This is a genomic window from Micromonospora sp. DH13 (genome assembly GCF_020873825.1).
Taxonomy (GTDB): domain Bacteria; phylum Actinomycetota; class Actinomycetes; order Mycobacteriales; family Micromonosporaceae; genus Micromonospora; species Micromonospora haikouensis.
The window spans coordinates 114,535-229,877 of sequence record NZ_JAHWGR010000002.1; the positions used below are offsets into that span (position 1 = coordinate 114,535).

Annotated in this window: 88 protein-coding genes, 1 tRNA gene and 5 pseudogenes (2 of these 94 only partly in view); 41 read left to right on the forward strand and 53 right to left on the reverse strand. The window is 69.8% G+C overall.

Features of this window, described 5'->3' with window-relative positions; translation table 11 throughout:
* Positions 1 to 415, forward strand: partial view of an LLM class F420-dependent oxidoreductase gene (locus tag LPA42_RS02500; protein ID WP_077939283.1) — the 3' portion only. The gene continues 569 nt to the left of window position 1, outside the view; 415 of the gene's 984 nt are visible here — the last part of the coding sequence; its start codon lies off the left edge, out of view; it ends in the stop codon at positions 413 to 415.
* Positions 412 to 1,203, forward strand: coding sequence for an SDR family oxidoreductase (locus LPA42_RS02505; protein ID WP_077939284.1), 792 nt, complete (start codon positions 412 to 414; stop codon positions 1,201 to 1,203). The genes LPA42_RS02500 and LPA42_RS02505 overlap by 4 nt, the downstream gene beginning before the upstream one ends.
* A gap of 240 nt (positions 1,204 to 1,443) precedes the next feature.
* Here LPA42_RS02505 and LPA42_RS02510 read toward each other — a convergent pair whose 3' ends face one another.
* From LPA42_RS02510 to LPA42_RS02530, 5 genes are all read right to left on the reverse strand, one after another.
* Positions 1,444 to 3,777: a transglutaminase domain-containing protein gene (locus tag LPA42_RS02510; RefSeq protein WP_077939285.1), complete on the reverse strand. Its 2,334-nt coding sequence runs from the start codon at positions 3,775 to 3,777 to the stop codon at positions 1,444 to 1,446.
* A gap of 50 nt (positions 3,778 to 3,827) precedes the next feature.
* Positions 3,828 to 5,003, reverse strand: a complete 1,176-nt coding sequence (locus tag LPA42_RS02515; RefSeq protein ID WP_228986285.1) for a DUF58 domain-containing protein — start codon at positions 5,001 to 5,003, stop codon at positions 3,828 to 3,830.
* A 14-nt stretch (positions 5,004 to 5,017) separates the two neighbouring features.
* Complete coding sequence (locus LPA42_RS02520; protein WP_074474218.1) at positions 5,018 to 6,025, reverse strand: MoxR family ATPase; 1,008 nt, start codon at positions 6,023 to 6,025, stop codon at positions 5,018 to 5,020.
* A gap of 27 nt (positions 6,026 to 6,052) precedes the next feature.
* A complete protein-coding gene (locus LPA42_RS02525) occupies positions 6,053 to 8,686 on the reverse strand; it encodes a fibronectin type III domain-containing protein (protein ID WP_077939287.1) in 2,634 nt (877 codons plus the stop codon).
* A gap of 154 nt (positions 8,687 to 8,840) precedes the next feature.
* Positions 8,841 to 10,973 carry a tetratricopeptide repeat protein gene (locus LPA42_RS02530; protein ID WP_228986286.1) on the reverse strand — a complete coding sequence of 711 codons (2,133 nt, stop codon included), beginning with the start codon at positions 10,971 to 10,973 and terminating at the stop codon, positions 8,841 to 8,843.
* A gap of 235 nt (positions 10,974 to 11,208) precedes the next feature.
* Between LPA42_RS02530 and LPA42_RS02535 the strand changes: the two genes are divergently transcribed.
* Positions 11,209 to 11,292 (forward strand) — tRNA-Leu (locus tag LPA42_RS02535).
* Here the strand turns inward: LPA42_RS02535 and LPA42_RS02540 are convergent.
* Positions 11,274 to 13,013 (reverse strand): recombinase family protein, encoded by a 1,740-nt coding sequence (locus tag LPA42_RS02540; protein WP_077939289.1) that lies wholly within the window; start codon positions 13,011 to 13,013, stop codon positions 11,274 to 11,276. The genes LPA42_RS02535 and LPA42_RS02540 overlap by 19 nt on opposite strands.
* Before the next feature lie 562 nt (positions 13,014 to 13,575).
* Positions 13,576 to 14,153 (reverse strand): annotated as a pseudogene (locus LPA42_RS02545) (transposase); the annotation flags it as partial.
* Between the two features lie 348 nt (positions 14,154 to 14,501).
* Between LPA42_RS02545 and LPA42_RS02550 the strand changes: the two are divergent.
* The gene (locus tag LPA42_RS02550) at positions 14,502 to 14,879 is read left to right on the forward strand and encodes a hypothetical protein (RefSeq protein ID WP_144082735.1); all 378 of its coding nucleotides are present in this window, start codon (positions 14,502 to 14,504) and stop codon (positions 14,877 to 14,879) included.
* A gap of 129 nt (positions 14,880 to 15,008) precedes the next feature.
* Here LPA42_RS02550 and LPA42_RS33725 read toward each other — a convergent pair whose 3' ends face one another.
* A complete protein-coding gene (locus LPA42_RS33725) occupies positions 15,009 to 16,949 on the reverse strand; it encodes an Hsp70 family protein (RefSeq protein ID WP_077939291.1) in 1,941 nt (646 codons plus the stop codon).
* 168 nt (positions 16,950 to 17,117) lie between these two features.
* Here LPA42_RS33725 and LPA42_RS02565 point away from each other — a divergent pair, with 168 nt between their 5' ends.
* Positions 17,118 to 19,871 (forward strand): LysM peptidoglycan-binding domain-containing protein, encoded by a 2,754-nt coding sequence (locus LPA42_RS02565; RefSeq protein WP_228986287.1) that lies wholly within the window; start codon positions 17,118 to 17,120, stop codon positions 19,869 to 19,871.
* 319 nt (positions 19,872 to 20,190) lie between these two features.
* On the opposite strand, the gene LPA42_RS02570 is transcribed toward LPA42_RS02565, so the two are convergent.
* The 16 genes from LPA42_RS02570 to LPA42_RS02645 all read right to left on the reverse strand — a co-directional run bounded on the left by LPA42_RS02570 (position 20,191) and on the right by LPA42_RS02645 (position 37,902).
* Positions 20,191 to 21,513 (reverse strand): hypothetical protein, encoded by a 1,323-nt coding sequence (locus tag LPA42_RS02570; RefSeq protein WP_077939293.1) that lies wholly within the window; start codon positions 21,511 to 21,513, stop codon positions 20,191 to 20,193.
* Positions 21,510 to 22,709: an ATP-binding protein gene (locus tag LPA42_RS02575; protein ID WP_144082737.1), complete on the reverse strand. Its 1,200-nt coding sequence runs from the start codon at positions 22,707 to 22,709 to the stop codon at positions 21,510 to 21,512. The genes LPA42_RS02570 and LPA42_RS02575 overlap by 4 nt, the downstream gene beginning before the upstream one ends.
* A 490-nt stretch (positions 22,710 to 23,199) precedes the next feature.
* A complete protein-coding gene (locus tag LPA42_RS02580) occupies positions 23,200 to 24,270 on the reverse strand; it encodes a C40 family peptidase (RefSeq protein WP_077939295.1) in 1,071 nt (356 codons plus the stop codon).
* A gap of 229 nt (positions 24,271 to 24,499) precedes the next feature.
* Positions 24,500 to 24,823 (reverse strand): hypothetical protein, encoded by a 324-nt coding sequence (locus LPA42_RS02585; RefSeq protein WP_077939296.1) that lies wholly within the window; start codon positions 24,821 to 24,823, stop codon positions 24,500 to 24,502.
* A 187-nt stretch (positions 24,824 to 25,010) separates the two neighbouring features.
* Complete coding sequence (locus LPA42_RS02590) at positions 25,011 to 25,412, reverse strand: hypothetical protein (protein WP_077939297.1); 402 nt, start codon at positions 25,410 to 25,412, stop codon at positions 25,011 to 25,013.
* A 122-nt stretch (positions 25,413 to 25,534) separates the two neighbouring features.
* Entirely contained in the window at positions 25,535 to 26,524 is a 990-nt protein-coding gene (locus LPA42_RS02595; RefSeq protein WP_077939467.1) for a DUF932 domain-containing protein, read from the reverse strand.
* Between the two features lie 81 nt (positions 26,525 to 26,605).
* A complete protein-coding gene (locus LPA42_RS02600; RefSeq protein ID WP_077939468.1) occupies positions 26,606 to 27,916 on the reverse strand; it encodes a helix-turn-helix domain-containing protein in 1,311 nt (436 codons plus the stop codon).
* Between the two features lie 168 nt (positions 27,917 to 28,084).
* On the reverse strand, positions 28,085 to 28,675 hold the full coding sequence (locus LPA42_RS02605) for a hypothetical protein (RefSeq protein WP_077939469.1): 591 nt from the start codon (positions 28,673 to 28,675) through the stop codon (positions 28,085 to 28,087).
* Between the two features lie 14 nt (positions 28,676 to 28,689).
* Complete coding sequence (locus tag LPA42_RS02610) at positions 28,690 to 29,424, reverse strand: hypothetical protein (protein ID WP_077939470.1); 735 nt, start codon at positions 29,422 to 29,424, stop codon at positions 28,690 to 28,692.
* A 97-nt stretch (positions 29,425 to 29,521) separates the two neighbouring features.
* Positions 29,522 to 30,211 (reverse strand): hypothetical protein, encoded by a 690-nt coding sequence (locus LPA42_RS02615; protein ID WP_077939471.1) that lies wholly within the window; start codon positions 30,209 to 30,211, stop codon positions 29,522 to 29,524.
* 320 nt (positions 30,212 to 30,531) lie between these two features.
* On the reverse strand, positions 30,532 to 31,377 hold the full coding sequence (locus LPA42_RS02620) for a replication-relaxation family protein (RefSeq protein ID WP_077939472.1): 846 nt from the start codon (positions 31,375 to 31,377) through the stop codon (positions 30,532 to 30,534).
* A gap of 205 nt (positions 31,378 to 31,582) precedes the next feature.
* Positions 31,583 to 34,048 carry a type IV secretory system conjugative DNA transfer family protein gene (locus tag LPA42_RS02625; RefSeq protein WP_077939473.1) on the reverse strand — a complete coding sequence of 822 codons (2,466 nt, stop codon included), beginning with the start codon at positions 34,046 to 34,048 and terminating at the stop codon, positions 31,583 to 31,585.
* The gene (locus LPA42_RS02630; protein ID WP_077939474.1) at positions 34,045 to 35,748 is read right to left on the reverse strand and encodes a VirB4 family type IV secretion system protein; all 1,704 of its coding nucleotides are present in this window, start codon (positions 35,746 to 35,748) and stop codon (positions 34,045 to 34,047) included. Before LPA42_RS02630 ends, LPA42_RS02625 begins: the two co-directional genes overlap by 4 nt.
* Before the next feature lie 47 nt (positions 35,749 to 35,795).
* A complete protein-coding gene (locus tag LPA42_RS02635) occupies positions 35,796 to 36,689 on the reverse strand; it encodes a PrgI family protein (RefSeq protein WP_077939475.1) in 894 nt (297 codons plus the stop codon).
* Entirely contained in the window at positions 36,686 to 37,597 is a 912-nt protein-coding gene (locus LPA42_RS02640) for a conjugal transfer protein TrbL family protein (protein WP_077939492.1), read from the reverse strand. Before LPA42_RS02640 ends, LPA42_RS02635 begins: the two co-directional genes overlap by 4 nt.
* Positions 37,598 to 37,611: 14 nt before the next feature.
* Positions 37,612 to 37,902 (reverse strand): pilin, encoded by a 291-nt coding sequence (locus LPA42_RS02645; protein ID WP_077939476.1) that lies wholly within the window; start codon positions 37,900 to 37,902, stop codon positions 37,612 to 37,614.
* A 184-nt stretch (positions 37,903 to 38,086) separates the two neighbouring features.
* Between LPA42_RS02645 and LPA42_RS34690 the strand changes: the two genes are divergently transcribed.
* Positions 38,087 to 38,371 (forward strand): transposase, encoded by a 285-nt coding sequence (locus LPA42_RS34690; protein ID WP_144082761.1) that lies wholly within the window; start codon positions 38,087 to 38,089, stop codon positions 38,369 to 38,371.
* A 153-nt stretch (positions 38,372 to 38,524) separates the two neighbouring features.
* Here LPA42_RS34690 and LPA42_RS02650 read toward each other — a convergent pair whose 3' ends face one another.
* The 6 genes from LPA42_RS02650 to LPA42_RS02675 form a co-directional block, all read right to left on the reverse strand.
* Positions 38,525 to 42,118: a hypothetical protein gene (locus LPA42_RS02650; protein ID WP_144082758.1), complete on the reverse strand. Its 3,594-nt coding sequence runs from the start codon at positions 42,116 to 42,118 to the stop codon at positions 38,525 to 38,527.
* Between the two features lie 63 nt (positions 42,119 to 42,181).
* The gene (locus LPA42_RS02655; protein ID WP_198956707.1) at positions 42,182 to 42,559 is read right to left on the reverse strand and encodes a hypothetical protein; all 378 of its coding nucleotides are present in this window, start codon (positions 42,557 to 42,559) and stop codon (positions 42,182 to 42,184) included.
* A gap of 298 nt (positions 42,560 to 42,857) precedes the next feature.
* Positions 42,858 to 43,313, reverse strand: coding sequence for a SitI3 family protein (locus LPA42_RS02660; RefSeq protein WP_077939479.1), 456 nt, complete (start codon positions 43,311 to 43,313; stop codon positions 42,858 to 42,860).
* Positions 43,314 to 43,331: 18 nt separating this feature from the next.
* Positions 43,332 to 43,688 (reverse strand): hypothetical protein, encoded by a 357-nt coding sequence (locus LPA42_RS02665; RefSeq protein ID WP_077939494.1) that lies wholly within the window; start codon positions 43,686 to 43,688, stop codon positions 43,332 to 43,334.
* 230 nt (positions 43,689 to 43,918) lie between these two features.
* Positions 43,919 to 44,446 (reverse strand): DUF6244 family protein, encoded by a 528-nt coding sequence (locus LPA42_RS02670; protein WP_077939480.1) that lies wholly within the window; start codon positions 44,444 to 44,446, stop codon positions 43,919 to 43,921.
* 115 nt (positions 44,447 to 44,561) lie between these two features.
* Entirely contained in the window at positions 44,562 to 45,338 is a 777-nt protein-coding gene (locus tag LPA42_RS02675) for a hypothetical protein (RefSeq protein ID WP_077939481.1), read from the reverse strand.
* Between the two features lie 324 nt (positions 45,339 to 45,662).
* Here LPA42_RS02675 and LPA42_RS02680 point away from each other — a divergent pair, with 324 nt between their 5' ends.
* Positions 45,663 to 46,202: a hypothetical protein gene (locus LPA42_RS02680; protein WP_228986288.1), complete on the forward strand. Its 540-nt coding sequence runs from the start codon at positions 45,663 to 45,665 to the stop codon at positions 46,200 to 46,202.
* Positions 46,195 to 47,154, forward strand: a complete 960-nt coding sequence (locus tag LPA42_RS02685; RefSeq protein ID WP_077939482.1) for a TRM11 family methyltransferase — start codon at positions 46,195 to 46,197, stop codon at positions 47,152 to 47,154. Before LPA42_RS02680 ends, LPA42_RS02685 begins: the two co-directional genes overlap by 8 nt.
* Here LPA42_RS02685 and LPA42_RS02690 read toward each other — a convergent pair.
* The 3 genes from LPA42_RS02690 to LPA42_RS02700 form a co-directional block, all read right to left on the reverse strand.
* Complete coding sequence (locus LPA42_RS02690) at positions 47,070 to 48,290, reverse strand: NADAR family protein (RefSeq protein ID WP_077939483.1); 1,221 nt, start codon at positions 48,288 to 48,290, stop codon at positions 47,070 to 47,072. The genes LPA42_RS02685 and LPA42_RS02690 overlap by 85 nt on opposite strands.
* Before the next feature lie 50 nt (positions 48,291 to 48,340).
* Positions 48,341 to 48,691: a hypothetical protein gene (locus LPA42_RS02695; RefSeq protein ID WP_077939484.1), complete on the reverse strand. Its 351-nt coding sequence runs from the start codon at positions 48,689 to 48,691 to the stop codon at positions 48,341 to 48,343.
* Positions 48,692 to 48,862: 171 nt separating this feature from the next.
* Positions 48,863 to 49,201 (reverse strand): hypothetical protein, encoded by a 339-nt coding sequence (locus LPA42_RS02700; RefSeq protein ID WP_077939485.1) that lies wholly within the window; start codon positions 49,199 to 49,201, stop codon positions 48,863 to 48,865.
* Positions 49,202 to 49,562: 361 nt separating this feature from the next.
* Between LPA42_RS02700 and LPA42_RS02705 the strand changes: the two genes are divergently transcribed.
* From LPA42_RS02705 to LPA42_RS02735, 7 genes are all read left to right on the forward strand, one after another.
* Entirely contained in the window at positions 49,563 to 50,027 is a 465-nt protein-coding gene (locus tag LPA42_RS02705; protein WP_144082759.1) for a hypothetical protein, read from the forward strand.
* A gap of 160 nt (positions 50,028 to 50,187) precedes the next feature.
* A complete protein-coding gene (locus LPA42_RS02710; RefSeq protein WP_144082760.1) occupies positions 50,188 to 50,385 on the forward strand; it encodes a hypothetical protein in 198 nt (65 codons plus the stop codon).
* Complete coding sequence (locus LPA42_RS02715; protein ID WP_077939487.1) at positions 50,382 to 50,996, forward strand: hypothetical protein; 615 nt, start codon at positions 50,382 to 50,384, stop codon at positions 50,994 to 50,996. The genes LPA42_RS02710 and LPA42_RS02715 overlap by 4 nt, the downstream gene beginning before the upstream one ends.
* On the forward strand, positions 50,993 to 51,412 hold the full coding sequence (locus LPA42_RS02720; protein WP_077939488.1) for a hypothetical protein: 420 nt from the start codon (positions 50,993 to 50,995) through the stop codon (positions 51,410 to 51,412). Before LPA42_RS02715 ends, LPA42_RS02720 begins: the two co-directional genes overlap by 4 nt.
* A gap of 311 nt (positions 51,413 to 51,723) precedes the next feature.
* A complete protein-coding gene (locus LPA42_RS02725) occupies positions 51,724 to 52,068 on the forward strand; it encodes a hypothetical protein (RefSeq protein ID WP_074472907.1) in 345 nt (114 codons plus the stop codon).
* A gap of 263 nt (positions 52,069 to 52,331) precedes the next feature.
* Positions 52,332 to 53,036, forward strand: coding sequence for a GGDEF domain-containing protein (locus LPA42_RS02730; protein WP_158229465.1), 705 nt, complete (start codon positions 52,332 to 52,334; stop codon positions 53,034 to 53,036).
* Positions 53,033 to 54,325 (forward strand): hypothetical protein, encoded by a 1,293-nt coding sequence (locus LPA42_RS02735; RefSeq protein WP_096761701.1) that lies wholly within the window; start codon positions 53,033 to 53,035, stop codon positions 54,323 to 54,325. Before LPA42_RS02730 ends, LPA42_RS02735 begins: the two co-directional genes overlap by 4 nt.
* Before the next feature lie 229 nt (positions 54,326 to 54,554).
* Here LPA42_RS02735 and LPA42_RS02740 read toward each other — a convergent pair whose 3' ends face one another.
* The 6 genes from LPA42_RS02740 to LPA42_RS02765 all read right to left on the reverse strand — a co-directional run bounded on the left by LPA42_RS02740 (position 54,555) and on the right by LPA42_RS02765 (position 62,861).
* Positions 54,555 to 55,658: a hypothetical protein gene (locus tag LPA42_RS02740; RefSeq protein ID WP_228986289.1), complete on the reverse strand. Its 1,104-nt coding sequence runs from the start codon at positions 55,656 to 55,658 to the stop codon at positions 54,555 to 54,557.
* On the reverse strand, positions 55,655 to 58,057 hold the full coding sequence (locus LPA42_RS02745; protein ID WP_077939504.1) for a DEAD/DEAH box helicase: 2,403 nt from the start codon (positions 58,055 to 58,057) through the stop codon (positions 55,655 to 55,657). Before LPA42_RS02745 ends, LPA42_RS02740 begins: the two co-directional genes overlap by 4 nt.
* A gap of 300 nt (positions 58,058 to 58,357) precedes the next feature.
* The gene (locus tag LPA42_RS02750) at positions 58,358 to 59,569 is read right to left on the reverse strand and encodes an FAD-binding oxidoreductase (RefSeq protein ID WP_308291141.1); all 1,212 of its coding nucleotides are present in this window, start codon (positions 59,567 to 59,569) and stop codon (positions 58,358 to 58,360) included.
* A 185-nt stretch (positions 59,570 to 59,754) separates the two neighbouring features.
* Positions 59,755 to 60,393: a GPP34 family phosphoprotein gene (locus LPA42_RS02755; RefSeq protein ID WP_077939519.1), complete on the reverse strand. Its 639-nt coding sequence runs from the start codon at positions 60,391 to 60,393 to the stop codon at positions 59,755 to 59,757.
* Positions 60,394 to 60,444: 51 nt separating this feature from the next.
* Positions 60,445 to 61,458: an acetamidase/formamidase family protein gene (locus LPA42_RS02760; protein WP_077939506.1), complete on the reverse strand. Its 1,014-nt coding sequence runs from the start codon at positions 61,456 to 61,458 to the stop codon at positions 60,445 to 60,447.
* Positions 61,455 to 62,861, reverse strand: a complete 1,407-nt coding sequence (locus LPA42_RS02765; RefSeq protein ID WP_077939507.1) for an APC family permease — start codon at positions 62,859 to 62,861, stop codon at positions 61,455 to 61,457. The genes LPA42_RS02760 and LPA42_RS02765 overlap by 4 nt, the downstream gene beginning before the upstream one ends.
* Before the next feature lie 333 nt (positions 62,862 to 63,194).
* Here LPA42_RS02765 and LPA42_RS02770 point away from each other — a divergent pair, with 333 nt between their 5' ends.
* From LPA42_RS02770 to LPA42_RS02790, 5 genes are all read left to right on the forward strand, one after another.
* Complete coding sequence (locus tag LPA42_RS02770; RefSeq protein ID WP_077939508.1) at positions 63,195 to 64,532, forward strand: hypothetical protein; 1,338 nt, start codon at positions 63,195 to 63,197, stop codon at positions 64,530 to 64,532.
* A gap of 34 nt (positions 64,533 to 64,566) precedes the next feature.
* Positions 64,567 to 65,514 carry a DMT family transporter gene (locus LPA42_RS02775; RefSeq protein WP_158229469.1) on the forward strand — a complete coding sequence of 316 codons (948 nt, stop codon included), beginning with the start codon at positions 64,567 to 64,569 and terminating at the stop codon, positions 65,512 to 65,514.
* Between the two features lie 732 nt (positions 65,515 to 66,246).
* Complete coding sequence (locus LPA42_RS02780) at positions 66,247 to 66,384, forward strand: hypothetical protein (RefSeq protein WP_158229470.1); 138 nt, start codon at positions 66,247 to 66,249, stop codon at positions 66,382 to 66,384.
* Between the two features lie 204 nt (positions 66,385 to 66,588).
* Entirely contained in the window at positions 66,589 to 67,113 is a 525-nt protein-coding gene (locus LPA42_RS02785; RefSeq protein ID WP_077939510.1) for a hypothetical protein, read from the forward strand.
* A gap of 511 nt (positions 67,114 to 67,624) precedes the next feature.
* Positions 67,625 to 69,526, forward strand: a complete 1,902-nt coding sequence (locus tag LPA42_RS02790; RefSeq protein ID WP_228986290.1) for a prolyl oligopeptidase family serine peptidase — start codon at positions 67,625 to 67,627, stop codon at positions 69,524 to 69,526.
* On the opposite strand, the gene LPA42_RS02795 is transcribed toward LPA42_RS02790, so the two are convergent.
* The gene (locus tag LPA42_RS02795; RefSeq protein ID WP_077939511.1) at positions 69,502 to 70,893 is read right to left on the reverse strand and encodes a helix-turn-helix transcriptional regulator; all 1,392 of its coding nucleotides are present in this window, start codon (positions 70,891 to 70,893) and stop codon (positions 69,502 to 69,504) included. The two genes, LPA42_RS02790 and LPA42_RS02795, sit on opposite strands and share 25 nt — an antisense overlap.
* Before the next feature lie 370 nt (positions 70,894 to 71,263).
* Here LPA42_RS02795 and fxlM point away from each other — a divergent pair, with 370 nt between their 5' ends.
* The 6 genes from fxlM (at position 71,264) to LPA42_RS02825 (ending at position 79,179) form a co-directional block, all read left to right on the forward strand.
* Positions 71,264 to 72,484, forward strand: a complete 1,221-nt coding sequence (gene fxlM, locus LPA42_RS02800; RefSeq protein ID WP_228986291.1) for a methyltransferase, FxLD system — start codon at positions 71,264 to 71,266, stop codon at positions 72,482 to 72,484.
* A gap of 46 nt (positions 72,485 to 72,530) precedes the next feature.
* Entirely contained in the window at positions 72,531 to 72,725 is a 195-nt protein-coding gene (locus tag LPA42_RS02805) for an FxLD family lanthipeptide (protein WP_228986292.1), read from the forward strand.
* 82 nt (positions 72,726 to 72,807) lie between these two features.
* Positions 72,808 to 75,924, forward strand: a complete 3,117-nt coding sequence (locus LPA42_RS02810; RefSeq protein ID WP_077939514.1) for a lantibiotic dehydratase — start codon at positions 72,808 to 72,810, stop codon at positions 75,922 to 75,924.
* The gene (locus tag LPA42_RS02815) at positions 75,921 to 77,090 is read left to right on the forward strand and encodes a lanthionine synthetase C family protein (RefSeq protein ID WP_077939515.1); all 1,170 of its coding nucleotides are present in this window, start codon (positions 75,921 to 75,923) and stop codon (positions 77,088 to 77,090) included. The genes LPA42_RS02810 and LPA42_RS02815 overlap by 4 nt, the downstream gene beginning before the upstream one ends.
* Positions 77,072 to 78,034 (forward strand): thiopeptide-type bacteriocin biosynthesis protein, encoded by a 963-nt coding sequence (locus tag LPA42_RS02820; RefSeq protein ID WP_077939516.1) that lies wholly within the window; start codon positions 77,072 to 77,074, stop codon positions 78,032 to 78,034. Before LPA42_RS02815 ends, LPA42_RS02820 begins: the two co-directional genes overlap by 19 nt.
* 89 nt (positions 78,035 to 78,123) lie before the next feature.
* Positions 78,124 to 79,179: a hypothetical protein gene (locus tag LPA42_RS02825; RefSeq protein WP_228986293.1), complete on the forward strand. Its 1,056-nt coding sequence runs from the start codon at positions 78,124 to 78,126 to the stop codon at positions 79,177 to 79,179.
* Positions 79,180 to 79,409: 230 nt separating this feature from the next.
* Here the strand turns inward: LPA42_RS02825 and LPA42_RS02830 are convergent, their stop codons facing one another.
* A complete protein-coding gene (locus LPA42_RS02830; protein WP_228986294.1) occupies positions 79,410 to 84,287 on the reverse strand; it encodes a type ISP restriction/modification enzyme in 4,878 nt (1,625 codons plus the stop codon).
* 444 nt (positions 84,288 to 84,731) lie between these two features.
* On the opposite strand from LPA42_RS02830, the pseudogene LPA42_RS02835 reads away from it, so the two are divergent.
* Positions 84,732 to 85,584 (forward strand): annotated as a pseudogene (locus LPA42_RS02835) (IS5 family transposase).
* Positions 85,585 to 85,828: 244 nt separating this feature from the next.
* Here LPA42_RS02835 and LPA42_RS02840 read toward each other — a convergent pair.
* From LPA42_RS02840 to LPA42_RS02850, 3 genes are read right to left on the reverse strand one after another with little or no spacing between them, the layout of a single operon-like run.
* Positions 85,829 to 86,674 (reverse strand): hypothetical protein, encoded by an 846-nt coding sequence (locus LPA42_RS02840; protein WP_077939521.1) that lies wholly within the window; start codon positions 86,672 to 86,674, stop codon positions 85,829 to 85,831.
* Positions 86,675 to 86,715: 41 nt separating this feature from the next.
* Positions 86,716 to 87,084 (reverse strand): hypothetical protein, encoded by a 369-nt coding sequence (locus LPA42_RS02845; protein ID WP_077939522.1) that lies wholly within the window; start codon positions 87,082 to 87,084, stop codon positions 86,716 to 86,718.
* Between the two features lie 59 nt (positions 87,085 to 87,143).
* A complete protein-coding gene (locus LPA42_RS02850) occupies positions 87,144 to 87,419 on the reverse strand; it encodes a hypothetical protein (RefSeq protein WP_228986295.1) in 276 nt (91 codons plus the stop codon).
* Positions 87,420 to 87,719: 300 nt separating this feature from the next.
* Between LPA42_RS02850 and LPA42_RS02855 the strand changes: the two genes are divergently transcribed.
* Positions 87,720 to 89,291, forward strand: coding sequence for a restriction endonuclease (locus LPA42_RS02855; protein WP_077939524.1), 1,572 nt, complete (start codon positions 87,720 to 87,722; stop codon positions 89,289 to 89,291).
* 412 nt (positions 89,292 to 89,703) lie between these two features.
* Here the strand turns inward: LPA42_RS02855 and LPA42_RS34330 are convergent.
* A pseudogene (locus LPA42_RS34330) lies at positions 89,704 to 89,806 on the reverse strand (MerR family transcriptional regulator); the annotation flags it as partial.
* Positions 89,807 to 89,936: 130 nt separating this feature from the next.
* Positions 89,937 to 90,482 carry a hypothetical protein gene (locus LPA42_RS02865; RefSeq protein WP_077939525.1) on the reverse strand — a complete coding sequence of 182 codons (546 nt, stop codon included), beginning with the start codon at positions 90,480 to 90,482 and terminating at the stop codon, positions 89,937 to 89,939.
* A gap of 441 nt (positions 90,483 to 90,923) precedes the next feature.
* Between LPA42_RS02865 and LPA42_RS02870 the strand changes: the two genes are divergently transcribed.
* From LPA42_RS02870 to LPA42_RS02880, 3 genes are all read left to right on the forward strand, one after another.
* The gene (locus LPA42_RS02870; RefSeq protein ID WP_077939527.1) at positions 90,924 to 93,704 is read left to right on the forward strand and encodes a hypothetical protein; all 2,781 of its coding nucleotides are present in this window, start codon (positions 90,924 to 90,926) and stop codon (positions 93,702 to 93,704) included.
* A 249-nt stretch (positions 93,705 to 93,953) separates the two neighbouring features.
* A complete protein-coding gene (locus LPA42_RS02875) occupies positions 93,954 to 94,904 on the forward strand; it encodes a DUF4145 domain-containing protein (protein WP_158229471.1) in 951 nt (316 codons plus the stop codon).
* A 17-nt stretch (positions 94,905 to 94,921) separates the two neighbouring features.
* The gene (locus LPA42_RS02880; RefSeq protein ID WP_144082766.1) at positions 94,922 to 96,898 is read left to right on the forward strand and encodes a hypothetical protein; all 1,977 of its coding nucleotides are present in this window, start codon (positions 94,922 to 94,924) and stop codon (positions 96,896 to 96,898) included.
* Positions 96,899 to 97,791: 893 nt separating this feature from the next.
* Here the strand turns inward: LPA42_RS02880 and LPA42_RS02885 are convergent.
* Complete coding sequence (locus LPA42_RS02885; protein ID WP_198956709.1) at positions 97,792 to 98,454, reverse strand: recombinase family protein; 663 nt, start codon at positions 98,452 to 98,454, stop codon at positions 97,792 to 97,794.
* A gap of 289 nt (positions 98,455 to 98,743) precedes the next feature.
* Here LPA42_RS02885 and LPA42_RS02890 point away from each other — a divergent pair, with 289 nt between their 5' ends.
* Positions 98,744 to 99,943: an IS110 family transposase gene (locus tag LPA42_RS02890; protein WP_144082769.1), complete on the forward strand. Its 1,200-nt coding sequence runs from the start codon at positions 98,744 to 98,746 to the stop codon at positions 99,941 to 99,943.
* A 69-nt stretch (positions 99,944 to 100,012) separates the two neighbouring features.
* Here LPA42_RS02890 and LPA42_RS02895 read toward each other — a convergent pair whose 3' ends face one another.
* Positions 100,013 to 101,056, reverse strand: coding sequence for a DUF6880 family protein (locus tag LPA42_RS02895; RefSeq protein ID WP_228986296.1), 1,044 nt, complete (start codon positions 101,054 to 101,056; stop codon positions 100,013 to 100,015).
* Between LPA42_RS02895 and LPA42_RS33730 the strand changes: the two genes are divergently transcribed.
* Complete coding sequence (locus tag LPA42_RS33730; RefSeq protein ID WP_255703751.1) at positions 101,055 to 101,180, forward strand: hypothetical protein; 126 nt, start codon at positions 101,055 to 101,057, stop codon at positions 101,178 to 101,180. The two genes, LPA42_RS02895 and LPA42_RS33730, sit on opposite strands and share 2 nt — an antisense overlap.
* 342 nt (positions 101,181 to 101,522) lie before the next feature.
* Complete coding sequence (locus LPA42_RS02900) at positions 101,523 to 101,714, forward strand: hypothetical protein (protein WP_144082767.1); 192 nt, start codon at positions 101,523 to 101,525, stop codon at positions 101,712 to 101,714.
* A 44-nt stretch (positions 101,715 to 101,758) separates the two neighbouring features.
* Here the strand turns inward: LPA42_RS02900 and LPA42_RS02905 are convergent.
* Positions 101,759 to 102,470: pseudogene (locus LPA42_RS02905) on the reverse strand (IS5 family transposase).
* A gap of 205 nt (positions 102,471 to 102,675) precedes the next feature.
* Here LPA42_RS02905 and LPA42_RS02910 point away from each other — a divergent pair.
* Positions 102,676 to 103,197, forward strand: coding sequence for a hypothetical protein (locus LPA42_RS02910; protein ID WP_077939530.1), 522 nt, complete (start codon positions 102,676 to 102,678; stop codon positions 103,195 to 103,197).
* A 178-nt stretch (positions 103,198 to 103,375) separates the two neighbouring features.
* Here LPA42_RS02910 and LPA42_RS02915 read toward each other — a convergent pair whose 3' ends face one another.
* Positions 103,376 to 104,044, reverse strand: coding sequence for a TetR/AcrR family transcriptional regulator (locus LPA42_RS02915; protein ID WP_077939531.1), 669 nt, complete (start codon positions 104,042 to 104,044; stop codon positions 103,376 to 103,378).
* A gap of 140 nt (positions 104,045 to 104,184) precedes the next feature.
* Between LPA42_RS02915 and LPA42_RS02920 the strand changes: the two genes are divergently transcribed.
* The 6 genes and pseudogenes from LPA42_RS02920 (at position 104,185) to LPA42_RS02945 (ending at position 112,901) form a co-directional block, all read left to right on the forward strand.
* Positions 104,185 to 105,318, forward strand: coding sequence for a VOC family protein (locus LPA42_RS02920; RefSeq protein WP_077939532.1), 1,134 nt, complete (start codon positions 104,185 to 104,187; stop codon positions 105,316 to 105,318).
* Positions 105,315 to 106,253: a fumarylacetoacetate hydrolase family protein gene (locus LPA42_RS02925; RefSeq protein ID WP_077939533.1), complete on the forward strand. Its 939-nt coding sequence runs from the start codon at positions 105,315 to 105,317 to the stop codon at positions 106,251 to 106,253. The genes LPA42_RS02920 and LPA42_RS02925 overlap by 4 nt, the downstream gene beginning before the upstream one ends.
* The gene (locus tag LPA42_RS02930) at positions 106,250 to 108,133 is read left to right on the forward strand and encodes an acyl-CoA synthetase (protein WP_077939542.1); all 1,884 of its coding nucleotides are present in this window, start codon (positions 106,250 to 106,252) and stop codon (positions 108,131 to 108,133) included. The genes LPA42_RS02925 and LPA42_RS02930 overlap by 4 nt, the downstream gene beginning before the upstream one ends.
* On the forward strand, positions 108,099 to 109,700 hold the full coding sequence (locus LPA42_RS02935; RefSeq protein ID WP_077939534.1) for a bifunctional 3-(3-hydroxy-phenyl)propionate/3-hydroxycinnamic acid hydroxylase: 1,602 nt from the start codon (positions 108,099 to 108,101) through the stop codon (positions 109,698 to 109,700). Before LPA42_RS02930 ends, LPA42_RS02935 begins: the two co-directional genes overlap by 35 nt.
* Positions 109,622 to 110,092, forward strand: a pseudogene (locus LPA42_RS02940) (efflux RND transporter permease subunit); the annotation flags it as partial. The gene LPA42_RS02935 and the pseudogene LPA42_RS02940, both read left to right, overlap by 79 nt.
* Before the next feature lie 820 nt (positions 110,093 to 110,912).
* Entirely contained in the window at positions 110,913 to 112,901 is a 1,989-nt protein-coding gene (locus LPA42_RS02945; RefSeq protein ID WP_077939535.1) for an alpha-L-fucosidase, read from the forward strand.
* Positions 112,902 to 112,962: 61 nt separating this feature from the next.
* Here the strand turns inward: LPA42_RS02945 and LPA42_RS02950 are convergent, their stop codons facing one another.
* The 3 genes from LPA42_RS02950 to LPA42_RS02960 all read right to left on the reverse strand — a co-directional run.
* The gene (locus LPA42_RS02950) at positions 112,963 to 113,196 is read right to left on the reverse strand and encodes a GNAT family N-acetyltransferase (protein ID WP_198956712.1); all 234 of its coding nucleotides are present in this window, start codon (positions 113,194 to 113,196) and stop codon (positions 112,963 to 112,965) included.
* Positions 113,197 to 113,412: 216 nt separating this feature from the next.
* On the reverse strand, positions 113,413 to 114,489 hold the full coding sequence (locus tag LPA42_RS02955) for a LacI family DNA-binding transcriptional regulator (RefSeq protein WP_198956713.1): 1,077 nt from the start codon (positions 114,487 to 114,489) through the stop codon (positions 113,413 to 113,415).
* Between the two features lie 78 nt (positions 114,490 to 114,567).
* Positions 114,568 to 115,343, reverse strand: the 3' portion of a protein-coding gene (locus tag LPA42_RS02960; protein ID WP_077939538.1) for a hydroxyacid dehydrogenase. Its footprint extends 217 nt past the window's final position; only the last 776 of its 993 coding nucleotides appear in the window; the start codon falls outside the window, past its right edge — the gene reads right to left on this strand; its stop codon occupies positions 114,568 to 114,570.

Here is a 115,343-nt window from a genome sequence, read left to right on the forward strand (position 1 = left end):
GCGGCCCGACGGGTTCGAGGTGGTCGCCCGGATCTTCGTCTGCCCCACCTCCGACGCCGGCCACGCCCGCGCCCTCGGCCGCCGGCTGATCACCACCTACCTGACGGTGCCCGCGTACGCGGCGTTCCACCGCTGGCTGGGCCGGGCGGAGATCCTCGACCCGGTGTGGCGGGCCTGGGCGGCCGGGGACCGGCGGGGCGCCGCAGCCGCCGTGCCCGACGAGGTCGTCGACGCGCTCGTGCTGCACGGGTCCCCCGAACAGTGCCGCGACCAGGTGCGCCGCTACGCCGACGCCGGAGTGGACGTACCCGTGCTGGCCCTGCTGCCCACGCCCGAGCTGGCCGCCGGCGGCCCGGCGGCCCTGGCCGACCTGATCGCCCGGCTCGGGCCGGTCGGGGGCGGGGAGCCGACGTGAACCTCACCGGCCGGGTGGCCGTGATCACCGGCGGCGCCGGCGGCATCGGCGCGGCCCTCGCCCGCCGGTTCGCCGCCGAGGGCGCGGCGGCCGTCGTGGTGGCCGACCTCGACGCGGACGCCGCCCGCGCCGTCGCCGCCGCCGTCGGCCCGGTGGCCCACGCCGCCGGCCTCGACGTCACCGTGGAGGAGCAGGTCCGCGCGCTGGTGGCCGACACCGAGCGGCGGTACGGCCACATCGACCTGTTCTGCGCCAACGCCGGCGTCGCCACGGCGGCGGGGCTGGACGCCGCCGACGCCGACTGGGACCGGGCCTGGCGGGTCAACGTGCTCGCCCACGTCCACTCCACGCGGGCCGTGCTGCCCGGGATGCTGGCCCGGGGGCAGGGCTACCTGCTGCACACCTGCTCGGCCGCCGGGCTGCTCACCGCCGTCGGCGACGCCCCGTACACCGCGACCAAGCACGCGGCGGTGGGCCTGGCCGAGTGGCTCGCCGTCACCTACCGGGACCAGGGCATCCGGGTCAGCGCGCTCTGCCCGCAGGGGGTGGACACGCCGATGCTCGCCGAAGGGCTGGCCACCGGGCACCTCGGAGCGCGGGTGATCGCCGCCTCCGGCGCGGTGCTGCACCCCGACCGGGTGGCCGACGCGGTGATCGCCGGCCTGGCCGAGGAGCGTTTCCTCATCCTGCCTCACCCCGAGGTCGCGCAGCACGCCCTCCGTCGCGCCGAGGACCCGGACGGCTGGCAGGCCGGCCTCCGCAAACTGGTCCGCCGCCTCCGCGCCTGACCCCGCTCACCCGCGCCCCGCCCGCCTCCGCGCGGGTTAGGTGCATGGGCCCTGCCCGCGCTGCCCGTCGGTGTCCCTTCATCTCCGCGATCTTGCACTTGTGGCCCCGGCATTACGGGGCGAAATGGACTTTCCAGGGGCCGCAAGTGCAAGATCGCCGGTGCCGCCGGTGCCGCCGGTGCCGCCGGTGCCGCCGGTGCCGCCGGTGCGCGGGCGGTCGGGTGGTGGGTGGCGGGCGGGTCAGGGGCGCCAGCGTAGTGGGCCAGGATGGATCGACCAGAGCAGCCGGCGCCACCAGGGGCGGGCGGCGCGTAGGGCGGCGACGTACTCGCCGGCCAGGGCGGCGGCCCGGTCCGCCTGCTCGTTGGCGGCAGCGCCCGGCGCGAAGGCGAGCCGGTTGAGCAGCCCGGCCAGCTCCGCCAGGTCGGGCGGCACGGCACCGGCGGCGGGGTCGACGGCACCGGCGGCGGCGCGAGCCGTGCGCGTGACGGCCAAGGCTTCGCGGTCGGCCCCGGCGGCGCGATCGGCCAAGGCGTCACGCTCCTTCCCGGCTTCACGGTCGCTGCGGTCGGTCCGGGTGGCGCGGGCTTCGGCCAGGGCGGCGCGGGCCCGCGCCGCCACCTCCGAGGCGGCGAGGTCCCCGCCCACCGGCCGACCCGCCAGCCGCAGCGCGTCGGTCACCTCCCGCCAGGCGCCGGCTATCCGCTGGCCGGGGTCGCCCGTGGACAGCCGGGCCCGCGACCGCGCCCGACGCATCCCGACCAGCGCCGCCAGCACCGCCCCCACCACCAGCAGCAGGCCGCCCGCGCCGCCACCGACCAGCACGGGCGTCGACAACCCGCCCGAGTCGACCGGGCGCGCCGGCCCCGCCTGCGGCGGCGGCGCCTCCGTCGGCTCCAGGGTCGGCTCGGGCACCTCCGACGGCGGCGGGTCCTCCGGCACCGGACGGAAGTCCTCCTCCACCGGGCGCGGCTCGTCGTCCGGGCGGGGCAGCGGATCGAACGCCACCCACCCGAGCCCGGAGAAGAGCACCTCCGGCCAGGCGAACGCGTCGGCCGCCCGCACCGGCCCGTTGCCGTCGGAGGAGAAGCCCACCACCACCCGGGTCGGCAACCCCGACAGCCGGCCCAGCACCGCGAACGCCGCCGCGAACTGCTCCGACGTGCCGCGCTGCCCGCCGCCGTTGCGCGGGCCGAAGAGGAAGAAGTTCAGATTCGGGTACGCGTGCCCGCTCGGCGCGTCCGCCACCACCCGGTAGTGCTCGGCGAGGAACTGCTCGATCGCCGCCGCCCGCGCGTACGGGGCCCCGTTGTCCTCGGCGAGCTGGGCGGCGAGCCGGCGCACCGGGTCGGGCACCCCGTCGGCCACCCGCAGCACCCGGGCCACCTCCTCCCCGGCCGGCACGTCCGCCGTGGCGAGCAGGTTGTTGTCGGGCCGCTCCGCCGCCGAGGTGACCGTGTACCGCAGCCCCGGCGTCAGCCCCTCCGGCCGGATCAGCGTCCCCGTCAGCGGGTCGTACGCCACCCGGGCCCCGCCGACCTCACGCGGGGTGGCCACGGCCGGCAGCAGCCGCCCGCTCAGGTCCGCCACGGTGATCTCCTGCCGGACCGTCTCCACCGTCGCCCCCGGCGCGGGCTGCGCCGCCGGCAGGATCCGGCCGGCGTTGCGGTACGTCGCACCGACCCGCCAGGTCACCCCGTCGTAGTCGCTGAGCACCGCGAGCCGGATCCGCACCGACCGGCCCCTGGCCTCACCCTCGGCCGGGGCGTCGGGGCGCTCGGTGGCCACGTCCAGCAGCTTCTGCTGCGGTTTCAACGCCCAGCCGGAGATGCGGATCAGCGGGTTCTCGTCCAGCGACTCCACCTGCGGCGGCTCCACGTACCGGCGCGGGTCCACCGGGCGTTCGTCGACCCGGCCCGCCACCACCGGCCCGACCACGGCCGCCAGCCCCACCACCACGACGAGGCCGGCGGCGGCGGTGGCGGCGAGGCGTACCCGAACGGCCGCCCGCACCCCCGGCGCCAGCCCGGCCGTCGGATCCGGGGCCGACGGGCCCGGCCGGCCGGACGGCACCGCCAGCCCCAGCGCGGCGACCGCCGCGAACGCCACCGTGGGCCACACCGCCGGGTCCGCGTTCGGCCCCACCACGTACACCGCCCCGGCGTAGAGCAGCGCCGGCGGCAGGTAGCCCAGCAGCACCCGGCCGGCCCGCAGCGCCACCTCCGCCCCCGCCAGCCCGGCCAGCCACGCCGCGACCAGCGGCACCAGCACCGTGTCCGGCGTCGGCTCCACCGGGATCATCGCGGTCAGCAGCCGGGGGATGCCGTTGCGGGCCGCGTCCGCCGCCACCTCGACCAGCGAGCCCGGCAGCCCCGCCGCGTCGGCCGACACCCGCAGCGACCACGCCGTGAAACCGGCCAGGCCCGCCACCGACAGCGGGGCGACCAGCCAGGACGGCAGCCGTCGGGCGGCCACGCTCACCAGCACCGAACCGACCGCCGCGCCGACCACCAGCTGGGTCAGCAGCCCACCCGCGTACACCCGGCCGAGCACCACCCCGGTCAGCGCCACCATCGCGACCAGCGCGACCGGCAGCGGCGCCGCCCGCAGCGCCCGCCACACCCTCACCACCGGCGGACCCCGTCCCACTCGGCCGCGAACGCCACCCCGTCGGCGGCGTCGACGACCACGATCCCCGTTGTGCCGGCCGGCGCCGGCTCCGTCGCCCCGAACACCCCCACCACCACCGACGGGTACGCCCCGCGCAGCGCGCCGAGATGCCCCAGCTCGCCCCGCCCACCCGGCCCGGTGAGGAAGACCAACGTGTCGCCGAGCCGGTCCCGGCGCAGCCGGGTCGCCGCCGCGCGCAACGCCGCCGTGGCGTCCCCGGTGTCCAGCCGGGCGGCGGCGAGCCGGTCCAGCGGCCCGACCCCCACGCCGGCGGCCTCCCCGGCCGGCCCCTCCGGCGTGGCCAGCCCTTCCGGCGCGACCAGCAGCAACGACACCGGCAGGTCGGCGCGTAGCGCCGCCGCGACCACCGACGCCGCCGCCTCGCACGCCGACTCGAACGACTCCGGATCCCGGCCCGGGTGGGCGGTCGCCCGGTTGTCCAGCAGCACCACGATCCGGGGCAGGCTGGTGTCGACGTTCTCCCGCACCATCAGCTCGCCCACCCGGGCGCTGGTGCGCCAGTGCACCCGGCGCAGCTCGTCGCCCACCACGTACTCCCGCAGCGAGTCGAAGGTGATCGAACCCTGCGGCACCCCGTCCACCCGGCCGTCGAGGCTGCGCCCCGCCCCCGTCGGCACCGCCGTCAGCGGGTGGATCCGCGGGTGCACCCACACCGGCACCACCGACGAATACGACCGCGCCAGCGCCACCAGCCCCAACGGGTCGCGCCGGGTCACCCGCAGCGGCCCGACCGGCACCACCCCCCGGCGGTCCGTCGGCACGTCGTAGTCGACCGTCGTGTCCCGCCCCGGCCGCAATCGCAGTACCGGCACCGGCACCGTCCGGTCACCGCACCGGTCCTCCGCGAGCAGGTTCGCCGCCCGCAGCCGCCCCGCGTTGCGCACCGTCAGCACCATCCGCGCCGGCTCGCCCCGCGACACCCGGTCCGGGTCCGCGCGCCGCGTCACCTCCAGCCGGGGCCGCCACAGCGCCACCAGCAGCGCGTAGCCCACCGCCCCGGCCGCCGCCACGCCCAGCAGCGTCAACTCCGGGTACGCGAACCGGAAACCGGCAGCGAGCAGCACCACCGCAGCCACGAGCAGCCCGGCCCCCCGGGCGGTGATCCCCACGCCCCGCAGCCGCCTCAGCCCTGCACCACGGACGGGGCCGGGGCGACCTGGCCCGACGGCAGCGGCACCGGCACCGAGGCGACCGCCTGGCGCAGCACCTCGGCGGCGCTCACCCCGCGCACCTGCGCATCGGAGGTGAGCAGCAGCCGGTGCGCGAACACCGGCTCGGCGAGGGCCTTCAGGTCCTCCGGCATGATCCAGCCCCGCCCGTCGATCAACGCGTACGCGCACGCCGCCCGGGTCAGCGCGATCACCCCCCGGGGACTCACCCCCACCCGCACCTGCGGGTGACCCCGCGTCGCGGCGGCCAGCCGGACCGCGTACGCGTACAACGGCTCGGCGATGTGCACCCGCTGGGCCATCCGCACCATCTCACCGACCGTGTCGGTGTCGGTGATCGCCGGCAGTGCCTCGGGGGAGCGGACCGTCGCCCCGCGCAACACCTCCACCTCGACCGCCTCGTCGGGATACCCGACGGACAGCTTCACCAGGAACCGGTCGAGCTGCGCCTCCGGCAGCCGGTACGTGCCGTCCATCTCCACCGGGTTCTGCGTGGCCACCACCAGGAACGGCTGCGGCACCGGGTGCCGGACCCCGTCCACCGTGACCGTGCGCTCCTCCATCACCTCCAGCAGCGCCGACTGGGTCTTCGGCGACGCCCGGTTGATCTCGTCGGCGATGACGATGTTGGCGAACACCGGCCCCGGGTGGAACTCGAAACCCCGGGTGGCCTGGTTGAAGATGGTCACCCCCGACACGTCCGAGGGCAGCAGGTCCGGGGTGAACTGGATGCGCCGCCACCGCCCCTTCACCGTCGCGGCGATCGCCCGCGCCAGGGTGGTCTTGCCGACCCCCGGCACGTCCTCCAGCAGCACGTGCCCCTGCGCGAACAACGCCGTCAACGCCAGCCGGACCACCTGCGGCTTGCCCAGCACCACCGAGTTGACGTTCTCCGCCAGCCGGGCGGCCAGGGCCGCGAAGCCCTGCACCTCCGGCTGGGTGAGCGGTTCGTGCGTGTTCACGGCGGTGCTCCTTGCCTGGTGGCGCGGTCAGCAGGTCGGCAGGACGTTGATGTTGTCGCCGCCTTCGAGGTTGAGCCAGGCCCACGGGATGTAGTTCTTCCCCTCGAACTCGACCCGCACCCACCAGCTGCTCTGCTTCTGGCCGTTGTAGATCCAGGAGTCGACGTTCTCGCCCTGCCGCTTGCAGTACGCCTTCAACCGGGTGCCCGGTCTGGCCCAGCCGACCTGCTTGTCGTTGTCCTGCTGGGGAACGGAGAAGATCTCGTTGCCGTTGCGGCCGGCCACATCCTTGTCGCAGTACGTCCGCTGGTCGCCGTCGGGACCGTTGTTGCACGTCGCGACCCCGTACAGCGGGTCGGTGCTCTGCGCCCGCTTCGCCGTGCCCTCCCCGGCGGCGTTGCTGGCCGTCACCGTCGCCGTGTACGCCGTGCCCGGCGTCAGGCCCGGCACGGTCGCGCTGGCACAGTTGCGTGCGGTGACCGGCTTCTCGCCCGGGACGCTGACCGTGCAGGTGGCCTGCCCGCCGCCGGCGTCCACCGTGAAGTTCACCGTGACCGCCGTGGCCGTCGCCGACGAACCGGTGACCGTGACCCGAGGCGGTGCCACCGTGCGGGCGACGTCCGTCGCCGCCGCGCCCGGCCCCGCCTCGTTGACCGCCTTCACCGTCACCGTGACGCTCTGCCCGTCGCCCAAACCGTCCACGGTGGCCCGGGTGTCGGTCACCTCGCTGCTGCGGCCCCCCGCCTCCACCAGGTACTTCGTCACCGGCCGGCCGTTGGCCGCAGCCGGGGACCACTGCACCGCCACGGTGCCCGGCCGGTTCGCCACCGTCGTCGCCCGCAGGTCGACCGGCTCGCCGGGCGCGGCGAACGGCACCACGCTGTTGCTCACCGGCGACGCCGCCGACCCGGCGCCCTTGTCGTTGACCGAGACGACCGTGAACGCGTACTGCGTGCCGTAGTCCAGCTCGCCGGCCGGCACGACCAGCTCCGTCTTCGCCGACTCGCCGGCCGGGGCGTTGGCGCCCGCCGAGGTCGCCGTCACCGCGTACTTCGCGATGGTGTTGCCCTGGCCGTTCGCCGCCGGCCACTTCACCAGGACCGTGCCGTCGGGCCGGGCCTCGGCCGTCACGCCCGACGGCGGGTCCGGCACCGCCGCGGTCGGGGTCACCGGGTTGCTGGACCGCGCCGGGCCGTCGCCCTTGGCGTTGACCGCGTGCACCGAGAACCGGTACGTCTCGCCGTTGGTCAGGCCCGTGACCTCCACCGACCGCTGGTTGGCCCCCACTTCGCGGCGCTCGCCGGCACCCTCCACCACGTACCGGATGATCTCCGCACCGTTCGCGGCCGCCGGCCGCCAGCTCACCCGGGCCCGCGCGTTGCCGGCCGACGCGGTGACGCTGCGCGGCGCGCTCGGCTTGCCCACCTTCGGCTTCTTCGGCGGTGGCGGTGGCGGGGGCACCGGCGGCGGGTCGCCGCCGAGCACGTCGTTGGCGTACTTGTTGACCTCGCGCACCTGGTGCTTGTCGTCGACGACCCGGGCGGTCGACGAGTCCGGCGCGTTGATGAACAGCCGGTTCTCCCGCACCTCCAGCTCCAGCGGGCCGGTGGCACCCTTGCCGCCGATCGTGTCGACGAGCTGGCCGGAAGCGTCGAAGGAGTAGACGGTGCCCGTCGACTCGTCGGCGCAGTAGAAGCGGTCCGCCCACGCCACGGCCGGGCTGAGCTTGTCGCCCCGCCCCGGCACGGTGAACTGTCGCTCCTCGCCGCCGGCACCGATCACGTGGACCTTCCGCTCGCCGGGGACGGTCACCGGCACCTTCGGCCCGCTCGTCCGCGCCGGCAGCGACCCCGGACCGGTGATCGTCAGCGGGGTGCGGAACACCTCGCCGCGCTGCACCCGCACCAACGCGCCGGCCGTGCGGTCGAGCACCGCCACCCCGTCGTCCAGCGTGGAGACCACCAGCTCGTGGCTGGGCTCCGCGACGTCGTACGTCTCGATCCTCTTCGGCGAGATGCCGCTTCCCGGCGGCGCGGCGGAGCCCGGCTCGGACGGCAGCTCCGCCGCCGTGACCGCCGAGACGGTGCCCTCGGCCGGCACGGCGATCCACAGCCGGCCCTCGCCGTCGAACGCCCCGCCGGTGATGCCCGGCGGGTAGCGCACGGGCTCGCCCACCGGGGCCAGGGAACGCGGGTCGAGCTGCCGGACGATGCCCTGCACGGCGTCCACCACGAACGCGGCATCGGAGTGCAGCGCCACGTTGACGCCCAGCCCGGGGGTGGTCCGGGTGGTGGCGGTGATCTGGAGGGTGGCCAGGTCCAGCGAGCTGACCTGCCCGGTGTTCAGGTCGCGCAGGACCAGCAGCCGGTCGGTCTGGACGACCTGCACCGGGTGCCGTCGGGAGTCGGGCACCTCCACCCGCGTGTCCACCCGCGCCGTCACGCCGTTGACCCGTGCCAGCTCGCTGCGCGCCGCGCTCCACAGCCAACTGCTGGCGTCGTAGTTGGCCACCGCGTTGTCGGCGGCGCCCAACCCGAGGACGGTGAGCCCCATCGCGGCCAGCAGCGCGGACACCGTGCCGACGGTGACGAGGCCACCGCGCCAGCGCCGCCGGCGGGACGCACCCGGTTCCGTGCTCACGGCGTCGTCGATGGTGGCCACAAGCGGCTGCCTCCCCGTGTCGTCGTGGCAGGTGACCGCCGTCCACCGGCGACCCTCCCGTGAGCCGGGTGCCATCATATGGCCACCCTGAGACAGGGGAAACCCGCACCGTCGGCCCCTGCGCACCCAGCGTGCATGCCAAGTGGACGGTCGATCAGCGCGGCGTGGCGGTCCGCTCCCGCTGCGTGCACACCTGCCCGGACGTGGCGAACGCGTCGGTCGAGTACACGGCGAGCACCGTGAAGCAGTAGTCCACCCGGGCGTTCAGCCCGTTCACCGTGTAGCTGGTCTGCCCCGGGTCCACCGTGGCCATCACCCCCAGCTTCTGCCCGGCCCGGCCGCCGGCCACCATGAACGGCACCGCGCCGGCCGACGGGTCCGTCCAGGTCAGGGTGATCGTGCTGCTGTCGTCGCGCAGCTTCAGGTCACCCGGCGGCGGTCCGTCCACCGTCGGCCCGGCCGCCGCCGACGGCGGCGTCGCCTGCGTTGGCGGCGGCGCCCCGTCGCGGCCGAGCACCAGCACCGCGACGCCGACCATGACCACGAGCACGACCAGGGCCACCACCACGGCCACGACGACCAGCAGCCGGCCGCGCCCGGCCTGTTCCTCCTGGGGGTACGTCGTCTGCCACGCCTCGCGCGGGGAAGGGTAACCGTCGTCGGCTTCCCCGCCGCCCCGCTCGGGCCACGCCGGCCCGCCCTGCCCCGACTGCCCGTCCCACCCCTGTGCGACCGGCCCGTGCTCGACCGGCCTGTGCTCGACCGGACCGTGGTCGACCGGTGCGTGCCCGTGGCCGACCGGTCTAGGCTCGACCGCTCCCTGACCGGGCCACGGCGGCTGGTGGGGTCGGGCCGCCGGGCGGCGGTCCGGTGCCGGTGGCGGCACGGGCACGTCCGGCTGCGCTGCCCCGTGGACCTGGCCGCGCGGCCCCGGCTGGTCCGTGCTCTCGGCGGGCGGGTGGCCCGCCCAACCCGGTGCGGTGGGCTCAGCTCCGATCGGTGCGGTGGGCTCAGCGTCGTCCCGGGCGGTGGGCTCCGCGCCGACCGGTTCGGCCGGCGACTGCGGCGGGGAGACCCCGCTCCAGGGCGGTGCGGTCATGCCCCACGGCGGCACGGGGGACCCGCTGACCGGGCTCCCACTGATCGGGACGCCGCTGATCGGGCTTCCACTGACCGGAGTGTCGCCGGCCGGTCGGCCATCGTCCTGTGTGGCGCGCAACGGTGGTGCGCTGGCAGGTACGCCGCTCACGGGCCCGCCGCCCGGCGGAGCGCCCCCGGAAGGGCCCGCCCCGATCGCCGGGGCCGGCGAACTGTCGCCGCCCGGTCCGGTCGCCGCCCGGATGGCCTCCTGCCGGGCGGCCTCCTCCCGCAGCAGGGGGTCGATCTGCCGTACCTGGATGGTCGGCTCGTCCCAACCGCGCGTCGGAGCGGGCGGCGGCTGCGGCACCGGCCCGCCCTGCCCCCCGGGCCCCGGCCGTGGGGGAGCCGGGATCCGTGGTGCCGGCGGTGCCGCCTGCGGAGCCCATGGCGAGACCGGCTGTTGCGGCGGCGCGTCGGTGCCGGAAGTGGGCTTCGTCGCAGCGGCCGGGGGCGCGGCCACCGGCGGCGCTGGCGGCACCCCCGGCAGTGTCGCCGGGTGCGGCGGCTCCGACCCGTGCCGGGTGGTGGCGGGCGCGGCGGACTCCGGCGACCGGGACGGCGCCGGGATCCGGGGCGGAGGCGGTGGCGGCTGCCGTGGCGGGGCGGAAACCGGCAGCGGTGGCGGTGGCGGCTGACGCGGGAACGCCGGCGGCACCGGCGGTGTGGTAGGAGAGTGTGGCGGGGGAGGAACGGGAGGAAGGGGCGGCGTCGTGCCCGCCCCCGCGCCCCCGAGGTAGTGCCGGGCCGCCTGCACCGCCGGGTGGTCCGCACCGAGCACGGCGGGACCGGCCTCGGCCACCCGCGAGTAGTGGCGGCGGGCCTCGTGCCGGTTGCCCAGCTCCTCGGCGACCGAGGCGAGGTCGAAGGAGAACGCGAGCATCAGCGGGTCCGCCGGATGCCACCGGCGTTCGCCGGCCGCGAGGGCCTCCTCCAGTACGCGTCGCGCGGCGGCCGGGTCGTCGGCCTCGCGATGCAGGCGGGCCAGCAGGTGGGCGGTGCCCAGGACCTCCGGATGGTCCTCGCCGAAGCTGGCCCTCAGCGGGTCGATCGCGTCGGCCAACAGCCGGCAGGCACCCGCGACGTCGCCGGCGGCGCGTAGCGCGAGCGCCCGGTGCTGGAGTGCGGCCAGGGGAGAGGGCTGTGACACGTCAGCCATGCTGCCCGGAGAGGGCGTCCCGACGCCACCCGCCGGGTCGGCCATGATCGTTCCCAGGCGCCCTCAAGGCCGGCCGTCGCCGCCTCTGAGCTGGGCGGACGTCGCGGCCAAAGGGTGATGTGCATGATCCACGTGCGCCGTGTAAAGTAAGCCCCCGTGCGGCCCACCGGGGCGGCCGGAGGGTGGCGAAGTCACCTCTGGTCGACACGGTAGGCTGGGCGAGTAGGTCCGGGTGGCGGAATGGCAGACGCGCTAGCTTGAGGTGCTAGTGCCCGTATAGGGCGTGGGGGTTCAAGTCCCCCCTCGGACACGAACCGAATCCCAACGGTGCGCGGCAAGGTCAACACTTGCCCGCACCGTTTGTGTTTCCGGGTCGTACGCCAGGTGCAGCCCGAGGCTGCGGTAGACCTCCAGTTTGCGTTCCGGTTCGGTGTCCCGCAGGGCGCGCACGAGGTCTCCGAGTTCGTCGACGACGGCGATGATCTGCTCCTCGGTGAAACGCTGCGGGCTGTCGGTCTCCTGTTCGGCCGGGGTGTGCTGGAGCCGTTCGGCGCGTCGGCGTTCGGCCTGGGTCTCGGCGATCCAGGCCGTGACCACGGTCGGGTCGGCGCCGGCTTCGAGTGCGGCCCGGTAGCGGGCCAGTTTCGCGTCGCACTCGGCGAGGGTGGGTCCCTGCGGTGAGGTCGGGGTCGGGGTCGGTATGCCGGTGTGGGCCTGGTCGAGGAGCGCGGCGATGGTGTGACGCCGTTGGAGGGGGCCGAAGCCCTGGACGAGCCAGGTGTCCAGCGGGGTGATCAGGATGTCTTCCCGCATGATCACGTTGCGGGGGTGGTCGACCCTGTTGGCCAGGGCGTATTCCTGGGGGAACCGGCAGCGGTAGTAGGCGACGCCGTGGGAGTGCTGGCCTTGCATCTTCCGGTGGCAGATGCCGCAGTGGACGAGGCTCTTGAAGACGTAGGGGTGGCGGGAGCGGTGGGCCCGTTTCGGTGCGGTGGCGGTGCGGGCCCGCAGGCTGAGCATCTCCTGGACGCGGTCGAAGTCGTGCTGCTCGATCAGGGGTTCGTGGACCAGTTCGTTGGAGGTCACCCACCGGTCGCGCCGGTTCCAGCGCATGATCGGGGTGTGGCCGAGGGCGACGTCGTTGACGTCGAGCAGGACCTCGTCGGTGCGTTGTTTGTTCCAGACCTGACGGCCGGTGTAGCGGGGGTTGATCAGGATCGTCCGTACCGCGGTCTTGGACCAGGCCAGGCCGTCGCGGTGGCGGTTGCGGGCGCGGTCGTAGGCGGAGGGGCAGAGGACGTCGTCGCGGGTGAGGGCCTCGGCGATGGCGAAGATCCCGTAGCCGGCGAGGTACATGGCGAAGATGCGTTGGACGACGGGTCCGGTCTGCGGGTCGGGGGTCAGGCCGCGTAGGCGTTTGCCGTCGGCGGCTTTCGCCGGGTTCGGGTGCGGTCCGAGGTCCTTGAGCGTGTATCCGTAGGGTGGGCGTCCGCCGAGGTAGCGGCCCTCCAGTTGGGTCTGGGACGCCATGGCGGTGCGGACCCGGACCTTGACGCGGTTCCGCTCGCCCTTGCTCATTCCGCCGAAGACGGACATGACCAGGTCGTGTGCCTCGTTGTCGGGGTCGATCGGCCCGCCGACCTCCGGTACCCACAGTTGGACGCCGTAGTGGGTGAACAGGGGCATGGTGAGGCCGAACTGGTTGCCGTAGAAGGCGCGGTGCGGCTCGCCGATGACGACTGCGGTGAAGCCGCGGCGTGGGTTGCGCAGCGCGGCGAGCAGCCGGGTGGCGTCCGGACGGCGCTGCCACGGCAACGCTCGGCTGTGGCCCACGTCGAAGAACTCCTCGACGATTGTTCCACCTCGGGGTGTGATTAGGGTCCGGGCGAGCGAGAGTTGCCAGTGGCGCGACGACTCCGGGTCCTGGTTGTCCTCGGTGGAGACGCGGCCGTAGAACGCGAAGGGGAGCGGCGGGGCTTCGAAGCTTCTCTGCGCGAGGTCGTGTCTCAGGCGTTCATGATCAACGGTCATGTTTCCTCCATAGGGTCTTCAGCAGCATCCGAGCGTTCGCGGTGCACCTCGACGAGGAGGCGTAGGAGGGCGCGCGCCGCGGCTGGTCCGAATGCCGGAGGGGCTGGCGGCACGATTACCTGAATTTCGCCCGGTGTTGCCGCGTCCGTGGTTCCCGTACTGCCATGCGAATGGTAGTCCTGATCGATTTGATTGGGCAATTCTGGTTGCGAATCCGACATGTTGTGTTCCCCATTGGGTCGACGGGTTTTGCCCGTGTCGTTCAGGGTTCGCGGCCATTGCTCGGAACTCCTTCCCTGTTGGCGGTGCTTGGCGTGACTCGTTCCGCCGCGCATGATCTTGCGACTTGCGCCGATCTGTGCGAGATGGGATCCACGAATCCGTCGAGGTGCGGTTCTCCCGAGTGCTCGGCAGGGAACGCGGATCTTCTCCTCGGACCTTCGTAGAAATCGGAGAAGGCAATTTCCGCTGAGTGCGCGACTCGGCGGGGAACTGCCATCTCTTGGGAGTGTTCGGCCTTGCGGTCGTAGCGGCGGACGGGGCGGCGGATATTGGGCGGCTAGGATAGGCAGCTTCAACGATCCAGCGATGGCGGCCGAGGCGTTGGGATGAGTTGATGCCTTTGCGGGCGATGCGCACGGCGATGCCGTGGACGTCCGCGCCGGCAGTGGGTCGGGGCGATCGAGTCCAGCAGCGGGTGCAGCAATTGGCTGTCGTGGGTGTTCGCCGCGGAGGTCAGAAAGCTGAGCGGGGTGCCGCGCTCGTCGCGCAGGACATTGATCTTCGCACCCGACGTGCCGCGATCGACCGGGCTTGGCCCGGTGAGACCCTCTTCTCCGTCCGTGCGGCGATCGAGTCCACCACGGCACGGGACCAGTCGATCTCGCTGATTCGAGTTCAGTCGGTCCAGGGAACTTTGGTGCAGCTGTTCCGACAATCCGGATCGGGTCCACTCGGTGAACCACCGATGCATGGTGGCGCGGCTGGTCCCGAACAACGCTGCCGGGAGCTTGCGCTAGGAGCAGCAGCTTGCGCCAGGTACACGATCGCCGCCGGGACTGCCCGGTCGTCGGCGCGCCGCCGTCCACCGCCCTGCGGCCGCTTCACCGGAACCGGCATCAACGGCCGCGCCACCGCCATAGGTCATCCGGTGTCCAGCAGCGCATTTGTCCTCAACCACATCCGTCACAGAGCGAAGATCATGGCGTAGACCCACGACGATCAAAATGAGACGCGCCTCTAGCCCAGCGCAGCCCGTCGATCGCTGGCCGATCTGCCAGTAGTGACCCTGTTCACTCATGTGCGATTATCCTTCGCATGACGAGGCATTTGACGCCACGGCACCGCTCCCGAGGCCACGTCTGGGCAAGTCTGCTCGCCTTCCTGAGCGCGGCCATGGGCATCGCTGTTGCGGTAGTCGCCGCTACTGTGATCGGATCAATCAACGCGCAGTTCGATCGCAGCACCGGGAGTCCTCCCACGGGGCCGATGACGTTCGCTGTGGTCATCACCGTGATCGTGGGTCTGCTCATGATCGCCTTTGGCGTGTGGTGCTACCTCGCAGGCTCGCGCGGCGGGTCAACGGTCGTGACCGCCGGCTGGGCGCTGTTCTCGATCGTGCTGTGCACCGCCACCTGCATGACGCCGGGGTGGTTCACCGGCGCCTTCCTCTACGCGGATCCTGGCGGCTCCGGCCGCTACAGATACATGGCCTTCGTCGAGCTAATTCCGAGCTGGCTTTCCACCACCTCACTCGCGTTGGCCATCGGCAAGGTGGTGACGTTCTTCGCCGCGGCGATACTGCTGTCGGCGACGCACTCACGAGCCGCCCCGGCCGACCCGGCTGCACCGCCTGCTCGGCGGTAAGGTTGCGGACCTTTCACAGCGGCCCATTAAGAGGACGCTGTCCGTCGTTTGGTGCCGACTTGCCAGGAAAGCATCGTGGAGACAGGTGAGGGTCGAGGCGTCATCACCAATGTGCGGCGGCGCGACGTTTCAGCCGGCTGGGCGATCGGTGAGGCGGTGTAGCGCTGACCGGACGTTGGGGAAGGCCAGTTGCAGGGTGTTGGTGGTGAGGCGGATGCCCCACCAGGTGAGGGCGATGAGGTAGCCGGCGATGAGGGCGCTGTTGGTGTTGTAGGTGAAGACGAGGGCGTAGCCGATGGCCAGGCCGGGTGCGGTGATGGTGCGGGCCAGGCGGGTGCGGGTGGCGGTGAGGGCGGTGGCGGTGCCGAGAAGGGCTGCTCCGAGGCTGCCCACGAGGCCGGGCATGCCGGTGAGGTCGACGGGGGTGGTGATGGTGAGGGCGGCGCGCATGAGGAAGATGCCGGCGGTTGCGGTGACGGCGTGGGTGATGGCGGGTCGGGTCATGGCGAGCCAGGTGGGTAGTGCGTCGGCGGGGATGCGGGGTGCGGTGGCGGCGACGAGGGTGGCGCAAAGCGCGAGGGGGAGAGCGGTGCCGAGGGTCCATTTCAGGTAGGGGGTGTAGTCGAGTCCGACGGCGGTGCCGGTGGCGAGGCCGTAGAGGGCGGCGGTGATGGTGCCGCCGACGGCGGCGATGAGGTATCCGCGTCGGATGAGGCTGCCTGTGGTGGGTTCGGGTGTGGGTGTGGTGGGTGTTCCGGCGAGCCAGGTGGTGGGTGCCAGGTGTGCCACGGCGAGGGCGGTGAGTATGGCGAGCGCGCCGGCGGTGCCGAGTTGCGGTAGTGAGATGCGGGCTTCGACCACCCTGGTGAAGAGGGTGGTGATGTCGGCGGTGAGGACGGCTTGCAGCAGCAGGGCCAGGGAGCATGCGCCGATGAGGAGAGCGCCGGTGAGGTCGCTGATGCGCAGCCGGACGCGGGGGAGTTGGGCGGCAGCGGCCCTGGGTCCGGGTTGGTGGGTGGTGGTGAGGTTCAGGGCTCCGTCGGCGAGAGCGTGGGAGTGGTCGACGACGGTGGGGGTGCCCCGGGCTGCTGCGGCGAGGCGGTCGGTCAGTGCGGGCACGCCGGGCGCTGACCTCACGATGACAGCGGTGAGGTGTTCGATGTCGACGTCGGCCGCGTCGAGGAGGTGGGCGACTGCGTCGGGCACCTGGTCAAGGAGGGGCTGGGCGGCGGTGGTGATGTCGTCGCGGGTGATGACCACAGGGTGGTGGGGTGTGGGAAGCATGACCGGCGCCCGCTCCTGCTGGACGAGTTGGTGCCGGGCGGTGCGGATGGACTCCCGGAGAGCGCCGTGCTCCTGCGCCGTGATCGTGTCGGTGTGGTCGACGACTGATCGGAGCGGGTCGTGGCCGGTGGTCGCGGTGGCGACGACGTGCCGGGCGATGAGATCGTCGAGGTCGTGCGGGCCGTGGAGTTGCTGTGTTGCCAGCTCCCGGTAGCCGTCGCTGACCGTCTGCAGGACGGTGAGAGTAGGTGGATGGTGGTCGGCCTGGCAGACGAGTAAGCAGGAGTTCTCGGGTGTGGTGAGGCCGAGTGTCGTGGTGTAGGTGGCCAGGGCAGCGGGTGCGGTGACCAGGGCCGGCGGTGGTAGTCCCGCTCGGGCCGCTGCTTTGCTGAGGTGTGTGCGGCGGCGTGGTCCCCAGGCCGGTGGGATGGTTACGGTGAGGTCGGTGATCGGCTGGCCGACCTGGTGGGTGGCGTGGTTGCTGACGTGCCGCAGGACTGCAGCGAGGACATCCACGGGATTGGGCTGTGCCGGATCGGGAGCCTGGGCAGGGCTGGCGAGGTGGTCGGCCGGGTGGTTGACGAACCGATGGTCTGCGGGCAGCGACCGTGCGGCGGCGGCGTCGACGCCGACGTAGAGGTCACCGGCGGGGGCGATGGCGACGCCCGGCGGCATGACGAGTCGACCGTCGATGAGGATGGGAACCCGGGTGCCCTGCCGGCTGACCGTGGCGGCGATGGCCGAGGAGCTGAGGTCGATCGACAACCTGGCGTCCCCGTTGACCATGAGAGGCAGTCTCACCCGTGGTGGCGAGGCATTGTCAACCGTGATCCTCTCCCGTGATCCCCGGTGCGCGAATGATGAGAATCCTTCCGGCTGGGATGGTCGGAAACGCTGATCCTCGTGTATGGGAAGAGATTGACGATCAGCCGCAGGGAGGGGCAGGTGCCGCAGATGTCCCCGGACCGAGGCGACAGGCTGGCCGAATACGTTGCGCGGGCCACCGTCCATCCTCCCCACGACCCGCCCCGACGCCGTAGGTCGCTGTCCCGTTCCCTGACCAGCGCCGCCCGCGCCGCTATCGGTGCCGGATTCTTCCTGGTGGGAGTGCCGGCGCTGTTGTGGGTCGTCGGCGGCAACCCGGTGCGACGGCTACCGGCGTGGTCGCAGATCCCGGACTGGTTCGAACGGGTCAACGGACGGTTCACCCCGGACGTCCTCATCGGCGCGGCCCTCTGGGCGATGTGGCTGCTGTGGGGCGTCTTCGCACTGCTCCTACTCGCCGAGATCCTCGCCGGGCTGACCCGGTGGCGCGTTCCCGCGCTCAGGCTGCCGGCCCCGCTGCACCGGCTCGTCTTCGGCCTGGCCGGCACCGCCGCGCTCGCCGTCACCTCCGCCGGCCCGCTCGGCCGCGTGGCGAACCCGGACCCGCCGTCCACGCCCATCGCCGCCGCAGAGCACGCCGATGTCCCCCGGCAGGCCGCCGCCCGTGGACCCGCCATCATCCAGGTCGCCGAGCAGCACTACCTGTACACGGTCGAGCGGCACGACACCCTCTCCAAGGTCGCCAAAGACTGGCTCGGCGACGCCAACCGCTGGCCGCAGATCTGCAGCCTGAACAAGCACCGCCACTTTCCCGGCGTCGGCGGCACCCTGCGCGACTGCGACCTCATCTACCCCGGCTGGGAACTGCGCCTGCCCGCCGACGCCCGCCCACCACACACCGCCACACCCGCCAGACCACCCAAGCCGCCACCTGCGACGCCGTCCCGACCTACGACACCGTCGGCATCGCCGAGCGCCGACCCGGACAGGCCGGACCCCACCGCACCACCACCGACCACCGAGGGACCAGCAGCCGGCCCCAGCGCCACACCCTCGGCCGCAGCGAGTACGTCCGCCTCAATGCCGACCACATCCTCGACGGCTGCCGACCTCACCTCGTCGCCGGTCGCGCCGACCAAACCCGACACCCACAACCCGGCGGTCACAACCGACCAGGACGGAGTGCAGCTGTCAGGGGGCGACTGGCTGCCCTGGTCGCTCGCCGTTGCGATCAGCGCCGCCGCCACTCTGGTCTGGCTCCAACGCCGACGCCGCTACACCGGAGAACCCGACACCGATCCACCCACCGAACTCCCGCCGCCCGTGGTGCAGGTACGCCGCACCGTGACTGCCCGCCACCCCGGACCACCGAACCCGGACACCGACGACAACGAGCGGCCGACGCCCGTACCCGAACTCGCATCGCTACCGACCGGCGGAATCGGCATCATCGGCGACGGCGCGCACGCCGCAGCCCGCGCCGCACTCGTCGCGGCCCTGGCCACCGGCACCCCAGACCACCCCCATGCCCGTGGCGAAGTCATCATCGACACCGCCACCCTGGCCACCCTCCTGGGCCCCGACGCCACCGCCCTCGCACCATGGCCACGGCTACACACCACCGCAAACCTCGACGACGCGCTCACCGCAGTCGAGGCCCGACTCCTGCACCGCAGCCGCATCCTCGACGAACACACGCTGACCGACCTGGACACCCCACGCCAACAGACCCCCGACGAGGAACCCCTGCCACCGGTCGTGCTCATCACCACGGCCCCGTCCGCCGCCACCTCCACCCGCGCCACGACCGCGCTCACCCTCGGCGGCAACCTGAACCTGTCCGCCGTACTGCTCGGCGAATGGACACCCGGCACCACCATCGACGTCACCACAGACGGCCACACCACACCCGCCTCCGGACCGACGACCGAGCCGCTCCCGCCGCGCCTTCCTGTACTCGATACCCAGACCGCCCTCGGGATTCTCACGACCCTGCGCGAGGCCCATACCGGCGAACCCATCACACTCCCGTTGTCCGCTGGCCCCGGCCCGACGGTTCCACTGCACGCCAGCCGAACCGAGACCACGTCTCCCGACCGTCCCGCACCGATAGCCCCAGCTGCCGAGAGCGACGCCACCGGCAGGGCGCGGCTGCGGGTCCTCGGACCGCCGCGGATCGACGACATCACCCACCCCGGCCGACCGCTGCGCGCCAAGGCCCTCGAACTCGCCGTGTTCCTGGCCTGCCACCCCGACGGAGTCACCACCCGCGAGATCGGCGAGTACCTCGAACCCGACGCCCGCATCAGCCAATCCGACCAACGCGTCCACACCAACGTCAGCAACCTCCGACACGTCCTCGCCCGCGCCGCCACCCCCAACGCGAAGAACGCCTACGTCGTCAAGAGCGCCGGACGCTACCGGCTCGACCCCACCACCGTCGACGTCGACGTCTGGACCCTGCGCGACCTCATGCGCACCGCCACCCTCGCCACCGGCCCACGCCGCCGCGAACTGCTCACCACCGCCTGCGACCTCTACACCGCACCCCTGGCGGACAGCCAAGACTACGAATGGCTCCCACCCCACCGGGAAACCGTGCGCCGCTGGGCAACCGAGGCCCACCTCCTACTCGCCGACGACCTCATCCACACAGACCCACAGGCCGCATCCGACCTGCTCGACAAGGCCATCGCACTGGACCGCTACAACGAGGCCCTCTACACCCGCGCCATGCACGCCCGCCACGCACTCGGCGACACCGACGGCATCCGCATCCTCCTCCGCGCCCTGACCAGAGCACTGGCCGACCTCGACGCCGAACCCCAGGAAGCCACTACCACCCTCGCCAACCAACTCCGGAGCGATCCCGCTGACATGTGAACATCACCGACACCGCGACCGACCCACGCCGAGGGCGCTGCGTCGGACAGACTGATTGGCCAACAGCACGTGCCGGTCCGGCGATCTCACCCCGCCCCGTGGAAGATCGATGGACCTGGCTGCGTTGGAGGGCGATCCCACCGGGGGGGCGCGTGATGCAGGAAGGTCCAGAGGCCTCCGCGTATCCGCTTCTGTCGATGAGAGTGCGCGTAGAGCACACCCTCGTTGCCGGGCAAAGTCCGGAAAAGGCAAGGTTACTGTCACGAGTCCGAGCCGGTGCCTGTAGCAAGAAGCGGCCCTCGTGCCATGCACCAAGCAGTCACCAGTAGATCGCGACGAATTCGACCTCGAGCTTCCGAGTCGCTCCGGCTGGCGGTTCCCCGAGAGTCGTAGGTATCCCACTCGTGTTCACCACATTTGCCGCAATCTTATCCAAAGCTGCTTTCCGCGCAACTCGAACTAATTCTCGATCAGCCTGCGGATCGATGACCTGGACCACTATATCGAACGCGGCCCTACGCGATTCGAGGTTCGAGGCCATCGCCAACGCCGGAACGGCTTGGGTTGCCGCCGCCGACAACGCTGCTTCATCTATAGGCTTGCCTGTATCGCTAGCCAACGTCTTGCCGAAATCGGAGAAGGCTTCCAACATGTCGGCGACTGAGGCGCGACCATCGTCGTTCGAGGTGCCCACCGGCATGCCTTCGCCGGGTAGCAGAGAAATTAGCTCATCAACGTTGATGAACATTTTCTCCAACACGTTGGCGAGCTTGACAGGTTGCCAACTATCGCGTAACGCCGCAGCCTCGACCCTAACGTAAGCCGTGTACGACTCGTCGTTGAAGAGCACCCTCCGCAGGTCTCGCGAGTACGAGGAGAAGTTGGTTACCCCAACAACTTCCAGCGGCCGAATTTCATTCGTGATGCTACCACCGGGATCTAGCACGCGCCGATCCACGAGGAACTCGTCGTCGGCATACTCGAGGACCGCGAAATCTCTGCTCGTCCCGCGAATTGGCACGAGGCCGACGAGCAGACTGTCGATAACTTCGAGGATGTGAACAGCGCTGTCATACTCCGCTTTGTTGATCCCGAAGAGAGCCTCGCGCCCCTTCACAATCTCCACGATGGAGGAGGCGGCGCTAACGAGTTGATAGGTCCTGTCCGCACTGAGGGTTACTTCGAGTTCGAGCACGTCACCGCGCGAAAGATCCCGCAGTGCAAGCAGTTGGCCGTGTCGTGCGAGTCTCTTTCGGTTGCGGAGCACGTCATCTTTCGTAGCAAGAGAGTGTGGCTTGACCTGACGCTTATGCTGTTTGCGGCCAGTCCTCAGCAACAGTTCATCGTCGTCGCCGGTGCGCAGGTCGCGGAATGTGCTCTGAATAACAGCCTTGTGGACGACCTCACGAGCGGCTGTATCGGTGTTCTTGGCCCGAAATTCCGTGCTGAACTTGAAATTCTTGCCCGCCGGACCGGCGACCGTCTTTGACTCTCGCTCGTTGGACCGGGTCAGGGTCTCTTTCACAGTCTCCTTGATTGCGCCGTCGCGGGAAGCGATCAAGCTGGTCACACTGACCTCATCCAGGTAGACAAACTCACGCCGTTGCTTGGCCCACCGGCGACCCTGTTTGCGAAAGATCATGATTCAGGATCCTTTTCCGGTGCCATGGGAACGCGCTGTACCCGTTGTATGCCCTCATGCACGTCTTCGAGGCAGAGTGTCACCCGTCCGTCAAGGGCGGCTAGGATGGCAGCCTCGGTCCAGATGGCGGCGATGTCAGAAGAAGTCCAGCCTGGCGTCGCCTCGGCCAATGCATGCGGATCAATCGGCTCGGAGAACTTGATGTGCCTTGACGATGCCTCGCAAATAGCGGCCCGGTCTGCGGCGTCTGGCAGCGTGAACTGGATCTTATGAGAGAGTCGTCCAGGGCGCAGAAGTGCGTTATCGAGGCTCTCGGGCAGGTTCGTGGTTGCGATCACCATCACCTGCTCGAAGGCGGAGAACCCGTCCAGCAGAGACAACAGTTGGCCGACGAGCCGGTTGGTCGACTCATTAGTCGAGGAGCCTCGCTGGGTGAAGAGACTGTCGATTTCGTCGAAGAAGAGGATCGCTGGCGCATTGCTTCGGGCATGGTCAAAGATGCTCCGTAGGGCTCGCTCGCTTTGTCCGACCCATTGGTCGACAATCGCTGGGCCAGCAATATTGTAGAAGGTGGCTCCCGCCAGTGCGGCGAGCACCTTCGCCAGGTGTGTCTTGCCCGTGCCAGGTGGACCCGTGAAGAGCATTCCTTTAATCGGATTGGCGCCAATTTCCTTGAGCCTGTTGGCCGGATCAAGCGCGACCCGTACGAGGTTGACGGCGCGGTTGACGACATCTGGCGAGCCGCCAAAGTCTTGGAGAGTCAGCTCTCCGGCTGGTCTAACCACGAGAGACTCGACGTTGACAGCGTTACGATCAGCAAGGCCGAGGCGATCGACGGGACGCTCGGACAAGAGTCGACCTGGGCAGCCCGAGCTGTCTATCTCGACTGTCTGCCCTTCTTGGAAAGGCGATGAAGATCTCTGCGGGTATGCCTTCAGGCTGCCGTCCACATCCACGACTACCCGGTCGCCAGAAACGAGCCGGACCGTGCCGACCTGAGCCGCTTTACCCCATAGCTCATCCGGGACCTTCTCGGGCGTGAACCCCTCCCGACAGAACAGGACATCGCCGACCGCATAGTCCTCATGCCCTGGGAGCGTTATGGTCGCCGACCGGCCATCCGTCAGGTCGACCCAGAGGCGGGATGTCCTTGGGTCGACCTGACGGACCTTGACGATGTTCCCTGCCGTGTCCAAAGTTCACCTGACGTATAGCGCTGTGGTGGTGGTGCGATGCAGGTCTGAATAGTAGCTGCGGGGTGCGACAAGCCAGACTGGGGGAGAGTACGGCGGAGCTGCCGTTGATCATTGGCGGTCACGCTTGGTCGATCAGCCACCGTGGCAGCGTCCCGCCAAAGTGCCTTCGGCGGTCGCGGAGACCGCGGAGACCGTCGAAGTTAGCTCACGGTAGAGACATCCAGCAAGTACGCCGTGGCGCCAAGCATCGATTCCGCCTTCCCATGGCCATGATGGGGGCACCTACGACGATGGCGAGTGTGCTCAACGCCGGTGCCAGCCCACTGCGCCGAGCCATGAACGACCTACGGACGGCTCCCATCACAGCAGTAGGCATAATCCAGTGCACGCTCATGCCGCTGACATCGCGATCTGGCTGCTACTGCTGGCGAGGTCATGCGGACGATGTCTGATCCCGATTTGTCACGGATTGCCCTACCTGGCTTCGACCTCAGGATGAGACGGGGCTTCCGGCGATTCGCCGCGTTGACGTTGACCGCTTCCAGTGGTCTACGGCTCGCTGAGCCGGCTGGATGGTAGCGATCTTGTCGAGCCAGTTGCTGAGCCTGGTGATCTTCACAGTGTCGCCGGTCTTCGGGGTGTGGATGATGAGTTCTTCGCCGAGGTACATGCCGACGTGGCGTGGGTTGTCGATGCTGCCTTGGCTGCCGGGGATGAAGATCAGGTCGCCAGGTAGTAGAAGCGCCAGGTTACCTACGGGCTTCCCAGAGCGAGCCTGGTCGGTCGTGGTGCCGGGGATCGGGACATCGGCTGCCTGGTAGGCATCCTGAATCAGGGAAGAGTAGTCGCACTGCTTGGCGGGTTCTCCGGAGTGTGGGTCGGTGCAGGACCCACCGAAGTGGTGCGGGGTGCCGAGCTGGTCGATGGCCCAGAGGATTGCGGTGGCGACGGTGGGTGGGTTGTCGGCAGGGAGCGCGAGCCCGTCCGGGAGGGTGGCGATCGCGTCAGCGGGGCAGTCGGCGAGGGTGCTGGTCAGCTGATCGACCAGGACCGTCGCGTCGTCGGTCCACTTCGCGTACGCGTCGGGGTAGGCCGAGACTTGGACCGCCTGGGCGGCCTGGGTGAGTGGCATCGATTCCCAGCCGGGGACGGTCAGGAGCTTGTCGAAGAACTTTCCCGCTTGGTAGCTGGGCTCGGAGAGTTGCGGGACGGTGCCCCAGCCCTGGCTCGGGCGTTGCTGGAACACTCCGATGGAGTCGTGGTCGTTGCGGTTGCCGAGGTGGGGCAGGTTGCGCAGGCCGGACTCCTGCATGGCGGTGGCGACGGCGACGACCCAGCCCCAACGGGGCACGCCTTTGGCGACGCCGACGTCGATGATGGCCGCGGCGATCTCCAGTTGTTCAACGCTGCGGGCTGGGTGCCCGCTGGGGCGCGCGGCGGGTGCGGTGGCGACGTCACAGCCACCGGAGCCGTTGCCGAGGACTGACGACAGCAGAAGCGTGGGCAGTCCGAGGCAGGCAATGGTGACGACGGTGACGACGCCGATGAGGATCCTGGTCATGGCGGTGGCCCTTCGGTGGAGACGCAGGAAGGCCGGGCTGTGCGGCCGGCGAGGCAACAGCGGATGCGAGCTGCGGGCGGTGGACGAGCGGTAGCAGCCCGTACAGTCGTCGCAGGAAGTCGGCGACTTCGATCGGTGGAGGCGGTGCACCGCTGTCTCTTCAGGTTGCGAAACGCAGAAAGGACCGTGGGCCGCCCGAAGGGGCGGCCCACGGTGGGTGGTAGTGCGTTCAGGGGAGAGGTGCGGCGAGTACCTGGGCGACGTGGCGGAGTAGCTGCTCGATGAGCCGGCCGGCGTCGTGGAGGTCGGAGCGGGTGTTGATTTCTGCGGCGTTGCTCCTGTCCCAGGTGCCGTGGGTCAGGGTGGGGACGTGCCAGAGGTCGCCGGCGGGGTCGAGGAAGAGCGCGCAGTCCCAGTGGTCGGCGAGCAGGGTGAGGGGTTGCGTGGCGCAGGTGATGGTGCAGGCGTAGTTGGGCTCGTTGTCGGTGGTGCGTGGCAGGTGGCGCAGGCAGCGACAGTTGCAGCTTCTCTGCCACGGTGGCGTGTACGTCATGGGGGCCCTCCGAGGGTGCGTAGGCGTACGCCTCGAACGTCGCCCGGCGGTGCGCGGCGTCCGAGGCGTACGCGATGGGTGGGTGGATGTCGGGCCGTCGCTCAGGCCGGCGGCGGACGGCGGAGGTTCGGCCGGGGCCCGGGCGGACGGCTCGGTCGTCGAGGGCGTCCGCGTGTCGGTTGCCCGGTCAGGTGTCGCCGCCGTTGCTGGTGAGGCGGGTGTAGATGGCGACGCAGCGCAGGATCAGTTCGTGGGACGGCAGGGTCAGCAGCCGCTGGCGTTTGTCGTCGCGGAGGTGGTCCCAGATGAGGACGGTGACGTTGGCCGACCACAGGTCCACGAGGACTCCGTCGATCTTGGCGTGCTGCCGGTCGGCGACGATGCGCCGCAGGGTGTCGATGAGGGTGGGGTCGCCCGGTGGGTGGTTGGCGTCGTCGGGTCGGGTGGCCTCGGGTAGCAGGGTGTAGCAGTCCTCGCAGGTGTGGTCGATGCGTGGTGAGTGCTCGGTTTCCCACCGGCGGACGTCGGCGGCGGGCAGTCCGCACACCGTCTGCCGGGTGTCTCGGGGGTGGCGAATGTGGCCGCTCATCGGTTGCCCGCCCCGGCTTCGGTGCGCCTCGTTGTGCGCGGTGTCATGGGTGTCCCTTCGGAAATGGGGGCCGGGGCGGCGGCACGGGGTGGCCGTCGCCCCGGGGGGGGGGGCGGGGGCGGTCAGACCTTGAGCAGGTCGAAGGCGGTGACCTTCAGGTCGCCGACGTTGCCGGTGAGGACCCGGTTGGCGCGGGCGATGGCGTTCTTGGCGGGCTGGTAGTGGTCGAGGTACTCGGTGATGGCCTGGTAGCCGGCCCACCGGCTGCCGGTGATGGCCTTCTGGGTGTCGGACTCGCGGATGAGGTACTTGAGGGTGCCGAGGCGCTGCTTGGCGTTGTTGCGGGTTTGCTCGGACGCGTTGTCCTTGACTGGCCACACCTGGCTGACGACCTGTTCGAACTCGCGCATGGTCAGTTCGGTGTTGAGCATCCGTTCGGCGGCCTTCTCGAAGGTCTCCATGTACTTCCACATCAGGCCCAGTGCCTCGCGGGCCTGGCTGATCTGGGAGTTGACGTTGGAGGTGTGCCGGAACGTGTAGTGCCCGACGGAGTTGGCGAAGGCGGCGCGTTGGGTGTTGGCGCAGACCACGCGGATGGGGCTGGCGTCCACGCGTAGCGCGGCGGTGCCGTCGTGGGAGGTGGTGCCGATGAGGTAGAGGTCGAGGCGGTCCACGCCGGCGATCTCCATCGCGTCGGGCAGTTTCATGGTGACGAACACGCTCTTGCCTCGGCGGAGGCTGCCTGCGGTTTCGAAGTGGGCGCCGCCGACCTGGTCGACGAGGCGGTCGAGCATCTCGGCGCACTGTTCGTTCTGGACCACGGTGTAGTCGGTGCCGACGATGCCCAGGTACTCGGTGTCGCCGGTGACGGGGTTGCGGCGTACGGTCATTCGCTTGTCGTCGGCGGGGATCTGCACTTCGACGCCGTCGACGATGTCGATGCCGACGGTGCGGATGGTGCGGACGCCCCAGTCGCCGAGGCGGGCGGCGGCCATGATCTCTTCGGCGCGCATGGTGTCCTGGGTGACGGTGCCGAGCTGGTGCCAGGCCGACAGGCGGGCGCTGGCGAAGGCGGTGGTTCCGTCGGCGAGGGTTTCGAGTTCGTGTGGCACGGGTTCTCCTTCGATGTGCTGCGGGGGCCGGGCGCGCGGCTCGGCCCCCGGCAGCGGGTTAGGGATGTGGTGGTGGGGGGGTCAGGACGGGTCGGCCTGGCCGTCGGGGCCGTCGCCGGTCGGCGCGGGGTAGGCGAAGGTCAGCGGGGCGTCGGAGACCAGGAGGATCCGGCCGGCCGCGGCGGCTTTGGTGCAGTTGTTGCGTACGGCCCCGGAGCTGACCGCGCGGTGGAGTTGGGCGCTGATCGCGGTGGCGATGTCCTGCGGGGTCATCGCGTGGCCGGGGTGGGCGGCCAGGACGTCGAGGGTGAGCTTCTCCAGCTCGCCCCGGCCGAAGGGCTGGCTGCCGTCGGTGTTGACGGTCCCGTCGCCGCGCCGGCCGGCACTGCGGGCGACGCCCGCCGTACGCGGGGGCGTGCGGGTGGGCAGGTCGACGACGTGGGTTTCCCCGTCAGGGGCGACGATGTGCAGCGTGCCGTCCGGCCGGATCAGCGACCGCACCGTCGCCGTGGCGTCCGGTGCGGTGGCCAGGCCACGGATGACCTGGTGGCACAGCGGGCAGCGGGGCGGCTCCGGGTTCGGGTCGACCTCGCTGGCCTTGGTCGGGCCCGGGATCCACCGCTGCGGCAGGCCGGGCAGCCGGCGGGCGGCGTCGGCCTGCTCCATCGCCGTCAGCAGCCGGGTCGCGGTGGCGTGTCCGATGCCGCTCTCGGCCACGATCACGTCGAGGGTCGCGCCGTCGTCGCCGTGGTCGGCCAGGACGCCCTTGATGGCCATGACCTTGCGGTCACCCGGACGCGCCGGCTGCACGACAGCCGCCGCCGGTGCCTCGTCCTCCCCGTCGCCCGCGGAACCCCCGTCGCCGGCGTCGGGCTGGTCGTCGAGGTCGGTCGGCTCGTCCGTGTCGGCGACGTCGCCCTGGTCGCCCGGGTCGGTTTCCGGCTCCGTGCCGTCGGCGTCGCCGCCCTCGTCCTGGCCGGTCCCGCCGTCCTGGCCGATGTCGCCGTCCCCACCGTTGTCGACCGGCCCGTCGGGCGTCCCGGCCGGCTCGCTGTCCGGCTCTCCGGTTTCGGCGTCCGGGCTGGGGTCGGCGTGCTCGGGGGCGTCCGTGCCGGCGGTGTGCTCGTCGTCCTGGTCGGTGTCCTGCGGAGCGGTGTCGGTGGCCTCGGCCGGGGTCGCCAGGGTCCACCGCGTGGGCGTGCTCTCGGCCGCGTCGGCGTCGGTGTCCACGGCGACAATCAGTCCGGCCTCGGCCAGCGCCTTGATCGCCCGGTCGGTGGTCGAGCGGGCCTTGCCGGAGGTGTCGGCGAGTTCCTGGACGTTGCCCTGGCCGAGGGTGGTCAGCGCGTCGAGGACGGCCTGCGTGGCAGGTGTCAGGGACTGGTGTTCCATCAGGGTTTCCCTCCTCAGGGAGCATGGGTTTGCCGGGCACCGGGTGGTGCCGGGCGGTGGTGCGCGGGGTTGCGGGCAGCAGCGGGCGCGGCAGGCGTGGAAACGCGCTGCCGTGCTGTGCTGGGAGTGCGGCCCGGTGGACGTGGGCGGCGTGATGCCGCGCGGACGTCAGCGCCCGGCGGTGGCTGCGTCCGCGGTGGCCTGGAGGATGTAGAGGCGGTCCTCGGTCGGGTCGCGGTAGATGCCGGCGTCGGCGTGGGACAGCCGTAGTGGGTTGGCGCTGCCGGGTGGGCGGAGCCCAGCGTCGGACGTGCCGACCTTGATGTGGGCGCGCTGGCCGGCGAGGTGCTGTCTGCGGCAGGCGTCGGTGTGCGGCAGGACGACCAGGACGGTGTCGCCGGGGTTGACGTAGCGCCGTTGCACCATCCGGCCCGGGTGCGCCTGCGCGTAGGCGGCGCGTGCGGTGTCGCCGATGAGGGTGTCGACCCGGTCGCGGGCCTGGTGGTACTCGCGGGCCAGGTCGGCGATCGTCTCCAGCGTGCCGGTGACGGCGCCGACGGGCCCGGTGAGGTCGTCGGCGTTGATGAGCAGGGTCCGTAGCTGGTCCACCGTGAGCAGCAGCTCGGTGCGCAGGTGCCGCAGTGTGCTGGCGGCCTCGGGCAGGTGCGCGGCGGTGGGGAGGGGGTCGGCGGCGTGCTGGTCGAGGGTGCGGCCGGTGGTCGCGGCGATCCAGCGGCCGATCAGGTCGAGGTGCGGCATGAGGGTCCCCCGGTTCAGCTGGTGAGGTGGGCGAGTTCGGCGGGGGTGAGCTGGTCGGGGGTGCGGCTGCGCCAGGTGTCGGAGTGGCGCAGGTGCCACCAGCGCAGCAGCGACCGGCAGGCCGAGGCGAGGTCGTCGCAGACCGGCAGCGGGTACGTCATGCCGGCCGGCGTCCGGTGGTGCGGCGCGGCGGTGTAAGCGGTGGGCGTCCAGCCCGGCTCGGCTTCGGTGACCTCGCCGACGATGCGGTCGGGGTAGGGGATGTCGAAGGCGGTGGCGGCCTCGGCGTCGGGCACCACCAGCCAGGTTTGCGGTTCGCGTCGGCGCAGGGTGGCCACGCCGCGCGTCGGGTCGCCGGCGTACAGGAGCAGGTAGCGCTCGTCGCCGTCGCCGGGCACGGGCCGGTGGTGGCGCCAGGCGCGGTAGACGGTGAGGAGCATGGCTCCGAGGGCGATGTGCCGTTCGCGGGCGGTGAGGGCGTCGGTGAGCGCCTGGTGGTAGCCGGCGGCGTGCAGGTCGGCGCGGGCGGCCAGTCCCCGTCGGGTCGTGTCGGCGAGCACGCCCAGCCGGGCGAGGGCTCGGTCGAGGGCGGTGGTGCTGTCGGTGAACTCGCGGGCGGTGGCGTGCAGGATCCGGGCGAGGTCGCCGAGCGGGTCGTGGGTGGCGGTGTCGTGGCGCCACAGGCGTTCGGGCAGGACTTCGTTGGTGTCGGCGGCGATGCGCCGCAGCGCGGGATCGGTCAGGAACACCGGGTTCTCCTCTGCTGGTGGGCGGGTTGCGGGCATGGCGAGGACCGGTCGCCGCGGGGGCGGTGACCGGTCCTCGGTGTGTTCGGGTGGTTAGGTGTCAGGCGATGGCGACGGCGCACACCCGCGCGTCCGGCCGCAGGTTGCGCAGGTAGCCGCATGCCTCGTTGAGGAAGCGGAACCGGTCGGCGACGGAGTCGCTGGCGGGGGAGAGGACCCGGCCGTCGGTGGTGATGAGGGCGTCGCCGACGAGGGCGATGCGCCAGTGCAGGCCGACGTAGGTGGCTTCGCCGGCCTGGTAGACGGACAGCTCGTAGGGGTCGAAGGCGCTGGCGAGCATCGCCAGCACGCGGGGCTGCTGTTCGAAGCGGCGGCGGGCCTCGTTCAGGGTGATCTTCGTCGGGTCGGCGAGGTGCTGGGCGAGGAAGTCCTCCCAGGGCCGGGCGGGCTTGGTGGTGGCGGCGATGTGGGTGTTCCAGGCCCGCCAGCGCAGGCCGGCGTGGTGGGTGGCCTTCGCGGCGGTGCCGGTCAGGTCGAGGCGGCTCTTGCGGCCGCCGGCGGCCAGGGTGACCGCGCCGAAACGGCGGGCGGCGTCGAGCAGGTAGTAGCCGAAGAACCGAGTCAGCCAGCCGATGAGCCGGCGGTGGCGGACGTGGTAGCGGCGGGCCGGGGTGCCGTGGGCGTGCAGGCGGGCGTGGACCTTCTCGGCGGCGGCGAACCAGTCGGCGTCGTCGCCGGCGGCGAAGCAGACGGTGACGACCTGAGCGGGCCAGGACGTGAGTGCGGGCATGGCGGGGTGCTCCCTTCGCGGCAGGACAGGGCTGGGCATGACGGGGTGTGTCGGGTGGTGTCACCGGGGCGCGGCGTCTGGCCGGGGAAGCTGCCGGTGAAGGCGCGGGGCGTGGATCACGAGCCGACCGCAGGGGGTGGGCTGGGAGGTGATCCCGCTGGCGCGGGCAGATCCGGAGAGGGGACAGACGGGCGGCGATGCGAGCAGAGAGAAGAAGCTGCACCGTAGCGCCGTGACCTGACAGCGCCAGCGCGGTCGGAACCCGTGGCCATGCCTGTGACCTGCGTTGACAGGATCCGTCGCCGGCCTGTCAGGGGCTGTCAGGGAACGAGGACGCCGTCGTCGTCGAAGTTCGGGTTGTCCGCGACCGGCTGGCCGTGGTCGCTGGGCAGCTCGGTGAGGGGGACCCGACCGGTGGCGCCGGCGGGGAGCCAGACCGCCTCGGCCGGGTCGGTGGTGTGAGTGGCGGTCGCGCACGGCACGTCGCCGGTCAGGAGCCGGTGGAGGTGTTCCTCGCGGCGTGCGCTGCCGAGCCAGAACAGCACCGGGTAGCGGGGGCCGCCGCGGCGGGTCAGTTGCGCGTACCGGTCGAGTTTGGCCACGACCCGGCCCAGCGGTTCGGTGCCGGTGTCGGCCTCCAGGAAGAATCCGACCGTCGTGTCGGCGACGCTCCACAGGCCGTGGCCGTCGGCGGTGATGGTCCGGAACTGCCTGGCGGTCAGCGTCTCGGACCACCACCGCTGCAGCCGCGCCTCGGGGCGCCGGCGGGTGTGAGCGGTGAGCCGGACGAAGAACTCATTGGCGGTGAGCAGGTGGGTCAGGTGCGGGTTGGCCGACAGCCGGTGCACCCGTTGGCGGGTCGCCCGCAGGGTGGGCTCGGGCCGCTGGTGGGCGGCGGCCTGGAACCGGTGCCCGTGGTGGCCGAGGGTCCAGTGCCAGGGGTGGCTGCCGCCTCCGGCGCGGGCGAACCGGAACCGGTCCAGCAGACCCAGGCCGGCGAGTTCACCGAGCCGGATCTGGCAGGTGCGGCGCGCCTGGAACAGCATGCGGTGGATCTGGTCGGTGGTGAGGACCTGGTGGTCGTCGAGGAGTTGGAGCAGCAGCCGGTCCCGGCCGGTGATGTGCGGGTAGAGGGCGAGCAGGCCAGGGGAACGTGATGGCGGCATGGAGGGTCACCCCGTGGAGAGAGAGTCCCGTAGGGAGTCTGGATGAGTCGATCTTGCTGGCGGGCCGGTCGCGGGCCGGGTTCCGGCAGGTGGGGCACCTGACAGGACGGCGGCGGGGGCTCGTCCGGGGCCTCGTGTCGCGGACACCCCCAAACGAGCCCCCGGTGCCGTACCCGGCCGAGCCCCCGCACGAGCAGCCCGCCGGTCAGCGGTCGCGGGAGTTCATCCGCCGTTTCATCGCGGTGCGGGCCAGCTGCTGCATCGGCGGTTCCCCATCGGTGCGGCGGTGGGCGGCGGCGCATGCCTGCCGGATCGCGGTCGCCTCACCCACCACCGGCACCGGCGGGTTGGTCGTGAAGGTGAACGCCGGTAGTTCCCGGTTGCCGACCAGCAGCCGGGCGGCGGCGGTGTAGACGTCGAGGTGAGCGAGGTCGTGCTCGTCCAGCTCGGGTCTGGTGTGCCGGGACAGCTCCCGCGCGTCGGCGGGGTCGACGGTGAAGAACAGCTTCGACCGGGCGTTGGCCGACACCGCCGCCGCCACGTCCCGGGGCAACTGGGCGAGGTCCTGGTGCGCCAGGACGAGCCCGAGGCGGAAGCCGCGCGCCTCGGCGAGCATGTCCCCGACGCTGCCGGGCAGCGTCAGGAAGTTCTGGCACTCGTCGACGTACAGGCTGGCGTCCCGGCGCTGGTCCTCGGCGATGTTGGCCCGGGCGATGGCGGCCTGCCACACCCGGGCCACGATCAGCGAGCCGAGGATGCGGCTGGTCTCCTCACCGAGGATCCCCTTGGGCAGCCGGCACAGCAGGACCCCGCCGTCGAGCACCGCGCCCATGTCGAACGAGCTGTGCGCGTTGCCGATCACGCTCTTGACGAAGTCGCGCAGCAGGAAGGCCCGTAGCCGGGCGAGGACGGGGGCGATGACCTGGCCCCGGAACTGGTCGTTGATGCCGTCGTACCAGAGCCAGAACCCGCCGAGGCCGTCCGGGTCGTCGAGGCCGTGGGTGAACCGGCCCCGGAACTCCCGGTCCTGCAACAGCGACGGCACCAGGCTCAGCGTCGGTTTCGCGTGCCGCATCAACGTCAGGCACGCCACCCGCATGGTGTCGTCCATGCGTGGTCCCCACTGGCCGGCGAAGATCTTCGCGAAGATGCCCACCAGGTTGTCGACCGCCAGGTGCGGATCGCCCTGGTCGTCGAGGGGGTTGAAGCAGCCCGGGTTCTCCTGGTCCGGGTCGATGATGATGATCTTCTTCGCGTACGAGGCGGGGAGCCGGTCGAGGATGTCGGTGATCAGGTCCCCGCGCGGGTCGATGACCACCGTGCCCCGGCCGGCTCGGATGTCACCGAGGATCATGTTCAGCAGCAGCGTGGACTTGCCGACGCCGGTCTTGCCGACGACGTGCACGTGCTGCCGGGCGTCGGTCACCCTCAGCCCGACGCTGTGGTGGCCGATCTGCGAGCGTCCCAGTACCTTCACGCTTCGCCCGCCGGAGGGCACCTGCACGGGCGCCGGCACGGCCTTTGCCCGTGCCCGGTCCAGGCCCGGCACCGCGAGGTCCTGCGGCAGGGCTGCCAGGGCAGCGAGTTCCGGCACGGTGGCCAGGAACCCGCGCCGCAACCGCCGGCCGGCGATCGTCGCCACCGGCTGCGGCATCTTCATGCGCCGCAGCCGGTTCGGCCCGGTGTACGCCGCGGCGGCCGAGGCGATCGTGTGCCCGAGGCCGACGAGACGCTCCCGGATCTGCGTGGCCCGTTCCTTGTCCGGTGGGGTCCGGTCCGCGTCGGTGGCCACGGCGAACCGGACGGCGATCTCGAAGTGTGGCACCCGCACCGCCTTGTCGACCATGGTGCGGGCGTCGGCGGTGGTCACCGGGTTCCGCTCGGCCGCCCGGGCCGCTGTCGGCGGGGTGTGTGGCCGCGACGGTCCGGGCAGGAACGCGTCGAGCAGCCACAACAAGGGCTCGACGGCCAGCCGCGTCCCGGCCGACACCGTCCGGGCGGTGACGTCGGGCCTGCCGTGCGGATGGGCGGGCGTGGCCGCCGCCGCTTGCCTGGCTGCGCGGACGCGGCGGGCCGACGCCGGACGGGCGAGGACCTGCACGCACGCGTGCTCGCGGTGGCGTACCTCGGCCCCGGCGGCCAGCAGCGCCCGCAGCGGATCGGTGTCGTGTTCGGTGCGCAGCGGCAACCCGTCGGGGTGCTGCGGCCAGTGCGCCCCGCCCACCTCGTCGCCCACCTGGGCCGGGATCGGGGCGGCGGCGTCGCTGGCGACCGCCGTCGCGGCAGGCCAGGCCGCCCGGACGGCGGCTTCGACCGCGCCGGGCGGCACCGTGCCGGGCACCCACACCCGGATGGTCAGCGCCCGGCCGGTCCACGTGTACTCCCACCCGACGTGCGGGTAGCCGAACACGCGCCGCCGCCACACCGACGGTGTCAGCACACCGACGAGGGTGGTCCAGAACGCGGCGGCGGCCCCGGCGGTGACCTCCGGCGGCGCGGCGATGGTCAACCACCGGGCGCCGGCGGCGAATCGCCGGTGCCGCCAGGCGAGCATTCGGTCGTGGCCGAACACGGCCGCGACGATCACGGCGGCGGCGAGAACACCGAGCCACGGCCGGGTGGTGACCCACTGCCATATCTCGGCAGGCCAGGTCGGCGGTGTGGTCGTCATTCGACCTCCCCGATCCCGGTGACGGCGATCGTGTGCTCCGCGGCCGATCCGACGCTGCGGAAGGGGATCCGGCTGCGCCCGGCGACGAGCAGTCCCTCGCCCCGGGGCGCGGACAGCAGCAGCCGGGCCTCTCCGGCGGTCAGGTTGAACGCCTCGGCGACGGCGTCGATGGACTGCGTGCTCTGCCGCATCAGCACCTGGGTAGCGGCGTTGGACACCACGGCGAGCCCGAGGTCGGTCGACAGCACGTCCGCCGCGTCCTGGGTGACGACGCACAGCCCGGCGGACCGCTTCCGGGCGGCCTTCGCCATCCGGAACAGGAACCGGCTGCCCTCGCCGTCGCGCATCAACAGCCAGGCCTCGTCGACCACGACGAGCCGCCGCCGACGGTGCGCGCCAGGGGCGGGTGTGTCGATGCCCGACCAGATCGAGTCGAGGGCAAGCAGCGTGCCCACGGTGCGCAGCTCGTCGGGCAGGTGCCGCAGCGACCACACCACGAGGTGGCCCTCGGGGCGGACCGACGTCGGCCCGTCGAACAGGCCGGCGAAGTTCCCCACGGTCCACGGGGCGAGCCGGGCGGCGAGGTGCCCGGCGGCCGGGTCGCCGTCGGCGGCGAGCACGTCGGCGAGGTCCCGCAGCAGCGGCGCGGGCCTGGTCCACGTGGCGGGGTCGCCGTTGATGCCGGCCCGGGCGTAGGCGGCGGTGATGGCCCGGTCGAGGGCGGCGCGTTCGGCCGGCGGCGGGGCCGCCCCGAGCAGCACCGAGACCAGGGTGTGCAGGTACAGGCCGCGGCGGGTCAGGGTGTCGGGCCGGTGATCGGCGGGCAGATCCAACGGGTTGACGCGGACGCCGGGTTGGCCGAGCTGCACGATGGTGCCGCCGACGTGCTCGGCCAGGGGCGCGTACTCGTCCTCGGGGTCGATCACCGCCACGGTCGTGCCCTGGTACAGGTTGCGCAGCACTTCGAGCTTGACGAAGTAGCTCTTGCCCGCGCCCGAGCGGGCCAGGACGACCGAGTTGTGGTTGTCCTGCGCCCACCGGTTCCAGATCAGCACGCCGTTGCTGGTCGTGTTGACCCCGTAGAGGACCCCTTCGGGCACGGTGGCGGTGCCCGGCGCGGGGGCGGCGAGGTCGGTCGAGGCGAGCGGGAACGCCGCTGCCAGGGCGGTGGTGTCGAGGATTCGGCGCATCCGCAGCGCGTCCACGCCGACGGGGAGGGTGGACACCCAGCCCTGCTGGTGCCGGAACGTCGCCGGTTGCAGGTCCAGTAGCACGCTGGCGGCGGCCGACCTCGCCCCCGCGACGGTCTCGTCCAGCTCGTCGAGGGTGCGGGCGTGGATGGTGACGTAGATGCCGACCTCGAACAGCTTCGCCGCCCCCCGGGCGACGCGTTCGGCGAGGTCCGCGGCGTCGGCCGCCGCCGCCTCCACCATCGGGTCACCCAGCCGGCCCTGGTCGGCGTCGAGCCGCCGGGACGACTCGAAGCGGGCCCGCTGCCGCTTGAGCATCGGCGCGGCCAGCTGCGGGGCGACGGGGTCGAGGTGCACCGCGACGTCGACCCGGCCGGGGTAGGACAGCAGCGGGTCCAACCACGCCGGCCCGACCTCGGCCGGGTAGCCGCACACCACGTACGTGGCGGCGTACCCGTCGCCGACCTGCACGTGCCTGGGCGTGACCGACAGGGCCCCCGGGGACGGCATGCCGTCCCCGGGGGCAGTGCTCTTTGTTCTGCTGGGCTTTCTCAGGATCACGGTGTGCTCCGTAGGGTGATCGGGGTGCCGGGCACCGCGCGGGGGCCGGACACCGGCGGGGAGAACGGATCGGCCGCCTGCGCGAGGGCGGCGGCGACGGCCGGCCCGTCCAACGCGACCGCTTCGACACCCACGCCGGACAGGGCGCGCACGGCGGTATCGGCCGCGTACGCGCCGGTGACGACGGCGAGGACCTGCCGGCGCAGCGGATCGCGGCGGCTGTCGAGGTCGACCAGGAAGTCTGCGTAGTCGCCGGCGGCGGCCTGCAGCGCCGGATGTGGCAGGCGCGGGGCATAGTCCACGGTCGCCTGTGCGTAGGCGGTCAGGTCGTGCCGCTGCGTGGCCACGACGAGCTGCGCCGGCCCGGTCAGCGAGTTGAGGAACCGGCCGAACCCGTCGAGCAACGCGGCCTGCTCGCCGCCGGTGCGCAGGTGGATGTTCGTGGTGCCGCAGGCGATCAGGACCTTGTCGCCGCCCTCGCTGGTCAGGACACCGGCCGGGGTGACGCCGGTGACCGCAGGGCGCAGCGGAGCCGGGACACGCGGCTCGTCGGCCACGACCGCGACCGCGCTGGCCCGCGTCGCGCCCGGAGCGAAGGTGCGCGGGCTGCGCGACAGCAGGAACCCGTGGCGCAGCCACACATCCAGGGGCAGGCCGTCGCGGCGGCCGAGCGCCACCACGACCGCCCCGGCGAACACGACGACCCCGGCGACGATCCACGCCACCGGCGGCAGCAGATGCCCGAACCTCCGGTAGACACCGAACGCGACCAGGCCGACACCGCCGACGATGCCGAGCTGCCGGAACGTCAGCCCGAACGCGATACGGTCCGGCTCGTTGACGTCTGCCGGGACGACCGCGCGGGGCGTCGTGTCATCGGCGTTGCTCATCTCGGCCTCCGTACCGGTAGGTGCCGGCCCAGACCGCGGGTCAACCCCTGAAGGGCGACCGTGCGCACGACGAGCCCGACAACGTTGGGGCCCCGGCCACCCTGCTGGCCGACGAACCGGCGCATCAATGTCGGGATCTTCACCGTGGTCCAGAGCACGACGACCACGAGCAGCAGGTTGAGCGTGTCCGACCCGGGTAGCCCGAGCAGGATCGGCAGGTTCGACTCCGGGTTGATCAGTAGATCGATGCCCGCCGAGAACACCACCGCCTGCAGCGTGGATGTGGCCAGGCAGCCCAGGAGACTGCGCCACCACAGCTCGGCGACGCCCTGCGTCCACGGGGTGGCGTAGCAGGCCAGGGCCACCGGCCCGATCCCGGCCAGGACGACCAGCACCCCGACGCGCGCGATCCAACCGCCGACGAGCATGAGCATCAACACGACGATGAGCAGCCCGATGACGACGGTGAGGAGCGCCGTGCCCTCGTCCGTCATCGCCGAGGCGATGCGGACCTGGACGAAGGTCACCGCCACGGTGGTCGGCGCGGCCTCGCCGGCCATCGACACGGTCAGGGCGTTGGCGACGTCGGTGAGCGCACCGGTCAGCGGCACCGCGAACGCGGACAGGACGAACCCGACGACGAGCCGGGGCACCAGTTGCTTGACGCTGTAGCGGGTCTCCACCGAGTCGCCGACCATCGTGGCAACGCCCGCGGCGACGATCGCGAGGACGAAGCAGGCGTTGACGACCAGCGACCCCTGCTCGGCGATCGACTGCACCTGCGGCAGGACCGTGACGTCCGGCGATACGAAGATGGACGAGGTCAGGAAGGCCAGCAGGCCGCCGAGAAGAGCAACGACCGTCTCGGCGAGCCAGCTGATCAGGTCGTCCATCAGCAAGTTGACCATCACCGGTGGCCGCCTCAGCCGCCGAGGATGCCCTGCAACACCTGCAGGACCACCGGGGACAGCACGGCCAGGGCGTAGCCGATCAGGGCCGACTTGAAGTTGCCCTTGGCCTGCTCGACCTGGGCCGGGTCGCCCCCGGCCGCCATGTACCGCAGGCCACCGATGACCAGGAACATCGTCGCGACGAGCGCGATGATGCCCATGATCCAGTCGGTGATGTTGGAGATGACCTGGCCGATGCTGTTCGCCGCCAACGGCTGAGCTGCGGCGGCGAGGTCGGACAGGACAGCGAGAGTGGTGTGCATCGCGACCCTCCACAAGACTGTGCGGGCCGCCACGGTGGGGACCAGGCGAAGGGGACGTGGTCCGGTGGGGGCGCTCCTCCCTTACCAGCGGTGAAGGGATAGCGGTGTCAGTACGCCGCGCCAGTCGTGCCGGACCACGGGCCCCGCCGGAAGGAACGGTCCCCACCGGGCGGGCATGCCGTGGATGACATGCACCGCTCAGATCTCGACTGTCAGGCCGATCGAACCCCCGTTCATCCTGTCAACCTCTGACAGGACCGGTCATCGGTGCATACTGGCCTTCCCCCTGAGATGTGGATACCCTGAGACTGGATGTTGTTTCAGGGCAAGGGTGTCCCCGCTGTGGCGTCCATCGAAATACACGGAAGAGTTCCAGCGTGACGCGGTTGACCTGGTCCGTTCGTCGGGGCGGTCATTCAACCAGGTCGCCCGCGAGTTGGGGATAAGTCACGAGACGCTGCGGAACTGAATTCGTAAGCAGGAGCGGCAGCCCGGCGCAGGTCCGGCCATAGCGTGGTCCTTGCCGGGCAGAATGGACGTCCTGTCCAACGGACCACCCCCAGACCAAACACGGAAGATCCAACGCAGTCCCCGCCGCGGGATCGAAGATACGTAGGATTCGTCACTTTTCTGAGGAACGCGTGTGCCGCGCGCTCACACTCCGACAGCTGGCGAGCCAGTTCCGCATGCCGGTTTCCACGACCGGGGGACCGGCAGAGTCGTCAGGTTGCCCGGCTCGGGCGGCTCTGTCATTCAGCATGTGATCGGCGATGGCCTCGACAGCTGCCGGGCAGACCACGGCGAGCAGGTCGATAATCTCGGACAGGCGCCTTTGGCGGATAGGCGATACAAGGAACGGTTTGGCCAGTGTGGGCTCGATCTTGCGCGCGACCGCGATCGATGCCCGCGCATGGCTGAACCCGTCTTCTATACTTTGGAGGGCCCGCTCGGCCGAATCGATGGATCCTTGCTCGATGAAGATCTCGGCGAGTTGCTGGAGGCTCCGGTCCCGCTGATTGGAAGTGCCGCCGGTGCGGGCAAGCGTGTCAGCGCGGTCACCGTGGCCGGCTCGAGCCAGGGCCACAATGAGCCGCGTTCGCGCTTCGGCCCGATGATGCTGGTCTACTATCGAGTTGACTAGCGTTTCGGCGCGCGCGAAGTTTCCGGCGCGGGCTACAGCATCGACCGCCTCGACCAGACCTTCGTCACGCGCCTGACCCGCCTGCGAGATTTTTTGTTCACTAGTGCTACTGAACATCGGCCAGTTGACTGGCGTGGTGATTGGAGACGACGGCTGATTGGTGTCCCCGTTGTCGGCCATCCAGTTTGCCAGTGATTCCGCGCGTTCGTCCTCACCGAGCACCCACCACGCGGTCAAGATCTTTTGCATCTTGTAGTGGGGGAGCGTCTGTCCGGCTTTGGCAGCCTCTTCGGCGGCGGCAAGTGGCCCTATAGCGAGCCGGAGTATGTCGGGTCCTTTGGCGGATGTTGCCAGTTCGATCAACATTGCCGCTCGGCGCTGTGGCTCGCTGATCAGTCCAGCGAGTTCCAGGGCCGTCTCGAGATCGTCTGCCAGGGCTGCCCCGCGAGCGAATCTTTCGAGATCCAAGTTGCTTGGACCCGTTTCGTGACCCAGCCGGAAGAGTAGGGTGGCCCGCCGAGCAGCTTTGCGGGCGTACTCGACGTGACCCAAGGTCGCGAGTGTCGAGACCAAGGGGGCGAGAAGCTTAAGCTCGGTTCGGGAGTCGTAGATGGAACGGCTGATCGTCTCGACACGTTCGGCAAGAGCGGTCGCGGTTTGCCTGTCGCCACATTTCGCTACGCGAAAGCCCCAACTGGTCAGCGCGGACGCCTGCTTCCGGCGGTCGGTAATCTCATCTATCAATCCGGCCAGATCCATTTCGTCGACTTCCGCAGCTGCTTGGACGATGGCCCTGCCGTAGGCCTGATCTCTTGCTTCGGCGTCGGGAAGGGCGTCAGCGAGTCGTTTGGCGTAGTCAAGATCGCCCGTCTCAGCAGCGGATCCGATCACCTCGAGCATGGCCTTGGCCTGATCAGAAATGTCCGCGATGGAACTGACCACCGCTGCAGCACGTTCGGGGTCGCCCGCTTTGTACCAAGCCGATCCGATGGCCGCGACGAGCCGCGTCACCACGTGATCTGGAGAGGCCTCATTCTTTTTCCGGAAGTCTTTCAGTGTCGCCTCGGCAAGGCTGGCAAGGCTCGCCAACTCAGTGCGGTCAACGACGGTCGCCAGAAGCGAACCGATCTCCGTCAACGCATCGATGCGCTGCTGTGATTCCTGCACACGTGCGGCTTCCCGGATGGCGTGGTCCGCGAGTTGGCGCGCCCGGTCCGTGCGGCCCGTGTCGATGAGCCCATCCGCCAAATAGCCGAAAATGAGAGCTTTTTCGCCGCTGTTTGTCAACGCGTCGACTTCAGCCACAGCGCTGTCGGCCAGGCGGTCCGCGAGGCTGGGTTCGCCACGGCGGGCAGCCTCCTTTCCCAGGGCGCCCAACGCTTGGGCTCGCCAGTATGGCATCGGAGTCTGCCAGACCAGTTCTTCCGCCTCGGCCAGGCTTGCGCCGGCGCGGGCAACACCGATGGCGACTTCGGCGAGTGCCCGCGATTGCCAGAAAGGCGTCGGTGCGCTGCGTGCCACCCGCAGCGCTCGCTCACGTTCACCGCCTTCGGCGATGCGGCGAGCGACTTGGCTGATCGCTCTGCCAGGCTCATTCGCGGATAAAAAGACACGAGGCGGTATCAGGCCGACGAGCCGTTCGGCATGAGCGTGGTAACCTGCCGCCGCCGTTTCGGGCGCGAGAAGTGAAAGCGCGGCATCGCGTATCCCACCGTCTTCGGATATCGACCGAACCAATGCCTCGGCACGCGCCACGTTGCCGACGGCGGCCCACAGACGTGGCAGATCAACGGGTATGTGGCTGTTGCGCCTCTCCAGGTCGGCGCGGTGCAGCGCCAGCCGGCACAGCGAAACCAAGTCACAGTCGCCGGTTGTCGACAACGCCTCCTCAGCGAGCGCGACTTCGTCCAAGGCGGCGGAATCACCGCCAGTGTGGTCCAACATCCGGTCATGCCGGCCTGCGTCGGTGGCCTGTTGCACCATCCGCGTATGGTCGCCTTGGTCGGAGAGTATCCGGAAGTAGCCGAGCAGAAGGTACTCCGGGGTGTCGACGGGCCAGCCTTGTTCGCGGTATCGGTCAGCCCACTCGTGCAGCCGTTGCCGGTAGTCGCGTAGGCGCGACGGACCGAGGAGCTTTATCGCCGTGGACTGCAACTCCTCGTGAGCAAGCACGTAGGAATCACCCGCCCTCCTGAAGGTGCGTCCGGTGAAACTGTTCAGATAGTCTTCCATCAGCCACTGGTCCTCCTCGGCCAGTTCCGCAAGGTCCGCCACGGACAGACCGCTGGACGCGGCGGTGATCAGCCCGAGGATGACCCGTTCGGTGCCGTCGGCGTGCATGATCCTCTTCAGTTCCCGTTCGGCATCGGCCCGCACCACCTCCGCGTAGGCCGACTGCCCGAGCTCACGGATCACGCATCGAACCCGCAACGGATGGTCGGACGACACATCAGGTGGCAGCGGCGGATCCGGCCGACTGGACACGACGACACGCAGACCGCTCGGTGGGTGTCGAGGAAGGGTCCCGGCGATGCTGTACGAATCAGGCCCGCCTGTGACCCCCCGATCCTCGTCGAGGCCGTCGACCAAAAGGACAAGCCGTTCATCCGCCGCTTGGCAGGCGGCTGCAGCTGAACTGAGCATGTTCAGCAGGTGCGCCTCCTGGGTCGAATCGGTCAGGCCGACGGGAAGTCCTCGATGTTCGAGCAGGTCGGCGAGCTGTTCAAGGGCGTTGTCGAGGAACGCCCTACGGCCGTTCTGCTGGTGATGGCGTGCGGTCACAAAGAAGGAGACGATTCGGACTCCGGCCGGCGGGTGCAGCACGAACCACGACATCAGCGCCGACTTGCCGGCCCAAGCTGGGGCACGCCACCACGCATAGCGGTAGTCGGAGTCGCCTGTGCAGAACGCCTCGAGCTCGGCCAGCTCGGCGTCCCGACCCTTCAGGTCAGGCGGGACGATCCGGCGCACCTGCTCGGCGTAGGCGGAGCGGACGACCGGCGGCACGTAGCCGTACGAGTTGTACTGCGTGTTGTTCGCGCCAACCTGTACGCCGTAGGCGTGGTCCGCGTCCAACCTGACGACGGTGCTGTTCTGCCAACCCGGTGCCGTGTCCATTGTGGTGTTCGGGGCGGTGACTCAGTTGAACGTATTGGTCTGGGTGTTGTGGCTTCCAAACTGAACACCCTTGGCAAAGTCGGCTGACACGTGGTAACTCCCCGCCGTTGCCCCGTCCAGCTCTGCCAGGCTCAACAAGCGGCGCGCCGCGTTGATCACTTGCTCGTCAGCGGCAGCCCCGGATTCGGCCAGGTCTTCACTAAGGAGCGCCTGCCATTGGCCGGTTTTGACCTCCACCGCATCGAGTGCTTCCTGTGCCCGGTACCGACCCATCAGACGACGTCGTAGCAGGCTCTTCAATCCGATGTAAGCATCCGAAATTGCGGATTTCGTTACGTCTGTCGAGCCCGCCGCCGCACCTGCAGCAAGCGCTGCGACAATCATCTCTACACCCGTCACAGCACTCATCTTATGACAGCAGAGCCTCGCCGGCGTACACCTGATTGTGCACAGCTCGTGGTCAAGCACAGGTGGTGGTCGGCACCGTCGTCGCTCCTGCTCGTATCGGTAGTCACGGTCGTGCACCTCGGGTGATGATCATTTCCACCTGGTCGACCTGCCCCATGCGGGGCAGGCCGGTATTCGTTACCCCACCTCGGCCGACTTCGACAAGGCCCTGGAATCCTGGGCTGGTACATGCTTCCAACCCTGAACGTCGGTCCGGTGTCGCGTAGGTGGTGCGGAGCGAGGCGTGGATTCAGCCGGTGATGAGGTGGGTGAGGTGGTAGTGGTCCCACCAGTCGGTGCGGTGGTGCAGGTGGATGGCGCCGTTGGTGCGGGTCAGGAGGAGGTGGTTGCCGTCCTGGATGAGGGCGGCGTCCTCCTCCCGTCCGGCTAGGACCCTGGACACGGTGGTGATCATGTTGGGGATGGCTTTGTCGGCGAGGTCGTCGGCGTGGGGGGAGAAGGTGATGTTGACGTAGGTGTCGGGTTCCCATTCCCAGCGGGCGCCGCTGTCGGTTTCGGCTTCGTAGTAGCCGTGGGTGCCGGCGCGGACGGTGATGGCGTAGCCGCGTTGGTCGTAGAGGCGGGCGGTGAACAGCCGCGGGTTCGTCTTCGGTCGTGGCGTCTCGTCGGGGTGTGTGGCGGTGAGGGCGGCGATCTCGTCGACGGGTGGATCGCCGGCGAGGATCAGCCGGAACTCGACGCCCATGTCCGCCCCCGTCTCTGCTCAGTGTCGCCGGATAATCTGTTGGATCGTACCGTCGGGTTGCACCACGGCCAGTTCCTTCAGCCCGTCGATGGGCCAGTCGTCGAACTGGCGTCGTAGCGCGCTGAGGTCACCCTTCCAGTCGTGGAGGTTCACCACGACCCGCTGGGTCTGCTCGTCGTCGATCTTCTCCCGGACCTGGCTCCAGACGTTGCGCACGGAGGTGCGGGCGGCGGGGGAGTAGCAGTCGAAGACGTGGCCTTCGACGAGGTAGTCGGGGTCCTTGTCCGGGTTGCCGTGGTCGCCGGTGCGCTCGCGGGCGTCGCCGGTCTCGGCTGGGGTGGGGTTCTGGTGGACCCGGTAGCCCTTGACGGCCATGCTGTCGGCGCATTCGTTCTCCAGCTCCAGGGCCCGTCGGGTGCTGTCGTCCACCTTGGGCCCGATTCTGGTACGCGGGCCGGTCGGCGTGCCGCCGGGGACGCCGCTGGGTTGCCGGCTCCACGGGAGGAACACCTCACCCGGCTCCTGGGTGTGGCCGGATGCGGCGGGGGAGGATTCGGTGCTGGTGGCGGGGGCGGGGCTGGCCGGTGGGTGCCGGTCAGCCCCGCTCAGTTTCCCGAAGCCCCGAGCTGCCGGGCCTGGCCGGTGGTCGCTTCGACGGCCTGCGCGGCGGTGCCGGCGCGTTGTACGAGTAGCACGAGGACCTGCTTGACGCCGTCGAGGGCCTGCAGGAGCGGGCCCGGTTGCCCGCCCTGCAGGACGACGCTGGCTAGGTTTCGGGTGTCGTCGAGGTGACTGATCGTCGCGGTGGCGGACTCGCGGGCGGCGGTGATGCGCTGCTGCACCAGCGTGAGCGCGGCGATGGTCTCCTGCGCGGCGGCCCGTCGGGGAACCGCTGCGGCGGCCGTGGTCGCCTCTCCGACCGCCGCGGCGAGGCTACCCAGCCCGCCTTGGACGGTGGAGACCGTCGCCCGTACCCGGGCGATCCCGGCAGCGACGCCGGCGAAGCCTGCGGTGGCGGCCCGTAGGGCGATCTCCTGGGCCTGCCGGTCGACCGCCGCCGTGAGACCCTGGGCCCGCTCGACGCCCGCCGTCAGCGCCCGCAACTCCCCGATGATCTGTTCCATGCTCGACACGCGTCAGCCACCCCGACCGAGAACGGACTCCGGACCCCGCAACCTACCCGGACGACCCGACCCAGGGCACCCCGAACCGCCTGGACACGTCGAGGACGCCGGCCGTGTGGTGCCGTCAGGCCGCCGCAGTGGCGGCGCGCCGTGCGGGCGGACGCATCGTACCGGAGAGGTCGCCTCGTGTGACGGCGGCGGCCACGACACGTTCGGCTCGTCTTCTGCGCATCCGCAGGACCGAGGCGGTCACGCCCCGCTCGGCGGCCAGGTGCTCGATCAGCGCGTCGCCGAACCGGGTCGCGCTGATCAGCTCGGCGGCCTCGGCGGTGATCAGTCCGGTGGCGGCTGCCCGGCCGAGCAGCAGGTCCGGGTGCCCGTAGGGCATGCGTGGTGACCGCGAGCCGGTGGGTAGGTCCAGCGGGAGTTCCTCGCCGTCGTCGGCCTTGACGACGGCGGCGCCTGCGCGCCACGCGGCCCAGCACAGCCGTAGCCACAGCCGGGGCGGGGCAAGGTCCGCCGTGCGTAGGGCGTGGAGAAACCCGGCCAGCACCTCGGAGTCCACGTCGTCGGCATGCCGGGCGTGGCCGCGGCTGATCTTCGCCGCGAGGTGTGTCAGCGCGGGCAGGGCCACGCCGATCGCGCCGACGACCCAGGCCGGCCCCCAACCGCGGGTGTGGTGGGCGAGTTGCCGCCACACCTCGTCGGTGGTGTCACTGTCGTAGCGGTGGAACATGAGCAGGGTGCGTAGCTCGTCCAGCGGCATCGTCGTGTCCGGCAAGCCCGGCACGGGGCGTGCGTCGAACACCAGCGGCGCGGGTTCGCAGGTCAGCAGAGTGAATGCCTGCTCGGCGGTGCTCAGGGCCGTGACGGTCGTTCTGGTGCGGGTGGTCGTTGTCATCGTGATGGTTCCCCTCGGCGGTAGCGCTTCGCCCGACTGCGAAGGCTTCGAGACCCCCGATTGGGACAGCTCCACCTGACACCAGAAGGAGTTGTCAGACCGGGATAGGCCGTGTCTGTGCTGGTCAGGTTCGCGGCGGTAAAGACCGTCCGCGTGCCCGCCACTGGGCGATGGTGCGTGTGACCTGACCTGACCGGTTCGGTCAGGTCGGGGGTGGGTTCGATCGGCCTGACAGCCACGCACTGGGGATCGTCAGTACGTCCCGCCGGTCCGGGGGCCACCGCGCCTATGGCCGACAGAAACCCGCACCAGGCACCGGTCCCCGTGGGGGACGTGGTGCCCGGCGACGCGCCCGTGCCGATCACCGTCTGGCCGGTCCCGGCCCCACCACAGGGCGAGACCATGTCCAACGCGATGGGCGTACGGCTGGTCCACAACCTCACCCACCCATCCGACCTGGTCATCGACCTGGCCGTGGGCCCGCAGTTGGCCCGCGCGGTCATCGCCGCCCACCGCCGCAGCCATCTGCAATCGACCCGACTGCTCGGCTGGGGCCGGGAAGCGGCGACGCTGATCGTCACCGCCTGGCCCCCCGACGGCGGCGTCTCGGCGGTGGAGTTCTTCCTGCGCTGCCACGCGAGTCTCCTACCGGGCGGCTGCGTGGCGGTGCTGCTGCCGCACGGGGACGTGATCCTGCCGGTCGACGTGGTCGTCGCCGCGAAGAGGGCTGGGCTGGCGTACCTGCAGCACGTCGTGGCGGCCGACCGGCCGCCCCGGCGTGGCCAGCGGGCGCAGCTGGACATCCACACCGATGTGCTGATCCTGACCCGTAGCGCGACGCAGCCCGGAGGCGTCGATGGATGAGCCCATGCCGGTGACGTCGGTGTGGCTGACCTGCCAGCAGCCGGCCCGGGACCAGCGGCGGGGCCGCTACGTGCCGGAGACCTCCAGCCATCCGGGAAAGATGCTGCCCCACCTGGCCGCGCACGCGATCAGTTCCTACACCGCGCCGGGGGATCTGGTGCTCGACCCGATGTGCGGGTCCGGGACCACTCTGGTCGAGGCGATGCACCTCGGCCGGCAGGGGATCGGTATCGACATCGAGCCCCGGTTCACCGCGCTGGCCGCTTCGAACGTCGCCCTGGCCGCGTCACAGGGCGCGACCGGGTCGGCGCAGGTGTTCACCGGTGACGCCACCGGTCTGCTCGACCTGGTGCCGGAGTCGATGGCCGGCCGAGTGGGACTGGTACTCACCTCACCGCCGTACGGGCGCGGTACGCACGGCCTCGTGCGCGCGACGAGCGCCGGGGTCCGCAAGCGGGACCATGTGTACGGGGACCGGGAACGCGGCAACCTCGCCTACGGCGGATGGTCACGCCTGTTCGACGGGTTCGCCGCGATCCTGGCCGCCAGCTACCGGCTGCTGCGTCCCGGCGGGACCGTGGTGATCACCTGCCGCCCGGTACGCCGCCAGCGCGACGATCTCATCGACCTGCCCGGGCAACTGCTCGCCGTCGCCCGGTCGGTGGGGCTCGTGCCGGTGCAGCGGTGCGCGGCGATGCTCGCGGCGGTCCGCGACGGACAGATCGTGCACCGAGCGAACATGTTCGGGCTCCTGGCCGTCCGCCGTGCCAGGGACGAGGGCATCCCCGTGCACCTGATCGCCCACGAGGACGTGCTGGTCCTACGTCGCCGCTGGAGTTCCGGAAGTTCCCACGAACCCAAGTGTTCTCACGGGGAACCGGAGGGCCCTGGTGCCCCATCCTCGCATGTCGGCCCTTGTGTTCCTGGCGAAGCTGAGGAGCCGTTGCCGTGAATCGCCGGAAGGGGGATCTCCGCCGCGGCAGCTGCGAGTTCGGAGCGGATCACTTCCAACAGACGGCCGATCCAGTTGGTGGCTCGTTCGCTACTGACGGACCAGTAGGCGGAGTCGAAGTCGACGTAGATGACGCGGGCGTCGCCGCTGGCGAGCAATGTCTGTGCCATCTGCGTGTGCTGCGTGTACTTGGCACGCAGCAGGATGGTCATGACGGCCAGACGTGCCGAGGCCCAGTCGGCGCGGCGGGGCGCCTGCTCCGCGAGTTTGCCGGCGTCGTATCCGCGCGGCGTCGCAGCGATCTGGTCGTGCCAGTGCGGGTCGGGAGTCGACAGCGCCCAGTAGGCGTGTGTGACGCTGGGGTAGCTGTTGGCGCCGACGGTGATGGCTGCCGGGTAGTCGTTCTGCAGGACTTCGACGCCGGGTGGATCCGGCCAGCCGCGGGGGTAGACCGTCTTCGGGATCGTCAGCGTGGGCTGCGTCGGGTGTTCGGGGCCATCGGCCGGGACCCGCGCGTCCCATGTCTCGATCGCGCTTCCTCGCTCGCGGAAGTACGCGACTGCCTCGGCCCGCTTTTGCTCGGTGACGACCGGGCCGTTTGGCCAGCCGTGCAGTGGTTCGCCCAGGTCGGTGATCAGGATCCGCAGTGGAGCGTCTTTGCGGTCCATATCGCCGAGAGCGTAGACGCGCAGGTGTTCGGTGATCGCCAGGTAGCGATCGCGAACCGTGCGTCGGTTGTCTTCGGTGGGGCTGGCCAGGTAGGTCTGCACTGCTTGCAGGCATCGACCGGTGGAGTCGGGCCGTCCGTTGAGCCGGTCGATTTCGTCGGCTACCTCGCCGAGAAGCATCTCGGCGTCGATGGCGGAGCGGGGCTCGGTGAACTGCCACCCCGCCAGGTGGTGTGCCGATGCTCGTGCGCCGTGTTCGAGGGTGGTCGCGACTCGGCCACAGCGGAGTTGCTCGGCCAGTCCGTCGAGGTCGGTGAGTCCTCCAGTGCCGCAGTCGATCGCGCCGTCGGCGTAGATGACCAGGTCGGTCAGGAAGTACGTGTCCATGTTGCGGGTGAAGATGTGCCGCCAGGTGCCTTCGACTCGTTGGCCGTCCACGTTGCGGTAGGTGCGGCGATATCTGGTCACCGGCGCACCGTAGTCCAACCGTGCCGGAGACGTTGTCATGAGGTTCGTGGTCAGGCCGGTGTCCCCGGTGCCTGGACGATGACTGCGGCCTCGGGAACGCGGTCGTCGGCGATCAGAGCGGACAGCTCATCGAGTAGTCGTTCGAGATCGTCGCGGCTTTCAAGGTCGTAGTGCTTGTTGACCATCCTGTCGTCGGCGAGGCGGACTGTCGTCAGCTCCGCCTCGCCGGTGTCCCAGATCATGATCGTGGCGAGCCACGTCGTGGACTCGAACTCGCTGACCACGACCGCCTTGCCGTGGTTCGGCTGGATCGGGTGCGTGTGCCACCGCATCCCCAGCCTCGCCCACGTCTCTGCTCGGGCCTTGACGGTGACCGACAGCGCCTCCAGGGGAAACGTCATGCCCGTGACTGTCGCACGGCCCCCACCGGCTGAATCGGCACCGGCCGAGGCGGTGCGTTCAGTCGAACCAGTTGAACAGCAGGTCACCGAGCCTGTCCGGCCGGTGGTAGGCGGCATCACGGCGTTCGTCCTCGGCGAGGAATCGCAGGTCACTGTCGCCGAGTGGCTGGATCAGCTCTGCGGCCGTGGCGACCCGCAACCCCGCCTCGGGAACAGGTTGCCGGCCGGCACGTTGACGAACGTCAGCGTCACCGAGTGGCGATCCTGCGGCTCGGCCGCAGCGACCAACAATGCCGCAGCGTTGAACAGCAGGCCCACCGCTACTCCATCGCGGAGCCTCACACCCACCCGGTAGTAGTTCCGGCCGGCGGCGGGCTCCTCGACCCGGGTGGTGACGGTCCCGCCGGAAGCACGCATGCTGGCGTGCACCGCAGCGAGCCACACGGCACGAGCAACCGGATCGTGGTGTGGCTTGGTCGCCCCTGCCTGCGCCGCGTCCACGATCTCCACGGCTGAATTGTCCGTAGCCGGTGGCCCGGACGTCGAGTCCCGCACGGGGAACAATCTGACAGATCGCGGCTTTCGGCGGGCTGACAGCCTCTGCCAGCCGTGCCGACCTGACAGCAGGGCCCGTGGGACTCTGGCCGAGGCTAACCTGAAGGCTCTCCTTCTTCTCGTGCCCCCTGATCTGGCCTCTTCTCGCGACGGCATCGCGCCCACCGGCTCCGGTCGGCCGCCGTCGCCCGCGTCTGATCCGGCCCCACACGGTCCACGACCCTCTGCCCATGCCACAAGGGCAAGGGCGATGTTCCCGTTCCGCCCGGCGGTCACCACCCGGTGGCCGCCTTCGTGCTGTCCGATGGAGGACGACATGCTCATGCCCCGCTGGTACCTGACTACCCCCGACTGGTTTGCCGAGCTGCCCGACGCGATCCGCAGCGGCGACGACGGCAAGACCGTGACCAACCAGCACGTACGACTGCACCACGACGGGCCTCCCGTTGGCCCGGCGGAGAGCGACGCCGCGATGCGCGTGGCCCTGCTGGCCGTCGAGCAGCTCAGCGAGGCCATGACCCACGCCGCCGACTGCCACGACCTGACCGAACTGGCCCGGCTGCTGTGCGGCCTCAACCTCGTCCAGGCGCACCTGACCCAGACGATCCAGCGCATCGCCGAGAACGTCCACGGCGGTGCTTTCAGCGGACTCGCCGCCGTGCCGGACACCGTCGTGCAGGCCCTCACCGACAGCCTCAGCACCGCCGGCACAAACGGCGAGATCCTCGCCGGTCACCTCAAGGACGCCCACCTGATCCTGCGCTCCGTCGCCGTCGCGTAGCCCCAGCCTTCACCGGCACGCGTGATCCGGCACCGGACACGCAGCCGTCTCGACCCGCACCATCCGGCCGATGCCCGGCCGACCGCGCACACCCGCGCAACATCCGGGCACGGCCGGCAGGCGTGCCCGGATTCCATCCACCAGCAGATGGAGGAATCCCGTGCCACACCACCGCTCCACACTCTCCGGCCCTCGCCGCCGGATCCAGCCGCACCACCCCAACGACAGCCCCGGCGACACTCTTGCCGCGCATCTCGGCCGCCGTGCCGAGGCCATCCGCTGCCGGGAACTTCCCGCGCTGCGACGGATGCGCAACGCCCTCACCGGCCCGGTACCCGCCCCGGTGGTGCTCGCATGACCGCCCCCGAGATTCCTGCCGTCCCGGTACGCCTGGCCCGGCGGCCCGTCGTCGGAGGGCTGGTCGTCCCATGGGTCACCGCCCGCACCCCCGATGGCCGGTACCGGTTCGGCGCCGTCGACCACCATCGTCACGTCCGAGCGCTGCAGGAACGGCTCTGCCAGACCTGCGGCGACGAACTCGACCCCGGGCGGATCGTCTTCGCGGTGCGCGACAGCGACCTGCGGCTGCTCGTCAGCCCCGAGCCGGGCATGCACCCCGTCTGCGCCGCCTACTCCGCCAGCGGCTGCCCCATGCTGGCCGGCCGGATGAGCCACTACCGCACGACACCACTGGCCGCGCAGCTGACCGAGGCTGTCGCGTCCTTCCACGGCGATCCCACCGGAAGCCGCCCGGCGGCACCCGCCGAACGCTGGCACCTGCTCTGGGCCACCGGCTACCGGTCCTTCACGAATCCGCTCACCGGCCAACGGGCCGCGATGGTGCTGCCCGAGCAGATTCTGCGCATCCGCCCGATCGGCCCACCTTCGCCGCTGCGCCCCGCCGATCGCATCCCGGACAGCGAGCCCGGCCCCGCGTTCACCCCTGGCCCCGAACGGAGTCCGTCATGACCCTGCATGTCATCGCCGTCTACCACAACGCCGAAAGCCGATTCCTCCCGTACGAGCCGGGCCACGCCCTCACCCAGGTCATCTCCTACTGGCGGCGTCTGCCCGCCTTCGCCAAAGCGGAGCGGACCGCCAGCTGGATCTACGGCCTGTTCAACGTCGACCTCGACCAACTGGAGACCTGCCGCGAGACGCTGAGTGGAGAGGCCGACTTCCTCATCGCCTGCACCTACCGGCTGCTGCGGCTGCGTTCGATGTCCACCGGAGACGTCATCGCCATCACCGCCAACGAACGCACCACCTGGCTGGCCTGCGAGTTCGGTGGTTGGAGGCGCATCGATCCGCCGAACAACATCACCGGGGAACCGTTCACCGCCGGCACCATCCACCAGCACCTGCGGCGGGACCGCCGTGCGTGAGCACCCCTGCCGCCACCACCCGCGGGGCCGGCACACCGATGCCTGCCTGACCGGCCCGTGCGGCTACTGCGGCACTAGCCTCCAACTCATTGCCTCCGGCGAATGCCGCTCCTGCCTGCTGATCGTCTGCGAGGCATGCGATGCCGGCTACCACCCCGACCTGGGCCCCATCTGCCGCTCCTGCGCCCAACCCGACGCCAGCCGCAAGACCCGCCCGGCCACCTGACCGTGCCCTGGGACCACCCCGTACGGCCACCCTCATCGCCCGCCGGCCCTGGCGAGCGGGCACGTCACCCTTCCGGAGGTTCCGCATGACACCAAAACCATTTCCCGTCATCGCCGTCACCGGTAGCCGGCTGCTGCGCGCCGAGCTGCGCACCGTCGAACAGCAGGCCGGATACGAGTTCGAGTACGCCGACTCCGTTCCCCAGGGCCGCCGCTACGCTAGCCGCCGCCCGCTGATCGTCATCGGCTCCGACCTGGTCGCCCGGTTCCGGAACCGGCTGGCCTGCCGCGGCATCGTCGTCGTGGCCTCGGTCAACCCGCCCGACGCGAGGGTCTGGGTGCACGCCGAGCGCGTCGGCGCGACCTATGTCATCGTCTTGCCCACCGCCTCCTCCTGGCTGGTCCACCACCTCCTGCGCGACCTGCCGTAGCAACCGCCTGCCGGGCCAGCTCGCGCGGAGGCCGTCGGCCATCGGACCTAACAGAGTTGCGGTGCCTGGTGATCATCATGCCCCGACCGGGCGGCAGCGCATCCGGCAGCAACGCCGAGCCCGCCCCACGGTGCCCCTTGCCGGGACACCGAATACAGAAAGCGGCCCGCCACCAGGCGGGCCGTCGTCGTTTCAGGACCCGGGACGCAGAGCGCCTAGGAAACGTACGCGTCCCGGGTTCTCCATCGAGATGGAGGAACCCAGTGTTCACCACACTCCTCGCGATCGCCACCATCGTGGCGGCGATCCTCGGAGCCGGCGTCGGCTACCTCGCGACCCGGCCCACCATCACCCGGCTGCGCGCCGAGCTGGCCGACGCCGCCTGGCAACTGACCCACGACCCGCTCACCGGACTGCTCAACCGCACCGGCCTGCGCACCATCCACACCACCGTCGCCACGGCCTCCCCACTGCAGCGCCTCGTCGTCATGCTCATCGACCTCGACCGGTTCAAGGAGGTCAACGACACCCATGGCCACGACGCGGGCGACGACCTGCTCGTGGAGATCGCCGACCGGCTCGCCCAGGTCGTCCACACCTACGGCGGCACCGTCGCCCGGCTGGCCGGCGACGAGTTCACCGCCATCGTGCCCCTCCGTCACCACCCGGTCCGCGACATCGCGGACCGGATCGTCAGCGCCATCACCGCGCCGGTCAACGTTCAGGCCGAGGGCGGCCTGGCCACGGTCACCGTCACGGCCAGCGTCGGTATCGCGACCGTGGCCAGCACCGACCCGTTGCAGGACATCGCGCTGCACCGCGCCGACATCGCCATGTACCACGCGAAGCGCCAGGGACCCGGCCGGCACGTCGTCTACGCCGACGGCATGACGATGCCCGACCGTGCGCACCGTCGTGGACCGCGACTGCGTGACCTGCGCCGCGACCAGCGGGGGAGCGCCGAATGAACCTCGCGACCCTCACCGCCTGCGCAACCTGCCGACTGGCCCTCACCGAGCACCCCGACGGACACGGCACCATCTACCGGCACCCCGTGACCGAAGGCCGCCACGCCGTCGTCCCCGTCGACGCCGACCAGATGAACGACGTGTTCGACCGTTGCCACACCTGCACCGGCGCGCCGCCGGTGTGGAACTACCACACCAGCCTCATCCAGATCGCGGTCCTCGCGGCCGTCGAGACCTACAACGATCAGTGGCACGTCTGCTACCGATGTGCCCAGTTCATCGAGGCCGACGACTCCGAGGGCCTCACCGCCCACTGCGCCGCCCGCATGCAGTGGCTGCCCCACCACCACGAGTACGCCGTCCTCCGCGCACTGCACCGCGGCATCATCCTCGGCCGCGAAAGCAGGACCCTGCTCACCACCACCGCCTGGCCGCCGGCCAGGCTCGCCGCCGACATGCTGCCGAAGATCCGCGACCGGTTCACCGGCCTCCTCCGCGGCCCCGCGCACCTGCCCCCACACCTGAACGACCCCGACCACCGCCGGGTCCTGGCCGACCAGCTCGACCTCGCACCCATGTACTGGATCAACCAGGAGTTCACCGACATGGTCAACGAGGTCGGCAACGACCAGCCACCGGCGGCCGTCACCGACGACCTCGCCGCCACACCGGCCGGGCTGCTCGCCTGGCCCGGACCCGTCGGTGACACCCGGCAGCTCGCTGCCGTGTCCTGGATACCCCACGCGGACGGCTGGCAGCTCATCGGCTACTGCAGCATCGGCGGCACCGCCCTCGACGACGACCTGATGCCCGCACTACGACACGAGATCGGCTGGCTCGTACCCATCCACGCCGAACACGTAACCCGAGGGACCAAGCTCGACGGACGACACCCGCTCGGCCCTCTCGTCACCACCTGGCTGTTGATCAGACAGCAGTTGGCCGAGGCGGTGCCGGCGAAACTGCCCAAGGCAACCACCAGGGCGTACCAGCGCCACCGGCGTCCTGCCCCCGAGGTCAAAATCGTGCGCATCGCACCGCGCAGCACCGCCGCCGCACCTCAACGAGGCAAAGCTGGTGAAGGCTCCATGCGGGCCAAGCCCGACCACCGCTACTGGGTCTCCGGCCACGACCGCCAACAGCCGTACGGTCCCGGGCGTAGCCTCCGCCGCACCATCGAGATCGCGCCCTTCCTCAAGGGAGACGAGGGTCTGCCGATCAAACTCAGTACCACCGTCCGTGCCCTCGGTAGCCGAGGCGATGACCGGACGCGGCGTACCGACCAATAGCTGTGCGTGTGTGGTGGTGGAGCTTGCTCCACCACCACACACGCACTGCGGCCTTTTTGCGTCTGGATGCCCGGTCGCCGCTTGTGCGCGACCGATGTGGTCTGACCTCTCGATCGGCCCGGGCGCGAGTGCATCGGCCGGGAGGATGCCCGACAGGCGGCGTGGCCCGGCCGGCGATCGTCCTCGATGGCTGGTCGACGTCAGTTCTCCGCGCCGGAGGGCAGGGTGGTCAGGGGCCTTGGGGTAGCCGATGTTGCATGTCACTCGCCTCGGCCCCCGGGTGTCTCCTCCGTCGTTGGCCGACCCGCGGGGAGGTCGGTTCAGTGGTGGGGAGCGCACGGGTGGGGGTCGGTCTCCGGTTGCTGCTGGGTGAGGGGGGCCGGTCGTGGGGGTGGTGACATGGTGTCGGTGGTGGGGTGTCGAAGACCAGGGTGGCGGTGACGAGCCGGTGGTCGGAGGGGTAGGGCTGCCGTGCCGGGACGTGGACGCGGTAGCTGTCGGGGTCGACGTGGGGGCGCATGGCGTCGTTGGCGAGGAGCCAGTCGATGAGCAGGCCGCCGCCGACGTCGATGCCGTGGTTGACGGTGGGGAGCAGAGGTATGTGGGGGTTGGCCGTCCGGGCGAGTTCGGCGAGGGCGTGGAAGCCGCATCCGTCGGTGCGGTGGTGGGTTTCGGGGTCCCAGCGTCCGATGAGGTGGTCGACGGCGTCGGTGTCGGCGGTCCAGGTGCCGTCGGGGTGTCGGCGTGCTTTTTGGGCGCGGGCGCGGTGGCCGGCGGCTGTCCAGTCGCGTTGGGGGAGGTGGGGGCCGGAGGCGGTGCTGTTGAGGTCGCCTCCGACGATGACGGGCATGTCGGTGGTGCCGTAGCGGTCGAGCAGGGCGGCCTGTTGGCGGCGGCGGATGCCGCAGTGGGGGTCCCAGTGGGCGACGGCTGCGGCGAAGGTGGTGCGGCTGTCGGGGGTGCCGGGTTCGCCGGTGCCGCGGATCGCGAAGACGGCGATGTTGCGCTTGTCGGCGAAGACGTGCGGGTCGGCGGGGGCGGGCCAGGAGCGCAGGGTCAGCAGCGTCGGGTCGTAGAGGATGGCGGGTGGCATGGGGCTGTGTGGGTCGTGGCCGAGCACGCCGACGTAGGGGCGGTCGAACCGGTCGGCGAGCAGTTCTGCGGCGTGGTGCAGGGGGCGCTGGCCGTCCTCGTGCCAGGTCTTGGCCTCGCAGAGCAGGATCAGTGCGGGCGGGGCCTGCACGTCGTGGAAGGCGTCCACGAGGGGGCGTAGGTTGCGTTGGCCGTGGCGGAGGCCGCCGGCTTCGAAGTTGAACAACGCGATGGGGATCATGGTTGCTCCGTGGGTGGGGTGTTCTGGTGGGCAGGCGTGGGGCTTGCTGGGGCCGGGTCCGGGGTGCTTGCCCGGCGGCGGGCGGTGACCTGGCGGGTGCGGGCCCGGCCGGAGGGGATTTCCCACTGCATGCCGATGGCATCGAGGGCGGCGATCTGCCGGTCGGTCAGGGTGCCGGCGCGACGGGCGGCACGTTGCTTGCTGAGCCATTTCGCCAGGTCGACCCCGGGGCCGTCGTGGCCCTTGCGGGGGTGTAGGTGGCCTTCACGCTGGTAGTAGGCGGTGGCCGATGCGAGGTTGCGCTGCCAGGCGGCCTCGCGGATGGACCAGTGGATGCCCAGTGCTTCCAGGGCGCGGACGCGCTCGGCGCTGAGGACGCCCTTCTGGTGGTCGACGCGCCGGGCGGAGAGCCAGCGGTAGAGGTCGATGCCGTTGACGGTGTGGCCGACGGGGACGTCGAGGTGGCCGTGGTCGGCGTGGAACCGGCGGGCGGCGGCGTACCCGTCGTGGTGGGCTGCTCGGATGCTCCAGTCGATGCCCAGGGCGTCGAGGTCGGCGGCCCGGTCGGCGGGCAGGGTGCCGGCGCGGCGGGCCGCGCGTTGCTGCCACAGCCAGTTGTAGAGGTCGAACCCGTCGAGGACGTGGCCGTGGGGGACGTGCAGGTGTCCGTGCTTGGCGTGGAACCGTCGCGCGTAGGTGAGTCCTCGGGCCCAGATTCCTTCCCGGGGTTCCCAGTGGAAGCCGAGCGCGTTGAGGTGATCGACGCGGTCCTGGGCCAGGCGGCCGGCTTTGTGGTCGGCGCGCTGCCGGAAGACCCACCGGTCGAGGCGGACACCCTGCCGGAGGTGACCGGTCGGGACCCTGGTGTGGCCGTGGTCGGCGTGGAAGTCGCGCAGGGCGCCGTAGCCGACCATCCAGTCGGGGGTGGTCTCCTCCAGCACCCGCACCGTCAGGTGCCGCAGCAACTGCTCGGAGGCGTATCCGTCGGGCAGGCGGACCAGCAGCCGCGGCGGCAGCTCCGCCGCCCCGGTGCCGGTGCGGGCGCGTTGGAGGTCGAGGTCGGCCGCCAGGGCGCTGTCGTGGGCCCGCAACGCCCGTAGCGTCTGCAGCAGGGTCGCCCAGCGGGTCATGGTCCCGGTCAGGTCGGAGGTCATGTCGGCGGGGTCGTCGGGAAGCAGCACCGGAAGCAGGATGGTGGCGATGCCGGAACCGGCCGGATTGCGGCGCACGGCCCGCCCCACCACTTGGACGACGTCCACGGGGGATTCCTTCGGTGCGGTGAGCACGATCGCGTCCACGGCGGGCACGTCCACGCCCTCGCCCAGGCACCGCGCGTTGGACAGCACCGTCCATCCGTCCTCGGGCGGCTCGGCCAGCCGTCGCAGGTGCAGGCGCCGCTGCGTGATGCTCTGGGTGCCGTCGACGTGTCCCACCGTCAGCTGGCCCTTCGGCCGTTCGCTGGCAGGCAGCGACTCCACGGCGGCCGGCAGCGTGCGGGCGAACTCCCGGCTGGCCTGCACCCGCGGCGTGAACACCACCACCCGCCGCAGACCGAACTCCGCCGCAGCCCGGACCAGGGCGGTCTGCACCACCACCGTCCGCAACGGCGCGGCCCGCGCATCGACCACCACGGCCGGGTCCAGATCGCGCAGCATCTCCAACGCCTGCGCGGACGTGACCCCGATGGCGAGGACCCGGTAGTCGTCCAGCCAGCCGTCACTGATGGCCTGCGCGAACGAGTACGTGTAGCAGACGGGCCCGAACACCGCCGTCTCATCCATCGACAGCACGTCGTCACCGTCGCCGCCGGTGCGGAGCCTGGCCGGCAGCAGCCGGGGCGTGGCCGACATGTACAGCCGCCGCCGCGCCGGCAGATGCTCGTCACGGTGCACCAGCGCACCGTGCTTGCTCGCCCAACCGGCCGTGTGGTGCGCCTCGTCCACGATCAGCAGGTCGGCGGCCACCCCGGCGGCGTTCAGGCCCCTGCCCACGGTGTCCGCCGACCGGTGCGTGACCAGCACCAGACTCAACCCCGACGCCGCATCGTGCTGCCTCGCCCATCCGGCGATCTGCGCCGCGTCGGTGGTCACCGGGCAGGTCAGGTCCACCACCCGCACCGCTTCGTCGGCGACACCACCGTCGCCGCACACCGCCAGCACCCGGGCGGCCGCACCCGCCCGGACCCACACGTTCAATGTCTGGGCCAGCAGGGTCAGCGACGGCACGGCCACCACCACCAGCCCTGAGGGACACAGCCGGCCCCCCGCGTGCACAGCGACGATCGACTTTCCGCTGCCGCAGGCCGCCCGTACCTGACCACGGCCGCCGTCCGCCAGCGCCGCGACCACCGCGTCGACGGCCTCCCGCTGGTAGCCGCGCAGCGTCGGCATCGGCGTCATCAGCGGGTACGCCGGTCGACGCGCGGCAGCTGGCCGTGAGAGGCGGACGGCGCGCAGGCCGAGGCGGACCGGAGGACTGCGTGGTGGAGACGCCGGGGGTGGGAAAGCAAGGGTGTGCTCCTGGGTCAGGGTGGGTGGGGCGGCGGCTGCCGACGTCGGCTGGTTCGCCTGGAGAGACCGGTCATCCGGTGCCGGGTTGGACTTCCCGCAGGGGAAGCGCAGCCCGAGCACGTCGAGGGGCGGCGGAGGCGCGGCCGGAAGGCCTCGGGGCTGGGCGGCCGCGAGGAGGTGGACGCGGTGTCACCGCAGCGGGGTCGCCTTGCGGCGCGTGGTGGTGTCCTGCCGTCGGGAGAACCTGGTGCTGCCTGCTGGTTCTACGGCGGGTGCAGTGGGGCGGGTGAAGGTTTCGGCGAGGTGGAGGTGGTCGGTGGGGATGCCGGCGAGGGGGAGGCGGTGGCGGGCGTGGTCGATGAGTGCGGGTGGGCCGGCGACGTGGACGTGGTGGCCGGGCCGGTAGTGGTCGAGGACGGCGGTGAGCACGTCACCCTGGGCGGCCGGGTCGACGAGGGGGTCGTCGGTGAAGGTGGGCCTGATGGTCAGCCACTCCGGATACGCGGTCTGGAGGGTGTCGAGGGTGATGCTGTCGTAGAGGTCTTCGAGCGTGCGGGCACCGACGATGAGGGTGACCCGCCGCTGCCGGCCGTTGGCGGTGCCGGTGGTGGTGAGGTGTTCGACGATGGCGCGTAGGGGTGCCAGGCCGGTGCCGCCGGCGGCGAGGAGGAGTTCGCCGTGGTGGTCGGGGTCGAGGGTCAGTCCGGCGTGGTAGGGCGGGCCGAGCCACACGTATTCCCCGACGGCGGCGTGGTGGGTGAGACAGGGCGAGACGGGTCCGTCGGGGACGGCGCGGACGTGGAGCTCGATGGTGCCGTCGGGGCGGGGTGCATTGGCCGGGGAGTACCACCTCCAGGCGCCGGGTCGGTGGAGTGTGGTGACGGGGAGAGCCTGGCCGGGTTCGTAGTGCAGGCGGCGGCGGGGACGCAGGGTGAGCACGGTGGTGGTATCGGTTGCCGGGTCGCGGCCGATGATCTGGGCAGGGGTCCACGGATGTGTGGTGGTGAGGCGGTGGGCGGCGCGGTGGGTGAGGTTGAGGACGTGGTGGCCGTGACGGCGCCACTGTTCGGCGATCGTGGACGTCCAGGTGGCGGGCGCGTGGCGGGCGACGGTGGCGGTGAGGGCGTCAACGAGCGTCTGGTGGTGGTAGGGCTGCAGGCCCAGGTGCCGGTAGGTGGGGGCGAGGGCGGCGAGCAGGGCGGTGCGCCCGGCGTGGTTGTCACCACCGGCGATCAGGTGACCGACGGTGGCCAGGAACGTTTGTGCATCACGTTCGGGCAGCAGCCTCATCCGTCGGTCAGCCAGGAGGGACGAGAAGTGGTCGGTGGCGCGGCGCAGGTGGGGTGTGACGTCGGCCCAGGATGCGCGGAGGTCGGCTGGATGGGCGGCGGGCGGTGTCACGAGACCGGCTCCTTGGCGCTGATCGGAATGCTGGGTCGGTGGCGTGGTGCGCGTGAGGGCATGGGTCGCTGGCGGTGAGGCGTCGTGGTCCTGCCAGCGGGCAGGAAGGCGGCAGCCGGTGATGTTGCGGCGGCTGCGGGACGGACTGATCACCGCCGTTCCCCGGGGGACGGCGAGAGAGCGGGTCAGCGGTAGGTGGCGGTGGCGAGGTCGCCGATGCTGGCGTCGACCGCGGCGGTGATGTCCCGTACAGCTCGGTGGTGTTGGTTGGCGATGGTGGTGAGGCGTGTGGTCAGGGTGGTGGGGTCGTTGTCGAGGTACAGGTGGGTGGCCAGGCCGAGGACGGCGACGAGGCCGGCGAGCGCGGCGGTGTGGGCGTTGGGTTGTTCGCGGCCCTGGGCGAGGTAGCAGAGTCGGGCGCGGGGCACGACGGACCACTTGCAGTGGGTGGGTAGGTAGGTGTCGCGGTGGGCGATGCCGGCGAGGCGTCGTTGGCGGTGTGGGCGCAGGATCCCGGTGGTGACGAGTCCGGCGCGGGTGCGGTCGTACAGGTCGACGGCGAAGTGCCGCAGCCAGGTCCGCAGGGGTGGGGCGGCGCGGGTGGGGTGCAGTGAGGCGATGGCGGCGTCGGCGATGAGGTCTCCGACGGGCCGGTCGGTGCGCAGGCGCAGCCGTTGGCCGGGCACGGGGCCGGTGAGGTCGGGCGGGTCGACGATGACCCGTGCGGCGAGGTGCAGGTCGATCAGGACGGCGCCAGCGAGGCCGAGGGCGAGGGCCCGGCGGTGCACGTGCAGGCGGCCGGTGTCGTCGTCGTGGGCGAGCATGAACAGCTCGTCGCGCAGCGGCAGGTAGGGGATCGTGGTCACGGTCGGCTCCTACCGTGTTTCGGCGGCGAGCCGCCGTAGCCGGCGGTGCGCGTCCTGGTAGGCGTGCGCGGGTGTGGGGAGCAGGGCTTTGTCGACGGCGGCGAGGATCGTGTAGTTGGGGTCGCAGACGTTGCCGACGGGTGCGCGGCCGGCCTGGGACACGAGTTGGTAGGCGTCGAGGGTGTCCAGGCCGGTCAGGGTGCTGGTCCAGCCGACGAGGTCGTGGTGGGCGATGCGGTAGGCGTCCTCCAGGGGGCGGGCGCAGCCGACCGACATGAGCGAGGTGTCGGTCTCCAGCCGCGGCCAGGGTGTCGTCACGCCTTTGACGACCTCGACGATGAGGGTGGTGACGGTGGATATCTCCACGGCGGCGCCGCAGGCCTCGCCTTCGCCCTGGCGGGCGTGTCCGTCGCCGAGGGCGAGCATCGCCCCGTGCACGTTGACCCCGAGGAAGAGGGTGACGCCGGCGCGCAGCTGCGGGGTGTCGAGGTTCCCGCCGTGGGAGTCGGGCACGAGCGTGGAGCGGGCCTCGAACCCTGCGGGTGCGACGCCGATCGTGCCGATCATCGGCTCCAGCGGCAGATCCACCGTGTGGTCGCTGCTCGTGGCCTGGAACCGTACGGTGCGGGTCTGCTGGTCGATCCCGTACACCCACACCCGTTCGGGCAGCGGCGGTTGCAGGGTGGCGGTGCGGGAGGTCGAGGTCAGCGCCCCGAAGTGCGGGAACGTCGTCGACACCCCCCAGTCCGTGGCGGGGGTGATCGCGGCGATGTGCACGGCGAGGGTGTCGCCGGGCTCGGCGTCCTCGACGAAGAACGGCCCGGACACCGGGTTCAGGTACGGCATGCGGCACACCCGCGACGGCAGGTCCGCCGGGCCCCGCACCAGCCCACCGAAGCAGTCCTGCGTGAACACCTCCAGCACGTCCCCGCAGCGGACGTGGGCGACGGGCAGGCGCGCGCCGAAGGTGTGCGCCAGTTCCCCCGGGCCCGGCCGGTACACGATCCTGTCCATGCCGGTCACACCCGCTCCATGTCACGGCCGGCCGGGCGGGCCGGCACCAGGCCGGACAGCACGGGACGCCGACCGGTGGCGTACAGGCAGGCGAGGACCACCAGCCCCACCGCGAGCCACGCCAACCCGGCCCGCTGGGCGGCGATGTTCGCATGCACCACCACGTAGGCCAGAACCGTGAAGCCCAGCACCGGCATGACCAGGTGCGCCCACCAGTTGCGACTGCGCCGACGGACGAGGTGGTGCACCACCACCGACACGTGCAACACCAGGAACGCCACCATCGCCCCGAAGTTGACCAGCGACGACAACACCGTCACCCCGTCCGCCCGACCCGCCATGTACAGGCCCAGCACCAGGGACACCACACCGGTGAGCAGGGTCGCGTTGACCGGCACACCCCGCCGGGGCGACACCCGCGCCAGGAACCCGGGCAACTGCCGGTCCCGCGCCATGGCGTAGAGCAGCCGGCTCGTCGCGACCTGGGCGACCATCGAGTTCGGCAACCCCCACGCGACCGCCGTCGCCACCGCGCACAGCGTCGCCAACCAACCCCCGCCCGCGACCCGCGCCACGTCGTAGAACGCCGTCCCCGCCGGATCACCCTCGGCCAACAGCCGGCCCGGGTCGGCGACGAGCATCGCCGCCAGCCACGTCTGCCCGACGAACAACACCCCCGCCAGGATCAGGACCGCGGCCATCGCCCGCCCGACCTGCCGGGGCCCGCCCCTGCTCTCCTCGGCGAGCATGGATATGCCGTCGAACCCGAGGAACGACAACACCGCGATCGACACCGCCCCGGCCACCACCGACCAGCCGAACGTGTCGGAGTCGTAGAACGCCTCCCAGCTCAACCGGCCCTTGCCCGCGGCGAGGGCACCGGCCGCGACGACCAGGAACACCGCCAACACCAGCAGCTCACCGACGAGCATGACCCGCGTGACCAACGCCGTCATCCGGATCCCGACCGAGTTGACCACCGTGTTCACCACCACGAAGCCCAGCAGCCAACACCACACTGGCACCGACGGCACACTCGCGTGCATCGCCACCGACGCCACCAGATACAACAGGCCCGGCACCAGCACGTAGTCCAGCAGGATCACCCAACCCGCCAGGAACCCCACCGGCGCACCGATCCCACGCCCCGCGTAGTTGTAGACGCTTCCCGACATCGGAAACGCCCGCACCATCTGCGCGTACGAGAACGCGGTGAACACCAACGCCACCACACCCACCACGTACGCCAACGCCACCATCCCACCCGACCCCGCGTACACACTTCCGAAGATCGCCATCGGCGCGATCGGCACCATGTACACCAACCCGTACGCCACCAGATCCCGGAACCTCAGCCCTCGGGCCAGTTCCTGCCGATAGCCGTAGCGGCCCAACTCGTTCTGCTCATGCATCAGCGAGCCTTTCCATGTCGATCAACTGCGTGTGCCCGACGTCGTGCGCCGGTCATGGTCGAGCGGTCTGTGGTGCGCTGCCGTCATCACCTGCCGCCGGAGGTTGTGGAGGGGGCCACCGTCGTGAGCAGGTGCCGTGAGCAGGCGTTCCGCGTCGTGTTCGAGGGTCCCGTCCGCAGCGGGAAAGATCGACCCCAGCTGGTGGGGACCTTCGACCTACCGTTACTCCCCGGATCACGGGGAGTAGCGTGTCGATGGCTTCCGTCACGGCGACGGTGATCGCTAACGTGCTACCGACGGTCGTCCTGGTGGCGGTCACTTTCGGAGGCAGGGATGGCGAGGAGCGCGCGCAGTTTCCAGCGGGAGGCCGACGAGCTGCGGGCCAGCGGGTGGACGTACCGGCGGATCGCCTCGCACTGGCGGCAGCGGTACCGCATCAACCCGCGGGTGGCGTTCCGCCTCGCCCACGGCCTCACGCAGGCCGACGTGGCGCGCCGCTGGAACGAGCAGTGGCCCGACGCGGACGCGCCGAAGACCGCCAAGCAGATCTCGTACTGGGAAATCTGGCCGGGCCCGGCGGGCCGGGCACCGTCGCTGGACACGCTGAACAAGCTGGCGTTCCTCTACCGCTGCGCCGCCGGCGACCTGCTCGGCGGCGAGGACCACAGCCACCTCGATGCGGAGGCCCTCCGGGCGGGCACACCGGAAGCGCCGGCCGGCCGGTCCACCAGCGAACGTGCCACCGGCGTTCCGCTGCCCTCCGGCGCCGTCCTGACACGGGTCACCGAACGGGTGGTTGAGGACCTGGAGATCCTGACCGACACCTACCGGCGTCTCGACTATCGGGAGGGTGCCGGCAAGGTGAGCGCGGATGTCGGCACCCATCTGCACCGCATGCTGGAGGTCAGCAACCGCACGACGAGCACTGCCACCCACCGCCGACTGCTACGCGCTGCCGCCGACGCAGCCCAACTCGCCGCCTGGCTCGCCATCGATGCGCAGCGCTACCAGCAAGCGCACGGATACTGCCGGCTCACCATCTCGCTCGCGGAGAAGGCGGACGACCGGGCCCTGCACTCGTACGGCCTGGGCGTTCTCAGCCAGATCCACCTCCACAACGGGGACGGCCGCACCGCGCTCAGCCTGCTCGGCACCGCCCGGGACGTCGCCGGCCGAGGCATCCCGGCCGCCGTCAACTCCTGGCTCGGCGAGGCCACCGGGGAGGCGTACGGACTCCTCGACGAGCCCCACCGGGGAATGATCGCCCTGGCCGGGGCCGAACGGGCCTTCGATGGCGTCAGCAGGGACAACACCCCCGCCTGGTTGAGCTTCTTCAACGCCGACTGCCATGCAGCCCGCCTCAAGGGCCGCTGTCTGACCCGGCTGAGTCGCCCCACCGAGGCGACCCGGTCCCTCTACGAGGCGCTGACCCTGCTGCCCGCCGACTTCGTGCGGGAGCGCTCCGGCACATTCATCGACCTCGCCATCGCGTACACGCAGATGAACCAGATCGAACAGGCCTGCCATGCCGCCACCGAGGCCGACGTGCTCGCCCGACGTACCGGATCCGAGCGCAACCGCAAGCGGCTACGCCAACTCCTCGTCGACCTGCTGCCCTGGAGTGGTCTCGACTGCGTGCAGAGCCTGTACCGGCAGGTCCTGATTAACTAGAGTGCGTGCGTACGTCGACCTGCCACGACCCGCTGTGACCCGCCGCTCCTGGATCGACCTCGTCGTTCTGTCCGCCCTCTGGGGCGCGGTATACCCGCTCATCACCGTCGCTCTGCGCGATTTCCCGCCAACGCTCGTCGTCCTCGGGCGGGTGATGCTCGCCGCGCTGCTGCTGCTTCCCCTCGCGGTACGCCGGGACGCACTTCGCCCCGTCTGGAGCAGCCCCTGGGCGATCATCGAGACGGTGCTGGTGCAGTCCACCGCCCCGCTGCTGCTGCTCACCTACGGGCAGCAGTACGTCTCAGCCAGCGTCGCCGGCATCCTTGTCGGCGCACAACCACTGTTCGTCGCGCTCCTCGCCCTCCGGTTCGCACCCGACGAACGCCCGCAGGGCTGGCGGGGCCTGACCGGGATAGTCCTCGGCCTGGCCGGGCTGGTCATGCTCTTCGGCGTCGACCTGAGCGGAGGCCGGACGGCGCTGCTCGGCGGCATGCTTATCCTCGCCGCCGCGCTGTGCTACGCCGCCGGCGCCATGATGATCCACCGCCGGTACGCGGAGGCCCCGCCCCTCGGCGTCGCCACCTCCGCCATGCTCGTCACCACCGCAGCCGTGGTCGTACCCGCCTCCGTCACAGCCCCCATTCGGCTACCCGGCGTGGACGCGACAGCTGCCCTGCTCGTCCTCGGGATCGTCTGCACCGGCGCGACACTCGCCCTGTTCTACGCACTCATCACCCGCGTCGGCCCCGCCCGCGCGGCACTGGCGTTCTACCTGTCACCAGCCTTCGCCGTCGCCTTCGGCGTGATCTTCCTCCGCGAGCAGATCAGCGTCGCCGCGATCCTCGGGCTCGGCGCGATCGTCGTCGGCTCCGTGCTCGCCGCGCACCGCAGCGAACCGACTCCTCAGCGGACCAAGGAGGCGGATGCTGAACACGGCGACACCGGCCATGAATCCGACTCCGAACCCGGCGACGCTGGGTAGTCCGGCAGCCAGATCACGCGCTATCCGGACCCGCCGGCATCCACCATCCGCCGCCCAAGATTGTGGCGGCGGGACGCCAGACACGCGTGGCGAGATGGCGGCCACCGCTGTCGGGTCATGGGATTCTTCTAGGTCGGGAGGGACGGAATGAGTCGGCGAAGCAAGAAGCGCAGTATCGAGCCAGAGGTGCGGGCTGCCCAGATCAACGCTCAAGCCATCGTGACGAGTGCGGAGATCCAGGCAAAGGGTGTCCACGGCGCTGCTCGCATCACAGTGGCCGGTGCTGTGGTGGTTGCCCTCGTGACTGGGCTCTGTGCGGTGACGAATACTGCGGTCACGGCTCTCCCGGGTGTGCTCACACGACCCGAACCAGTGACCACGACTGCCGGTCCGACGCCCGCTCACGCCTCCCGCACATCGGACTCCGCAGAGGCCATGGGGCTGGGCGCTCTTCTTGGCGACCTGCAAGGTCTCGCTCGCACCATTCCGCGTAGCATTGCCGGCTTGGTCCAGGTGAACATCTATGTGATCACGGCGTCCGGCCGTCACCCTGAACGGGATGGTGGTGTTCGCCGGTCAGCCAATGGCCCTGTCTGCTTTACTCCCCGCCCAAGGGGCAAGGCCGGAACGGATGGCATAAGTGGTTCACGCTGTGCCCGTGAAGTGCCTGTGCCTTGGAGTCTGAGTCGTCGCACCCGCGTCGGCCCCACTCGGCGGGCACTGGCGTTCCAGATGTCACCTGCCGTCCCCGTCGCCTTCGGCGTGGCCTTCCTCCGCAGGAAGATCAGCGTCGCCGTGGTCCTCGGGCTCGGCGCGATCGTCGTCAGCTCCGTGCTCGCCGCGCACCGCAGCGGCCCGGCTGTTCCGTAAGTCTCTGCTGGCGCAGGGCACTGGCAGGCTTGCGGTGGGGCAGATGTTCGGGCCTGGGGGCGATAGTTGGGCCGCTATGATCACCTTTTCCTGCGTGGGTCAAGTTGATACGGGATCGGGCGGGGTCCTGCCGGTGCTGGGAAGTGGAAGGGCCAGCGGAACCACACCTCCGCCACCATGGACCGCAGTATGGATCGGTAAACGATGAATCTCTTCCCTGCCTCCGAACAGCCGCGCCCCTTTGGCGATTGCGACTCCCTGGCCGACAGTCGTGAGCCGGTGTTGATGTCGCTGCACGCGGTGTACTACGACCTGATCTGGGCGGGTGAGAAGACCCATGAGTTTCGGAGGCGGTTCCTCAGCGGCCGGCCGGTGCGCTGGTTTGTGTACCTGAACGCTCCGGTTGCCCGCCTCGGGCCGGTCATCGATCTTGCTCCGGCCGTCGTCGACTCACCGCAGCGGATCGCGGCGATCGCGGAGCAGGCCCGTGTCGGCAATGGAGCGTCGGTGCTGGAGTACGTCCGGGATCTGGAGCAGGCCTTCACCATTCCGATCGAGCGTGTGTCGGAGTATCCGGGTGTTTCGATTGCTGAGCTCAAGGCGGAGCTTGGTGAGTTCCACCCGCCGCAGGGGTACGTGAAGTTGCGGAACCATCCTGAGCTGCTGAGCGTCTGCGAGAAGGTCACGGCCGAGTCGCCGGTCCGGGAGATGACCGTCCGGGGCCGGTAACGCCCGCCTGAGTGTCGGCGATCGGGGAGGTGGGGGTCATCGCTCGTCGTCCCATTAGAACCGTCGCCGCTACGCCGTGCCCAGGAGGGGAGGGACGTTGGAAAACGTGGTGGAGGCGATCGACCATGGGCCGCCGGTAGGCACGCCGTGTCATGCCCACCATCGTCAGCGGGTGGGATCTGGGCCGCCAAACCACCAGTCATGCCGACCGCAAGACCTTGTGTTGCGATCTATAGCAGACCTTTCCTTGCCGAAGCGGTGAAAGATCGCTATCGGCGCGATCTTCACATGTGCACTACCTGTATGCGGCCACGTTTCGAGGCCTCATCCCCTCTGGGTCAGCTGTAGCTCCCGCCCAGCCGCGGCGTTGGGCAGGAAGGTTGCTGGAGCACGGAGGCGAGACTCCGCAGGGCGTGCGCGTCGGCGGGCGTAGAGTCGGCGTTGTGGCTGCCCACCCCCGTGAATCCCCGAGGCCGGGCCCGCCCGCACCCCGGCTGCCGGCGTGTCGAGTGTGGCATCCGAGCGGGTTCCCCGTCTGCCGGTCTGTCTGCGTGACGCCGAGCTGCGCGAGGAGGCACGCGTGAGAGCGGAGACCGCCGATGCTCCCATTTCGGCGGCGGACGCGGTGCGGGCATCCGTCAGTTATGACCAGCTTCGAATCTTCGACGGTTCGCTCTATTGGTTGGAGACGCGACCCGATGCTGGCGGAGCCGCAACCCTGACGCGGTGGCAGCCCGGCGAAGGAACGCGGGACGTGGGTCCCGCGAACTTCCACATTGGCAGCGCGGTGCACGCGTACGGCGGCGGCTCCTTCGCCGTCGTCGACGGCGACCTGTGGTGTGTCGGCGAGGGCGGCCTGTATCGGCATCGCCGCGGAGGTGACGAACTGGAACTGATCAGTCCAGGGGCGATGGGGGACCTGTCCGTCGGTGCGGGCGAGCTGCTGGCCGTGCGGGAGTCCGAGCAGGGCGACGAGCTGGTGGCGGTGACGCTCACGGGGCCGCCGCAGCTGAGGGTTCTCGCTGAGTCGGCGGGCTTCTTCGGCGCGCCGCGACCAGGGCCGGCCTTGCTGGCATGGTCATGGTGGAGCGAGCGGGACATGCCGTGGGATGCCTGCGAGCTGTGGGTGGCACCCTACGAGCCTGGCGGAGGCATCGGGGATCCCGTGCGGGTCGCGGGCGGGCCAGACGAGTCGGCGGTGGAGCCACGGTGGGGCCCTGACGGCGCGCTCTACTTCATGTCGGACCGCAGTGGCTGGTGGAACCTCTTCCGGTGGAACGGACAGGAGGCCCAGGCCGTCGTCCCCGTCGCGGGTGAATGCGTGGCGGAGCCCTGGGAACTGGGCTACGCGTCGTACGACTTCCTCGACGACGGACGGATCGTGATGGCGGTGCAGCAGGGGCCGCGACACCACCTAGTCCTCGTCGACCCGTCCGGCGCTGCGACGTCGGTCGAGCTTCCGTACACGTCGATCAAGCCCTACGTGGCGGCGCACGGGACGGCAGTCGCGCTGATCGCCTCGTCACCGACGGCAGCGCCGCAGGTCGCGCTGGTACACCTGGCTGCTGACGGTCCCAGCCTGGAGGTGTTGGCCCGGTCGGAACACGCCCGCCTTGCCGGAGTCGTGGTCTCGACGCCGACGGAGCTGCGGGTGCGGGTCGCGGACGACCGCGAGGTCCTGGCCCTGGTGTATCCGCCGACAGGCGCGGGGCCTGGGTGGCGGGCGCCCGTGATCGTCCGTGCGCACCCCGGCCCGACCGCCTCCTGCCTGCTGCGCCTCGACTGGCAGGCGCAGTTCTTCACCAGCCGTGGGTTCGCCGTCGTGGACGTCGACTATCTCGGCAGCACCGGCTACGGGCGGGCGTTCCGCGAGTCGCTGTACGGCCGGTGGGGTGTCGATGACGTCGACGACTGCCGGGCAGTGGCCGAGCACCTGCTGGTAACGGGTCGAGCGGTGCCGGGTGGGGTCTTCATCCGCGGTGCGAGCGCCGGCGGGTACACGGCCCTCCACGCGGCGACGCAGGACGGGCCGTTCGCCGCCGCCACGGCCATCTCGGCGATCGTGGATCCCGACCGGTGGGCGACCACCGTGCCCAGATTCCAGCGCGCCCATGCCCTGCGCCTGCGGGGCGGCGCGGGCCGGGTCCACGCCGACGCGATCCGCCGGCCGGTGCTACTCGTCCACGGCACCGTCGACGCCGTTGCCACCGTCGACGACGCGCGGGACCTCGCCGCGCAGTTGACCCGCCGCGGCCTGCCACACGAGCTGCTGTTGCTCGACGGCGTCGGTCACTACGTGGCCACCTCCGGACATGCTGCGGCGGCACTGGAGGCTGAGCTGGCCCACTACCGGTCATCGATGGGCGAGGCCGGCGGGGATCCGGGGCGCTACACCGCTGCCGCTGGCAGCTGATGCCGCACGTAGTCGCCGAACTCGCGGACCTCCGGCTCGCCGCGGTAGGGATCGAGATCGACCTGGACATCGACGATGCGCTGCACGCACCGGTGCGAGGCCGTCCTGGCCGCGTGATCGACGGCCTCCCGCCCGGTCGCACACGCTTCGTCGATACGCCCGGCGGCGGCCAGGGACGAGGCCAGAAGCGCGGTGTCGATGGCGAGCCGGCGGACGTGCGAGGGACTCAGCGAGGTGAGCGCGTCGCCCAGATGCCGCTGTGTCTGCTGCGGCCGGCCGAGGTCGTGAAAGCAGTGGGCCAGCTCGTCGGCGAGGTAGGCCGGGGTGAAGTAACGGATCCACTCCGGTTCGTCCTCCGGCTGGCTACGGGCGAGCTGCTTCTCCGCGACGGAGAGATGGGCTACCGAGTCGGCTTCATGCCCGAGGCGGGCGTGCGCGCGGGCCACCACGGCATGCAGTGCGGCGCGTAGCGCCGGGGTCGCCTGTTCCTCGCACCCCGTCAGCGCGGTGACGGCCATCCGAAGCCCGGCCTCGGGATGATTGCAGTGGAGCGCCAGGTGGCCGATGTTGACGGCGAGCAGATACCCGCCGTAGCTCCGGTCGTCGGCTGCCTGCGACAGCCGTAGGGCGCGCAGGTAACGACGCTGGGCCAGTCCGTGCGCGCCCGTGTCCACAGCCTGGTAGCCGCAGAGCTCGAAGAAACCCGCCGCGAGCGTGTGCAGGCGTCTACCGATCGACTCGGACGCGGGTGTGGCCGCGAGTAGCCGGTTGAGCTCATTTTCGATGTACCGCTGCACCTGCGCGTGGACCCGGCCGGCACCGTGGGTGTGATCCAACTGCCGGAAAACGGTGAGCGCGGTCTCCGCCGATGCGAGCTCGTCCTCCGAGACGCGGCTTGCGGCGACCGGTCGACCCGGCGTGGGGCAGCTGGGGCCACGGTCGGCGTTCAGCCAGTCCAGTGCGGCCCGGTCAAGTACGCCCGGTTGGAAGGGAACCCGCCTGACCAGGTCACCGGGCTCGGTGGACCCGGGCGGAGCCGCCTGCGGCGGGATCACCGGACTGACCGGACCGGCAGGTGAGGAGGCAGGCCTCATGTTTCGTTCGAGGCCCTGTTTCGTCTCGAGTAACGGCAGTAGCCGCAGTAGAGCTCCGCCTGCGGCCAGTGCCGTGTCGCAGGCCTCGACGAACTGGCGGGACGGGAACCGGTCCGCTGTCTCCACCCGCCGGACCAGATCGGCGCTAAAGCGGATCTTCGCTCCCAGCCGCGCCTGGGAGAGATTCGCCTGTTCCCGTAGGCGCCGCAGCTCGGCACCGAAGAAGTGACGCTCCGACGCGGACGGCTGGAGCGTCCTCGGGGCCTGGGCCATGACGCCGCCCTCCTCAGGATTCCACCGAACGGTATCGAGCAGCGTAGACCCGTACGCCCGCCGGCACCGTCGTTCGCCGCCGCACACCAGCATGCGCCAGACGTGGGTTCGGCCGCGCGTGGCTCGCCGGGCTCACGCGCATGGCGGTCCCGCGTCGCGCCGCCGTGCCCGCATCCGGGTATGCGGACACGTGGTTCGTCCGCATGGCGTGCGTTCACCCGGCCGCTCGTCCGGGCCAGAGTGTGAGGAGCGACCGACGACGCACCCGGGTTCTCCGGCCCGGTGCAGCCGGCGGTCCGGTCCGCGACGCTGGTGCACCACGACGGAAGGTGCCCGGCACCCGAGAAGAAGGAAGTACCGAGTGATCCACGTGGCTGACACGCATGACGGTGCCGACCGGGCGGCCGACCTGCGCGCCGTGCTGGTGGACGAGCTGCGCGGCCGAGGCAAGATCGCCACCGCAGCGGTGGAGGCGGCGTTCCGCCGGGTGCCACGTGAGCGGTTCATGCCCGACGGCACCGATCTCACCGTTGCCTACGGGGTCGACAACTCGGTGGTCACCAAACGCGACGAGCACGGCGTGGCGATCTCCTCGGTGTCCGCCGCCTACATCCAGGCGCGGATGCTCGAACAGGCCGAGGTGCGGTCCGGCATGACGGTGCTGGAGGTCGGCTCGGGTGGCCTGAACGCCGCGTACCTCGCCGAGATCGTCGGTCCACAGGGACGGGTCGTCAGCGTCGACATCGACCCGGAGGTCACCGCCCGCGCGACGACGCTGCTGGAACAGAACGGCTACGGCGACCGGGTCCGGGTCCTGGTCGCCGACGCCGAGCACGGTGTGCCGGCCGAGGGTCCCTTCGACGCCGTCATCGTCACGGTGGGCGCCTGGGACATCCCCCCGGCCCTGCTCGACCAACTGCGGAATCCGGGCGTGCTCGTCCTGCCGCTGATCATGAACGGTGTCACGAGGACGATCGGGTTCCGCCGGGCGTCCGAGCGCCTCTCCAGTACGTCGGCGGAGGTCGCCGGTTTCGTGCCGATGCAGGGCGACGGTCGGCACCCCGACCGGGTGTTCCTCCTGCCCGACGGCAACGGGCGTAACGTCCGGCTCTCGTTCGACTCCGGTGCCCCCCGTGAGATCAGCCGGCTCGACGGCGTCCTGGCGACGGAGCGCGTCGAGCGCTGGTCGGGCGTGACGATCGACAACGGCGTCTCGTTCGCCGACCTGCACCTGTGGTTCGCGTGGTTCCTCCCCGGCTTCTGCCGGATCGCCCCGGACGAGGGAACCGACCTGGCCGCTGAGCGCCGCTGGTTCCCCTTCGGCGTCGTCTCCGGGGCGGGCTTCGCCTACCTGGCCGTGCGCCCGGCTGCCGAGGGCGAGGGGGCGGAGTTCGGCGCCCGCGCCTACGGCCCGGACGGACAGCGAGCCGCTGCCTCCATGGTCGAACAGATCCAGGCCTGGGATCGCGACGGACGCCACACCGAACCGACCTTCCACTACTGGCCCGTCGGCAGCGACCCCTCGCTCATCTCCGCCGACGCCCCCGTCATGGACAAGACGCACGGCGTCGTCACGATCTCCTGGCCCTAGACCAGGTGGCACCACCCAACCCTTCCAGCTGAGGAGAGTGATGTCGATGGCCCCGCCGACTGCGGTCCTCGACGCCCCCACGGCCGACGCCGACGTCGTCACCGACGACGACTTCGCGCTCGACCTGCGGGTCATCGAGGCCACGACGCCGCTGGTCGTCATGGCGTGCAGCACCAGCGACGGCTGCGGAAGCACCTGCAGCACCAGCGCGTGCAACACCTCGTCGTACGACCCGGCCTGACCGCGCCCACCTACCGCCGGAGCCCGCGCTTTGCGGGCTCCGGCGCCCCTCTCCCCACCCCCCGCCCGCCAGGAGGCACCCCATGCCGCCCGAGCACGCCAGGTACCAGCCAACCGGCCCGGTACTGGTCCGGGCCAGCACCGATCCCGGCGACCTCGGCCCCGGACCGTCAGCCGCCCTCATCGGCCCGGCAGCGCCCGCGCGTGAGGGCCTCGCCTGGCTGGCCAACCGGTGGACACGCCCTGACGTCCGGGACGCCATCTCGATGGCCAGCCCCGGCCTCGCCGCACGCGTCAGCCAACTCCTCACCCCCAGGGCCGCCGAGGCGACAGCCGCCGCCGTCCGCCGCGCGGTCCTCGCCACCGCCTCCTATCTGCTGCGATGGCAACGCCGAACGACGCCGTTCGGACTGTTCGCCGCCGTCACCACAGCGACCGTCGGCCCGGCGGCGGCAACGATCGGGGACAGGCACCGCGCTGCGGCACGGGTCGACGGTGAATGGCTGACGCACGTCGTCGACAGCCTCGAGTCCGACCCCGATCTCCAACGACGGCTGACCGTGGTCGCCGACAGCGCAAGGTTCGTGCGCGACGGCCGCGTCATCGTCGCCGCCCGGCCGCTGCCGGGCCAGCGCTCGCCTGGACCACCCCGCGAAACCTCCACCACGAACAACCGGGCCGTACGGCTGGCCCTTGCCCACGCGGCGCGGCCGATCCACTTTCCTCAGCTCGCCGCGCGGATCGCGCACGAGATGCCCCACGCGGCTCCCGCAACGATCGGGGCGATGCTGCACGGCCTCGTGGGCGGCGGCTTCCTCATCACCAGCCTCCGCCCGCCCATGACCGCCGCGGACGGCCTGGCCCATGTCATCGACGTGCTGGATGCCGCAGGGGCCGCCGAGCTGAGCGCGGTGGCACCGATCCTCGACTGGCTCAAGGCGGCCGGTGAGCTGATCGCGCGACACAATGCGCTGGCAGATCCCCGCGAGGCGGCGCGGACCCGGGCCGCAGCGATCAGGGCCATGGCGACGCTGGCACCCGACGCCGAGCACCAGCTCGCCGTCGACCTGCGGCTCGACGCCAAGATCAGCATTCCGTCCCGGGTGCTCGACGAGGTGGCGCTCGCCGCCGAACTGCTGCTCCGCCTGACCACTCAGCCGTTCGGATCCGTCGCCTGGCTGGACTACCACGCCCGGTTCCGTGACCGGTACGGCCCCGGAGCTCTGGTGCCGGTCCGCGACCTGGTCGCAGATTCCGGCCTCGGCTATCCCGCCGGCTTTCTCGGCGCACCCCGAGCACGTCCGGCCTGGCGGATGCTGACCGAGCGTGATGTACGCCTGGCCGCGCTCATCCAGAAGGCGACCCTCGACGGCATCGACGAGATCCGCCTCACCGATGCCGACGTCGACGCACTCACCGTAGGTAACCACGCCACCGCAGTCCCGCCCTGCCGGCTCGAACTGGGCTTCGCCGTGTACGCGGCCAGCGCCGAGAAGGTGGACCGTGGAGACTACGAGTTGCGGATCACGGCCGCCCCCAGAACGCCGACCAGCATGGTCGGGCGGTTCGCCTACCTTCTCGACCCTGCCGAACAGGCGCAGATCGCCGCGTCCTACGCCCACCATGCCTCTGACGCGGACCCGGCGTTCCCGGTCCAACTGTCGTTCCCACCCCGCCGCACGCACAACCAGAACGTCACCCGCGTCGGCACACTCCTGCCCGACGTGCTGTCCCTGTCCGAGCATCCCGACGGCCCGACGGTCACCGTGGACGACCTCGCCGTCACCGCCGACGCCGAACAGATGTACCTCGTCCACTGGCCGACCGGTCGGCGCGTCGTCCCGCACATCCCGCATGCCCTGGACACCACCGTGCAGACCCCGCCCCTGGCGCGGTTCCTCGCCGAGGTCGCCGACGCCCGCAGCGTCGTCTTCGGTCCGCTCGACCACGGCGCAGCCGCGCGCAACCTGCCCTACCTTCCCCGTATCCGGTACGGCCGCATCATCCTGAGCCCGGCGCGCTGGCTGCTCGCCGGAGCCGATCTCGCCTCCGTCGACCCGCGAGGCGACGAGCCGGCTGCGGGCCGGTGGGAAACGTCCCTCGCCGCCTGGCGGCAGCAGTGGCGCGTACCGGACCGGGTGGTGGCCTGCCACGGCGAGCTTCGCCTGCCCCTCGACCTCAGCCGACCGCTCGACCGTGCCCTCCTGCGAGCCCGGCTGATCCGTGCCGGTCGGCTCGAGCTACGAGAAGATGCCCCGCCCGACGGTTACGAATGGACCGCAGGCCGACCTGCGGAGTTCCTCACCTCGATGACCCTGACCACGGTCCCGAAGCGCACGCCGCCGGTCACCGCCCGACCCGGCGACACCTTCCGGCCCGGAGCGTCCACCATCGTCCACGCCCGGCTGGTTGGCAACCCGGCCCGCACCGACCAGTTGCTCACCGCGCACCTGCCGAAGCTGGTCGACAACCTCATCGGCCTCGGTCTGCGGCGCTGGTGGTTCAGGCGGCACCGCGACACCATCCGCGTCGAGGCCGACCAGCACCTGTCCCTGTTCCTCCGGTTCAGCGAACCAGGCGCGTACGGACCCGCCGCCGCCATCCTGGCGGAGTTCGCCAACGGGTTGGCGGCTCAGAGTCTGCCCGCCGAACTCGTCCTCGCCGCTTATCACCAGCATCCCGCCCGCTACGGCCACGGCCCCGCCCTCCTCGCCGCCGAGAAGGTCTTCGCCGCCGACACCGCCGCCGCCATCGCGCAACTTCGTACCGCCGACCTGGCCGGCATCCCGGCGCAGGCGCTCGCCGCTGCATCGATGGCGCGACTCGCCGCAGCCTTCGCCTCGCGCCCCCACCCGGGCTATCGGGCGCTGCTGGCCTGCCTCCGCGAAGCCACCGAACCAGCCGAGCGCACGCTCACCGACCTGGCCCGTCGCCTGGCCGACCCCGCCGGCGACCATCAGAGCCTGCGAGCCCTGCCCGGCGGGGACGCCGTCGCGGACACCTGGCAGATCCGCGATCTCGCGGTGCGCGCATACCACGACTGCCTGCTGCCACAGCGCGACCCCGGGAGCGTGCTGCGGACCCTGCTGCACGAGCACCACATGCGCGCGGTCGGCGTCGATCCCGACTTCGAGCGCAGGACCAATCACGCCGCGCGAGCAGCGGCGATGCGCTGCCTGGCACAGGCAGGTCCGCGATGACGGCCACCGCCGGGCCCACCGGCATCGACGCGAACGGAGCGGGCCGACAGTCCCTCGCGACCGGCGCCGTCGGCCCCGCGCTCCTGGCCATCGAACGTGCCCTGAACGGTGCGGGGGACTGGACCACCGCACACCACCTCGTCACCCGAGCCACGAGCAGCCCCATCGACGCCGGAAGGCACACCGGCCTGTACCACGGCGCACCCGCCGTCCTCTTCCTGCTCAACGCGGCGACCGCCGACGGCCGCGACCGTTACGCCGCCGCGCGTCAGAGCCTCACCCGCTACGTGCGGCGGCTCGTCCGCCAGCGGCTGACCGCAGCGGACGACCGCCTCCGACGTGGCCAGCCCGGCATGTTCGCCGAGTACGACATCTTCTACGGCCTCGTCGGCACCGGAGCCCTGCTGCTCCGCCACCTGCCCGACGCCGACGAACTCGGTGACCTTCTGACGTACATCACGCGACTGACCCGACCCTGCACCCATGACGGACAGCGACTACCCGGCTGGTGGGTCGACCACGACCCCGACCCGACCCTGCCCACCCCCGGAGGCCACGCCAACTTCGGGATGGCCCACGGCGCAGCCGGCCTGCTCTCCCTGCTCGCCCTCGCCGACAGGGCGGGCCACCGGGTTCGCGGCCAGACGGAGGCGATCGAGCGCCTGTGCTCCTGGTTCGACCGCTGGCGGCAGGACGACGTCACCCAGGGATCGTGGTGGCCCCAGTGGCTCACCCGCGACCAACTCCGTACCGGCCGTCCCACCCAGGTGGGGCCGGGCAGGCCCTCGTGGTGCTACGGCGCGCCCGGAATCGCCCGTGCCCTCCAACTCGCTGCCATCGCCACGAACCATGCCGCCCGGCAGGCCGACGCCGAGGCCGTACTCGCGGCCTGCCTGAACGACCAGCAACTCGACCGGCTCACCGAACCCGGGGTCTGCCACGGTCTGGCCGGCCTCCACCACACCGTGCTCCGGGCCGCCGCCGACGCGAAGACCCCGGGCATCGCGGCGCGGCTGCCCGCCCTCACCGAACGCCTCACCCGCCACGAACCCGACCCGGACGACGGCTTCCTGACCGGTCGCACCGGCCACCTCCTCGCGATGGAGACCGCCCGCACCGCCGCGCCACCCCGGACCAGGTGGGACGAATGTCTGCTTATCGTCTGACCAACGGAGCGCCCGCCGCGGTCGTCGCCCTCGTCGAAGCCGTCCTCGCCGGGGCCGCGCTGGAGACGACAGCCGCAGCCGCCGGTATCGCCCCGGACGAACTCGACACCGCCGTCCAGACGTACCGGGCCGGGGGTATCGCCGCCCTGGAGATCCGCCACGACAACGCCTGGTTCCAGGCGCGCATCCGGCCGATCGACTGGGCCACCGCCGAGGCCGTCTTCCGCACACGGATCGGCCCACCGCTCGACCGGCTCGGTGATAACCGAGTATCCTGGTGGTTCCTACGCAAACACCCGAGCTGGCGGATCAGGATCCGCACGGCCGACCACGACGCAGCCGGTGCGCTCCTCGACGACCTCGCCGCTGTAGGAGTGATCGCGGGCTGGGAACCGGGCATCTACGAGCCCGAGACGGCCGCGTTCGGCGGGCTGTCCGCCACTGCGATCGTGCACGAACTGTTCTGCGCTGACAGCCGCGGCGTCCTCGCCTACGCCGGGCACGACCCGCCACCGATCGGCCGTCGCGAACTGTCGCTACTGCTGCTGCGGACGCTCCAGCACCACGCCGGCCTGGACTGGTTCGAAGCCGCAGACGTCTTCGACCGGGTAGCCCAGATGCGTCCCGCACCTGCGGCCACCGAGTCGTCACGCGTCGCGGACCTTGCCGCGCGGATGCGACCCCTGCTCGCGCTTCCGGACGAGGCCCGCACGGCACTGTTCGCCCCCGACGGACCGCTCACCGACGCCTGCGACTGGGAAACAGCATTCGCGGACGCTGGCCGCAAACTCGGCCTGGCTGCCGCCAGCGGACGCCTCGGCCGGGGCATCCGGGCGGTCCTCGCCCAGATTGTGATCTTCCACTGGAACCGGCTCGCCCTGCCCGCCCATGCGCAGGGCATCCTCGCCCGTGCGGCGACCACCGCCATCCTGCCCGGGAGCTGATCGTGCACCACGACACCGTCGCCGCCGCAGCGCGCCGCTTCCCGCTCCTCGGCCGCCCACGCCCCGACTGCCCAGCCCTGCCCCTACGCATGAAGGAGATCACGGACGCGGCGAACGCCGCGCTACGGAAACCCGCTCACGGCATGGCCGACGCGGCGCACGCACTCAACAAGGCCGCCCTCATCGCCAGCGACGCCGGACTGCCGGACCTCGCCCGACGGATCTGCTGGCAGCACATCGACGCCTACCTTCGACTAGCGCGTCCTCTCACCGTCCTGGAAGCCCGTTACATGCTCGAACCCGTCCTCAACCTGGCCCGCCTGCAGATCCGCGCAGAACAAGGCGCGCCGGCGCTGCGACTCATGGAGGCCATGCTCGAAGCGGTCACCAGCAACATCGCCCTGGTTGTCGGCGACCGCACCCTGCCCACCGCCAACCTCGTCGGTGATCGCGCCGAACGACGCATGCTCCGCCAGTGGGTCTGGCTTCAACTCATCGGCGAAGGCACGCGCGTGCTGGCCTTGGACGGACGATGGGACGAGGCAGCCGAGCACGCACGAAGTCACAACGGCATCGGTGCTCACCTGATGGAGGGCCGGCAGGCCGTCATCATCGCAGCGTGCCTTCAGGGCGACCCTGAGTACGGCCGTAGGGTCCTTACGGAAAGCGCGCTCACCCAACCGTGGGAGCAACAGGTCGCCGCCTGCCTCAGCCTCATGTGTGCAACGCCGGCCCGCCCCGCCAAGCCCCAGCACCTCACCGTGCTGACGGAGCAGCTCGCCCTTCCCATCACGGCACCGAACTATGCGTCCTACCGCGCGCGGCTTGGACTCGCGGGAGCCATCCTGGCCAACGCGACCCAGCCCGAACTGGCGACCCGACTTCTGCACCACACCGCGCGACAGGGCATCGACACCGCCGACGGTTACGCCGCCCGCGACATCCTCGGCTTCCGCGAACCCCCGCAAGGCATCACCGCCGACCAGCACGCGGCCCTGCGCCGCATCGCCACCACGGCGGGCCTCGGGCTCGGTGAACTACCTGAAGAAGTGGTACGCCACCTCACCACCGCAGCAGATATGGCGGTGCAGGCGCTCGCGGCACCAGCAGCGGCTGCGCCGGCAGGGGGGCTGGGCAGAGCGTGAGGCAGATGCCGAGCTACGCGCCTCCGCGCTGGCCGACTTGGACGCGCCGCGCCGGTGTGGGAGACGGAACCTGCGTCGCATCGTTCGAGCACGACATCGGCTCCGTTCGCCAAGACCGACCCGTGCGCTCGAGCACTCGACGACCAGCTCGCCGCCGGGCTGGGGCGCGTCCCAGACGGCTGTTGGCCCCGTCGGAATGCCCTATTGATGATGTGCCCCCTTTGGCGCCGCTAATCCAAGAAATCCAGATCGGGCAAAGCGTCTACTATCTTCATGGTTTCCAGGCTGACGGTCACGATTCTCTTGATTAGGTCCACCACATAACGCGCATCGTCAGACCAGTCGTTCGGGTCGTTGATGATCCCAGAGTCCTTGTCGGTCTTGACCTGGTACCGATCGATGATCCACTCAACTGCCGAACGGGCGCCGAGTTGGTAGCGGTACGCCTCCTCGGGGATGTTGCTGAGGGTCACACGGTGGTTGTAAAGGATCGTCGACCGATCCACTACACCTTTGGCCCTGGCAAACTTCATCTTGCCGACTCGATACAGTTCGTCGAGTGGAGTGGTAGTTGCGTCTCCCGCGACCGTCTCGACAATGCCCTGGTGCGGCTCTACCTGCTCATAGCCGATGTGCAGGTTGGCAAGCTTCCGGCCAGCCTCGGCAAAGCCGCGGAATCTAACGACCTTCGGTATGCGCGGCAGGGCCTTCTTTAGGTCTGCGGCGAACTTCTCTCGATACTGCGGCGAGTGTAGCAATCCATACGTGTAGTAGAAGATGTCATCTTTGGTGATAGTCGGGTCGCTGTAGCGGCGGTGATAATCCAGGAGGGTGGCGTCAGTTATGTTGTCAAGACGCTGGTAGTCGACCGCTAGGCCCGCAGCGGCGAAAAGCCCGTCTCCGGAGTCGAGTTCGCCGTAAGTGTAACGCGGAAAGAAGTACCCGCCCTTTCCGAACAGATCGAGGCATGGGATGAGATTCACTGCCAGGAGGGCGAACTCCGCGGTGGCGTGGAATCCGTTCACATAGAACCCGAAGTTCTCCTGCCTGGGGCTCGGAAACATTTGGGGTAGCTTGCCTTGGCGATGGTTTAGATCTCGATCGAAATAGAGATTCTGGCGACAGAAGACGCGATAGTAACTGGGGACTACGCGACTTAGGTCGAGTGCGATATTCTTGCGTCGTGCAACCTTAGGGATGAGGCTTGACGACCAGCTGATCTTGGTCGGGTTTCGGTCGATGAACGTCTCCGCGTCCGATGTCTGTGGTCGAGTAATGCCCCTGCTCTTGCAACTCTCTTCGAACCGGTCCACCTCGCTGTTGTAGAAGTCGATCGTCGAGGCCACGTTCGTGCTCAATTTCTGTTCAGAGTAGTTGTAGACCCACGCATCCCGATTTGTTCCCAGCCCGAGCGAGTATGTGGCGAAGATCGGCTCAGGTCCCTCAGTGCTATTTCTGTCCCCCAAGGCCTGATAGTTTGCGAAAGTGTCGTCGCGCTGGTTAATCCAATCGCCTTCCGCGTTAGGGATGATCTCGTGCCACTCGACAGTTCCGAGATCTTGCCTACCGATAGTGCGCAACTTTTCTTCACGAGTGAGATATTCGCCGATGTCGCGGTAGTAGAGTGTGCCTTGCGAATTCCCCCCGGAAGTCTTGCCGTCTTTGATCAAAATCAAAATGGCGACTGTATTCCGGCTGCCTGATCCAAAAATCTTGCCGCCTTCTTTGCGGGACTGCTCGCCACTTGTGCGCTGGTTTCCTCGCAGGTTGTAGCAGTAGATTGCGTCGAATTCATCGATCAGGGACTGGCGTAGGCCGTCGTAGGTGTTTCCATCTATGTAGCCGCCGTTGGAGATGTATGCGACAATACCTTCGTCTTCGATGCGGTCAGAAGCCCAACGAATGGCCCGAATATACGAGTCGTACAGTGTGCGGCGCGAAGTTGCATTCGTTCGGGTCCCGTAGGTCGTTTCTATCCGTTCATCGAGGGCCTTGTACTTCAAATTCTGGTTGTTGTCGTTGACGCTATCTTGACCCACAGAGTAGGGCGGGTTGCCGATGACGACGGTGATGTTTTGCTTCTGTTGCTTCTTGGCGCGTTCGCTGTTGCCTTCGAGGACATCCATCCCTTCCAGCTTGGCCGTGCCCTCGGCGAGCTGGAAGGTGTCCGTCAGCACGATTCCTTCGAAGGGCCGGTATTCGCCGCCGACCAGGTCGTGGAACGCGGCCTCGATGTTGACGGCCGCGATGTAATACGCGAGCAGCACGATCTCGTTGGCATGCATTTCAGCCGTGTACTTGCGGAGCAGGTCTTCTGGCTTAATGTAGCCGGATTGGAGGAGGCGGACCGGGAAGGTGCCGGTGCCGACGAAGGGGTCGATGATCTGGACGCCTTCGTCCGACAGGGAGCGACTGAAATGCTTGTTCAGCGCCTGCTCGGTCGAGCGGATGATGAAGTCGACGACCTCGACGGGGGTGTAGACGATACCGAGGGCGTCGGCGGTCTTTGGCAGGGCGGTCTTGAAGAACTTGTCGTACAGCTCGACGATGACGCGCTGGCGGCCCTCGTGGTTGTCGATGCCCTCGGCGCGCACTCGCACCGACTGGTAGAACTCCTCGAGCTTCTTGCTCTCGGCGTCAAGCCCTTGATCGTCGAGGATATCGAGCATGCGCTGCATGGCCTTGGAGACCGGGTTGTGCTCGGCGAAGCCGTAGTCCTTGAACAGCGCGTCGAAGACCGGCTTGGTGACGATGTGCTGGGCCAGCATGTCGATGGCGTCGCTGTCGTTGACGCCTGGGTTGATGTTAAGGCGTAGCTCGCTGAGAAACTCCTCGAAGGCGCTTCGCTTCTCGGGCAGCGTCAGGGCGGCCTTGATGCGGGTGACGTGGCGTTCGGCAATCTGGGCGATGTCGCGGGCCCAGTCCTCCCAGTACTGCCGTTGGCCGACCTTGTCGACGATGCGGGCGTAGATGGCCTCTCGCCAGTCGGTGACGGAGAAAAGCGCGTCCTGGATGTGCTTGGCGCTCTGGGCTTCCTTCGCCTTCGCGGCTTCGCCGCTGGCAGCTGTGCTCGATCCGTCGCGGTCGCCGAACGACTCGTCATCTGGGCCGATGCTGCCGATGCCGATCTTGTTGTCGGGCTTGTTCTTGTTCAGCTCGATCTGGTTGACGGTGGCGTTGAAGCGGTCATCGTGGGCGCGCAGCGCTTGGAGAACCTGCCACACCGTCTTGAAGCGCTGGTTGTCGGCGAGCGCCTTCTCCGGCGCCATGCCGGCGGGGATGGCAACGGGCAGGATGATGTAGCCGTAGCTCTTGTTATCGGCGCGTCGCATCACCCGGCCGACGGACTGAACCACGTCCACGACCGAGTTGCGAGGGTGGAGGAAGAGGACGGCGTCCAAGCTCGGCACGTCCACGCCCTCCGAGAGGCAGCGGGCGTTGGACAGAATGCGGGCGTTGGCCGGGCCCGGGTCCTGCTTCAGCCAGTCCAGCAGCCTGTTTCGCCGCAACGTATTGAAGGTGCCGTCGACGTGCTCGACCTCGCAGCGCAGCACCTCGTCGTCGGCATCGTCGTAGGCGTCGACGACCTCAGCGAAACGCTTCGCGATCGCCGTGGAGTCGACGATCGAACGGGCGAACGCGACAGCCCGTTTCATGGGCGCCTCACCCTCGGCGAACCCGGAGCCATCGGCGAACGTGCCGGTGCGCTTAGCCATCGCGTTCCAGCAGCCGATGATCTTCGCGGCATCATCGAGCCGCAGTTCGGAGTCCCCACCGGCAAGACCCTGCTGTAGCGTCTTGGCCACTCTACCTTCGTCAACGGTGAGGATGAGGACCTTGTAATCGGTGAGTAGACCCCGCCCGACGGCTTTTCCAAAGCCTAACCGGTGGAACTCAGGGCCGTACGTCGTCTCGTCGTCCATCGAGGCCAGCAGCGCGTCGGCGTTGCGCGCCTCGGACTTGGTGTCCTCGTTGTAGATCCGCGGGGTTGCGGTCATGTAGAGGCGGCGGTCGCCGCCGAGGTAGGTGTCGTCGTGGACCCGGACGAACGACGACTCGTCGTGGCCGGCCAGCGTGACACCGGTTGTGCGATGGGCCTCGTCGCACAGGATCAGGTCAAAGCGGGACAGGCCCCTGCGCTGGGCCGCCGCCACGGTGCCGATGGACTGGTAGGTGGAGAAGACCACGGTCAGCCCTGGCTCAGCCTCAACGCTGGCCATTTGTTCGATCAGGCGATCGGGGTCGGTGGTGGCAGGCAGGGCCAGGTCGTAGGTGGCCATGTCGTTGTCGTCGCCCGTGGCGGCCCGCTGCTTGCCGACCTTCGTGTCCGAGCACACCGCGAACGCCCGCAGCGGCACCTCGGACTCGTACGACCATTCCCGCAGGCTCTGCGACAACAAGGCGATGGAGGGCACCAGGAAGAGCACGGAGGTGTGCTCCGCCTCTCCAGCGACCGCCCGCTCGCGCTGCAGCCGTTCGGCGATCTTCAGGCTAGTGAACGTCTTGCCGGTGCCGCACGCCATGATCAGCTTTCCACGGCTGTGTTTGGCGAAGCGGGCGAAGACATCGTCAATCGCTTCACGCTGATGGGGGCGGATATCGTGCTTCTGTCGCAGCGTAATCTCGACGCGGTCACCGAGGGTAGGCATGTGCCACTGCACCGGGCTCTGCGCGATCTCGTCGAGTCCGATCCGCGTGACCGGAACCTGCTGATCGGCGAGCGCTGCCTCAGCGTGAACGTTCCACTTGTCGGTCGTCGAGATGATCAAGCGGCGGGTGAAGCCACCCTTCCCGGAGGCGGTGAAGAAGGAGTCGATGTCTGCCTTCTCGACGGTGTGGTGCGGCTCGTAGAACTTGCACTGGATGGCGCAGTAACCACCCGTCTCCCGGTCCTGCGCGACCAGGTCGATGCCGACATCCCGCTTGTCGTGTGCCGTTCCCGGCCAGTCGGCCCACATCCACACCCGGCTGAACTGCTCGGTCCACTGCGGGTCGGTGCTCAGGTACTGAAGCATCAACTCCTCGAAACCGGTGCCACGATCACGATTGCTCGATGAGCGGTCGCGGATCGCCTTGATGACGTCGTGCACGGTCGTGGTCGTCGTCACTGCGCTTCGAATCCCGTCACAGTTGTCGGCGGGCCGTCCGCCCGCCGGAAGGAGCACCCGGAGGTACGCGACTCTACCGTCACCCATCCTGCCGGAGACCTGCGGCAGTGACCAGAGTCAGCGGGAACCAGCGAGGCCGCGCAGTGTGGGCGTACGGCGCGCCGGGCCGACGCATGGAGTGAGGCAGGTCTTCCAGGTCCGGGTTGTAGACTCCTTCTCTGACTGGACGCTTGTTTCGCGTTCGCGGCAGTAGGGGCCGATTGACGTCTCGGCCCCGGTAGTGCAAGACGACCGACCTGACCCGGAATGAACGCATCCCGACCGACCTAACCCTGACCGGAATCGGAGCATTTCACCCCGCGATTCGCGTCTGATTCACTTTCACCCGGCATCGACGGACATGACGCCCGCCGACCCAGTGCCCCGACACCGTACGCCTGCTGCATGACCGAACGGCGCCCCTACCCGTCCGACCTGTCCGACGCCGATGGGCACTGATCGCGCCCCGCCTGACCGCCTTGCGGCAGGCCCGCACCGAGGCTGGCGTCAGCGGCCGCGCCCCCACCCACGACCTGCGCGGGATCTTCAACGCCATCCTGTACGTCAACCGCACCGGCATCGCCTGGCGCTACCTGCCCCACGACTTCCCGCCCCACGCCACGGTCTACGGCTACTTCGTCGCCTGGAACAAGGAAGGCATCTTCCCCGAACTGAACTACCAGCTCACCGGCCTCGTCCGCGACCACCACGGCCGCACCACCCAACCCACGGCCTCCATCATGGATGGCCAGAGCGTGAAGACCTCCACCAACGTGCCACTGTTCACACAGGGCACCAACGCCGGGAAGAAGATCGTCGGCCGCAAACGCGGAATCATCACCGACACCCTCGGCCCGCTCCTCGCCGTCATCGTCACCGCCGTAAGCGCCAGCGACAACACCATCGGCATGGACCTGCTCGACCAGGCCACCGCCACCTACCCCACCCTGACCAAGACCTGGGTCGACGCCGGCTTCAAGAACCGCGTCGCCGAACACGGCGCCGCACTCGGCGTCGACGTCGAGATCGTCACCAAAGTCCCCCACATCAAGGGCTTCAGCGTGGTCAAACGGCGATGGGTCGTCGAACCACCATCGGCTGGCTCATGCACCACCGCCGACTCGTCCGCGACTACGAAACCCGACCCGACAACTCCGCCGGCATGATCACCCTCGCCATGATCGACAATCTCACCAAACGCCTCACCACCGAAACCACCCCAACCTGGCGAGAACCCCTAGAACCACAACATGCGTAGAATACGTGAATCAGACGTCCTCTGAGACTCTGTTGCGCATTCATCGCAAGGCCGCGACCAGCAGAGACCTCCGCTACGAAGCGCCGAATCGTCGCCGAACGCCGCACTGACTGGCCAGCGTAATCACGTTGATGATCTTCGGGTGTGCCGTTCGCCCAGGGTTTCGGCAGGTCACGATACTTCTTCCGAATGGGCAACAGAGTCCCTTGAGAGCGCAAACCGGTGGCGGCGGGACTCGACAGCCTCAGCTGGCCCCCACCTTCGGTGACCTACGAACTGGCGCAACCAAGCAGGGGACATCGCGGCGCTGCTCATACAGAGCCATGGCCTCGCGAACGAGGATCTTGCCCGCGACGATTGTGCAGAGCAATGCCTCGACGTTCGGGCTCAGATGAAGATTCGCCATGCCGGCAGTCGCCATGGCCAGCCCTTCGCGGGCCGGCACGGCTAACGACGCCCAGACATCACCGTGCGCCAAGCCGCTACACGACCGCCACAACACGACAGCTAGGTCAGCTCCGACTCCGGTAGCCTCACCCGCCGTACGCACGATCTTCTCGTAGCTCGGAGCTTGCAACGCGGACTTGGGGTCCAAGCCATGGGCGATGGCGATGGCGCGTAGCTCGTCCAGCCGCTGTTCCTTGGTCTTACGCCCTGGCGAGTTCGTCAAGGCACGGACCGCTTCGTTGCTGCGAATGTCATTGGCTGCCAGCTGCAGGCGCCGCAGCACCCGATCCCCCCGGGGGATCGGCGCGAGCAGCCACAGCACCGCGGCGGCGTTCTCGATCACCGCTCGCAACAGCGTGAACTGCCCGCTTATGTGGAGACTGAACGTCAGTGTCTCGTGCTCGCCGCAGCCGACGGTCGCGGCACGCAGCGTGCTGAGATGGTCGACGGCGGCGGTGATGTGGTTCCAAGCGGCACCGCTCACGGAAAACTTGCCCGACCAGCGGTCGTCGCCGAGAAGGGAGCTGCCCGACCTCGGCTCGATCTGGGCCGGTTCGGCTTCCGAGACGCGCCGCACCCACTGAGGGACGTCGCTGAGCAACGCCATCAGCTGACGAAGTTCCTCCTGCTCGCTGTGAGCCACGATTAAAGAGGGTAAGACTCGGTCTGCAGGGCTCCAAGCGGTTAAGCGAAGTCTGCTATGACCGCGTAGCGAAGATCGGCTCCGGGCAGGGTGCTGCGGCCGGCGCCGGATCCCATCCTCGGCCGGCGACGCCCCCTGATCGCTTCGCCGAGGAACCGGCCACCGGTCGTGCCCGTATTCGTCACCGCGACGATGACCAGTTCCTCACCGACGGTGCGGCGCCACACCCTTGTGCCGACGTGCCCCGGCGGGGTCGAGTAGCGCACCGACCCGACTCGGACCGTCTGATCATCGTTGACCAGGCGTTCCTCACCCAGCGCGGCGGTGTGCGGCTCGCCGGGTAGCACGTGCAGATGGGCACGTTCGACCGCGAGCCGGTCGACCGGCGCCGCGCTGGTCTTCCGATGCACGCGGGCGTTGATGTGCTCACACCACTTCTCACACGCGGCGACCAGCTCGCCGAACGTGCCTAGGCGCCGCGCAGGTTGGCCTCGGTGGGCACCAGATCGACCTTGGCCACCCGGACCGTCGCCTCGACCCCACCCTTGGACTCCGGGTCGAACGGCTCACACGAGTGCACGGTCGCCCCGTAATGCCTCCCGGCAGCCACCACGGTCGGATGCCGCACGGCGACGCCGGCGACGTGCTCGACGGTGACCGTCTTGGCGTTGTCACCCAGCAGATACGCCGGCACGCCCCCGATCCGGCGCAAAGTGGCGTCCAGGCAGGCGATCAGCGCGCCCATCGTCTGATCGAAGACCGGGATCACCACCCGGAACCGCGACCATGCCAGCCACGCGCAGAACAGATACGTCTTGCGCCCGGCGACGCGGGGCCCGTCGCCTCAGCCGAACTGCGACCACAGGCCGGGCTCGGCCACCCACGGCGGGCCACGAAGCGGCCCGCGCATACAATCCATGATCGCCCACGAGCGACGAAAGGCCGCCGAAGACGCCGACACCGGCCGGTAGCCCACCCCGCCACTCGCCCGCCTCCGTGGCAATGCGCCCCACGGCCATCGACCTCCGCATGCGAGGATCAGGCCATGGCGCTGATCTCCGCCGATGCCCTGGCCGGATATCTCCTTGAGGAGGCGATCGCCTTCCTGCTCAGCTCGAACGGATACCGCCTCTTGCAGCACTCGGATGCTGACGAGCAAGCCTTGCGTCAGGCGGGACACGGCCTGCTGGTTCGCGGCCGGGGCGCCGATCACCAAGCTGACGTGTTGGGTGACCTGCTGATGCCGACACCGTTCTCACTGCCTGTTCGGCTGTTCGTCGAAGCGAAGAACCGCAGCTCGAAGGTCGGTCTGGCGGAGGTGCGCAACGCCCACGGCGTCATCGATGACGTGAACCAGCAGTACTCGACCGAACTATCGACGTCTTACCGGCATCCGCTACGCCGGTACCAGTACCGCTACGCGCTGTTCTCCGCGGCCGGTTTCAAGAAGGAAGCCCAAACCTATGCACTAGCCCAGCAGATCTCGCTCGTCGACCTGTCCGGGCCCGCGTTCGAACCCCTCATCACCACTGTGGAAAGAGCTGCGAACCTGATCCTCACGGCAGCCATTGCTACGGGCCTCACCACCTTTCCGGTCCGACAAGTACGAACGGCACTCCGAACCGCTTTCGGCAACGCAGGAGCCGAGTCGACCTCGGCTGGGACGCCCACCGACGGCACGAACAGCGGACTACCAGCGGATCTGCTGGCGTCCTGGGCAGCCCGGACGACCGCCGAGCTGCAGGATTCGGCCACCGGCGAAGGACTCATCCTGGGCTTCCCCGCAGCGCCGTTCATTCTGGCCATGCACCCCGAGAGCATGGACGACTTCGAGACCTTCATCGCCGAACACGGCTCTGACATCCGAGTAAATATCCGTTTCGGTCGCGAAGGGCCTCGTGGGGACTGGACCATCACCCCCGTACAAGATCCTGAGGCTTTCCGGCTATCGTTCGGTCTCCCCGGCGCGCTCGAGACCTGGCTGTTGTCCGTTCCCGAACAGGAAAGCCGGCGAGCGGCAGACGCGAAACGGACCTTACTGCCAACGATCAGCCTCTTCCTGGAGGACCGGCTGATCCAGTTGCGATACCAACCCATGCAAGCACCTCCCCGGCCCGCCCTGGAAGACGACGAGCGTGCTCAGGGCGACGCGGGGACTGACGCAGCCGATACCTCCTTCCTACGACGTAACCTCCCCGCACAACCTCGGCACCGCAGACGTCCCGAGCCGCCGATCGTGATCGAGAATCAAGCCGAGCGGGTGCCACGCGACGTTCGAGGCTGGTCGATAGGAGCAGCTGCGGAGCTGATGCGCGCGCTCGACAACTCCTACCCAATGCGGGCAACCCTGATCCGTACCGCGGCACGCCAACACGGTCGGCTCGAGCGAAACCAGGTATACGCGATCGCCGAATTCCCACCGGATCGAACACTGCGCGGTCTGACACGTCCCACAAACCGCATCACAGCCGCCCTCATCGAGCAAGGCCGCCTTCCCGATGAACTGGAGTATCCGTTACAGACAGGCTACGACCACGGGGTCCAAGCAACTCACTTCACCGTGCCGCCCGACCTCGTGAGGGCACTCCGAGCTCTTGGGCCACCACGAGGCATCTGACGAGCCCCGCTACCGACTGAGCGGGCAGCTTGAGCGTGGTGGCTATGGGCAGCCCGGGTGGACTCTCCCTGTACGACTTACACGCGTGCTATTGAAGCGCCATAGTGGTAGACAGCAACATGGCATGTTGGGCATCGGGTCGTGTCGATCTCGGACACGTTATTTCCCCACGAAGCGTGATGTCTCTTCGCGTTTCGTGGAATCCCCGTCCCGTTGGGCGGGGATTCTTGCTGTCGTGGCGAGGAAGCTCCCCGCCGGGGTGAGCGGATAGATCGCAGTTTCGGCCTCGACGGTCCAGGCGTGCTGGTCACACACGACGATCATGTTGTTCGTCCGCAGGTGGGCGGCGACCTTCGCCGGGTCAGGGCTGTGCAGCGCGGGGTGGTGGCGGTGAAGTCCGCGTTCGTGGCGGGTCGAGATCGGGTGCGGTGTGGTGGCGGAAGTAACCCTCTCTGCGTACGGAGGGGGACGATCAGGCCGGCTTCCTCGTAGTGGCAGATGGTGTGGATGCTCAGCCCGACCCGTTCCGCGCAGGCGCATCATGTCGTCACGCAGTCCCTCAAAGCCGAAGGTCGCGCCGGCGTAGGCCTGGCTGCCGGCTGAGATCATCGCATCGGTAACGGTGCTCATGAGGGCGGTTGCCGCTCAGTCGGTGTCGTGGCCGGCACTACGGCGAGGTGCGCGTACGGTGACAGCGAGCTGACCCAGGCGGGGTGCGTGAGTGCTGTTGTCGGTCGACTTGAGGAGAAATCCGCCTGCAGTGGGCATCATGCCGATCGTCGCGACCGCGCGCGGCGCCAGGCCGACCGCGAGGGTGGTGGCGGCGACGGGCAGGACGTTGGCGGTGCCGACGAGCGGCAGACCGGCACCGACAGCCGTCGCGCCGATCCAGGTGGCGATGGCCGCCAGGGTGGCGAGTGCGGCGGCTCTGGCGACGGTGGTGGCGACCTCGGCGGTCAGCAGGTAGGCGCGGGTGACCGGTCCGGCGTGCAGCAGGGGCAGCCGGCCGGCGTTCTCGGCGGCGGCGAACGCGGTCAGGCGGGTGGTGGCGAAGGCGCCGATCGGGATGGCGAGCAGGACGACCAGGGCGGCGACGTACCCCTCGATGGGCCACCTCAGCCCAGCATGGCGAGGCTCCCGGTCGGGGCTGCGAGTCTTGGTCGACTGTCCTACCTTGAACCTCGCACCCATCGACCATCGGCCTGCCGCACCCAACCTCAACGAGGCGCCGCTCTCGGTTTTCCGGCTCGACGGCCATCGGCTGGTACGGGCGTCCTCGGTTGCCATTACGGCTGGTACAACACCCGCCGCATTCAGAAAGACCTCGGCTGGCGATCTCCAGACGAGTACGAAGCCGCCTGGCACACCCACCAGGCCCGACAAGGTGAGATGGCCATCGTTTAGCCTGAGCCCACCGGCGCTAGGTAACCAACCCTCCGGCGATTCGGGGGAACCTCAGTCGCCCATCACCCCCGGGAGGCACCATGGCTGATCGTCGTCTAGCGGATGGTGAAACTCGAGGCAGTGGCAGCGGAAGTCGATAATCATGGCGTGACGTCATCAACCCAAGATCGTCGCCGTTGGTGGGGGCGAGTATTGTCTGCGACTGCTGCGATGGCAGTACTGTGCACAGTGCTGCTCGTCGTGTGGTTCATGCCGGTATCTACCGGGACCGACGCGGGTTCTTATGAGGCGACCGCGATCGCTGCGGTTGCGGCGATCACGGCGGCACTGCTGGTCGTGGTGCCTGCTGTGTTCGTGGTCGCGATTCAGACGCTGTCGCAGTTCTCGTGGCGCACGGTTCGAGTTCTGGCGGACCGGCGGATGGCGGCATGGGTCGTCCTTGCCGCTGTAGTCGGGGTTTGCCTGCCGTTGGGCTTGGCCGTCAACCCGAGCCCTCTTACCACACGGATCGCCTTCACGTGCTTCATCATGTCGATCCTCATAGTCGCCTGGGTGACGTGGAACGGCGCTCGCCACGCCACGCCGGAATGGCTCGTGAGCCATGTGTCCGACAGCGTTCTACACCCGCGCGGCCGCTGGACCGGAGGACGTCCAAAAGCAGCTCGGCATGTCACCGTACTCGGCGACCTGGTCGGCAGCCCTCGCCTGCCGGTTCGCGAGCACCGGCTTGCCGCCGTGACCTGGGTTATCGCCCTGGCCGCACAGACTCGTGCCGGTGCGGACATCGACGACATCGCTCAGGCGTTACGCGAGGTCGGCGCAGATCTCAGCCGCGAAGTGAGCCCGGACCACCAGGCAGCGATCGCGGCCATCGCCGCCTTTGGCATGCACATGAGCGGGTCTCGCTCGATCAATGAAGCCGTCGTCGATGTCCTGTTCGACCTCGCCGTGCAGAACCGGGCTTCAGGCCGGCACCAGGTAGCCGCAGAAGCACTCGATGCTGTCGTGGACGCTGTCAGCGCACGCCTCGCCGAGGTGACGCCACAACAGCGGGTGCTCACGGTAGTGCACCTACCGTCCTCATCTGCTGACCTGCAGCGCACGGCACCGGTGTCGCGCTCCCGGCTCGCCTTTTCTGCGCCCGGGGTCATTCCACCCGCACAGACAGAGCGCGATCGACCCACGTTCGAACGCGTCAATGACCTTGTGCGTCAGCCAATGAACGTCGCAGACCTCAACGAACTACTCACCGGCCTCAGCCCCGACCGGATCAGCGAGCAGCCCTTCAGCCGAGATGCCCTACCTCACAGCTACGAACTGCTGGAAGCTACCGTCGACCGATTGGTCGCTGTTCTCACCTCACCAACGCCTTCGTCAACCGGCTGGTCCGGCGGATATCACGAGGCCAGCGGTTTCACCGCGGACGTCGAACGCCTCGGCCGGCTGGGCCGTTGCCTCTTCACCGGCCAGCGGTACTCACGATGCGATGCCATCGAAACCCATCTCGAGACAGTTGCCGCGAGACTCATCCGTGTTGACACCGCTCCCTACATGCCGCTGGACCGCACCGGCTGGCGCATCGCGCACCTGGCGCGCCGCCCCAGTCCGGCATCGGTGATCGCTACCACCTTGCGGGACCTCGCGATCGAGGCGTTCGAGGCTGGCTACGACCGACGCGCGCTGCTGACCGGCCGCCGCCTACTCAGTCTTGCCACGGCCGCAGCAGTTGCTGGCGATGATGTCGCCACCCATTTGTACACCGAAGCAATTTACATACTTATCAACCGCACGGCCTACCACAACCGCTCGGCGGCCGTCGTGGAACGAGGTGCGCTCATCATCGCCGGGCTGATCCGTGAGTCGGATGACCTGCGCCGTGCGCTTCCGGCAGAGGGCGGACACCCGGACGGCCCTGCGGGTATGCTGCGCATGCTTCCGTGGCAGGCGTTCGGGTTCGAGTTCGTGTTGGCCACCGCAGCGTGGCAGTCCGAGCTGCGGGCTGCCGGCTGGCTCCCCGGAGATCGCATACGTCAACCGGACCGGACTCTGGCCGGGCGCCTTTCTCCCTACCTCTATGACATGGCATTCGAAGAACTCGGCTCCCATCTTGCGATTTCCGATTCGATCTATCCAACCGCACTCCTGCTGACGCTCTGGGCTGACGCGGTAGTGGCACGAACGGACGGGGACGACACGCCAGCCATCAAGCTCGCCGCCTACCTCGCCGACCAACTAGCGGAACTCGACGACGATCAAGACGATTGGGATGAGCCCGACGCCCCCTTGACCGACGACGAGTGGAACAGCCGTGACGACCTCCCACGGCCGAAGTCCATTAATGCTCACCTGCGGCGCATCGTCGACACGATCATTATTTGGGTGCAGGGCGAGACCAGCGCGGCACCGGCAATACCGTCCGTCAACGAGGGTACTCGCCACCTTCTCAGCGTGCTCGCCGAGGCGGCTCGAAATCCCGGCTTCCAGAACTGGACCTACCACGGTGTCGCCGATACCGAGGGCAGCAGCTTGGTCGTCATCCAATACCCCGACGAAGAGCGGATCCTACTCCGGAACCAGGAAGCCGGTGCCAGCGGTCTATTCGCCTGGGGGTATTCCGGTAACGGCCCCCACACGCTCGCCGACGCACTCGCCACACATGTGGCGGGTACGCTACGGCGCTGTACCGACTGCTTCGGTGCCAGCCCCATCACCTGGGGCCTGATCGACTGCGCTGCCTGCGCGAACAGCGGAAACCGGCCAGGTCTCGACGAGCTCGCGATGCTGCTGACCAGCCGCGTCATCGCATCCTTGCCGAAGGACCCCGACGGCCCGTCAGCGCTACCGAACGTCATGTGGACCACCACGCGAGCCGAACTCATCCAATCGGCGACCGGACCTAGACCGTCTCGAACGCCACGAACCCGGCCCGTCACGGCCCGCCGCCGAGTCCAACCGTGTAGAGGCGCTGGTCAGCGGGCTGATACTCCAGCTACCCCTGACCAACAGTGATCAGATGCGGAGGAAGAGTTCGAGAAGAACGCGGACCAGGAAGACCATCCGACAACCCCCGCACGGCTTGAGACCTGGCCTCGGGAGCGGTGCCGTGGCGTCAAAGGCCTCGTCATGCGAAGGACGGTGCCACATGAGTGAACTGCCGGGCCTCGGCGGTTCGCCCTGTCCAAAATCCGACAGCCATTCCCCGCAGTGGCGACCGATACGATGGGCGGTTGTGCTTCTGGCAGCGGATGGGGAGAGACCATGGACGATGCGCTTGACGAGCTGGTGAAGTCTTCTGCGAACTTCGGGTACCTGGTCAAGCACGAGCCCGTGCTGGCGTTCGACGGGGCTAGCGCCGAGTCGTACATCTACACCGATCCTGATGCCGCGATGTTCAAGGCGCGGCGGTTTCTGGAGGCGTTGTCGAAGAAAGCCGTCTCTGTCTTCGGCGTCAGCTCTGAGGCGAAGCGGCTCTACGACCGGATCCTTGACCTGCAGAGAGCAGGTGCCATCGACAAGGACATCCAGCATCTGTGCGATCTGATCAGAACGGCCGGCAACCAGGCGGTACACGGGCACATGAGGGATGTGCAGGTCGCCCTACAGGTCGTGCGGCATTGCTTTGACCTCGGTCTGTGGCTGCACAACACGATCGTCGGTGCCCAGGAGACGAAGGTGTTCGTCCCGCCCCGGGCGCCTGACTTGGTACCATCGTCGCGCGACGCGGACGGCTCGGCAGCTCTGCGAGAGATCCGGGGCATGCTGGCGACGTTCGAGCATCGCCTCGTGCTCCTCGAGTCGGAACGCGAGGGCATTCCTGCACAACCTGCTAGCAGTTTCACCCCGATTGCAGCGGCATCTATGAAGCGGCAGGCATCGCTCGGTGAGGCCTTGCGGTCGGCAGAGGAGCGGCTTGAGAGCCGGCGTAACGAACTGCACGCCAGGCTCGACCAGCGGGTTGGCAAGGAGCAGATCGTTGCAGAGTCACGACATGACGAGCTTCGTCAAAACGCTCAAGCTGCGGCCGATCTACTGAGGGACGAGGCTGAACGTCTCGACGGCATCGCTCAAGAGTTGGCCGAAAGCAAGGATGGCCCGGGAGACTCGATCTCCGTCCTCAACATTGCCGGTGATAACTCCAACAACTTCGTGGTCGGCAAGACCTACGGGAGCACGGTAAACACCACCTTCGGTCCGGGCTGGAGGCGCTGATAGCGATGGAACCGAGCGTGGCCGCCGTTGGCGGCAACAAGTCGAACAACATGGCCGTGGGGGTGCTCTACCACACCACTCTCATGAGCAGCGGGCGAGTGGGATGGCGGCTGGTTGACCAGATGCTGGTGACAAAGGCCAGGTTCACGTCCTACATCCAGGCCAAGCCGATGGATGAGTTCATCAAGGCTGAGGCAGCACTGGACGAGTACGGCCTCGCGATCCTGGAAAACCACCGGGGCACCGGGAAGGAGACCGATGCGATCCGGCTGCTGTCGGCCACCTCGCCGGTACCGACGTCCGTGGTGGATGTATACGAACTGCTTCCGGACTGGGAAGGAGCGCCGAGCACCAGGGACTTCCCGCTGAGTTCTAACACGAGGCTCCTGCTCGACCTCAGCGACGTGACCGAAGAGATTCCGGAAGCCTTTGCATACGAGCTCATGGCGTACGCGCGGGACCTGAGGGAGCTAGATTCACAGATCGTCGTCACTGTAACCGACAAGGCGTGGCAGCGATGTCGGCCAAAGCTTGGCGGCCATACCGCGACCATCCCGCGGCGCCGTGCAAGCTCAGTAATCCGCGCGCACTTGACTTTCCACGATCACCGGGAGGCACTTGGCCTGCTGGAGCAGGATGCCGTCCGGGCGTTCGTCGCGGAGTTGGATGAAGGCCGAACAAGCCCGGACTATGCGGTGAAGGTCGCCGATCGGCTCCGGCTGGTACGGACGGCGGCCGACATTGACCGGACAATTGGTGAGCTTCGCAAGTGGCGGCCATACATCGACCAACAACTCGACAGCAGGAAGCCCGATTGGGCCGACCGTCGGATGCTGTTGATTGCCGCGGCAGTGCTCAACGGATGTCCTTCGACCGCTGTCGCCGCCGCGTCCCGGGCATTGGCGACGGCGTTGGGGCACGAGAGAGTGCCGCTGTTCAAGGCGCTTGAGTCGGAGGGTTGGTCAAGGCGGCTGCGGGAGATCGGGGCGACCGTCGCCGACGACTGCACGTGGATCGACCGGGACAAGCCCGGCGTCGACTACGCAATCTTCGAATGGCTATGGAACGAGCACCCAGAACTCCGGGAACCGGTCCTAAAGTGGACCCAGGAGCTCGTCACCGACCCGAAGACGAAGAAGCATGCTCGTCGTGTCGTCGGCGTCATTGCCCGCGTAGCGGGCGAGTGCCGCAGCATTGATCTGCTGGAGGCGCTCTACGCGCAACTGAAGAGCCCGCGAGCGGAGGCATACCGCGGGCTGGTAGAAGAGGCTGTCGAAGGCCTCCTCTTCCACCCGGCGGCCGCAGCACTGACTCAGGAGCGGCTCTGGCGATGGGCGTACCGCGGTGATCGAGGTGCGTTCCCTTCGCTTGCATTACTGTGCGGCGGCCGACTAGGGCGAGAGCATCCATTCGTAGCGCTGGCCCGGATGCGCCATTTGATAGCTCGCGCTGAGCTTCCGGAGCATCGCGCTGCGGTCGCTGCCGCTCTGCGAGGGCTGGCTCGCGAGCCCCGACTGAGGCAACCGGTGCTGGCGAAGGTCGTGTCTTGGGCCGAAGACAACTTTGCCTCTGGCCTGATCATGCTGCTTGACGCGCGATGCGACGATGCCGTGGCTGACCTGCTCGTTCGAGACGCCGGAGATGATGTGGCCGCGTTCGACCTCCTGGTGAGAGCATGGGATCTTCTGAGTTCCGACGATGGTCAGTTCCGAGTGGCAGAGCTCACGGCGGGCTGGAGCATCCAGCGGGATCTGGGGCGTATCGATGCCCTTACACTGGCGCGCGTGTGGGAGCCCATCGTGCACAAGGTGTTTTCCGGATCGCCGGAGGCCGTCTTCATTTCGGCGATGACGCCGGAGACGAGGGCGGACACCCTGCAGTACGTGATGAGTCGGAGTGCGGCGCCACACGCCAACGGATTCGCCTTTGGCGCAGCGGCCTTTCCGGTCGAGGAGACCACCCACCCGCGTGAGAACCTGCATCGAGATACCTGAGACCGATGGCGGTTTCGAGTGCTCCAGCGAACAAAAGACTGCCACATCCGTGACGGAAGTGGGATCTTCTTGACGCCAAGAACGGCGACGGGCGCGGGGAGCATCGCCCGCTCCTCTCAACGCGGGTAGGTTCTGGGCGGCGGGGTCCCGGCGCAGCGGACCCTGTGTTTCGGCCCCCGTTTACCCCCCGAAAACCCAGGCTAGTGGCCGACAATCAGTGACAAACGACGGCTATCGCTCGGTCATGTCGGTGCAGCTCAGTACCTACCTATGACAATCAACGACAAGGCTGTGGTCGCTACGGACCGTAACAAGGGGTCGTCGGCTCAAGTTGGACTGTCACGACGAGCGAGGGTATCCGCAGGCCAAGACTCGCGGATACCCTCGATCGCTTTGGTCGGATGCTGGTCAGTGGCGTCGAACACGCTGCTCGATACGGGTGGGCTGGCCCCTCGATCCCGTGGAACCGGGCCGATCGCCAGAGGATGGTCACGGCACCGGCGGGGCAGGCAGTGCCGCTGTTCCGGAGGACCACTGACGGCCAGCGTCCTCTCTCACTCCGCCTCCGTCCGGTGTCAACGCTGGCTCAACCTTTTTAGGCGGAGCCGACATCCGGATGTGTGTGGATTCGGGTGGAGGTCGACCGAGCTCTTTCGGTGCGGGTAGGGTGAGTATCAGCCGATCGGGATGGCGCCGACAACGCGCAATCCGCGTTGGGTATCGGTCGGACACGTTATTCCCCACGAAGTGTGATTCCTTTTCGTGTTTCGTGGAATCCCCGTCCCGTTGGGCGGGGATTCTTGCTGTCGTGGCGAGGAAGCTCCCCGCGGGGGTGAGCGGGTAGATCGCAGTTTCGGCCTCGACGGTCCAGGCGTGTTGGTCACACACGATGATCATGTTGTTCGTCCGCAGGTGGGCGGCGACCTTCGCCGGGTCAGGGCTGCGCAGCGCGGGGCGGTGGCGGTGAAGTCCGCGTTCGTGGCGGATGCGGTCGAGGAGGCGGTCTTCCCGGATGTAGAGAGTCTTCGGGCCGTGGGATGCTTTGGTGTGACTGCTGGTGTGGCCGTGGCGGCAGCGGTAGCCAGGTCGGCCGTGGACCCAGTGGAGTCCATGATCCGGCCGCAGACGCCGCAGCACACGAGGCCGGCCAGGAGGTAGTGGCGGGGAGCGCCGTCGGTTGGCGTCGGCGCGGTGTGGATCGCCTGGGCCGCGACGAACTGCTCCTCGGTGACCAGCGGCGGGTGGGCGATCTGGCGGGAGATGACCCACTGCGGGGCGACGTTCCAGCGTTGGACCTCGCGGTGCCGCGCGGCGGTCCCGTCGGGCGTGAGGTCGTCGTGGTCGGTGCGTTGCCGGTTCCACACCTGGCGGCCCGTGTATCGGGGATTGGCCAGGATCGCGGCGACGGTGGTCAGCATCCAGCCCTGGCCGCTGCGGTGTGGGTTGCGTGCCGGGTCCGCGCCCGACGGGCACGGGATGTCGGCGTGTGCCCACAGGGCGTCTTCAGGGATCCCGCAGTCGCAATCTCTGGTGAAGATCCCGTCGACGATGCCCACCCAGGGCTGGAAGGTGGCGTTGTGGTCGCGCACCAAGGCCTGGACGCCGCCCGTTACCTTTTTGATCGTCCCCGGCTGGGGACCCTCGGTCGCCCGGCCCGGTATGACTTCCTGCCCCTGTCGTTTCGATGATCCGGGGGGTGTTGTCGCCGGGTCGGGTGGCGTCGGCGGACCGCTGATAGGGACACGGCCACCCGTGTTGGGGTAGGTCTCTTCGTAACGTGGCTGCCGGCAGTCCGACGCCCAGACTGCGGCCGGGGCCACGGAACGATGCGTGGAGGCGGGTGTGATGCACGACGGTTACGGCGTCTACCTCGGCTTGGACGTCGGCAAGGGTGATCACCACGCGGTCGGGTTGGCCTCCGACGGCAGGCGGCTGCATGACGCGGCGTTGCCGAACACCGAGACCCGGCTGCGGCAGTTGTTCGACAAACTCGCCCGCCATGGTCGGGTGTTGGTGGTGGTTGACCAGCCCGCCTCGATCGGCGCCCTACCGGTGGCGGTGGCTCGGGCGTGCGGGCATCAGGTGGCCTACCTGCCCGGACTGGCGATGCGTCGGATCGCTGATCTACATCCGGGTTCGGCGAAGACCGACGCCCGCGACGCCTACGTCATCGCCGATGCCGCCCGCACCTTGCCCCATACGTTACGGCGGGTCGACGTCGGCGACGAGACTCTGGCAGAGCTGGAGGTCCTGGTCGGCTTCGACGACGACCTCGCTGGCGAAGCCACCCGGGTGTCGAATCGCATTCGGGGCCTGCTGACGCAGATCCACCCCGCGTTGGAACGGGTCCTCGGCCCGAAAGTGCAGCACAAGGCAGTGCTGGAACTGTTGTCCCGCTGCGGCGGACCCGTCGGGCTGCGCAAGGCCGGCCGCCGCAAACTGCTCTCGATCGCCACCGTCCACGCGCCCCGCATGGGCGACCGGCTCATCGCCCAGATCATGACCGCGCTCGACGAGCAGACCGTCACCGTCCCCGGCACCGTCGCGGCGGAGACGATCCTGCCCCGACTCGCCGACAGCCTCCGCGACGTCCTACGCCAGCGCGACCAGACCGCCGCCGAGGTCGAGAGGATGCTCGATGCACACCCTCTCGCCCCGGTCCTGACCTCGATGCCCGGCATCGGCGTCAGGACCGCCGCCCGGATCCTGCTCGAAGTCGGCGACGGCACCGCCTTCCCCACCCCCGGTCACCTCGCCGCATATGCCGGGCTCGCCCCGGTGACCCGACGATCCGGCAGCAGCATCCGCGGCGAACACCCACCCCGCGGCGGCAACAAGAACCTCAAACGGGCGTTCTTCCTCTCCGCGTTCGCTGCCCTCGCCGATCCCGTGAGCAGGGCCTACTACGACCGCAAGAGAGCTGAGGGCAAACGCCACAACGCCGCCCTCATCTGCCTCGCCCGACGCCGCTGCGACGTCCTGTTCGCCATGCTCCGCGACAAGATCCCCTACCAACCCCGCCCAGCCACGCCGATCGCGGCTTGACGAAACCCATAGGGACACCCCCCGGCGGACTCCGACTCACCGACGTTGCCGTCGGCCAGCAGCCGCGCCTTATCGGCCGGACTGGAAGCGGGCGGCGTCGAGCTTGGCCAGGAACGTCGGCCGGCGGCGGTGTTGCGCGCGCAACGCCTCCAGGTATTCGTCGAATCGGGTGCTTTCGCCGGTGGCCGCGTACGCCTCGCGCAGCCGGGACAGCAGCGTGATTGTCTTGTCGTAGCGGCGTTTGTCGTATGAGTCGAGCAGTTGGGCGTCGATGAGCGCCTGGTAGGGCCCGCGTACCTCGGCCGGGTGAGTCCGCCGCCGCAACTCCACCAGTTCGACGCGCTGCCGGGCAGGAACTTCGTCCCAGCGCGCGAGCCCGGTGCGCCAGGCCTCGTCGTCACGACCGGCGAGGATCAGCACGTCGATCAAATGGGGCAGATATCCCGCCTGCCCTGTGGCACGCTCGCGTACCACCGTCAACGCCGCCTCGGTGTGCGCGGCGTCCCGGTCGGTCTCGGCCACCGTGGCCAGCAGCGACCGGAAGTTGTCGATCGTCGGTTGGACGCCGAACGCCGTCCGGCGCTCGGCCATCGCCGCCTCCGGTTCACCGGTCTCGATCAACAGCCGGACGAGCAGGTCACGTAGCGCCACCGCCTGATGACCCGACGGGTAATCGGCGAGTCCGCGTCGGGCCCAGCCGATCGCCTCGGCCGGGCGCTGCGCCTGCGCCAACACCGTGACGATCCGCCCGTACTGGGCAGCGCTGACCAGACGCTCCGCCAGGACCTGTACATAGCGGTCGGTGTCGCCGGAGACCTCAGCGATCTGCTCCCGCAGGTACCGCACCGCCCATTGCCGATGCCAGTCATCGGGCTCGGTCCCGGCGACGGCACGCTCGTCGACCAACCGCGCGACCTCGGCGAGGCCCTTCGGCCCCAGCGCCGGCACCCACTCGCGTAGCACCACCTCCGGCCAGCCCGGGCCGTCACACACCAGCTTCACCAGCCACGCCGCCAACCCTGCCGGCCGCGGCGGCGCGGCCCGACACGCCCGGGCGTAGACCTCCATCAGGTACGCGAGGTCGTTGCCGAGCACGCCCGAGGAGCTGTCCATGTACATCAGGGCACTCGTCATCCGATCGACCGCCCTGCGCAGCACCGGCACCGCGACCGACGCCTCACCCACCTCGATCAACTCCTCGCAGCGGTCGGCGACCTCCCGCGCCGTACGCGAGTAGGCGTCCCGGCCCGAGTACGGATCACGGCGACGATCCCGCCGCAACCGATCCACCAGCACCGTCAACTCGCTGTCGCCCTGCACCACCACCGGTACATCACACCAGACACGCAGGCCACCCCGATGGGCTGAGCGACCCGACACGTTCCGCGAGGCCAACCGACCTGCCAGTGATCACCGTCGAGAAGACCTTCCTGGGTTCGAGGCGGGGCTCGGGCCGACGGCTCGAGCCCCGCTCCAGTCCAGTAGCCTGAGCTCAGCTGAGCGGGATGACGCCAACCAGGCCCAATCCAAGTTGGGCATCGGTTCGTGTCAATCCTCGGACACGAACCGAATCCCAACGGTGCGCGGCAAGGTCAACACTTGCCCGCACCGTTTGTGCTTCCGGGTCGTACGCCAGGTGCAGCCCGAGGCTGCGGTAGACCTCCAGTTTGCGTTCCGGCTCGGCGTCCCGCAGAGCGCGCACGAGGTCTCCGAGTTCGTCGACGACGGCGGTGATCTGCTCCTCGGTGAACCGCTGCGGGCTGTCCGTTGATCTGGGGTCGCACTCTAGGGGGCGTCTCGCTTGGTGGCCTTGGCTCAGCGGCGGTAGCAGATGAGGATGCAGCCAAGGTCGGCGAAGGCTTGGGAGCGTTCGGCCTTGCAGTCGTAGCGGCGGACGAGGCGGCGGATATTCGGGCGGCTCGGATAGGCAGCTTCAACGATCCAGCGATGACGGCCGAGGCGTTGGGATGAGTCGATGCCTTTGCGGGCGATGCGCCCGGCGATGCCGTGGACGTCCGCGCCGGCAGTGGGTCGAGGTGATCGAGTCCAGCAGCGGGAGCAAAAATTGGCTGTCGTGGGTGTTCGCCGCAGAGATCAGCACGCTGAGCGGGGTGCCGCGCCCGTCGCACAGGACATCGATCTTCGCACCCGGCGTGCCGCGATCGACCGGGCTGGGCCCGTGAGACCCCCTCTTCTCCGTCCGTGCGGCGATCGAGTCCACCACGGCACAGGACCAGTCGATCTCGCTGATCGAGTTCAACCGGTCCAGGGAACTTTGGTGCAGCTGTTCCGACAATCCGGATCGGGTCTACTCGGTGAACCGCCGATGCACGGTGGCGCGGCTGGTCCCGAACAACGTTGCCGGCAGCTTGCGCCAGGAGCAGCCGGCTTGCGCCAGGTACACGATCGCCGCCAGGACTGCGCGATCGTCGGCGCGCCGCCGTCCACCGCCCTGCGGCCGCTTCGCCGGAGCCGGCATCAACGGCTGCGCCATCTGCCATAGTTCATCCGGTGGCCAGGAGCGCATTTGTCCTCTACCACATCCGTCACAGAGCGAAGATCATGGCGTAGACCCACGACGATCAAAATGAGAAGCGCCTCTAGCCCAGGGCATCCCGTCGATCGCTGGCCGATCTACCAGTGGTGATGCAGTTCACTCCTGTGAGATTATCCGTCGTATGACGGGTTCCTTGCCGCCACCGCGCCGCTCCCGAGGCCAGGTCTGGGCAAGTGTGCTCGCCTTCCTGAGCGCGGCTATGGGTATCGCTGTGGCGGTAGTCGCCGCTATTGTGATCGGCTCAATCAACGAGCAGTTCGATCGCGTCACCGGCAGTCCTCCCACGGCACCGATGACGTTCGCTGTGGTCATCACCGTCATCGTGAGTCTGCTCATGATCGCCTTTGGCGTGTGGTGCTACCTCGCAGGCTCGCGCACCGGGTCAACGGTCGTGACCGCTGTCTGGGCGCTGTTCTCGATCGTGCTCTGCACCGCCTGCATCACGCCGGGGTGGTTCACCGGCGCTTTCCTCTACGCGGATCCTGGCGGCTCCGGCCGCTACAGATACATGGCCTTCGTCGAGCTGATCCCGAGCTGGCTTTCCACCGCCTCACTCGCGCTGGCCATCGGCAAGGTGGTGACGTTCTTCGCCGCGGCGATACTGCTGTCGGCGACGCACTCACGAGCCGCTCGGCCGACCCGGCTGCACCGCCTGCTCCGGTTGTCCCACCGTCGGGTCTGCTGCACCGATAGGTGACAGTTTCAGTCACGCGGCCTGACTGGCCGGTGGGGTCATGATGGTCTCGTACTCGATTGGGGTCAACCGGGACAGGGATCGTTGGCGTCGTCGGCGGTGGTAGGTACGTTCGATCCAGGTAAGTTGTGTTCTCACGGTGACGCACGGCGCAGCCGAGCTGCTCGCGTTGGCCGGGGCGTTACGCCAGCTTCACCCCGTGACCCGACGCCGCCCCGCCGAGGTCGGGCAGCGGGCGTCGGCAGACCTCGTGGGCCTCGTCGGGCGGTAGGCCGAGCAGGCGCAGCAGGTCCTCGGCGACCCGGTCGGCGGCTGCGGCGTCGTCGCGCTCCGGATGGTCGTGCAGCAGCTGCCCGAGGGCCAGCGCGGCGCCGGCCACGGTCACCATCGCCAGCTCCGGGTCGCGCACGCTGAACCGGCCGGCACGGACGCCGGCGGCGATGTCGCGCCGGGCCCGCGGTGCGAGGCCCTTGTCCGAGCCGGCCAGCGTCAGGCCCGAGCTGAGCAGGACCCTGCTCAGCTCGGGCTGCCGGCGGTGCAGGCGCCCCGTCAGCCGGAAGCTCTGCGCGAAGACGTGGGCCGGGTCGTCCAGGCCCACCGTCACCTCGTCGAGCAGGGCGCCGTAGCGGTCGAGGGCGTCCTCGACCGCCGCCTCGATGAGCTGTTCGCGGCTGTCGAAGTGGTTGTAGAACGATCCCATCCCCACGTCGGCGGCCCGGGTGAGTTCGAGGATCGGCACGTTCGGCTTGCCGGCGGCGATGAAGGTCTGTGCGGCGCGTACGAGCGCCGAGCGGGTGTGCGCCTTGCGCCGTTGCAGGCGGTTGGGCGCGTGCTCGGTCTGCTGAGCCATGCCGGCGTGCTCACCTCTCCCGGGTCGGTCTGTGACCACCTTAACCCAGCGGGAACTCAGTGCTGACGAAATCGTCATCTGGCCTTGACTGACGCTACCCTCGTAAGTGACGATTTCGTCAACTTCGAGGGGGTGGGGACATGATCGAGCACCACGACCCGCACACCGGCCTGCACAGCGAGCAGGGCGCGCTGCCGGGCGAACACCCGGGCCGGGCCCGCAACCCGACCGTGAAGGTGCACGACCTCGCCTGGCTCGAGTTCCAGAAGCCCGATCTCGACCGGGCCGAGGCGTTCGCCCGGGCCTTCGGCTTCACCACCGCACTGCGCACCGCCGACGAGGTGCACCTGCGGGGCACCGACGCCGGCTCCCCCTGCGTGCTCATCCGCCGGGGCCCCCGCTCGCGGTTCCTCGGTCCCGCCTTCCAGGCCGCCGACGGGCCGGACGTGCTGCGGCTCGCTGAGGCGACCGGGAGGACGATCACCCGGCTGCCGGAGAGCCTGGGCGGGGTGACGGTGGACCTGACCGACCCGAACGGGACGCGGGTCCGCGTGGTCGCGGACACCCACGAGCTTCCCGCGCTGCCCGCGCGGCGGCCATCGGCCTTCAACGTCGGGCACGACGTGACGCGGGTGAACGCCACCCAGCGGCCGCCGCGAAAGCCGGCCGGGGTGCAGCGGCTGGGCCACGTCGTGCTGCAGACGACGAAATACCTGGAGACCCTCGACTGGTACCTGGAGCACCTCGGCCTGATCGTCAGCGACTTCCTCTACCACCCCGGGCAGCGCGAGCGCGGCCCCGTGATGAGCTTCATCCGCTGCGACCGCGGCAGCACCCCCACCGACCACCACACGCTCGCGATGACCCTCGGCCCGGCCAACCGGTACGTGCACTCGGCCTACCAGGTGCCCGATCTCGACTCGCTCGCGGCGGGTGGGGAGCATCTGCTCGACCGGGGCTACCGACGGTCCTGGGGGATCGGCCGGCACATCCAGGGCAGCCAGATCTTCGACTACTGGCGCGACCCCGACGGCTTCCTCGTCGAGCACTTCACCGACGGCGACCTGTTCGACTGCACGCTCGAGCCGGGCTGGGCGCCGATGACCGCCTCCGGGCTCGCCCAGTGGGGTCCACCCGCCACCACCGACTTCCTCGGCGTGAAACCCGGCCGGGAAGCACTTCGCGAGCTGCGCACGGTCGTCGGCGCGCTGCGCGCCGACAACGAGTTCGACCTCCACCGCCTCCGTGGCCTGATGAAAGCGGTGACCTCATGAGCACCTCCGTCCTGCGCACCGCCGACGCCTGGTGGGTGCTCACCCCGACTGGCGCCGCCCGGGTGCCCACCAGCGCCACCACCACCGGCGAACTGCTGGCCGACCGGCCCGCGATCCGCGCGGCCGCGGCGAGCGGCGGCACCGTCGCGGTGGAGGACCTCGAACTGGTCTCCCCGGTGACGGCGCCCTGCCGCGTCGTCGCCCAGATGACGAACTTCGTCTCGCATGTCAGGGACACGAACGGCAACCCTGAGACCGTCCCGTTGACGTTCTTTCGGAAGACCTCGGGCTCGATCTCCGGCCCGTACGCCGATGTGGTCCGCCCCGGCCACGTGACGTTGCTGGACTACGAGGTCGAGATCGGGTTGGTCTTCGGCCGCTCGATGCCGGTCGGCACCGTCGTCACCGACGACAACCTCGCCGACCACGTCGCCGGGGTGGTGGTGACCAACGACGTCTCGGCCCGCGATGTCCAGCTGCCCAAGACCCAGTTCTACGAGGCCAAGTCCTACCCGACGTTCACCCCGGTCGGTCCGGTGCTGGCGCTGCTCGACGCCGACGAGCTCAAGCGATTCACCGACCTGCGGCTGAGGCTGTGGGTCAATGGCGAACTCCGGCAGGACATGACGGCCGCCGACATGATCTACCCACCGGTCCGGGCGCTGCAGGCGCTGACCCGTTTCCAGCGGCTCGACGCCGGCGACCTGCTGCTGACCGGCACACCCGTCGGGACGGCCCTGAGCGCACCGCCGAAGCCGGTCGAGATCATCGCCTCGCTGCTGCCGCCCACGGTCAAGTGGCGGATGTTCTTCAAGGGTCAGGCCCGCAACCCCAGGTACCTCGCCGACGGCGACGTCGTCGAGGCCGCCATCGCCACCGACGACGGCGCGATCGACCTGGGCCGGCAGCGCACGGTCGTGCGGTGGGTCCGATGACGGGGGACCTGCTGTGGCCGGACTACGCCGCGCCCGACGACCTGGCGGCGATCGAGGCCGTGCCGCTGGCGGCGCGGGGCCTGCCCGAGACGACGTACGCGCTGCTGGCCCGAGCGGCGACGAACTGGCCGGATCGGACGGCCGTCAGCGTCCTGCCGGACGCCGCCCGCTGGCGGGATCCGCTGCGGCGTACCTTCGCTGAACTCCTGGCCGACGTCCACCGGCTGGCGAACCTGTTCCACGACCTGGGCGTGCGGCGGGGCGACGCGGTCGCGCTGCTGTCACCCAACTGCGCCGAGCTGCTCACCGCGACGCTGGCCGGGCAGCTCGCCGGCATCGCGGCGCCGCTGGGTGGCGGCCTGTCCCGGTCGCACCTCGCCGAACTCCTGCGCCGTTCCGGCGCCCGTGTGCTGGTCACGGCCGGGCCCGAACTGTGGCCGGACGGGTGGGACACCGCGCAGGCCCTCGCCCGCACCGGTCTGCTCGACGCGATCCTGGTGCTGCGGCCCACCGGGGCGAAGGGAACGCCCCGGCCGCTGCCGACCATCGAGGGCGTGCGCGTCGGCTACCTCGGCGACCTTGCCGCGCCGAAGAACCCGGCAGCCTTCGCCGGTGAGCTGCCCCGAGCCGCCGACCTGGCCGCGATGTTCCACACCGGCGGCACCACTGGCGCCCCGAAGCTGGCCGCGCACACGCACGCGAACGAGGTCTGCGACGCGTGGATGCTGGCGGCCGGCTCCGGGTTCGACGAGGAGAGCGTGGTGTTCGCGGCGCTTCCGCTGTTCCATGTCAACGCCCTCGTCGTCACCCTGCTCGCACCGCTGTTCAAGGGCCAGCCCGTGGTGTGGGCCGGTCCGTTGGGCTACCGCGACGAGGCACTGTTCGGCGTGTTCTGGAAGATCGTCAGGCACTACCGGATCGCCGCCATGAGCGCGGTGCCCACCGTGTACGCCGCACTGGCTCAGCTCCCGGTCGACGACGACATCAGCAGCCTGCGGTTACCGATGGTGGGTGCGTCGCCGCTGCCCGCCGCGGTCCGGGACGGCTTCCAGACCCGCACCGGGACACCCCTGGTCGAGGGCTACGGGCTGACCGAGGCGACCTGCGCGAGCACGCGCAGCTTCCCCGACGCGCCGCGACCCGGCTCGGTCGGGCAGCGGCTGCCCTACCAGCGGGTGCGGGTCGTCGCCCCGGACGGCACGTGGGCGGAGCGACCCGTCGGCGAGACCGGTGTGCTGGCCATCAGCGGGCCGACCGTCTTCCCCGGCTACGTCGTCGACCGCGACGAGAACGGGCCCGTCCTGGACGGGCTCGGCAAGCTGGTCGACGGCTGGCTCGACACCGGCGACCTCGCCCACCTCGACGAGGACGGCTTCGTCCACCTCGCCGGCCGGGCCAAGGACCTGATCATCCGCGGCGGCCACAACATCGATCCCGCCGTCATCGAGGACGCCCTCCTGACCCACCCGCAGGTCGCGGCGGCCAGCGCCGTCGGACGCCCCGACGTGCACGCCGGGGAGGTGCCGGTCGCGTACGTCACCCTCGCGCCCGGCGCCACCGTGACCGCGGACGAGCTGCGCGTCTGGGCGAGCGAACGGGTGCCCGACCGCACCGCCGCGCCCAGGTCCGTGACGGTCCTCGACCAGTTGCCCGTCACCGCCGTGGGTAAGCTCTACAAGCTCGCTCTGCGCCGGGACGCCGCCCGCGAGGAGCTCCGCGCCGCGCTCGACCGGATCGCCGGGGTGCGGGACGTCGCGGCCATGATCGAGGGCGATTCCATCGTGGCCACCGTGACGGTGCATTCCTCCGTCCCGGAGGAGGCGGTCAGGGCGGTCCTGGGTCGTTATGCCATCGAGTGGCGATTGGCGGTCGTCTCATGAGGCTGGTGGCACGGTGACCAGTGTTCCGGTCGTCATCGTCGGCGCGGGTCCCTCCGGGCTCGCGGCCGCGACGCTGCTCGCCCAGTACGGCGTGGAGTGCCTGGTGCTCGAGCGGTGGGAGTCGGTCTATCCGCTGCCCCGCGCGGTCGCCCTCGACGACGAGGTGCACCGCATCCTCGCCCGGCTGGGGCTGCGGGAGGAGTTCGCGGCCATCTCCCGGCCGCACCGGGGCCTGCGGCTGGTGGACCGGAGCCTGCGGGTGCTGGCCGAGTTCCCCCGCGACGTGACGCCGGGCCGGCACGGCTATCCGCAGGGGAGCCTGTTCGACCAGCCGGAGCTGGAGGCGATCCTCCGCCGTAACCTCGGCAGGCACGGCAGCGCCACCCTGCGCGGCAACTCCGAGGTAACCGCGCTGGACCAGGACGCCGACGGCGTGTGGGTGAGTGTCACCGACAGGGTCACCGGCGCGCCCGACGTCATCCGGGCGGCCTACGTCCTGGGCTGCGACGGCGCCAACGGGCTGACCCGGGCCGCGATCGGCGCCGGCATGCACGACCTCGGGTTCACCCAACGCTGGCTCGTCGTCGACGTGGCCACCGAGGCCGCCCTCGACCACTGGGAGGGGGTGCACCAGCTCTGCGACCCGGCCCGCGCCGGCACGTACATGCGGATCGGCCGGACCCGCTACCGCTGGGAGTTCCTGCTGGCACCGGGCGAGACCGCCGACGACTTCCGGGACCCGACCCGGCTGCACCCGCTGATCGCGCCGTGGACGGGCAACGTCCCCCTCGCGGAGCTGACGGTCGTCCGGGTGGCCGACTACACCTTCCGCGCCCAGGTCGCCGACCGGTGGCGGGATAGGCGGATCTTCCTGCTCGGCGACGCCGCCCACCTCACCCCACCGTTCATCGGCCAGGGCATGGGCGCCGGGCTGCGCGACGCCATGAACCTCGCCTGGAAACTCGCCGGCGTGCTCGACGCGAGCCTGCCCGACAGCGTCCTCGACACCTACCAGATCGAACGCGGGCAGCACGCCCGCGCCATGATCAGGCTGGCGAAGCTGGTCGGCACCGCCATGACGGCCGGCGGCCGGGTGGGGGACCTGGTCCGCCGCGTGCTGGCGCCCCGCCTGCACCTCGTACCCCGCCTCCAGCGCCTCGCCACGGACAGTGAGACACCCCCGCTGCGCCGGTCCGCCCTGGTGACCCGGCCACGGCTGCGTCGCAGCGTCGCGGGCCGCCTCTGCCCGAACGCCGTCCTCGACGGCCACCTCCGCTTCGACGACGTGGCGGCGGGCCGGTTCGCGATCGTCACCTCCATCGAGCCCTCGGCCGGGCAACGGGCCGAGCTGACCCGCCGGGGCGCGGTCGTCGTCGACGCCCCACCGGGCAGCGAACTGCACCGGTGGCTGGCCGGTGGGCGCGCACGGGCAGCCCTCGTCCGCCCCGACGGCACCGTCCTCGCCGCCGGCAGACAACTGGCCGGCCTCTGCCGGGCGCTGCCCACGCCGACGTCATCGGCGGCGGCGCGCTGGTGGGCGTGTTCCGCAGCATCCGCCAGACGCTGATCCTGCTGGTGTCGATCCCGTTCGCGTTCGTCGGCGCGTTCGCCCTGCTGCTGGTCACCGGCACGCCGCTGGGCGTCGCCGCGCTCATCGGCATCCTGATGCTGATCGGCATCGTCGTCACCAACGCCATCGTGCTGATGGACCTGGTCAACCAGTACCGCGAGCGGGGCATGAGCGTCGCCGAGGCGGTCGTGGAGGGCGCCCAGCGCCGGCTGCGCCCGATCCTGATGACCGCCCTGGCGACCATCTTCGCCCTCCTGCCGATGGCGCTGGGCATCACCGGTGAGGGCGGGTTCATCTCCACCCCGCTGGCCGTCGTCGTCATCGGCGGCCTCGTCACCTCCACCCTGCTCACCCTGGTCCTGATCCCGGTCCTCTACACGATGGTCGAGGGCCGCCGGGAACGCCGCCAGGCCCGCCGGAGCAGCCCCGCGCCGCAGCCCGAGACCGTGGCCGGGGAACCGGTCCCGGTCGCCTGACGAGCCTGGCGACCTCGGCCCGCACCCCGGCCGGCACGCGTGATCCGCGTGCCGGCCGGGGTGCGTCCGGTTGCGCGGGCCCCACCGGGGCGACCCTGCGTGCCACCCGACGCGCTTCATCGAGCCACCTCCCGGGCGACGGTGATGTTAACGTTCACGTCGATACCCAGCGTGACGTTCGCATTCGCGTCTGTCAACGCATGCATCGACGAAGGTCGAGCAAGATGCGTCGCGTCGCAGGTCGCGATCGCCGGTCGGCGAGGCTCGACGCCCCACTGTCGGCCCGCGAAGGCCGTGCTGCGGCCTCGCCGGAAATCATCTATTGACACCGACGTTTATCCGCCTGTTACATGGGGTGGCCGGGGTCATGTTAACGGTAACAGGGCATTGTCGAGTCGGTCGGCCGGAGCCACGGCGCCTCAGTCAGGCGTCGCGCCTGCACCGGCCGCAGACGGCCACGACGCCCGGCGAACGCAGACAACGCATGCCCGGGTACGCGCCGGCGGCTGGGCACCTCCGGCCGCGTCCCGGGGCGACCGAGCGTGCCCGCACCAGGGGCGCGCAGCGGCGGCCCCGGGGCCCGGGTCGCGCCGACCAGCGACCGACGGTCCGGTCGCGCGCACGACGTGCACACAAGGCAACGAGCAGAGGTGGGCCCGCAAGGCGGCTGCCGACCCCACGTCCTTCGGCCACACAGAGCTCCGGCTCCGAACCACGAGAAGGGATGTCACCAATGGATCCAACCTCCCCGCACCTGAGCCGTCGACGGCTGCTCACCGCCGTCGGGCTCACCGGCATCGCCACGGCCACCGGGCTGTCCCGGATGGGACTGGCCCTGGCCACCGAGGGGCCGCAGAGCTACACCCCCACCTGGGCGTCCGTCGACCAGCACCCGCCGGCTCCCGAGTGGTTCCAGGACGCCAAGTTCGGCATCTACTACCACTGGGGCGTGTACAGCGTCCCGGCGTTCGCCAACGAGTGGTACCCGCGCAACATGTACAACAACGGCTCCGGCGAGAACAACCACCACAAGAGCGTCTACGGTGACCCGTCGGTGTGGCCGTACCACAACTTCATCAACGGGGCCAACGACAAGGCGGGCAACTGGGTGCAGTTCGCGCCGAAGCTCAAGTCCGCCGGCGGCAACTGGGACCCCAACGAGTGGGCGCAGCTGTTCGTCGACGCCGGGGCGAAGTTCGCCGGCCCGGTGGCCGAGCACCACGACGGCTTCTCCATGTGGAACAGCCAGGTCAACGAGTGGAACTCCGTCGCCAAGGGACCCCGCCTCGACCTGCTGCGGTTGCAGGCGGACGCGATCCGGGGCAAGGGACTCAAGCTGTGGGCATCGCTGCACCACGCGTTCAACTTCACCGGCTACTACCAGTGGGCGCCAGCCCAGTCCGACGTCAGCCTGAAGAAGCTCTACGGCCAGCTCGGCTCCACCCCCGAGTACCAGCTCTGGTACGACAAGCTGCGCGAGGTCATCGACGGCTACCAGCCGGACATCATCTACCAGGACTTCGACCTGTCCAAGATTCCGGAGTCCTACCGGCTGAACTTCCTGTCGTACTACTACAACAAGGCCGTCTCCTGGAACAAGGACGTCGTCGCCACGTACAAGGACGGGTTCAACAACCGCGGTGAGGTCTACGACTTCGAGCGCGGCGGCCCAGCGGTCATCCAGACCCCGTACTGGCTGACCGACGACAGCGTCTCCAGCTCCAGCTGGTGCTACACCCAGGGCATCGGCTACTACTCCACCAAGTCGCTGCTGCACGCGCTCATCGACCGGATCAGCAAGAACGGCACGATGGTGCTCAACATCGCGCCGATGGCCGACGGCACCATCCCGTCGGCGCAGCGCACGATCCTGCAGGGCTTCGGCGACCACCTGCGGCGGTTCGGGGAGGCGGTCTACTCCACCCGCGCCTGGTCCGTGCACGGCGAGGGCCCCACCCAGATGGGCGGCGGTTCCTTCCAGACCCCCCGCGAGGGCAACGGGCAGGACATCCGCTTCACCCGCACCAAGGACAACACCGTCCTGTACGCCACCGTGCTCGGCTGGCCGGGCGCCACCCTGAACATCACCACGCTGGGCTCGAACCGGATCAACCTGAGCACCCTGACCTCGGCGCGGCTGCTCGGTACGACGGCCGGCACGTACATCGACCTGCCCAACCGCACCCAGGACGGCTCCGGGCTGCACCTGACCATGCCGTCGGCCACGGCACCGTTCAGCGCCCTGGCGTACGTGGTGAAGCTGACCTTCTCGGGCCAGATTCCGACGCTCGGCTCCGGCCCCACCCCCACCGGGTACGTGAAGATCGCCAACGGGGCGACCGGCCTGGTGCTGGACAGCGGGGGGAGCGTCGCCTCGGGTGCGGTGGTGAAGCAGTGGAACGACGTCAGCAGCACCAACCTGCAGTGGCAGCTGGTCGACGTCGGCGGCGGCTACTACCGGATCGTGAACCGGGCCAACGGCATGGTCGTGGACAGCTGGGGCAACACCGCGAACGGGGCCAGCGCGCTGCAGGCGCCGTGGAACGGTGGGAACAACCAGCAGTGGCGGCTGAACAGCGTGGGCAACGGCCGCTACCAGATCATCAATCGGGGCACCGGCACGGCGCTGGACGGTCTGGGTAGTTCCACCGCCGGGTCCACGGTCGCCATGTGGGCCCCGAACACCAGCACCAACAACCAGTGGAGCATCACCGCCGTCTGATTCCGCCGGCCACGGTCGCCGTTCGCCAACTCCGGTAGGGCGACCCCCGGATCCGATGGGATCAGTCGAGGTCGCGGTAGTAGTAGAACATCGGCTCGGGTGCCCCGGGCTCGACGTTGGTGAAGCCGTGCGCCTCGTAGAAGCGGCGGGCGTCGACGTCCGCGCCGTCGACGGTGGTCTCCAACGATCCGGCGCCGCGTTCGCGGGCCAGCCGGCAGGCGGCCTCCAGCAGGGCGTGTCCGTGCCGCTGTCCGCGCGACCCGGGCCGCACGTAGAGCTCGTCGAGGGTGGCCACCGGACCGGCGGCTGAACGCCGGCCAGTACACCGAGTTCGGCTTCCAGGGCACCGGGTCCGCCAACGGCCTGGCCCCGGTGTGCACCGCCTCCTGAGCACCACCTGTCCTGGACGGGCGCGAGCCGCCCGTCCAGGACAGGGGAGTCGATGCCGCTGACGAGACTCGGGTCAGGCCGTGGCCGTCGTGGGAATGTCCGTGCCGGGCCCGGTGAACGGCTACCTGCCGCGCTGGTCGGCGGCGGCGACCGGGCCGAGGGGGCCGGGAGCGACCAGCGGGGCGACCGATTCGCGGACCACGATGTGGGTGCCCAGCACGACGTGCTGCGGCTCGGTGGGGCGTAGGGCGAGCCGGACCGCGGTGCGGCCGAGTTCCTCGGTGGGGATCCGCACCGTGGTGAGCGCCGGCGTGACGTTGACCGACAGCGGAATGTCGTCGTAGCCGACGACGGAGACGTCCTGCGGGACGCGGACCCCGGCCTCGCGGAGCGCCCGCAGCACGCCGGCGGCGACCATGTCGGTGGCGGCGAAGATGGCGGTGAAGTCGACGCCCAGGCCGAGCAGCCGTCGGGTGGCCGCCTGGCCGAACGCCTGGCTGAACTCGCCGGGGACGATCAGCGTGGGGTCGAGCGGCACCCCGAACGCCTCGTGTGCCCGGGTGAAGCCCTTGACGCGGTCCAGGCTGGTGGTGTGATTGGGCTGGACGTTGCCGAGGTAGACGATCCGGCGGTGCCCCTGGGACAGCAGGTGGCTGGTCATGGCGTAGGCGCCACCCTCGTTGTCGTACTCCACGACGGTGGCCGGCACGCCGTCGCCGAGGGGCGGCCGCCCGCACAGGACGAGACGGGAACCCGCCTTGTCCAGCGCGTGCGCGAAATGGATCATGCGCTGCCGGTGTTCCTCGTCGAGGAACCCGCCGCCGACCAGGATGACCGCCTCGGCGCGCTGCTCTCGCATCGCCTCGACGACCGTCAGCTCCCGGGCCGGATCACCGTCGGTGACGCAGATCAGGCACAGTCGCCCCTCGGCGGTGGCCTGCTGCTCGACTCCCTTGGCGACATAGGCGAACGAGGGGCCGGTGACGTCCTCCATGACGAATGCGATCATGCCGGGGCCCGCGCCCTTGAGCGCGCGGGCCTGGGCGTTGGCGACGTAGTCCAGGTCGCGGACCGCGCGCTGGACCCGGGCGCGCGTGGCGGCCGAGACCGGGTAGTCGCCGGCCAGTACCCGGGAGACCGTCGCCGGGGACACCCCGGCGCGGGCGGCGACGTCCTTGACCGTGGCTCGTGGGCTCATGTCGGAATCACCGGCGCCAGGTCGCATGGCTGGATGCTACGGCAGGGCGGTGCGGGGCCCGACCGACGTGGCGGGCCATCATGCGGCCCGGAGCAGCTCGTGCTGACGGACCTGGTAGCGCAGGGGCCGCCCGGTGAGCAGCCGCTCGAGCTCGTCGGCGATGTGGCTGCCCATCCGGGCCAACTCGTTGCCGTGCGAGCCGGCCACGTGCGGAGTGAGGAACACGTTGGGCAGGTCGAACAGCGGTGAGTCGGCGGGCAGCGGCTCGGGGTCGGTGACGTCGAGGACGGCCGAGATCCGGCCGGTGGTCAGCTCGTCGACCAGCGCCGGGGTGTCCACCAGCACCCCACGGGCCGTGTTGATCAGGACGGCGCCGTCGCGCAGGAGCGCCAGGCGACGACGGTCGAGCAGGTGGTGGGTCTCCGGTGTGGCCGGCGCGTGCAGGCTCACGATGTCGCTGGTGGCCAGCAGTTCCTCCAGCGGCACGTTCGGCACGCCCGACACGGTGGCGTAGGGGTCGTACAGACACAGCCGAAGGTCGTGCCGGCGCAGCAGCCGGATCACCTGACGGCCGGTGCGGGAGGCTCCGACGATGCCCACCCGGCGGCCGAAGTTGCCGACGGAGGGCGCGATCTGCGCCACGGTGAACGTGCGTGCCGCGTGGTAGCGGTCGTGCAGGGCGAACACGCCCTTGCCGGCCAGCAGGACCATCGCGGTCGTGTACTCGGCGACCGGGGTCGCGTTCGCCTCGGCGGCCGAGCAGACGGTGATCCCGCGTTCCCACACACCGTCCGTGACGTGCGGCTTGATGCTGCCCGCAGCGTGCAGGACGGCGCGCAGCCTCGGCGCGGCGG

Bases quoted from the DNA above. Each gene is read 5' to 3' on its own strand.
- LPA42_RS02510 (WP_077939285.1), bottom strand. From the start codon at position 3,777: ATGGTGGCGCTGACCGGGGTGGTGCTCGGCCGGGTGTACGCGGGTGGG.
- LPA42_RS02540 (WP_077939289.1), bottom strand. From the start codon at position 13,013: ATGACCGTTGATCATGAACGCCTGAGACACGACCTCGCGCAGAGAAGC.
- LPA42_RS02550 (WP_144082735.1), top strand. From the start codon at position 14,502: ATGACGTTCGCTGTGGTCATCACCGTGATCGTGGGTCTGCTCATGATC.
- LPA42_RS33725 (WP_077939291.1), bottom strand. From the start codon at position 16,949: ATGGTCAACGGGGACGCCAGGTTGTCGATCGACCTCAGCTCCTCGGCC.
- LPA42_RS02565 (WP_228986287.1), top strand. From the start codon at position 17,118: ATGTCCCCGGACCGAGGCGACAGGCTGGCCGAATACGTTGCGCGGGCC.
- LPA42_RS02570 (WP_077939293.1), bottom strand. From the start codon at position 21,513: ATGATCTTTCGCAAACAGGGTCGCCGGTGGGCCAAGCAACGGCGTGAG.
- LPA42_RS02580 (WP_077939295.1), bottom strand. From the start codon at position 24,270: ATGACCAGGATCCTCATCGGCGTCGTCACCGTCGTCACCATTGCCTGC.
- LPA42_RS02585 (WP_077939296.1), bottom strand. From the start codon at position 24,823: ATGACGTACACGCCACCGTGGCAGAGAAGCTGCAACTGTCGCTGCCTG.
- LPA42_RS02590 (WP_077939297.1), bottom strand. From the start codon at position 25,412: ATGAGCGGCCACATTCGCCACCCCCGAGACACCCGGCAGACGGTGTGC.
- LPA42_RS02600 (WP_077939468.1), bottom strand. From the start codon at position 27,916: ATGGAACACCAGTCCCTGACACCTGCCACGCAGGCCGTCCTCGACGCG.
- LPA42_RS02605 (WP_077939469.1), bottom strand. From the start codon at position 28,675: ATGCCGCACCTCGACCTGATCGGCCGCTGGATCGCCGCGACCACCGGC.
- LPA42_RS02615 (WP_077939471.1), bottom strand. From the start codon at position 30,211: ATGCCCGCACTCACGTCCTGGCCCGCTCAGGTCGTCACCGTCTGCTTC.
- LPA42_RS02620 (WP_077939472.1), bottom strand. From the start codon at position 31,377: ATGCCGCCATCACGTTCCCCTGGCCTGCTCGCCCTCTACCCGCACATC.
- LPA42_RS02625 (WP_077939473.1), bottom strand. From the start codon at position 34,048: ATGACGACCACACCGCCGACCTGGCCTGCCGAGATATGGCAGTGGGTC.
- LPA42_RS02630 (WP_077939474.1), bottom strand. From the start codon at position 35,748: ATGCCGTCCCCGGGGGCCCTGTCGGTCACGCCCAGGCACGTGCAGGTC.
- LPA42_RS02635 (WP_077939475.1), bottom strand. From the start codon at position 36,689: ATGAGCAACGCCGATGACACGACGCCCCGCGCGGTCGTCCCGGCAGAC.
- LPA42_RS02640 (WP_077939492.1), bottom strand. From the start codon at position 37,597: ATGGTCAACTTGCTGATGGACGACCTGATCAGCTGGCTCGCCGAGACG.
- LPA42_RS02645 (WP_077939476.1), bottom strand. From the start codon at position 37,902: ATGCACACCACTCTCGCTGTCCTGTCCGACCTCGCCGCCGCAGCTCAG.
- LPA42_RS34690 (WP_144082761.1), top strand. From the start codon at position 38,087: ATGACATGCACCGCTCAGATCTCGACTGTCAGGCCGATCGAACCCCCG.
- LPA42_RS02660 (WP_077939479.1), bottom strand. From the start codon at position 43,313: ATGGGCGTCGAGTTCCGGCTGATCCTCGCCGGCGATCCACCCGTCGAC.
- LPA42_RS02665 (WP_077939494.1), bottom strand. From the start codon at position 43,688: ATGGCCGTCAAGGGCTACCGGGTCCACCAGAACCCCACCCCAGCCGAG.
- LPA42_RS02675 (WP_077939481.1), bottom strand. From the start codon at position 45,338: ATGACAACGACCACCCGCACCAGAACGACCGTCACGGCCCTGAGCACC.
- LPA42_RS02685 (WP_077939482.1), top strand. From the start codon at position 46,195: ATGGATGAGCCCATGCCGGTGACGTCGGTGTGGCTGACCTGCCAGCAG.
- LPA42_RS02695 (WP_077939484.1), bottom strand. From the start codon at position 48,691: ATGACGTTTCCCCTGGAGGCGCTGTCGGTCACCGTCAAGGCCCGAGCA.
- LPA42_RS02705 (WP_144082759.1), top strand. From the start codon at position 49,563: ATGCTCATGCCCCGCTGGTACCTGACTACCCCCGACTGGTTTGCCGAG.
- LPA42_RS02715 (WP_077939487.1), top strand. From the start codon at position 50,382: ATGACCGCCCCCGAGATTCCTGCCGTCCCGGTACGCCTGGCCCGGCGG.
- LPA42_RS02720 (WP_077939488.1), top strand. From the start codon at position 50,993: ATGACCCTGCATGTCATCGCCGTCTACCACAACGCCGAAAGCCGATTC.
- LPA42_RS02725 (WP_074472907.1), top strand. From the start codon at position 51,724: ATGACACCAAAACCATTTCCCGTCATCGCCGTCACCGGTAGCCGGCTG.
- LPA42_RS02735 (WP_096761701.1), top strand. From the start codon at position 53,033: ATGAACCTCGCGACCCTCACCGCCTGCGCAACCTGCCGACTGGCCCTC.
- LPA42_RS02740 (WP_228986289.1), bottom strand. From the start codon at position 55,658: ATGATCCCCATCGCGTTGTTCAACTTCGAAGCCGGCGGCCTCCGCCAC.
- LPA42_RS02745 (WP_077939504.1), bottom strand. From the start codon at position 58,057: ATGACGCCGATGCCGACGCTGCGCGGCTACCAGCGGGAGGCCGTCGAC.
- LPA42_RS02755 (WP_077939519.1), bottom strand. From the start codon at position 60,393: ATGCTCGCCCACGACGACGACACCGGCCGCCTGCACGTGCACCGCCGG.
- LPA42_RS02765 (WP_077939507.1), bottom strand. From the start codon at position 62,861: ATGCATGAGCAGAACGAGTTGGGCCGCTACGGCTATCGGCAGGAACTG.
- LPA42_RS02770 (WP_077939508.1), top strand. From the start codon at position 63,195: ATGGCGAGGAGCGCGCGCAGTTTCCAGCGGGAGGCCGACGAGCTGCGG.
- LPA42_RS02780 (WP_158229470.1), top strand. From the start codon at position 66,247: ATGTCACCTGCCGTCCCCGTCGCCTTCGGCGTGGCCTTCCTCCGCAGG.
- LPA42_RS02785 (WP_077939510.1), top strand. From the start codon at position 66,589: ATGAATCTCTTCCCTGCCTCCGAACAGCCGCGCCCCTTTGGCGATTGC.
- LPA42_RS02795 (WP_077939511.1), bottom strand. From the start codon at position 70,893: ATGGCCCAGGCCCCGAGGACGCTCCAGCCGTCCGCGTCGGAGCGTCAC.
- LPA42_RS02805 (WP_228986292.1), top strand. From the start codon at position 72,531: ATGGCCCCGCCGACTGCGGTCCTCGACGCCCCCACGGCCGACGCCGAC.
- LPA42_RS02810 (WP_077939514.1), top strand. From the start codon at position 72,808: ATGCCGCCCGAGCACGCCAGGTACCAGCCAACCGGCCCGGTACTGGTC.
- LPA42_RS02815 (WP_077939515.1), top strand. From the start codon at position 75,921: ATGACGGCCACCGCCGGGCCCACCGGCATCGACGCGAACGGAGCGGGC.
- LPA42_RS02820 (WP_077939516.1), top strand. From the start codon at position 77,072: ATGTCTGCTTATCGTCTGACCAACGGAGCGCCCGCCGCGGTCGTCGCC.
- LPA42_RS02825 (WP_228986293.1), top strand. From the start codon at position 78,124: ATGAAGGAGATCACGGACGCGGCGAACGCCGCGCTACGGAAACCCGCT.
- LPA42_RS02850 (WP_228986295.1), bottom strand. From the start codon at position 87,419: ATGGGCGCGCTGATCGCCTGCCTGGACGCCACTTTGCGCCGGATCGGG.
- LPA42_RS02855 (WP_077939524.1), top strand. From the start codon at position 87,720: ATGGCGCTGATCTCCGCCGATGCCCTGGCCGGATATCTCCTTGAGGAG.
- LPA42_RS02865 (WP_077939525.1), bottom strand. From the start codon at position 90,482: ATGGGTGCGAGGTTCAAGGTAGGACAGTCGACCAAGACTCGCAGCCCC.
- LPA42_RS02875 (WP_158229471.1), top strand. From the start codon at position 93,954: ATGGACGATGCGCTTGACGAGCTGGTGAAGTCTTCTGCGAACTTCGGG.
- LPA42_RS02890 (WP_144082769.1), top strand. From the start codon at position 98,744: ATGCACGACGGTTACGGCGTCTACCTCGGCTTGGACGTCGGCAAGGGT.
- LPA42_RS33730 (WP_255703751.1), top strand. From the start codon at position 101,055: ATGTACATCAGGGCACTCGTCATCCGATCGACCGCCCTGCGCAGCACC.
- LPA42_RS02895 (WP_228986296.1), bottom strand. From the start codon at position 101,056: ATGGACAGCTCCTCGGGCGTGCTCGGCAACGACCTCGCGTACCTGATG.
- LPA42_RS02915 (WP_077939531.1), bottom strand. From the start codon at position 104,044: ATGGCTCAGCAGACCGAGCACGCGCCCAACCGCCTGCAACGGCGCAAG.
- LPA42_RS02920 (WP_077939532.1), top strand. From the start codon at position 104,185: ATGATCGAGCACCACGACCCGCACACCGGCCTGCACAGCGAGCAGGGC.
- LPA42_RS02925 (WP_077939533.1), top strand. From the start codon at position 105,315: ATGAGCACCTCCGTCCTGCGCACCGCCGACGCCTGGTGGGTGCTCACC.
- LPA42_RS02930 (WP_077939542.1), top strand. From the start codon at position 106,250: ATGACGGGGGACCTGCTGTGGCCGGACTACGCCGCGCCCGACGACCTG.
- LPA42_RS02935 (WP_077939534.1), top strand. From the start codon at position 108,099: ATGCCATCGAGTGGCGATTGGCGGTCGTCTCATGAGGCTGGTGGCACG.
- LPA42_RS02945 (WP_077939535.1), top strand. From the start codon at position 110,913: ATGGATCCAACCTCCCCGCACCTGAGCCGTCGACGGCTGCTCACCGCC.
- LPA42_RS02955 (WP_198956713.1), bottom strand. From the start codon at position 114,489: ATGAGCCCACGAGCCACGGTCAAGGACGTCGCCGCCCGCGCCGGGGTG.